The sequence below is a fragment of the Qipengyuania sp. SS22 genome (assembly GCF_025736935.1).
GTDB lineage: Bacteria > Pseudomonadota > Alphaproteobacteria > Sphingomonadales > Sphingomonadaceae > Qipengyuania.
Genome location: NZ_CP107048.1, coordinates 338,349 through 449,061 on the forward strand (window position 1 = coordinate 338,349; position 110,713 = coordinate 449,061).

Here is a 110,713-nt window from a genome sequence, read left to right on the forward strand (position 1 = left end):
ATGCGGGCGCGCGGAAATACCCGGCGCATCGCTGGCGGCGGCGCGTTCGGCGCGCAGTTCCTCGAGCTGGCGATTCAGCGCTTCGGCGATTGGCCCGCTTTCCAGCGCCAGCGCGCGATTGGCATGGCTTTCGGGCATGCCCATGGCTTGCAGTTTGGCGCGCAGATCGTCGGCGAACAGTTCGCCCTTGCCCGCGCTGGCGATGGTCTGTTCCATCTGGCGCAGCGCCTTGTCGAGCAGGAAGGCAGGCGGGACCACGCCCATCCCGCGCGCCTGGCGGATCCGCGCCAGCTCACCATCGAATGTGGCGGGCATCGCTTCCATCCGTTCGATATAGGCATCGGCATCGTCGCCGTTCTCGACCTTGTGGTTCGACTGCATGAAGCGCGGCAGAGCGAGATATTCGCCAACGTTCTGGATCACGACATAGGGCGCGGTGCGCCAATTGCCGACCGGCGTATCGCCATAGGGCAGCGCGAAGCCGTCGAGCGCGAGTTCATAGGCGCTTTCGACGACATCGAGGCTGGTCACGGTCGCGCTGTCGAGGCCTTCGCGCGGCTGTGCGCGAACGCGGTCGAGATCCTGCCTGAGCGTCGCGGCATAAGCAGCCTGCCCGGCGGGCGACTGGTCTTCGAGCTTGCCGCGCAAATCGTAATAGCGGCCGGTGTCCACCCCCAGCGCGGTCGCGCGTTCGGGTTCGTGCGCGAGCAGATTGTAGCCGACCACTTCGAGCAGCCGCTCCGCGCCGATCGCCTGCGCGCGGGCGATCGCTCCGGGGCGCGCGGTGGCGGCGCATCCCGACAGGGCAAGAGCGGATGTCGCGCCAAGCCCGGCGAGGGCTTGGCGGCGGGTGATGGCGGTGCTGGTCTGGGTCATGCGCGCGGGTGTGCTTCCCGCGTGCAAGCCTGTCAAATCAATCGAGGAATTCGGGCGGGACCGTCCCGCCATTGGCGGCCAGTTCGTTCATGACGCGGCGGTGCAGCCAGATATTATCCTCGGCGCTGCCGGCATAATCCTCGCGGCCCATTTCGACGGCGAGCGCTTTGCGGCTTTCGTAATCGGAATCGACCCCTATCAGCTTCATCAGGTCGACGATCGAGGTGCGCCAGTTGAGCGTGTCGGCACCGGGCATGTTGTCGAGATTGTTCTCGATATCGACAACCGGTTTGGCCTTCTGTTCAACCACCGGGGCGTCGGCCCAGGCATTCCCGGTCGGCTTGGGCGCGGGCTTGGGGGTGTCCTGCGTTTCGCCCTTCTTGCCGAATACCGCGTCCTTGATCTTGCCGAAAATGCTCATGCTGCCGTCTCCTTCACCTCATCCAACTGGCAGCGCCTAACCTCGTTCCGGTTTGATGACTTGCAGCGGCGGGGCAGCGGGCTATGGGAAAGGCATGCTCGATACCGTGCTTTCGATCACCGTCCTGGCCGCGATCCTCCTGCTGGTAGGGGCCTTCTTCCTGTGGCGGCGGACGGGCAATGTAAGGAATGCGCTGTTGATGGTGCTGCTGGCCGCGGTCGCGCTGGCCAATGTCGCAATCTGGGTGCTGCCCGATGCAGGCGGCGAGGCCCCGCTCGACAAGCTCGAGCAGGACCCCGGGTAAATCACAACTATTCAGGCAGTTGCCAGAGCACTGCGCTGGTATAGCTGCTTGCCACCGCTTCGCCTGTCCCGCCGCGCGCGGGTTCGAACCGCGCGCGCTGCGTGACCAGCTTGCAGGTCGCCGTGTCGAGGACGGCATGGCCGGTCGAGCCGGTGACGGTGCAGTCGGTGACGCGCCCGTTCGCTGCAATCTCGAGCCGGAACCGCGCGAGGCCGGTCAGTTCGCGCCTGACCCAGCTCGGACGATAGTCATTGGTCGATAGCCACGCCGCCGGATCGTTTCTCGGCTTGGCTTCGACCGGAGTGAAGGTGCTGACCGGTTTGGGTTTGGCTACTTCCTTGCCCGATGGGAAATCGACGGGGGGAAAGGTCGGCATGGGCAGCGGCTGGAGCGGGGTGGTCTCGGTCGTCTTTACGTCGATCGGGGGCACCGGCGTCTGCGGGCGCGGCTGGACGGTGTCGCGGGGGTTTGGCTGGGTCTGCTCGGGCGGCTTGGGCGGGGGCGGGTCGATCGGAATATTGGTGGCGCCGATCTTGTTGATGATATCGGGCACCGTACCGCTCACGGTGAGACCGGCGACAAGGATCGCGCCGATGGCGGCGTGAACTCCGATCACCGCCGCCATGCTGGCGGGCGAGGGCCCGCGGGTCTGGTCGGTATAGGACATGGTGTTGCTCCTCTTCCACTGCGGGAGGCTTTGGCGCCTCCTCACGTGAAGAATGTTACAACATTACTATGGGTCGGCGAAGCATTTTCGCGTTGCATTACGCAACCTTAGCCGTTTCGAACGTCGGGTGTGGCCCGCGCCGCGGGCCGCCCGATCACTTGATCGGACAGCTCGGGTCGAGGCGGAAGTCGAGATAATTGTCGACCGACTTCATCAGCTCTTCCTGCTCGTTTTCGAAGAAGTGGTTCGCGCGCGGAATTTCTTCGTGATGCACGGTAATGTGCTTCTGCGTGCGCAGTTTCTCGACCAGCTTGGTCACTGCCTGCGGCTGGACCACCGTGTCCTGCGCGCCGTGGATGAAGATGCCGCTGGCGGGGCAGGGGGCGAGGAAGGAGAAGTCGTACATGCTCGCGGGCGCACCGATGCTGATCCAGCCGCGGATCTCGGGGCGGCGCATCAGCAACTGCATGCCGATCAGCGCGCCGAAGCTGACGCCCGCGACCCAGGTCACCTGCGCTTCGGGGTGGACCTGCTGCATCCAGTCGAGCGCGCTGGCGGCATCGGACAATTCGCCGACACCATTGTCGAAGCTGCCCTGGCTGCGGCCGACGCCGCGGAAATTGAACCGCAGCGTGGCAAAGCCGCGATTGACAAAGGTCTTGTAGAGCCGCTGGGTGATCTGCTCGTTCATCGTCCCGCCGCCTTGCGGGTGCGGGTGGAGGATCATCGCCACCGGTGCGCGCGGGCGCGGGGCGGGGGAGAAACGGCCTTCGAGGCGGCCTTCGGGGCCGGGAAAGATCACGGTCGGCATGGAGAGGTATACCCTGTCGGAAAATGTCGGGGCGCGGGCACCCCCGGCTTGAACCGGATGAAGCTTTGCGCGAAGTGGCGCGCTATATAGTGATTAACACCGATTTCGCAATATTTTCGAGCATCCGTCATTTCTACGCCAATCTATCTCGACCATGCCGCCACCACTCCGCTGCGCCCCGAAGCGCTGCGGGCGATGCAGGACGGCTTCGCGCTCTGGGCCAATCCGAGCAGTCCGCATGTCGCCGGGCGCAAGGCGCGCAGCCTGCTTGAAGACGCGCGTGAGCGGGTGAAGGCCGCGCTTGGCTGGGAGGGAGAGATCATCTTCACTTCCGGCGCAAGTGAGGCGGCGGCGCTGGTGCTGGGCCATGCGCAGGCCGGCGCGCGTTTGGTAGCTTCTGTCGAACACGACTGCGTGCTTCAGGCCGCCCCTGCCGCTGAACGCCTGCCGGTACGCGCCGATGGGGCGCTCGATCTCGACGTGCTGACCGAGGCAGTCCAGCGTGAACGCCCGCTGGTGGCGGTACAGCAGGTCAATTCCGAAACCGGCAATCGCCAGGACCTCGCCGCGATCACGGGGATAGTCCACCAGGCGGGCGGACTGCTGCTCGCCGATTGCGCGCAGGGGGCGGGCCGGTTCGCGCTGCCGCCCTGCGACATGGCGATCATCTCGGCGCACAAGTTCGGCGGGCCGATCGGTGTCGGTGCGCTGCTGGTGAAGGACTATGCCATGCTCGCCCCTTCCGGCGGGCAGGAACGCGGCTACCGGCGCGGGACCGAGAACATGCCCGGCGTGCTGGGCATGGTGGCGGCGCTGGAAGCGTGCAGCGATCCCTATGTCGATCCTCAGGTGCTCGAGCCGCTCGATACGCTGGCAAAGAAGTGCCGCAAGCTGGGCGGTACATGGCTTTCGGACCGCCTGGCCGACCCAACACCCTATATTCGCGCGATCGCCATGCCGAACATGAGCGCGACCGCGCAGGTCATGCGCTTCGACATGGCGGGCATCGCGGTGTCGCAAGGCAGCGCCTGTTCAAGCGGCACCATGAAGACCAGCCGCGTGCTGGAGGCCATGCAGGTCGAACCGGACATCGCCGCCAGCACCATCCGCGTCTCCGTGGGCTGGAATACGACCCGCGCCGAGGTGGAACGCTTCTGCGAGGTCTGGTTTGAATTGGCAGATGCCTAGCCGTCCCGGTCATCGCGAAGGGCTTAAGGCGCCGCGCCAGTCCAGCTCGGCCAGAACTGGATTGCTTCGCTTTGCTCGCAATGACTGTATGAGAACCTCGTGATCTATCTCGACTATCAGGCCACCACCCCGCTCGCGCCCGAAGCGCGCGATGCGATGCTGCGCTGGCTCGACGGGCCGGGCGGTACCGGCTTCGGAAATCCGCACAGTCCGCATCGCATGGGGCGGCAGGCCAGGGCCGCGATCGAACTGGCGCGCGACCAGGTCGCCGCGCTGTTGCCCGCCGGGGGCCGCGTGATCTTCACGTCTGGTGCGACCGAGGCGCTCAATTTAGCGATCCGCGGATCGGGCGATAGCGGCACCGTGTCCTATTCCGCGATCGAGCATTCGGCGGTCGGCGATACCGCGCAAGCCGCGGGCAAGAGCCATGTGCTCAATGTCGCCAGCAACGGCCAGTGCAACACCAAGCAGGACCTGCCCGCCGACACGCGGCTGGTCTGCGTGATGCAGGTCGATAACGAAATCGGCACGATCCAGCCGACGATCGAATGGCACCGCAAGGCCAAGCAGCACAATGCGCTGTTCCTGTGCGATGCGGTGCAGGCCTATGGCCGGATCGAACTGACCGGCGCGGACATGATCGCGATTTCGGCGCACAAGTTCCACGGGCCCAAGGGTGTCGGCGCATTATGGCTGCGCGACGGGGTCGATCTGCACGAGGTGCAGACCGGCGGTGGGCAGGAATTCGGCCTGCGGTCGGGCACGCTCAGCCCCGCGCTGATCGCGGGGATGGGCGCGGCGGCTGCCGAGGCGAAGGACCGGATGGAGCAGGACCGCGACCATATCGATGCGCTCTGGACGCGCGCGCGCAGTCTGTTCGGCGACTGGACGCTCAACGGCAGCGAAGACGCACGCTGGCCCGGCAATCTCAACATCCGCCGCGAGGGGCTCGATGTTGGACGCCTGATGAGCGATGTCCGCGATGTGATGTTCTCTGCGGGCAGCGCCTGCGCCAGCGGCTCGGGCCGTCCCAGCCATGTACTGAAAGCCATCGGCCTGTCCGACAAAGAGGCGAAAAGCTCTATCCGGCTCGGCTTCGGGCGCTACACCACGCTTGAGGAAATCGAGGAAGCGGCGGGCAAGATCAACGCCGCAGCGGAGGCGCAAGCGCTGTGAAGATCGAATTCGTTACCGCGACCGACGAGATCGTAACCGCCGAGGCCGAACCCGGCGACAATCTCCTGCGCGTGGCGCAGGCCGCGGGGCTCCCGCTCGAGGGGACATGCGAAGGCCAGATGGCCTGTTCGACCTGCCATGTGATCGTCGAGCCGGAATGGTTCGACCGGCTCGATGAAGCAAGCGAGGAGGAAGAGGATATGCTCGACCTCGCCGCCGGCGTCGCGCGCACCAGCCGCCTGTCGTGCCAGATCGACCTCACCCCCGAACTCGACGGGCTGAAAGTGCGCATCCCTTCCGAAAGCTACGATATGAGCCGCTAGGCTTGGCGTCAGGCCTCTTCGGCGGCCGTTAAATCCATGCGCACTTCGCGTTCGCGGGGAAGGTAGGCTGGCACCGGCTCGCGCTCGGCCGCGGCATCCATTTCCGATGCGGCGCGCAGCATATGTTCGCGCAGGCGGCAATGCATGTCCCACCCGCATTTCGGATCGGTCGAACGGGCCATGAACCGCACCGTCATCGCCCGTGCGTCCTGCGCGATGACCTGGCATTTCGCGTCCTCGGGATCGACGACATCCTCGTCGGTTTCCACGAATTCGCGGAACGGCTGGCGCAGCGCCTCCACATCGGCGCGATTGTCGAATTCGAGTTCGACATGCATCATCAGCCGCGATTCCTGTTTGGTCCAGTTCTCGAAGCTGTCGCTTGTAAAATCGCTGACCGGGGCGATCAGGCGGCGTTCGTCCCAGGTGCGCAGCCGCAGATGTGTGAAGCCGATCTTCTCGACATAGCACCATTGCCCGTCATAGCGGATCGCATCGCCGATCCTTGCGGTCTGCGCGAAGGCGATCTGCACGCTCGCCATGATGTCGCCAAGCACCTTGCGCGCGGCAAAGGCCAGCACCAGCCCGAGGATGCCCGCCGAGGCCATGATCGAGAACCCCAGCGTGCTCGACAGATTGCTTGCGACGAGCAGGAAGCCGATGCCCGCCAGCAGGATCATGACGGTAACGATCCGCCGGATCGCGCTCATCTTGGTGTAGAAATTGCGGTCGGGATTGTTCTCGGGGGATTCCAGCTCGTCGGTGCGCTGCGCAGTCGCAAAATCGAACAGCGCCTCGATCACCGACAGCGCGATGCCGACGATGGCCGCTATGATCAACACTAGCTGGAGCGGGTCGAGCAGGTCTTTTACCGGGCCCGACAGGCGGAACAGCGTTAGCCGGACCAGCGCAAAGGTGCCCGCGAAGGCCAGCAGCGTAGCGGGCACGTGGATCGCCTGCCACACGCCATACAGCCGTGAGTCTTCCTCCTGCCTGCGGCGCAGACGACCGATGCCAAGATAGGTCAGCGCCGCAGCGAGCGCCCCGACGAACAGGATCAGCGGCAGCGCAAGCACTTCCCACCACGCCAGCGTCCAGAACGCCTGCTGACGCAGCGGGGCGGGCAGGCTCTTTTCGAACCGGGTCGGCCCGTAAACGTCGTAGAGCGCGAGGACATTTTCGACCGTCTGGCGGCTGAAGACCCATACCGGTTCGCCTTCAGGCGCCTGCACACGCGCCAGCCGGATCGGGACGGTGCGATTGGAAAGTTCGAGATGGCCGATTGTCAGCGAACGGCGCGCGACCCCTGCCATCGGGTCCTTCGAGGTGGTGGTGGTATCGACCGCGTCGGGGCGGTCGGGCAGCAAGGCCCAGTCGAACGCGACCGACCGGTGCATGAGATCGTAGAGCCGGGCAGCGAACAGGTCCGGATCGCGGGCTTCCGCGTCGACATTCGCCAGATCGAGAGCCGCGGCCGCACGCGACCAGTCCCCGTCCTCGCCCGCCGCCATGAAGCTTTCCATAAGCCCCATCGGCGTATCGAGATCGAGCGGGATCCGCCCGGCGGGCGTGCCGTTCTGGAGCCGTTCCACCTCGTAGACGAATGGCTGCGAACCTTCCGCGACCGAACGATCTGACTGGGCCGCCACCTGGAAAGCGACCAGCGCGTAAAACAGCGTGATGAGCGCGCGGATGAAGCTGGTGTGACGATTCCCCATGCGATCCGAATGCACCGCGACTGCAATCGGTCCCGCACAAACAAAACCCCGCCAGTTCCAGTTCGACTGGTTCAAGGAAACGGGCGAGGAGCAAGTGGCATGCTCGACCTCGCCGCCGGCGTCGCGCGCACCAGCCGCCTGTCGTGCCAGATCGACCTCACTCCCGAACTGGACGGGCTGAAGGTGCGTATCCCTTCCGAAAGCTACGATATGCGGCGGCTTTAGGTTTCTTCTCCGCGGTTTTTCCAGAAGCGGAGCCGCATTCCGAAGCGGTGCAGCGTCCAGCGCAGCAGCAGCGCGAACAGGACGAACGGGATAAGAGCGGTCAGCCCGTAAATAAGTGCTGCGGTGGCTCCTCCGAGCGTCGAGCCTATCGACCGCAATGCCTGCAACACTGGCAGCCCAAAGCCGACCTGCGACTGCCCGAAATAGGGCTCGTATTCGATTTTCACATCGCTCAAGCGGATGCGGCTCCGGAACTTCTCCAGCTTGGTGCGAGTGGCGTCGATTTCCTCGTTTACCTCGGCAACCGCCTTCTCCGCCTTGACCAGCTCATCGACCGATCCGCGGTTGCCAGCGAGGATCGCGGTCAGCTTGTCGCGCAACAACAGCCTCGAAGCGAGACGCGCCTCGGTGTCGATGATTTGTTCAGACAGGTCCTCGCCATCGCGGACCGAGGAGACGAGTTCCCCTCCGAGTTCTGCTGCCGGACTTGCGATGCCGTCGCCGAATGCCCTGACTTGGTCGCTTGTAATCTGGAGCTGCAATTCACCATAGCCGTCCCAGCTATCCATGCTCGCTGCCGACATGCGCAAGACGCGGCAGTTTGGCCCCAACGCCTCGCACATGGCAACGTGAGCCGCCTGCAACGGGACAATTTTATCGCCGTCGATGCGGAAGCCAAAGCCATACGAATAGGCGATTTGCCCGTTCTCGGCCTGCTCGATCTCGGGGCGGTTGGATGTGTCCTCTTCGACTATGTCGACCGCATTTCGCAGCGTCGCCGTGCGAAACGCTTGGGCGTCGCCGCCGGAAAAGTCGACCCCCTATGCTCCACCGCTTCCATGAAGCCGAATGAATTCTGCGGCGCAGCGTCGCTGCCGTCACCCGGATCGACCTGCGCGATCATCGAACGCGGCGACCCTTCATCTTCAGACGTGTTGCTGCAGCCGGGAACCAGACCAAGGATTACTAGCGCAGCGCCGATCGATTTCTTCATGGTTCCCTCCGCTTCCACGTTTTTTCTGCCACATAACGACCATGATGCAACCACGAAAAAGCCCCACCGCATTACTGCGGCGGGGCCCTCGCTGTGAGCGTAATGTGCCGGCTCAGGCGGCTTCGAGCTCGCTATCCGTCACGCTTTCGCCCAGCATGTCGATCAACGCCTTGCTGAAGGCGGGGATGTCATCGGGGTTGCGGCTGGTGATGACCTTGCCGTCGGTGGCGACTTCCTGATCGACCACATTGGCACCCGCATTCTTCAGGTCGGTGCGTATCGAGGGCCAGCTGGTTACGGTCTTGCCGTCGATCAGACCGGCTTCGGCCAGCAGCCACGGTGCGTGGCAGATCGCCGCGATCGGCTTGTCCGCGAGGGCGAATTCGCGGACGATGGCGACCGCGCGCTCGTTCATCCGCAGGATGTCGGGGTTCATCTGGCCGCCCGGCAGCAGCAGCGCATCGTAGCCTTCGCAATTGTCGACCGCGTCGACCGTCTTGTCGACCGCAACGCTTTCGCCCCAGTCCTTCTGGTCCCATCCGCGGATCGAACCTTCTTCGAGGCTGACGACTTCGGTTTCGATGCCGGCCTTTTCGAGATTGGCCTTGGGCTTCATCAGCTCCGACTGTTCGAAGCCATCGGTGGCGAGGATCATTACGCGCTTTGTCATGGGGAAACTCCTTGATTTGGTGTTGCCCTTGCAACGCGTGGGGAAAGCGCACCGTTCCGTTCTTCTAGGTAGGGCGTGGCGGTGATAGGGCGGGTCGCATGGCCGCTAACGACACCACTCTCGACAGTGAAAAAGACCCGTTCGACGCGATCGTCGACGCCCCGTTCGATTCGGCACTGTCCGAGCGCTATCTTGTCTATGCGCTGAGCACGATTACCGCGCGCTCGCTGCCCGACCTGCGGGACGGGCTGAAGCCGGTTCACCGGCGGCTGCTGTGGGCGATGCGGCAGTTGAAGCTCAACCCGACCGACGCGTTCAAGAAATCCGCGCGCGTGGTCGGCGATGTGATCGGCAAGTACCACCCGCATGGCGATGCCAGCGTTTATGACGCCATGGTTCGCCTCGCGCAGGATTTCTCGCTGCGCTATCCGCTGGTCGAAGGGCAGGGCAATTTCGGCAATATCGACGGCGATAATGCCGCGGCCTATCGCTACACCGAGGCCCGCCTGACCAAGACCGCTCTGCGGCTGATGGAAGGTCTCGACGAAGGCACGGTCGATTTCGTGCCGACCTATAATGGCGAGGAACAGGAGCCGGAGATATTTCCCGGCCTGTTCCCCAATCTGCTCGCCAACGGCGCCAGCGGCATCGCGGTGGGCATGGCGACCAATATCCCGAGCCACAATGTCGCCGAGATCGTCGATGCCACGCTCGAGGTGATCGACAATCCGCATGTCGAACATGCGCGGCTGATGGAACTGTTCAGGGGCCCCGATTTCGCCACCGGCGGGATCGTGGCCGAAAGCGCCGAGGCAGTGGCCACAGCGTACGCCACCGGGCGCGGGTCGTTCCGCGTGCGCGGCACCTTCCATGCTGCCGAAGCCGAGAAGGCGGAGGATCGCGAAGCGGGGATCGAGCGGCTGGGCGGCGGGCAATGGCAGCTTGTCATCAGCGAAATCCCCTACCAGGTCGCCAAGGGCAAGCTGATCGAGCAGATCGCCGCCGCGATCGGCGACCGCAAGCTGCCGATCCTCGAGGATGTACGCGACGAAAGCGACGAGCAGATCCGCATCGTGCTGGTCCCGCGCAGCCGCAATGTCGATCCCGACCTGCTCAAGGAAAGCCTCTACAAGCTGACCGATATGGAAACGCGGTTCGGGCTCAATCTCAACGTGCTCGACGCGAGCCGCACGCCGATGGTGATGGGGCTCAAGGAGCTGCTCAACCACTGGATCGCCAGCCAGATCGACATCCTCCAGCGGCGCAGCCAGCACCGGCTCGACCAGATCGCGCGGCGACTGGAGCTGGTCGAAGGCTATATCATCGCCTTCCTCAACCTCGACCGGGTGATCGAGATCATCCGCACCGAGGACGATCCCAAGGCGGTGATGATGGAGGAGTTCAAGCTGACCGACCGGCAGGTCGAGGCGATCCTCAACATGCGGCTGCGGTCCTTGCGCAAGCTGGAAGAAATGCAGCTGCGCAATGAAAAGGACGAATTGCTCAAGGAGCAAGACGAGCTCGACAAGCTGCTGGGCTCGCCCGCCCGCCAGCGTACGCGGCTGAAGCGCGATCTCAATGCGCTGCGCAAGGAATACGGGCCCGACACCGCGCTTGGCCGTCGCCGCACCGCGATCGAGGAAGCCGCGCCTGCGGTCGAATTCAGCATGGATGCGATGATCGAGAAGGAACCGGTGACGGTGATCCTGTCGCAGAAGGGCTGGGTCCGCGGGGCGAAGGGCCATCTGCCGCTCGACCAGGAATTCAAATACAAGGAAGGCGACGGGCCCGCCTTCGTGTTCCACGCGCAGACGACCGACAAGCTGCTGCTGGCGACCGACAAGGGCCGGTTCTTCACGCTGGGCGCGGACAAGCTGCCCGGCGCGCGCGGTTTTGGCGAACCGGTGCGCAACACGCTCGATATCGATGCCAGCGCGCAGATCATGACGGTGATCGTGCACAAGCCGGGCCAGCGCCTGCTGCTCGCCGCGGATACCGGCAAGGGCTTCGGCGCGACCACCGACGTTCTGCTCGCCGAAACGCGCAAGGGGCGCCAGGTGGTCAATCTCAAGGACGGTGCGAAGCTGGTCGTCGCGCGCGCGATCGCCGAGGGGCATAACCATGTCGCGGTGGTTGGCGACAACCGCAAGCTGGTGGTCTTCAACCTCGAGGAACTGCCCGAACTCGCGCGCGGGCAGGGGGTGACGCTGCAACGCTACCGCGATGGCGGGCTGGCCGATGCAACCACCTTCCGTCTCGAAGATGGCCTGTCATGGCAGATGGGCGGCAAGGGCGACCGCACCCGCACCGAGGGCGAGATGTGGCAATGGAAAGTCGCCCGCGGCGGCGCCGGCCGCCTCCCCCCGCAGGGCTTCCCGCGGGATAACAAATTCGGGTGAGGTTTGGGTGGTGCGCTAGCGGTATCCGCCACTAGCTTACGGCTGCACCGGCCCGCGCCCCCTCCCGGCCACCCATAGAATACCGTGCCGTGGGTGGCCGGGAGGGGGTGCGGGCCGGTACCGCAAGGATTGGACGGAGGTCCGACCCGTATCCACAAAAAGGCCGGAGACGATCGCTCGTCTCCGGCCTTCGTGCGACCCTTGAAGGGCTATCGTATTATTCGCCGGCGCTTTCGGCAGCCGGGGTCGATGCAGCCATGGCGGCATCGATCTGGGCATTGGTCATGAGCGCCATCAGCGCGCCGTCGGGCGCGGCGGCGAAATGTTCGCGCAGCAGCGTGATCTTGGCGGTTTCGTCACCGCCGCGGGCGATGATGACGTTGTCGCCGTTGATTTCAAGCACGGTACCGAGCGGCGCGTTCTTGGCGGTCACGGCTTCGGCTCCGACGACCAGCGCGGCGTCGCGCTTGGTCATGGCTTCCTGGTGCGCTGCCTGCAGCATGCCGACGATCTGCGCCTTGGTGGCATTGAGCGTGGCGCCCTGTTCACCGGTGCCGAAAGCGGCAGCCGGGACCGGGGCCTTCATGCCGTCGACCACGAGAACTGCGGTTTCGCCCTCGACGCGTTCGACCGTGCCGATTTCCACGCCGTCATTGCCATAGACAGTGGTACCGGCGGTCACACCGGCGGTAGCTTCCTGCGCGGTGGCGACGCCCGGGGCGACAGCGGCAGTGGTGGTAAGGGCAACGGCGGCGAGCGCCAGTTTTGCGATTTTCATATGCAACTCCAAGGCTTGTTATTCGAAACACGCGGCTCTCCCACACGCGAAACGCGCGATCGAGCCGACTAAACTGGAAAGAGCGGACGAGAATATTGTTCTTCGCCCCCCGCAGTCCCCCAGCGGAGAACAGCTGCTCTATTTCACGGATTGCGTTTTTCTGCAACCGCGTGACCTTTATGGTGCACTGCACCTTAAGCCACGCTGAAGTCGTTTCAATGCAAGGGTTCAGCGCGCGCCCAGCTCTTCATCGAGCAATTCTTCAACCCGTTCGCGGGACGGAAACCGCTCCGCGACCCAGCGCTTTTCGATGCACTGCAATATCCGCGCGACCTCGGGGCCCTTGGCCACCCCGCGGGCGACGATCTCGCCGCCCTTGAGCGGGAAGGTGGGGACCTGCCAGTCGATGATCGGGGCGGGATCGGCGCCTCCGATCAGCAGGCGGTCCACCGCGCATTCGCGTCCGACCATATAGGCAAGACCTTGCGGATGCGCGGCATCCTGCGGTTCGCGCCGCGCGATGCAGGTCAGCCGGCCACGCTGGCTGCGCGAGAGGCGCAGGCGGGCTGCCACCGTCTCCGCGACCGGAACGATGGTGGGCAGCAGCGCGGCCATCCGGCGCATGGCGGCGGGGGCGATTTCGGCGCTGCGTTCGGCATCGACGAGCCGGGCGAGTTGCGCGATCTCGCGCCGGCCGCTTTCGGGCAGCACTTCCTGCAGCACGCCCAAGTCGCGCATCCGGTCCACGGTGGCCGCGGGATCGGGCAGGGCGAGCAGGTTCTGCAACTCCCAGCCCACGCGTTCGCGGCTGAGGCCCTTGAGCGTTGGCGCCAGTTCGCTGCAGGCGCGGCTCGCTTCCGCATCCCAATCGTCGCCGAAGCGCGTGGTGAAGCGGAAATAGCGCAGGATGCGCAAATGGTCCTCTTTGATCCGGGTTGCGGCATCGCCGATGAAGCGCACGCGATGCGTGGACAGATCGTCCAGCCCGCCGAAATAGTCGTCGATTGCCAGCGTTTCGGGGTGGGCATAGAGCGCGTTGATCGTGAAATCGCGCCGCGCGGCATCGTCCCGCCATTCTTGCGAGAAGGCGATCGTCGCGCGCCGGCCATCGGTCGCCACATCGCGGCGCAGCGTGGTGATCTCGACCGGGCCATCCTCGAGGATCGCGGTCACCGTGCCGTGGTCGATCCCGGTGGGCACGGTGCGGATGCCCGCAGACCGGCAGCGATCGATCACCGTTGCGGGCAAGTGGCGCGTGGCGGCATCGATATCGTTGGCGGGATAGCCCAGCAGCGTGTCGCGCACGCAGCCGCCCACCCAGCGCAGATCCTCCGCGCCCAGCGCCTCGACCAGCCGTGCCAGGCTGGCGCGCTGCGTCCATTCGGCCCGGGGGAGGTGCTTAGTCATCCTGCGCCCGCAACCATTCGACCCGCCGCGACAGGTTCCAGCAGATCGCCGCCGTCACGCCCCAGATACGGTAACCGTCATGGTCCATTTCGAGATATTCGCGCATCGCGCCCTTCCAGAACACCGAATTGCGGTTCCATTGCGATGCATCCATCAGCTTGTCGAGCGGGCATTCGAACCAGCTTTCGACCTCGCGCGGATCGGGGCGGATCGGCAGATCATGCGGCACCGTGGCGAGCACCGGGGTGATGTCGAAACCGGTCCCGGTCTGGTAGCGGTCGGTGGTCCCGATCAGGCGCACGTGCTCGGGCTCGATCGCCAGTTCTTCCCACGCTTCGCGCAGCGCCGCCTGCACCGCGTCTTCGCCATGGTCGAGCTTGCCCCCGGGGAAGGCGACCTGGCCGGGGTGGTCGCGCATGGTGCGCGGGCGCTGGGTCAGGAGAACGGTTGGATTGGGCTGTTCGGTCACCGCAATCAGCACCGCCGCATCGGCGGTGCGGGTGGCATCGGCAAAGCGGCTGTCGGACAAGAGATCGTCGAATTCGCGCGTATGGCCCTGCTGGAACAGCGCGGTCAGCCGATCGAAGATCGCGCTCATGCGGGCAGGAGCGAGTAGGTTTCGCCGCCGCTGGCCACGGTCCAGTCGTCGCCCCGTGCCAGTGCAATGCGCGCGAGCTGTTCATAGGTTGAACGGTTGAGCCGCGCTTCGCAGCCGCGCCGGACATGGAGATAGAGCGCGGGACTGTCGGGATCGCCCGCCGCGCGGATCGCATGGCCCGGACCCGCCACCACCAGTTCGTCGGTATTGAGGCGGAAGGCGAGATCGCCTTCGGCTTCGGACACGTCGGTGGCGATGAAACAGGCGTCGTCCACTGCGATCGACAGCTTCTGATAGGGCACGACCAGCCAATAGCCGCCGTCATCCTCGCGCTTGAGCAGGCCGGCAAAGGCGCGCACCATGCCCGGCCGCTTGATCGGCGAGCCCTCGTGATACCAGGTGCCATCGGCGGCAATACGCATATGGCTGTCATCGACATTATCGGGCGACCATTGCTCGACCGGGGGCAGCTTGCGCTCGGCAACCGCCTCGGCGATCTGGGCCAGCGTCATTCCGGCGAGTTCGGGGGGCGGGGTATAGGGCACGACGCGAGCGATGGCAGAACACTCCCGCTCACTCAATACCCCGTCGCCCCTGCGCAGGCGGGGGCCCAGATTACTCCCCGTCAGGCTCTAGAGGCGAGGCTTTCTGGATCCCTGCCTGCGCAGGGATGACGACGCGAAAAATGGCCTCTGTTCGCGCTTGAACCCGCCAGTCGCTGCGCCCTGTTCCGTGCCGCTCCCCCTCTCGGCCACCCACGGCACGGTATTCTATGGGTGGCCGGGAGGGGGCGTGGGACGGAATAGCAAGGTCAGGACGGATGTCCTGACCGCACGCATCAGGAATTCCATGGCCCCAGCATGCCCTCGGCGGGCAGGACCGCCGGATTGCCCGTGCGTACCAGCAACCGTTGCCGGTCGTAGGGGCCGGGGCAATGCCAGCCGCCCGTATGATCCGCCAGGAAACCCCAGCGGTCGTAATAGTCGGGATCGCCGATCATCACTTGCGGCAGCGGCGCCGCGCCCTCTTCGAACCCCGCGTCGATCGCGCCGAGGCTGGCCGCCATAAGCGCCTTGCCGAAGCCTTCGCCCTGCCGTCCGGGCATGACCGCGACGGGACCGACCATGATCATCGGATGCGCGCGACCCTGCGGATCGGTCAGCGCGACGGGCCACAGCTGGATCGTCCCTGCGAGGTAATCCTCATCGTCGAGCGCGGCGAAACTGGCCCCCTCGAGCCAGTCCATCCCTGCGCGGATGCGATAGGCGGTGCGCGCATGCCGCTCCTCGCCAAACGCCGCGTCGAGCAATTGTTCGACCAGCGCCGGATCGAGGGCGGAAAGGGGGACGAGGGTTGCCATGGGCCGCGCCGATTAGGGCTGCCCATGGCCGGTGTCGATCAATTTCGCCTTATCGGGGGCGAAGTTCCAGCAACCGTCCGCCGTCGCCGTCTTCGAGCACCCACAGCGCACCGTCGGGTCCTTCGACGATCTGCCGGATGCGATTGCCCATATCGTAGCGGGCGGTCTCGCGCGCGGTGTCGCCATCGGTCGCCACGCGCACGATCGCTTCGGTCTTGAGACCCGCGATCAGCAGATCGCCTGCCAGCCCGTCGAACAGGTCGCCGGTGTAGAAGATCATGTTCCCCGGCGCGATCACCGGGGTCCAGCTTACCGCGGGCTTGGCAAAGCCGTCATCCGCCGAATGGTCGGGAATGTCCGAGCCATTGTAATTCACCCCGTTCGATCGCGTCGGCCAGCCGTAATTCTCGCCGCGCTGGACGAGATTGAGTTCGTCGCCGCCCTTGGGGCCGTGTTCGACTTCCCACAATCGCCCCTGCGCATCGAAATCGATGCCGAGAATGTTGCGATGCCCCATCGACCAGATGTCGGGCAGCGCCCCGGCAATCGCCCCATCACCAGCGGGGCTGCCATCGAGATTGAGTCGCACGATCTTGCCCAGATGGCTCTGCTTGTTCTGTGCCGGGGTCTGTTTCTGGCGTTCGCCGCTGGCAACGAAAAGATGCTGCTCGTCGGGACTGAGCACGAGGCGGTGCGAGTAATGCCCGCGTCCTGAAACCTTGGGGTTCTGCCGCCAGATCACTTCGAGGCCGTCGATACGGCAGCTATCCGTCGCGGCGCAGACAAGCTCGCCGCGGCCCACGGCTGCGCCGCGCGTATCGCCGTCGCCGGCTTCCGCCCAGCTGAGATAGATCGCACGGCGACCGATGGTGGAGGCGCTTTGCGAGGGCAGGAAGGCAACATCGCCCAGCCCGCCCTGGCCGCCGTAATCGACCTCGGGCAGGCCGGTGACGGTAACGATCTCGTCGGTCGCGGTATCGACGATCTTCGCCGTGCCCGCCTTTTCTGTCACGAACAGCATTGCGGTGCCGGGGACGAAGGCCGCGGCCCAGGGTTCGGCGAAGGTCCCGTGTCCGGTGGTTACGAAGGCGCCGTCCCATGCGCCGCCGGTTTCGCCGGAAGGTGCTGCCTGCGCAGGGGGGCTATCCCCCGATCCGGTGGAGCCGCAGCTTGAAGCGAGCAGGAGGGGCGATAAAGTGGCGGCAAGGATCGAGGTCTTTTTCATGTTCAGTGCAACTCCCGAACGAGGGCTTGGTGCCGCGCCATTGGTGATCGGCGTCGACGAGGCGGGGCGCGGGCCCCTGGCGGGTCCGGTTGTCGCAGCCGCGGTGGTGCTATGCAAGCCATGCCCCGGCGGGCTTGACGATTCCAAGCTGCTTTCGCCCAAGAAACGCGCCGCGCTGGAGCCGCAGATCATGGCGCGCTGTGCGTGGGGGCTGGCGGTGGTGGAGCCGGCGGAGATCGACCGGCTCAACATCTTCCACGCGACCATGCTGGCGATGACCATGGCGGTGTCGCGGCTGGTCGAGGCGCTGGGATGCGAACCCGAAGCGGTGCTGATCGACGGGAACATGACTCCGCACGGGCGCAACCCCGCATGGCGCTGGGCGCAGGCTCGCCCGATCGTCGGCGGCGATGGCAAGGAACGGTGTATCGGCGCCGCCTCGATCCTCGCCAAGGAGCATCGCGATGCGCTGATGCGCGCTGCGGCCGCGCGGCACCCGCACTACGGGTGGGAACGCAATGCCGGCTATGGCACCGCCGAACATGTCGAGGCGCTGCGCGTGCACGGGCCAACGCCGTTGCATCGGCGCAGCTTTGCACCGGTGGCGCAGGCGGATCTGTTTACGAGTAGGGTGGCGTAGGTACGCCGACTTCGCGCTCGGCGAGATCGCGGGCTTCGGCTTCGCGCGCTTCGGCCTTGGCGGTTTCGATTTTCTTGCGCTGGCGGGCTACGGCACGGGCCTGATCGGCAAGCGCTTGCCAGGTCGCTTCGGACCGCAAGGCGCGATCGCGGACGTTATCCAGCGTTGCCGCCTTCGCTTCCGCTGCAGATTCGGCAGCACGGGTTGAATAGAATTCGTAGGTCGGGTTCGCCATCGATCATCTCCGTTGCTGCAGAAGGAATGGGCCGCGCGCCGTCACCCGCAAGGACGACGGCGCGCGGCCCCGTGAGATCAATCGGCAGCCGAGAGGTTCACGGCGCTTGCCTTGCCATTACGGCCGGTTTCGACTTCGTAATTGAGGCGCTGTTCTTTATCGAGCGTCTGCATGCCGGCGGCCTGCACTGCGCTGATGTGGACGAAGCTGTCGTCCGAACCGTCGTCGGGCTGGATGAAGCCATAGCCCTTGTCGGTGTTGAAGAATTTTACGGTTCCGGTCTTGCTCATGATGGTTCCTTTCGAGAACGCGAGAGGTTGCCGCGCCACAACATGTGGAGCGGTCGTGCTTAAAATCGTCCAATGAAAGGAAGTCGTCGTCTGGTTTGCGCCGGGGCTACTGAAAGCAAGCGGCGGTCGTCAAAACCCGAAGTCCGTCGCATAATTCGACGTCAGCACCTCCGCACTAGCACGCGTGCCTCCCGATACCAAACGCTTATTTGCGCGGCTGGTCGGTGCCGGTGGCTCCGGCCGCGGGGTCACCGCGTTCGATCAGCGCATGCCATTCGGCAATCTGGCGGTCGATTTCCGGGTCGCTGCCGACCCACGGCAAGGCATCGTTGGCGGGCGCGGGGTCCTGCTTGCGACGCGAGGCGCGGAACAGGTTCGACAGGCGGTCGGCAAGTTTCATGGCAGGCTCCTTTCGGATAGCACAACAACCCGGCCCGAGTGGCGGGGGCTGTAGCTAGAAGGCGGAAAGGAGGCGGGTGCCCTTTGCCAGGGGACCCCCAAACCCGTCGTTCGCGACCGGTAGCAGCAGTGCTTGTACCACAGGCCGGGCCGATCACCTAAGGAATGCTGCGAAGGCAGTACGATAGAGTCTTCGCGGCCACACCGCAGCATCTTGAGTCCGCAGATTCGCCGGGGACTCAACATGTTGTAGCGGACACCTTCTGTTCTCTCTGCGCATTTGGGCGCACCTCCCGGCGCCCGGAATATTGGTGCTTGACCGCGACTCGGTTTGGACTCACCCTGTGGATAACTCAGGACAGGGAAGCATATGATGGGGGTCATCGAGACCACGAAGAGTCGCGCGAAAGCGGCTGTAAAACCGGCCGAAACGCCGCGCGAACTGCTGCCGCTCGGGCGCATTCTCGATGGCGACTGCGTGGAAGCCATGCGCTCGCTCCCCACTGCCAGCGTCGATCTCGTCTTCGCCGATCCGCCCTACAACCTCCAGCTTGGCGGCGACCTCAACCGGCCCGACGGCAGCCATGTCGATGCGGTGACCGATCACTGGGACCAGTTCGACAGCTTTGCGCTCTACGACACCTTCACCCGCGACTGGCTGACCGAGGCCAAGCGCGTACTCAAGCCCGACGGCGGGCTGTGGGTGATCGGCAGCTATCACAACATCTACCGCGTCGGCGCGATCCTGCAGGATCTCGGCTTCTGGATCCTCAACGACATCGTCTGGCGCAAGTCCAACCCGATGCCCAATTTCCGCGGCACGCGCTTCACCAATGCGCATGAGACGCTGCTGTGGTGCAGCCAGGGCGAGAAGGCCAAGTACCAGTTCAACTACCGCGCGATGAAGACGCTCAACGACGAATTGCAGATGCGCAGCGACTGGGTGCTGCCCATCTGCAACGGGGCGGAGCGGCTGAAGGAGGGCGGGCACAAGGTCCACCCGACGCAGAAGCCCGAAAGCCTGCTCTACCGCGTGCTGCTCTCCACCACCGAGCGCGGCGATGTGGTGCTCGATCCTTTCTTCGGCACCGGCACCACCGGCGCGGTGGCCAAGCGGCTGGGGCGCGATTGGATCGGCTGCGAGCGCGAGGGCAATTACCGCGATGCGGCGATGAAGCGGATCGAGAAGGAACTCCCGCTCGACGAAAGCGCGCTCACCACGATGCAGGCGGGCCGCAGCGCGCCCAAGGTGGCCTTCGGCGCGCTGGTCGAAAACGGCTTCATCAAGCCAGGCACCAAGGTGTTCGACAAGAAACGCCGCTGGACCGCCACCGTCCGCGCCGACGGGTCGCTCGCGCATGAGAAACAGACCGGCAGCATCCACGGCCTCGGCAAGGACCTGCAAGGCGCGCCAAGCTGCAACGGCTGGACCTTCTGGCACTTCGAACAGGGCGGCGAGGTCAAACCGATCGACGCCGCGCGGCAGCTGTACCTGCTGGCGGTGGAGGACTGAGAAAGTTCTGGCCAGGGCCGGCAAGCAGCTGGTCGGCATGATCGAACTGCCCGTCTGGGTAGATCGAGAAGGGCCGGCTGCTCGTAGGCAAACAATCCCGCTGTTCGTCGCTCCGGACTTGCTCCGGGGTCCCGCGTTCTTGCCGTCGAGCGCGATGGCTGAAGGGAGCGGGATCCCGGCTCGGGGGCCGGGATGACGGCGGTTGGTGAGCAATGGATCATCCGGCGCATCAGACCAGCGTTTCGAAAAGGTCCTTCCATTCGGGATTGGTCTTTTCGATCAACTCGAATTTCCATTGGCTTCGCCACCGCTTGAGGCGCTTCTCGAAGGTTATGGCTTCGTCGATGGTATCAAGACGCTCCGCCCACACGAGCCGGTCAAGACCGTAACGCTTGCAGAAGTCCGACCCGTTGCCGTCACGGTGCTGGACGACGCGGGCAGCAATGTCGGAGGTGACCCCGACATACAGCGTGCCGCGGTAGCGGTCGGTCATTATGTAGACCCAGCCGCCGAGTGTTCCGCTATCCATATGAAAGGGTTGAATGAAGATGCGCCGGGAGGTCAAGGCAGACCGATCAATTGATCGTCGCCCCGGCCTACGAGCCGGGGTCCCGCTTTCTTGCTTTTTGGTCGAAGCTGGGAAACGGAGCGGGACCCCGGATCAAGTCCGGGGCGACGACAAATTGCGGCGTGACGTCTGTCCTACTCCTTTCCAACCCGCTACCACCTTGCGCATGATCCAGCGCCTTTCAGCTTACACCCCGTTCCGCCTTGCGCCCCAAAACTCCTCCGCGGCTTTTTTCGCATTGGACCGTGTAACACCCGGTCCATGTCGCGGTGCTTGCCCTGGGGAAGTCCAACAATGAGCGGTCAGGTCTACATCCGCCCGATCGGGTTCGTTCCGGGGCCGCAGGCCGAGCATGGCAATGCCATCCGGATGGCGGGCACCATGGTCTATGCGAGCCGCTTTGCGGTGATCCTGCGGCGAGATGGCGAAGTAGTCGAGCGCTGGCTCGCCGCCCCCGACACCATGGCCGAGGCGCTCGGCCGCCTGCCCGACGAGCTTGGCGCAGAGGGCGAAGCGCAGTGGGCGAACCTCACACTGGCGCATCCCGTGCTTGAGCTGGGCGCACGCACCGTGCCGCTCGACCAGCCGCAGGTGATGGGCATCCTCAACGTCACCCCCGACAGCTTCAGCGACGGCGGGCGCTTCCTCGACGATGCCGAGGCAGGCCGTGACCACGCCGCGGCCATGGTCGAAGCCGGGGCAGCGATCATCGACGTGGGCGGCGAAAGCACGCGCCCGGGTGCCAAGCCGCTATGGGAAGGCGACGAGATCAAGCGCGTCGTTCCCGCGATCGAAGCCTGCGCCGGGATGGGTGCCGCAGTCAGCGTCGACACGCGCAAGGCGGGGGTGATGGAAGCCGCGCTGGCGGCGGGCGCGCATCTGGTCAATGACGTATCGGGCCTCGCGCATGATCCGCGCAGCGCCGAAGTGGTCGCACGCGCCGGCTGCCCGGTGGTGCTGATGCATGCGCCGGGGGCAGCGGGCGACGACCTGCATGCGGGTGCGCAATACGACAATGCGGTCTTCGCCGTGTTCGAAGCGCTGCGCGCGCGCCGCGATGCCGCGCTGGAAGCAGGGCTCGAGGCGCGCAACATCCTGCTCGATCCGGGCATCGGCTTCGGCAAGAGCCTGGCGGACAATCTCGCGTTGATTAACGCGCTGCCGCTGTTCCATGCGCTGGGCCATCCATTGCTGCTGGGGGCGAGCCGCAAGCGGATGATCGGCGCGCTGTCGAAGGAGGCCCCCGTCGAACAGCGGCTGGGCGGCAGCGTGGCGCTGGCGCTTGAGGGGATGCGTGCAGGCGTCCAGATCCTGCGCGTCCACGATGTCCCCGAAACCGTCCAGGCACGCAACGTCTGGCGCGGTTTGCGCGATGCGGCACTGACCGATTTCGGGGACCTGCCCGCTTAGCTGCTGGCCTAACTGCCTGCCTAGCTTCCGGGCGAAGCGGCGCTGCCTGCCAGCAGCCCGCCGTCTAGCGTGAGTTCCGAGCCGGTCATGTAAGCGCTGTCGGCGCTGGCGAGATACACGCAGGCCGCGGCGACCTCCTCCACCGTGCCGAAGCGCTTGAGCGGGGTATCCGCGACCAGCGCGGCCATCTTCGCGTCGCGGTCGGGCCCGTCGCCCAGCATCGGCTCCCAGATGTCGGTCAGGATCGCGGCGGGGTGGACCGAATTGCAGCGGATCGCCCAGCCGTTCTGCGCGGCATAAAGCGCGACCGACTTGGTATGGTTGCGCATCGCCGCCTTGCTTGCGGCATAGGCCGCCGCGCCGGGAATGCCGACGAGGCCCGAGCGCGAGGACATGTTGATGATCGAACCGGTCCCCTTGGCCTTCATGGCGCGCAGGGCATAGCGGCAACCGAGGAAGCAGCCATCGGTGTTGACGCGGTGGACGCGGTGCCATTCGGCCAGGCTGGCGTTCTCGGGATCGTGCGGCGCGGGGCCGTCCTCGAACCCGGTGATCCCGGCGTTGTTGACCAATACGTCGATCGCGGGGAAGGCCCGCTCCAGCGCGTCCCAATCGGTCTCGCTGGCGACATCGAGCGGGTGGAAGCTGCAGCCCAGCTCGGCGGCGACTTTCCTACCTTCGTCCTCGTCGATATCGGTGAGCACCACAGCGGCGCCTTCGGCCAGGAAAGCAGCGCATATCGCCCTGCCGATGCCGCGTGCACCGCCGGTTACCACGCACAGCGTGTCGTTCAGTTTTTGCATGAGTTTACCTCGGGAATTTCAGGTTGGATTCCGGGCGCTGGCTGGCCCGATCGAGCAATGATCCGCTTAGCGGTGGCTCTTGTTCACCTGAAATACTCCCGTTCGTGTGGCCAATCTATGGCAAGCTTACGCGGCGTTGTCGATGCCGAGTTCGCTGAGCTTGCGGTAGAGCGTCGAGCGGCCGATGCCGAGCCGGCGCGCGACTTCGGTCATGCGCCCGCGGTAATGGCCGATGGCGAGGCGGATGATATCGGCCTCGATCTCTTCCAGCGGGCGGACATTGCCGTCATCGGTATAAAGCAGCACGCCAAGGCCGCGCGCACGGCTCTCACCGCGATCGGCCTGGTCGCCGAGCAGTTCGGCCAGCTGCGGGAAGCTGTGCGCGGTGAGCGCCTCGCGCTGTTCGAACACACAGGCGCGGAACAGCACTGCCTGCAACTGGCGGACATTGCCCGGCCAGTCATAGGCTTCGAGCAGGCTCAGTCCGCTGTCGGCGATCGAATGATGCTGGAGCCCCGGCTGCTCGCCGATCTTGGCGAGGAAATAGCGCGTCAGCCCGGGAATGTCGCCCAACCGTTCGCGCAGCGCGGGCATACGGATGCGGGTGGCGGAAAGCTGGTCGAACAGGGCCTGCGAAAACGCGCCTGTTGCGGCAAGGTCGGCCAGCGCGAAATCGCTGGTGGCGAAGATGCGCAGATCGACGCGAAAGCCGTGCGCGGCGCCGGTCGGGCGGACGATCCCGGTGGCGAGGACTTCGGCCAGCCGGTCCTGCTGTTCGGCGGGGATGCGGTCGACATCGTCGAGGATCAGCGTGCCCCCGTCGCAATGTTCGATCAGGCCGCGCTGGCGGTCGAATGCCCCGGCGAACGCACCTTGTTCATGGCCGAACAAGAGCGATTCGAGCGAGGCGGGCGGCATCCCTGCGCAATGGACCGCGCGCATCGCCGCCTTGGCGCGGGTGCTGGCGGCATGCATCGCGCTGGTGAGCATGTCCTTGCCCGAACCGCTTTCGCCCTCGACCAATACATGCGCGTGGCCGCGCGCGGCCGTCGCCGCCTTGGCGAGCGCGGTGCGGAAGGGGGCGGCCGTGCCGACCATGCCGTCGAAGTCCACCGGGTGGGGGAGCTTCTCGGCCAGCGGCTGGAGTTCGGCGGTGGGCCGTCCGGCGCGCGTGGCGCTGGACAATGCCTGCAGCAGGCGGTCGGATTCGACCGGTTTGACGACGTAATCGGTGGCGCCTGCGCGCATCGCCTCGACAGCAAGCCGGGGCGAGGCGCTGGCGGTGAGCATCAGCAGCGGGGCATCGGGCCGCGCGGCGCGCAAGTCGCGGATCAGGTCGCAGGCGCGGTCGCCCGGTACCCACTGGTCGAGCAGGATAGCCTTGATTTCGCGGCCTTCGGGCGAGGTGAGCAGCGCCAGCGCCTGTTCGCCATCGGCAACGGTCAGCGTGCGCCAGCCGTCGCGCGCGGCAAGCGCGGACACCAACCGGCTTTGTGCCGGTTCGTCGTCGATCAGCATCAACACGCGTGATTGCTGTGTCGCCATGTGGCTCGCCAGACTCCCTTGGACCCGGGCATGCAGACCACGCCCTTGTGCAAAGTGCCCTAACCGAATCGGGTAAAGACCGGATTAAGCCTGTTTCGATGACGGCGGCGATTGCGGGGCTTGAGCACCCGGCTCCGCCGCGATAGACCCACCGCAACACCGTTTCACATCTCAATTCCACACAGGGACACATCGACATGGAATCCGCCAACGACCACAAGGCGCACAACCAGACCTACGGCTCGTTCATCGACACGCTCAAATGGTCGGTCCCGCTGATAGCCATCCTTACGCTGGTCGTCGTCATCCTGATTGCCGACTAGACGCATGGCGCTACGCATCGCGGCGCTGAAAGAGCGCGCACCGGGCGAGAACCGGGTCGCGCTGACCCCCGAAACGGCGAAGAAATTCGCCGCGTTGGGCGCCACTGTCGTGGTCGAGGAAGGTGCCGGTCTGGCCGCCGCGATCACCGACGAGGCGTATCGCGACGCGGGGGCGCAGGTGCTCACCGGGCCGCAAGCGGTCGCGGAGGCGGATATCGTGCTCGGCGTACAGGCGCCCGAGGTGCTGGCGCTCGCGGGGGCCAAGCCCGGCGCATGGGTCGCAGCGACCTTCGACCCGTTCCGCAATGGCGATCTGGTCGCAGCCTATGCCAAGGGCGGCTTCGAAGCATTGTCGATGGAATTCATGCCGCGCATCACCCGCGCGCAGAGCATGGACGTGCTGTCCAGCCAGTCGAACCTCGCCGGTTACAAGGCGGTGCTAGTGGCCGCGAACGAATATGGCCGCGCCTTTCCGATGATGATGACCGCTGCCGGTACGGTACAGGCGGCCAAGGTGTTCGTGATGGGCGTGGGCGTTGCAGGCTTGCAGGCGATCGCCACCGCCAAGCGGCTGGGCGCGCAGGTCTCGGCCACCGATGTCCGCTCGGCGACCAAGGAGCAGATCCAGTCGCTTGGCGCCAAGCCCATCTTCGTCGAGAACGTCGCGGGCATCGAAGGCGAAGGCTCGGGCGGCTATGCCACCGAAATGTCCGAAGAATACCAGAAGGCGCAGGCAGAGCTGGTATCTGGCCATATCGCCAAGCAGGACATCGTCATCACCACCGCGCTGATCCCGGGCCGGCCCGCACCGCGGCTGATCTCGGATGCGCAGATCGCCAGCATGAAGCCGGGCAGCGTGCTCTTCGATCTCGCAGTCGCGCAAGGCGGCAATGTCGAGGGCTCCAGGCCCGACGAAGTGGTCGAGAAGCACGGCGTCACAATCGTCGGCTATTCGAACACCGCCGGGCATCTGGCGGCGGACGCCTCGGCGCTGTTCGCGCGCAACCTCTACAACTTCCTGTCCGCCTTTTGGGACGAGGAGACCGGCAAGCCCGTCCTCGACGCAGAAATCGGCGATGCCGTGCGGCTGACGCAGGGCGGCAAGGTCGTGAACGAGAGACTGACCACCGCGTAATCCGGGCCCGGGGAGGGGCCGCACATGGACTTCATTTCGATCCTGTCGATCTTCGTGCTGGCGTGTTTCGTCGGCTATTACGTGGTCTGGTCGGTCACGCCTGCGCTGCACACGCCGCTGATGGCGGTGACCAACGCGATTTCCTCGGTGATCATCGTCGGCGCACTGATTGCGGCCGCGGCTGCTGAGGTGGCTGGGGCAAAGTGGCTGGGGCTGCTCGGCATCGTGCTCGCCAGCGTGAACATCTTCGGCGGCTTCGCGGTGACGGCGCGCATGCTCGCCATGTACAAGAAGAAGGAGAAGAAGTGATGGGCTCGCTCTTCTCCGTCATCCCAGCGAAAGCTGGGATCTCTTTCGGCACGCTCCGGTCCAAGTGGACAACGATCCCAGCTTTCGTTGGGATGACGATGTGGGCCAGCCCCGCACACGCCGCGACCGGTGAAGCGGTGAACCCGTGGGTCGCGCTCGCCTATCTCGTGGCCGGCGTCTTCTTCATCCTCGCTCTGCGCGGCCTGTCGTCGCCCGCGACGAGCCGGACGGGCAACCGCTTCGGCATGATCGGCATGCTGATCGCGGTAGTGACGACGCTGGTGACGCACGTGCTACAGAAAATCGGCGATGCGGCGAATAGCTACGTCGGTCCCGACTTCGCCAGTCTGGGCGAAATCCTGATCGCTATCGCTATCGGCGCGATCATCGGCATCACCATCGCCCGCCGCATCGCCATGACTGCGATGCCTGAACTGGTTGCAGCCTTTCACAGCCTCGTCGGCCTCGCCGCGGTATTGGTCGGCTGGGCGGCCTACCTCAATCCTGGCGCATTCGGCCTGCTGGTGGGCGGCGGCATCGGCGCTGTATCCAAGGTCGAGATGGGTCTCGGCATCGCCATCGGTGCGATTACCTTCTCCGGCTCGGTCATCGCCTTTGCCAAGCTGTCGGGGCGGATGAGCGGATCGCCGATCCTGCTGCCCGCGCGCCACGTCATCAACCTCGGCACGCTGGCGGCGATCATCGTGCTGACCGCGCTTTTCGCCATGGCCGGCCCCACCGAGACCATGCCGCTGATCATCGCGCTGACCGTGCTGGCCTTCCTGATCGGCTTCCTGCTGATCATCCCGATCGGCGGGGCGGACATGCCGGTCGTGGTCTCGATGCTGAACAGCTATTCGGGCTGGGCCGCGGCGGCGATGGGCTTCACGCTGGGCAACACCGCGATGATCATCACCGGCGCGTTGGTCGGGTCTTCGGGCGCGATCCTCAGCTACATCATGTGCCGCGCCATGAACCGCAGCTTCCTCTCGGTGATCGCGGGCGGCTTTGGCGCGGATGCCAGCGCCGGTGGCGGCGAAGCGAAAGAGCAGCGCCCCTACAAGACCGGTAGCGCGGCCGATGCGGCGTTCATGCTCGAACAGGCGGAGAAGGTCATCATCATCCCCGGCTACGGCATGGCGGTGGCGCAGGCGCAACATGCACTGCGCGAGATGACCGACCTGCTCGAAGAAAAGGGTGTCGAGGTGAAGTTCGCCATCCATCCGGTCGCGGGCCGCATGCCCGGGCACATGAACGTGCTGCTCGCCGAAGCATCGGTAGATTACGACAAGGTCTTCGAGCTGGAGGACATCAACAGCGAGTTCGCGCAGGCCGATGTCGCCTTCATCATCGGCGCGAACGATGTGGTGAACCCCGCGGCCAAGACCGACAAATCCAGCCCGATCTACGGCATGCCCGTGTTCGATGTCGACAAGGCCAAACAGGTGTTCTTCATCAAGCGCAGCATGGGCGGTGTCGGCTATGCGGGTGTCGACAATGACGTCTTCTACATGGACCAGACGATGATGCTGCTGTCCGATGCGAAGAAGATGGTCGAGGAAATCGTGAAAGCGCTCGACTGAGATGAAACGCATCCTGATCGTTCTTGCGCTGTTGGTTGTCGGCGGGGTGGTACTGTGGGCGACTGTCGGCGGCGAGCTGCAGGCCACGGTCGAGGACCGGCTCGAGAATGAATTCGTCGCGCGCGGGCTGCCGCAGCCGATGGCCGAATGCATGGCCGGGCGGATGGCGCAGCGGCTTTCGGTTGCCCAATTGCGCAAGCTGGAAAACCTGCGCGCCGAGGATGGCGAAGCGGACATTCCGTTGAGCATTGCCGAATTTCTCGAACGCGTTCGCCGCGTGGGCGACAGCGAGGTGCTGGAGGTCGCGGCAAGCTCTGCCGCCGTCTGTGCCTTCGCGGGACGCTGAGGCGTCCGCTACGCTTGCAATCGCCCGTCCTTGCGGCACTATAGGTTGCAAGGGAGAGACTCATGATGATCAGACTGTCGATTGCCGCCGCGCTGCTTGCAAGCGCTGCACCTGCCATTGCCGCCACGCATAATGTCGCGCCGGGTGAAGGCGCGCAGGAAACCTTGCAGGAAGCGCTGATCCTTGCCGAACCGGGCGACGAAATCGTGCTGGCTGCAGGCCGCTATACGCTGACCGATGGTCTCAGTCTCGATGTCGACGGCGTCACCGTGCGCGGCGCGGGGATGGACGGTACCGTGCTCGACTTCACGACCCAGCAGGGGGCAGGCGAAGGCCTGCTGGTGACCAGCCATGGCGTCACCCTGCGCGATTTCGCGCTCGAGAACCCCAAGGGCGACGGGGTGAAGTCCAAGGGCGCGGACGATATCGTCTATTACCGTATTCGTGTGACGTGGACGCGCGGACCGCATGCCGAAAACGGCGCCTACGGCGTCTATCCGGTCGAAAGCGACGGGGTCCTGGTCGACGGGGTCAAGGTCACCGGCGCATCGGATGCAGGCATTTACGTCGGCCAGTCGCACAACATTACCGTGCGCAATTCGATCGCCGAGGCGAATGTCGCCGGGATCGAGATCGAGAACAGCCGCAACGCGCTGGTCGAACACAATGTCGCCACGCGCAACACCGGCGGGATCCTGGTGTTCGACCTGCCCAATCTTCCCGTGATGGGCGGGGGCAATGTGATCGTCGCGAACAATCTGGTCGTCGCCAACGACACGCCCAATTTCGCGCCCCCGGGCAATATCGTCGCAGGTGTGCGGCGCGGCACCGGAATCATGGTGATGGCCAATGACAAGGTGCTGATCGAAGACAACATCCTGTCGCGCAATCCGACCGCGCCGATCATGGTCATCGCCTATACGCAGGGTTTCGAGGACGAGCGGTACAATCCGCTGCCGCGCGATGTGGTGGTGGGCGAAAACCGCTATGACGGCGGCGGTTACGATCCGCAGCTCGACGGCGCGGACATGCTGCTGGCGGCCTTCGGCGGCGAGCTGCCGCCGGTGCTGTGGGATGGTCTGGGCTCGCTGTCGGCGGCCGAGGGGACCGCGGGCTGGAACCTCAACCTGACCGAAGCGGGCAAGGGGCTCGGCGCGGCGCAACCCGGCCCGCTGAGCGTCGCCGCGCCTGTGGGCGAGTTCGACCGTAGCGGCATCGGCGCGCCTGCTGCTCTCGACGAAAGGCTTGGCGGATGAGGTCATTCGGGTGGTTGGCGTGTGCGGCATTTGCGCTTTCGGGCGCCATGATCGCGCGTGCGACCCCGCCGCCGCCCGAATATGTCAATGATGCCGCGATCATGGGCGACGGCATGCCGCGCCTGCTGTCGGATTACGGGTTCTTCGATGACCCCGGCGCGCAGGTACCCGTGCCGCATGTCTATCCATACCGCCTGAACACGCCGCTTTATTCCGATGGCGCGGAGAAACTTCGGTTTGTCTACCGGGCGGCGGGCACGCAGTTCACCGCGCAGGGCGAGGGCCTGCTCGATCTGCCGGTCGGGACCGCGCTGATCAAGACTTTCGCATTCGGCGAGGGGAGCGAACGGCGGTTGATCGAAACCCGCGTCTTGCTGCACCGCGCCGAGGGCTGGCTGGCGCTGCCCTATCTGTGGAATGACGAACAGACCGACGCCCGGCTCGCGGTTGTCGGCGCGCGGATCGACCTGACCACCCCGGCGGGGCAGGCGATCAGCTACCGCGTCCCCAACAAGAACCAGTGCAAGGAATGCCACGGGCTGAGCGGTGAAGTGGTCCCCATTGGCCCCAAGGCGCGCAACCTGTCGCACGCCTGGTTGAGCCGGATGGTCGCGGACGGGCATCTCGATACGATGCCGCAGGATGCGGACCAGTTGCCGCTGTGGGAGGAGCGCGAAAACGCGCCGCTGACGTCTGCCGCGCGCGCCTATCTCGACGTGAACTGCGCGCATTGCCACCAGCCCGGTGCGACTGCGTCGAACAGCGGGCTCGACCTGAGATGGGAACAGCAATCGCCCGACGCGCTGGGCATCGGCAAGCGCCCCGTCGCCGCCGGTCGCGGCGCGGGTGGTCATCTGTTCGATATCGTACCCGGATCGCCCGACGCGTCGATCCTGATCTATCGCATGGCCAGCCCAGAACCCGGTGTGGCGATGCCCGAACTGGGCAAGGCGACAGTGGATGAAGAAGGGCTCACCATCGTGCGCCGCTGGATCGAGGAGATGGCGCCGTGAAATGGTTCTGGCGGATACTGGGCGGGCTGGCGCTGGTGCTGGTTGCAGCATTCTTCGTGCTGCGCGTCCCCGATACCGATGCCGACGCAATGTATGCGAAATACGGCACCCCGCCGTCGCAAATGCTGGCGATCAACGGGACCCGCCGCGTGCACGTCCGCGACGAAGGCCCGCGCGATGCACCGGTCGTCATCCTGCTGCACGGCTCGAATGCCGATCTCCACACCTGGCAGACCTGGGCCGACGCGCTCAAGAGCGACTACCGCGTGATCCGTTTCGACCAGCGCGGGCACGGGCTGACCGGTCCCGCATCCGACGCCGATTATACGCTTGAAGCTTTCGTGGAGGATATCGACACGGTGGCCGATGCGCTCAATGTCGAACGCTTCACGCTGGCGGGCAATTCGATGGGTGGGGCCATCGCGATGGGATATGCGATCGCCAATCCGGACCGCCTCGACGGGCTGGTACTGGTCGATGCCGCCGGCGCGCCGGTCGAGCGCGACGGCGGCGGCAATCTCGCCTTCCGGCTGGCCGCCATGCCCGGCGTAGGCAATGTGATGAGCCAGATGCTGCCGCGTTCGCTGGTCGAGCGCAGCCTGTCGCAAAGCGTCTCCAACCAGGCGGTGGTGACCCCGGACGCGGTCGACCGTTATTGGGAGCTCGCGCGCTATCCGGGCAACCGCACCGCGACGCGCCAGCGCTTTGCAACGCCGCGCAGGAATTTCGACGCTGCGCAGATCGCGGCGGTGACAGTTCCCACGCTGGTGATGTGGGGCGAGGAAGACAGCCTGATCCCCTATGCTGCGGCCCGCTGGTACATGGACCACCTGCCCAATGCGACGCTCGCTAACTACCCGGGTGTCGGCCATATCCCGATGGAAGAAGCGCCCGAACAAAGCGTTGCAGACCTGCGGATCTGGCTGGGCGAAGTGCTCGCGACGCAAGATGTCCCGGAGGAAGGAACCGCCTCGTGACCCGCCCGTTGTAAGGCCCTGATACGCGGCCAAACCGCGGTCTTGCGAACATCAGGGCGAAATAGGGGACAGACGGTTGCGTAAGCTTGGCATTATCGGGGGGATGAGCTGGATCTCGACCCGCGCCTATTACGAACGGATCAACAAATCCGTGCAGAAGCGGGCGGCTCCCTTGGCCAGCCCGCCGCTGCTCATCGAAAGCCTCGATTACGCGCCCATCGCCGCGGCCAAGAATGCCAACGACTGGGACACCATCGCTGCGACCCTGGTCGAATCCGCGCGGCGGCTGGAAAGCGCCGGGGCCGAAGGTCTGGTGATCGCCGCCAATGCCATGCACAAGGTCTATGACCGCCTGACCGAAGCGGTTTCGATCCCCGTGCTGCACATCGCCGACAGTGTCGGCCAGGCGATGGAAGACGCCGAGTGCAAGAGCGCCGCGTTGCTCGGCACGCGCTTCGTGATGACCGAAAGCTTCTATCGCCAGCGGTTGGTCGGCCACGGGGTCGATCTGCTGCCGCCCGATCCCAACGATGTGGAGCTGGTCGACGGGATCATCTACAAGGAATTGATGCTGGGCCGCGTCACCCGCGATGCCGAACGCGCGCTCAAGACCATCATCACGATGAAGGAAAAGGACGGCGCCGAGGCGATCGTGCTGGCCTGCACCGAACTTGAACTGGTGGTGGACACCGATGCCAATGTGCTGCCGGTCTACGATTCCACCGACATCCACTGCCGCGCCGCAGCCGACTGGATCCTCGGGTAAATCCGCGAACTGCCGAACCCGGCTGTGCAGGCGCACATTCTGCCGATAATCCGCCGGGTTCGCTTTTCGTTCACGTTGTCGCCCACCCGGTGCTGACCTAAGCCCCGGCGGGCATGCACACAGCCCCCTACGCTTCCGATCCCGCCGCCAGCCGCGGTCGCGAATTCACCGAGGAACGCGAGGGGTCGCGCGGCCCGCGCAGCGAATTCCAGCGCGACCGCGACCGCATCGTCCATTCGATCGCCTTTCGCCGCCTGCGTTCCAAGACGCAGGTGTTCGTCTCGCCCGATGGCGATCATTACCGGACCCGGCTGACGCACAGTATCGAGGTCGCGCAGGTCGGCCGCGTGCTGGCGCGCGAATTGGGACTGGACGAGGACCTTACCGAAGCGCTCTGTCTGGGTCACGATATCGGCCATCCGCCTTTCGGCCATGCTGGCGAGAAGGCGCTTGGAGAAGCAATGGTCCATGCCGGCGGCTATGACCACAATGCACAAGGGCTGCGCACGCTTGCGCGCCTCGAAAGCCCCTATTGCGACCATGACGGGCTCAACCTCACCTGGGAAACGCTCGAAGGGCTGGCCAAGCACAATGGTCCGGTGGCGTCGCCCAGTTGGGCGCTGGCCGAAATCGACCGCGCCTTCCCGCTCGACCTCGCGACCTGGCCCTCGCTCGAGGCGCAGGTTGCAGCGGTGGCGGACGATATCGCCTATGACAATCACGACATCGACGACGGCTTGCGCGCCGGCTTCCTCGAGCTCGACGATCTGCTCGCGCTCGACTGGCTGGCGGATCAGTGGCGCGCGGTAGAGAAACGCTTTCCCTTTGCCCCACGCGATCGCCAGCTGCGCGAACTGGTCCGCACGCAGATCGGCCTGATGGTCAACGATGTCCTCACGCATACGCGCGAACAGGTGCAGGGTATTGCGAGTGTCGACGAAGTGCGCAATGCGGGCCGCCAACTCGCCGGGTTCTCGCCCGCGATGGGTGAACGCGAACGCGTGCTCAAGCGCTTCATGTACGACCGGCTCTATTATCACGAGGAACAGCTCGCCACCGCCGAACGCGCACGCAACGTGATCGCGCGGCTGTTTACCGCCTATCATGAAGACCCCGGCACGATGCCCGAGGACTGGCTGGCCACGCTGCCCGCGCAGGAACCCCGGCGCAGCCGTCATATTGCGGATTTCATTGCCGGGATGACCGATCGTTATGCGATCACCCAGTGCAGCCGCATCTATGGCAGCATGCCCGAAGGGTTGAGCAATGTCTGACGCCGTCCGCATCGCCCTGATCGGCGCCACCGGGCTCGTCGGGTCGAGCGTGATCAGGCAATGCGTCGGACGCGAGGATCTGCGCCTGACCGGTATCGCCCGGCGCGAGGCGGCGCTGCCGCGCGGCATCCGCATGGAATTGTTCGTGGCCGAGCCCGCCAAATGGGGAGAAGTGATCGAGGCAGTCCAGCCCAGGGCTATCATCTGCGCGCTGGGCACGACGTGGAAGAAGGCGGGCGCGGACGAGGCGGCGTTTCGCGCGGTCGATCAGGACCTCGTGCTCGACACCGCGCGCGCGGCACGCGAACTGGGCGTCGAGCGGTTCGTTCACATCAGCTCGGTCGGCGCCGATCCGATGGTGAAACCGTTCTACCTGCGCGTGAAGGGCGAGGTCGAACGCGAATTGACCAAGCTACGCTTCAATCGGCTCGATATCCTGCGCCCCGGCCTGCTGCGCGGCACGCGCGAGAACGATCACCGACCTGCCGAGCGGTTCGGCATCGCGGCTGCGCCGGTGGCGAACCTGCTGCTCCATGGCAAATACCGCCAGTATCGTGGTATCAAGGTCGATGTCGTTGCGCGGGCAGCGTTGGCGCTCGCCAAACGCGCCGCGCGTGGGCGCTTCGTCCATGATAACGACGCCATCCAGCGTGCCGCGCATACGCTGCCGCAAATCGATTATGAGGTAATCTGATGTGGGATACGGCCTTCGGGACAGCCAGCGTGCTTGCCATGATAATGTGGGCCGGATTGATCCTGTTGCCCCGCTGGCCGGCGCTGCTGGCGGCGGTGCTCTACGCCGGGGTGGGGCTGCTGTGCCTTGCCTATACCGTCGGCCTGATCGGTATCCTGGCGGGCGCCTTCGACCCCGCTCCCCTCGGCTCGGGTGAAGCGGCCAGCTTCTCGACGATCGAGGGCGTGCGCGCGATCTTCGCCAGCGATGGCGGCGTGACCGTCGGCTGGATCCACTACCTTGCCTTCGATCTCTTCGCCGGTCTGTGGATTGCGCGCGATGCCGATGCGAAGGGCTTTTCGCGGCTGCTGCAGGCGCCGATCCTGCTCGCCACCTTCTTCGCCGGGCCGCTCGGCCTGTTCCTCTGGCTGGCCATTCGCGAACGCCGCGCGCGGGCCGGCGGACGCTGGCACTAACGCCTGTCGGAATCGGGTTGCGCGAAGCAACCGACCTGCCATGATGCCCCCCAACTGCTGAAAACAGCGGAGAGGATATATGGCAGACACCGAAAAGCTCACCTTCGATGAGCTCATCACGCATTGGGCGCAGGAAAAGCCCGATCAGGTCGCGCTTGAACAGGATGGCGCGGCGCTGACCTTCGCCGAGCTGGAGGACCGCTCGCGCCGGATCGTGGCGATGCTCGCCGCGCACGGGGTGGGCAAGGGTGACCGGATCGCCTGGCTGGGCAAGAACGCGCGCCATTATTTCGAACTGTTCTATTCCGCTGCGCGCATCGGCGTGGTCATGGTGCCGATCGGCTGGCGTCTTGCCGCGCCCGAGATTGCCTATATCCTCGGCGATACCGGCGCGAAGCTGGTGTTCATCGACGAAGGGTTTGGCGAACTTGCCGCCAAGGCCTGCGGCGAACTGGATACGCCCCCCGAGATTATCGACACGCCCACCGCCCAGCGCGAAATCGCCGCCGCACCTGCCGATGTGTTCGACGGCGCGGGACCCGACGATCCCGTCCTCCAGCTCTACACTTCGGGCACCACGGGCAATCCCAAGGGTGCGGTCCTGACCAATGCCAACCTGTTCTCGCTGCGCCAGCCCGCCGAACAGGCGGCACAGCCATGGTCGAGCTGGGACGAGGACGAGGCGATCCTGATCTGCATGCCGTGCGCGCATATCGGCGGGACCGGGCTTGGCATCATGGCGATCGCGGCAGGTATCCGCGGCATCGTCCAGTCCGAATTCACGCCCGACGGCGTGCTCGACGGCTTCGAACAGGGGATCACCCGGCTGTTCATCGTGCCCGCCGCGCTGCAGATGGTGGTGCAGCACCCGCGCGCGAAGGACACCGACATGTCGGCGGTCAAATACGTCATGTATGGGGCCGCGCCGATCCCGCTCGACCTGCTGCGTGAGGCGGTGCAGACCATTCCCGGCGCAGGCTTCCTGCAATGCTACGGCATGACCGAGACGACCGGCACCATCGCCATGCTCCCGCCCGAAGACCACGCGCTCGACGGTAACCAGCGCATGCGCAGCGCGGGCAAGGCCGTGCCGGGCGCCGAACTCAAGGTCGTCGGCGAAGACGGCGCCGAACTGCCGCATGGCGAAGTGGGCGAACTGGTGTGCAAGAGCCCGTCGAACATGCAGGGCTACTGGAACCTGCCCGATGCGACCGAGGGCGCGCTCAAGGACGGCTGGATGTACACCGGCGACGCCGCCTACATGGACGAGGATGGCTACGTCTATATCCAGGACCGCATCAAGGACATGATCATTTCGGGCGGCGAGAACGTCTACCCCGCACAGGTCGAAAGCGCGATCTACGGCCACCCGGCGGTGGGCGAAGTGGCGGTAATCGGCGTGCCCGACGTTACCTGGGGCGAAGCGGTCAAGGCCTGCGTGGTGGCCAAACCCGGCAGCGCGGTCGATGCCGAGGATATCATCACCTTCACGCGCGAGCGGCTGGCAGGCTTCAAGGTCCCCAAGACGGTCGATGTCATTCCCGAATTGCCGCGTAACGCCAGCGGCAAGATCCTGCGCCGCGAATTGCGCGCGCCCTATTGGGAAGGGCGCGACAGGCAGGTCAATTGAAGCGCCACGCACCCGCCACCGCACGCAATTCGGAGCCCTTGGCCGAAGTGTTGGCGGAGGAATTGCCCGCGAGCGGGCTGGTGCTCGAAATCGCCAGTGGGAGCGGCGAACACGCGCTGTTCCTGGCGCGACGCTTCCCCGCGCTGGACTGGCAACCGAGCGATCACGATGCCGAGGCGATGGCTTCCGTCGACGCCTGGGCGGCCGAATCCGGTTGTGAGAACCTCCGTCCCGCGATCGCGCTCGATGCCGCGCAGGCCGACTGGCCGATCGCTGCGGCGGATGCGGTGCTGTGCGTGAACATGGTGCATATCAGCCCGTGGGACGCGGCGGTCGGGCTGTTTGCGGGGGCGGGGCGGATATTGGCCAGCGGCGCACCGCTGGTGCTCTACGGCCCCTTCATCGAACCCGACCAGGAAACCGCACCGTCGAACCTGGCGTTCGATCAGTCGCTTAGGCAGCGCAATCCCGAATGGGGCCTGCGCAATACCGACGATCTCGACGCACTGGCCGCAGACCACGGCCTACGCCGAACCGCACGCCACGCAATGCCTGCGAACAATTTGGTTCTGGTCTATCGACGAGGTTGAGCGGGAATGTCGGCTAACGACCCGATTGCGGACATTGTGGTCACTTCGTAAGAGAGGTGTGTGGTCCGTCTATCCTCTACGCTGCTTTCTATGTTCGCGATTTCGTCGTTAAGCGGTTGCACGCTTGAAAACTTCGATGTGGACGTTTGCCAACTCGGCGATGCTGTTGCCTTTAGACTAGTTCCAATCGACGGTTGGCTTCGCGATTATCAACCTCGCCCGGACGAACTCAATGTCAGGGTTGCTGACAGCCGACCCTACGAACAGGCCGTGGTGTGGGCAACGGAGTTAGCATATGAGGACTTTGACGATAGGATGCCTCGGAGGGCCATCGTTTACGGCCAAAAGATTTCGGGTTGGGAGGTGCCGCAGCCCCCAAAACCTCTATCGGAGGGAGTAAGATACTCTCTCAAAATCTCAGATGGTGGACATCATGGATGGGCTCACTTTGAAGTCGGGAAGCCATTACCTGCCTGTTGAGCGGCAGCTTTCCACCCAAAAACAGAACTCATGCCATTCGAACCCGGCTCAGGTCGTTGCGGGGCCCGTGAAACATGGTCCGCGCCCAACCACCCGCCACCCACTACCCGCGAAGCGCCTGATGCGGGCTTATCGCAGGCGGCGCGATTGTCTTCTGCTCAGCGCGAGCACCCTTGCGCCGCCGCGCCTCGCCGATAGGGTGTCGCAGGAGGGAGACGCCTCATGACCACCCTATCCATTCGTGAACTCGCCAGCCGCCATTGGTTCTATCTGCTGCTACCCGTATGGCTTGCCGTGTCCTGGTCCTTGCGCGGGGCGTCTATGTGGAACCAGCAACCGCGGCTGGGCGAAGCGATCGTCCTGTTCGACTGGTGCATCTTCATGCCGGTGCTGTTCGCGATCTGTTATCGCGACATGCCGCGCCGCGCGTTCGCGCTGCGCATGCTTGCGCTGTTTTGCGGCGGTATCTGGCTGGCGGGCCAGATCGTCCCGCCCGAAGCGCACAGTCTGCTGGGGTTCGGCGCGGGTCTGCGCTGGGTCGGGCTCATCGTACTGGTATTGTTCGAAGCCGCCGCGATCATGGCCATGGCGCGGATTGTCTTTGGCGCGACACCGAGCACCGCCGAACTCGAACGGCAAGGCATCCCGCCGGTGATCGCGCGGCTGATGATGCTCGAGGCCCGCTTCTGGCGCTGGGTGTGGAAACGCCTGACGGGGAAATAGCCCACATACGAAAACGCCCGCCGGTGAGGGCGGGCGTCTTGCTGTCAACTTGTGGTTCGGCTCAGGTCGCGTCGTCGACCGTGTTGGCGGCGGACTGCAGGTCGTCGCCCGCACCGCGCACGGTGTTGCAGGCGGCGGCGGTCAGCGTCATCGTGGTGATGCCGAGGGCGAGCAGGATTTTCTTGATCATCGTCGTTTCCTTCCCAAAGGGCTCCCATTGCGGGGTGCGACAGGTTCAACGGATCATGCTTCCTTCGGTTCCGTCAATGCCCTGCGCGCCAGGCCCAGCCGGTGTTCGCGCCAGGCGATCAGCAGGCCGGCCCCCACCACCAGCGGCGCACCGAACCAGAACGAGGCGGGCGGCAGATTGGTGAAAACCAGCCATCCGAATAACGTGGCCCAGACGAGGCCCGAGTAATCCATCACGATGACATTCGCGACCGTCCCGTAACGCAGCGCCGCGGTCAGCAGGACCTGGCCGAGCAGGCCGATCACCCCGCAGGCGAGCAAGAGCAGCCAGTCCTCCAGCGGATGCGCCTGCCCGACGAAGGGCATCGCCAGCGCGAGCACGGGGACCGAGAAGAGCGAGAAATAGAACACGATGGTGAAGGGATGCTCGGTTCGCCCAAGATCGCGCAATTGCACCGAGATCAGCGCGATCATCAGCGCCGCCCCGAGCGCGATCGCCGCCCCGAACAGCGGCAGCTCGCCGCCCCATGGCTGCGCGATCAGCAACACGCCGGCAAAGCCCAGCGCCACCGCGCTCCAGCGCCACACGCCCGTCGGCTCGCGCAGGATCAGCGCAGATAGTAAAACCGCGAAGATCGCTGAGCTGTAATTGAGCGTGGTCGCGACCGCGAGCGGCAGCAATGTCGCCGCGCCGAAATTCATCGCCATGCCGACGAGGCCGAAGCCCGAGCGGCGCAGGTGCGATCCGGTGCGGCGGGTGGCGAGCACATCGAGCCGGCCGCGCAGCGCGAACCAGGCGAACAGGATCGGGATCGTCGGCAATTGTCGCCAGAACATGATCTCGGCGAGGTGGATGCCCCTGTCGCTGGCGAGCTTCACACAAGCGAGCAGCCCCGCGAGAACGAAAGCGGCGGCAAGACGCAAACCCAGCGCGAGCAGGGGCCGATGGTGGGGATGATCGCTTTCGGGCTGCATCGTCCGGGGCGGTTAGCCCAGCCATGGCGCGGTGCAAACGGGAGATTGCAGGCAGCGGCCGGCCTGCCCATATGCGGCGTGATGAAAGAACCCGATTTCCTGCTGTTCGCGAGCGATGCCGAACTCGCTGCCTATTGGGCCGCGGCTTTCATCGTCGCGGCGCTGTTCTGCTTGCTGATGGAGCGGCGCAGGATGAAGCGGACGGTGCTCAACCGCGTCGGCTGGATGCCATGGACGGGGCTGTTCCTGACCTTTGCGGTGTTTGCCGGCGGGCTGCTGGCGGCTTCGATCCCCGCGATTATCCAGGGATAGCGTGCTGAGCCTTGGGGTTACGTGCCCGCATTTCGGTAAAGCTCTGCATATACAGCGTTTCGAAATGCCGTTCGCGATCCAGATCGCGCAGCGTGTCCCGCTTTGGCTTGCGGTGGCCCAGAAAGAGAAGCTTGTTCAACATGGCGTGTTCCTACCCTGAAAGCGGGTATACGCCGGTTGGAGGCTACGTGATTGTAAGAAGACGCCTTTGTACGGCGTGTTCTTACAATTCCGCGGGTTTAGATCGCCTGCACGAGAGGGCTCGCGTCAGAGACATGCTTCCAGGTATGCCTGGTCGAAGCCGAACTGGCGCGCTTTCTCGAGCGTATAGGGACGCAGGCCCGACGAGCGGTATTCGCCCATGATCTTGCCGTCCTCGCCCTCGTCGAGATATTCGAACTTGAACAGTTCCTGCGTCACGATCACGTCGCCTTCCATCCCGATTACCTCGGTGATGTTGGTGGTACGGCGCGAACCGTCGCGCAGGCGCTTGACCTGGACGATGATGTCGACGCTTTCCGCGATCTGGCGGCTGATGGCTTCCTTGGGGATCTTGATGTCGCCCATCAGGATCATGTTTTCCATACGGCCAAGGCATTCGCGCGGGCTGTTGGCGTGAAGCGTACACATCGACCCGTCGTGGCCCGTGTTCATCGCAGCGAGCAGGTCGAAACATTCCGCGCCGCGAATTTCGCCCAGGATGATGCGGTCGGGACGCATACGCAGGGCGTTCTTCACAAGGTCGCCAATGGTAATGGCGCCCTGGCCTTCAAGGTTGGGCGGACGTGTTTCCAGCGGCAGCCAGTGCGGCTGCTGCAGGCGCAATTCGGCCGCATCCTCGATCGTCAGCACGCGCTCGCCCGGGTCGATCATCTTCGACAGGGCGTTGAGCATGGTCGTCTTGCCCGAACCGGTACCACCCGAAATGACCACGTTCATCCGGCAGGCGCCGGCGATCTTGAGCGCGGTACACATCTTGTCGCTCATCGAACCGAAGTCCTTGAGCATATCGAGCGTGATCGGCTTTTCGGAGAATTTACGAATCGAGATCGCGGTACCGCGCAGCGACAACGGCGGGACGATGACGTTGACACGGCTGCCGTCCTTGAGACGGGCGTCGGCCAGCGGCGTGGTCTGGTCGACGCGGCGGCCGACCTGGTTCACGATACGCTGGGCGATCTGGAACAGGTGGGTCTCGTCACGGAACTTGATCGGCGCGATGACCAGCTTGCCGCCTTTCTCGATATAGGTCTGGTCGGGGCCGTTGACCATGATGTCCGAGACGTCGGGATCGTTGAGCAATTCCTCGAGCGGACCGAAGCCGAGCAGTTCGTCGACCAGCACCTTCTCAAGCGCGAATTGTTCGCGGCGGTTCAGCGTGACCTTCAGTTCGGCCAACACTTCCATGATGATCGGGCGGAATTCTTCCGACAGTTCATCCTTGGACAATGTCGCCGCGGCTTCGGGATCGACGCGTTCGAGCAGGCGCGGCAGCACCTGTTCCTTGATCTTGTGGACGCTGGCTTCGAACCCGCCGACTTCGCTCTGGCCCGAATGCGTGGAATTCATCCGCTCTTCGAGACGCGACATCGCATCGCCGGTGCTGTTGGGCCCGGCGGAGGGGGTGTCGTTTTCAGGCAGCGGGGGGAATTGATCCCCGCCATCGTCCGGGTCGGGCTTGGATGGCGAAGGGGTTGGCGAGCCGCCCCGCATGGGTTTGGCCACACCAAATTGCGGACGGGCACCGGCGCCCATACCTGCCGGCCCGTTTTTCCGTCCGAATGCGCTCATTCCGGTAACCCCCGAAGAAACTCTTGATTCGCCCAGCGGAACCTTGCGCTTTTGCGCCCAAGTCCGCCTCTCGAAGTGTGGTGAATAATTTGGAAACCTTGATTATTCCCTAATAGGTGGTGACGCGTCAGCACGTCCTGAGCGCGCGAGCATTGGCTATGGTGAAGGTGCACCGCGCACGCCCATTCTGCCGGATTGATTGATTGCCCGTCAGGAACCGCTAAGCGTCGCGCCAGACAGTTAACTCGGAGAATACGGTCCATGTGCGGAATTATCGGTATCGTCGGTGCAGAACCCGTTGCGGAACGGCTGGTCGATGGCCTCCGCCGGATGGAATACCGTGGTTATGACAGCGCCGGGATCTGCACGCTCGACAAGGGCGAACTGATCCGCAGGCGGGCCGAGGGCAAGCTCAACAATCTGGTGGTCGAATTGGCCGACAATCCTGCCCCCGGTGACACCGGGATCGCGCATACGCGCTGGGCCACGCACGGAGCGCCGACCGCGCGCAACGCACATCCGCACGCGACCGAGCAGGTGGCGCTGGTCCACAACGGGATCATCGAGAACTACAAGGAACTGCGCGCCGAACTGCGCGCGGATGGCCGTAAATTCGAAAGCGATACCGATAGCGAAGTGGTTGCGCATTTGGTGTCGCGGCTGGTCGAGACGGGTAGCACCCCGCAGGAAGCCGTCGCCACTGTGTTGCCACGCCTGCGCGGGGCCTTCTCGCTGGCGATCGCCTTCCGCGACCATCCCGATCTGCTGATCGGTGCACGGCTCGGCTCGCCGCTGGTCGTCGGTTATGGCGATGGCGAAACCTATATCGGGTCGGACGCGCTGGCGCTGGCCCCGCTGACCCAGCAGATCAGCTATCTCGAAGAAGGCGATTGGGTGGTCGTGTCGCGCGGTGGCGCAACGATCTATGATGCGGAGAACCACGCGGTCGAGCGTGAAGTGTCCATTTCGGGAGCTTCGGCGGCGGCGATAGAGAAGGGCAATTATCGCCACTTCATGCAGAAGGAGATTTTCGAGCAGCCGACCGTGGTCGCGCAGACGCTCGGCTCCTATTTGCGCCAGTCGGACAATTCGGTTGCATTGCCGCAGTTCGATTTCGACATTTCCAGCGTCAGGCGCATTACCATCGTCGCCTGCGGCACGTCCTACTATGCCGGCATGGTCGCGAAATACTGGTTCGAACGCTTCGCGCGCGTGCCCGTCGACATCGATGTGGCGTCGGAGTTCCGCTATCGCGAACCGGTGCTCGAGGATGGGGGGCTGGCGCTGTTCATCTCGCAGAGCGGGGAGACGGCGGATACGCTCGCCGCGCTGCGCCACTGCAAGGAGCATGGTCAGACCATCGGCGTGATCGTCAACGTGCCGACCAGCTCGATGGCGCGCGAAGCCGATCTGCTGTTGCCGACGCATGCCGGACCCGAGATCGGCGTCGCCTCGACCAAGGCATTCAGTTGCCAGCTTGCCGTGCTCGCCGCGCTGGCGGCGCATATGGCGGTGAAGAAAGGGCTGATGAGCCGGGAAGAAGAGCAGGAGGTTGTCGGCCATCTGCTCGAAGCGCCCGCCGCGCTCAACGCCGCGCTCGACCATGATGACGATATCGCCAGCATGGCGCATCTGGTCGCCCCGGCGCGCGATGTTCTTTATCTCGGCCGTGGCCCGGATTTCCCGCTTGCGCTCGAAGGCGCGCTGAAGCTGAAGGAGATCAGCTATATCCATGCCGAGGGCTATGCCAGCGGGGAAATGAAGCATGGGCCGATCGCACTGATTGACGAGGACGTCCCCGTGATTGTGCTCGCGCCGTCTGGTCCACTGTTCGAAAAGACCGTGTCGAACATGGAAGAGGTGCGCGCGCGTGGCGGGCAGATCGTGCTGATCTCCGATGCCGAAGGTTTGGAAGCTGCGGGCGAGGGCTGCCTCGCAACGATCGAGATGCCGCGCGTCCATCCGCTGATCGCACCTTTGGTTTACGCGATCCCGGTGCAATTGCTCGCTTATCATGTCGCGTGCGTCAAAGGCACCGATGTCGATCAGCCGCGAAATCTGGCGAAATCCGTTACTGTGGAGTAACTTAGGGCTGGATTGCCCATTTTTCCGGTCTCAACTCTCTGGTCCGTTTTTTACCAGAGGATAAGGTTTTGCGGTTAATCGTCCCCGGGTGAGCGAGCCGGTAAACCCCCAACAAACCAGTGCATCTGCGCTGACGACTCGGCAGGTCATCGGGCTGGAAGCGCCCGAGGGCTCCGAGTGGGGCGTGGTTCACGGCCAGCAATATGCCTTGCTACAGGAACGGGTGAAGGTCCGTATCGGCCTGCATCTGACAAGCTTCCTGCTCGTCGCGGTGACGCTCTACGGTTCGCTTCCGACAGTAGTGCTCGGGGCGTGGGGGCTAGCGTTGCTTACCGCGGTGGGTTTCGCCGCCCGCTGCGACCTTGGACTGGGCGATGCCGACAATCGCTTTATCGAGCTCGAAGAGATGAAATCCCACGCCATGGCCTCGGGTGCCAAGGGCGCGATGTGGTCGGTGGGCATGCTCGCCTGCGCCTGGCTTGCGGATCCGGCATCGGTCGTACTCGTCTGGACCGTCATCGCCATGCTCGTCGTGGGGAGCAGCGCCAGCCGCTTCGGCGCGCCGCTCAGTTCGATTACCTTCACGCTTGGCGCCGGGATAGGCGGGCTGGCAGCCAGTCTCATTACCGCTCAGTTCGGGCTCGCCGTCGTAGTGCTCATGACCACGCTGCTGGCGATCTTCGGTGTTATCGAAAGTGCGCGAATCCGCGTGGCTGCCCGGCTCGCCGAATCGGCGATGCAGGAGAAGAGCGAAGTCGTTTCCATGCTGCTGCGCGAATTCGAGGAAGGCCAGGCCGACTGGCTGTGGCAAATCGATCCGCGCCGCCGCCTCAAATCGGTTTCGCCGCGTTTTGCCTTTTCGCTGGGCAAGCAGCCCGGCCAGATCGAGGGGGAATCCTTCCTCCAGCTGATCTCGGGCGATGGCTGGAAAACCGGCCGCTTCCCGCCAAGCCTGCACGAGCTGGCCGACAAGCTGAAGCGCAAGAAGAATTTCTCCAACCTCGTGGTCAGGGTCTCGATCGATGGGCAGGACCGTTGGTGGGAGCTGTCGGGTACGCCGATCGTCGACGAACTGGGCACGTATCAGGGGTTCCGCGGTGTCGGTTCGGACGTCACCGAGCAGCGCGAATCCTCGGAAAAGATCGAGTATCTTGCGCGCTACGATACGCTGACCCAGCTGCCCAACCGCCGCATGCTCAACGAGGCGTTGGGCGAGGCGCTCAAATACGCTGCCGAATGGCGCTCGCGCTGTGCGTTCCTCATGATCGACCTCGACCGGTTCAAGGCGATCAACGATTCGCTGGGGCACCTGGTCGGCGACCGGATGCTTGGCGAAGTCGCCGCACGGCTCAAGAGCCTGGTCGTCGAAGGCGAGATCGTGGGCCGCCTGGGCGGCGACGAATTCGCAGTGGTCATCCGCGACATCGCCAACCGCGAACGCATGGACACGCTGGCGCGCGACATCATCCAGCGACTTTCCGAGCCCTATCACATCGAAAACCAGGTCCTTTATGTCGGCGCCAGCGTCGGTTCGGCGCTGGGTCCGCGCGACGGGCGCACGGTCGAGGAATTGCTCCGCAACGCCGATCTCGCGCTTTATCGCGCGAAGGGCGAGGGCGGGGGCATGCACCGCGAATACGAACCCTCGCTACACGCCAATGCCGAAGAGAAGCGCCAGCTCGAACATTCGCTGCGCAACGCGCTCGAACGCGACGAGATGCTGCTGCACTATCAGCCGGTGGTGGACGCCACGACCGAAGAGATCGTCAGCTTCGAAGCGCTGATCCGCTGGGACAGCGCCGATCACGGTTTCGTCAGCCCGGGCAAGTTCATCCCGCTGGCCGAAGACACCCGCCTGATCGTGCCGATCGGGACCTGGGTGATGGAAGAGGCCTGTCGCGAAGCGGCGAACAATTGGCCCGCCAACGTCAAGGTCAACGTCAACGTCTCGCCCGAACAGCTGCTCGAAACCGACTTCTCCGCCACCGTCGTGCGCGCGCTGTCGGATAGCGGGCTCGATCCCAAGCGGCTCGAGATCGAGGTGACCGAGAGCATCTTCCTGCGCGACGCCAGCGTGGCGCGTAATGCGCTCGAAGAATGCATGGCGCTGGGATGCTCGGTTGCGCTCGACGATTTCGGGACCGGCTATTCCTCGCTCGGCTACCTGCGCAAGCTCAAGTTCTCGACCATCAAGGTCGACCGCACCTTCGTACAGGGCGCGGCGCAGCAAAGCCCCGAATCGATCGCGATCATCCGCGCGGTCGTGGCCATGGCCGACAGTCTCGGCATGACCACCACGGCGGAAGGCGTCGAGAACGAGGAAGAAGCCGAGATGATCCGCAGCATGGGCTGCACCAAGATCCAGGGCTTCCACTTCGGTCGCCCGATGCCGCGCGGCGATGTTGCGGGCGTCTTTACCCGCCGGGCAGCGGAGCAGCGGCTCAAAAGCGCCTGATCAGGCTTCGGCCAGGGCCTTCAAAGCATTTTCGAACAGCGCCAGTCCGTCGGTCCCGCCATGCGCCGGGTCGACCGCGCGTTCGGGGTGCGGCATCATGCCGAGCACATTGCCTGCGGCATTGAGCACACCCGCAATATCGCGGCGCGATCCGTTGCAATTCTCGACATAACGGAATGCCACGCGGCCCTCGCCCTCGATCCGGTCGAGCGTCGCATCGTCGGCAAAATAATTGCCATCGTGATGCGCGACCGGAATATGGATCGTCTGGCCACTGGAATAGCCGCCGGTGAAGCGTGAGCTGTCGTTTTCGACCGTCAGCGGAACGGTCCGGCAGATGAAGTTCTGGCTGGCATTGCGCATCAGCGCGCCGGGCAGGAGGCCGGCTTCGGTCAGGACCTGGAAGCCGTTGCACACGCCCAGCACGGGCACACCGCGCTCGGCCTGCTGCTTGACGCCGCGCATCACCGGGCTGTTCGCTGCCATCGCGCCCGAACGCAGGTAATCGCCATAGGAAAAGCCGCCGGGCAGCGCGATGAAATCAAGCCGTTCGGGCAGTTCGGTATCGGCATGCCAGACCCGTAGCGGGCCTTCGCCCGTAACCCGCTCGATCGCCACCGCCATGTCGCGGTCGCAATTGGAACCGGGGAAGGTGATTACGGCGGCGCGGAAAGTCATCAGCCGACCTTCTCGATGCGGTAGTTTTCGATCACCGTATTGGCGAGCAGCTTCTCGCACATATCGGTCAGCGCCTCGTCGCTCGTGCCGTCGGCGACCTCGAGTTCGATCAACCGGCCCACGCGGACATCGGCAACTCCGTCGAAGCCCAGACCTTCGAGCGCATGATGGACGGCGCGGCCCTGCGGGTCGAGGACGCCGGGCTTGAGCGAGACATGGACGCGGATTTTCATCGACAGGCCTTTCGTGTTGGCGCGCCTATGGCGCAGCGCCCGCGCGCATTCAAGTCCGCGTGGATGCGCGCCGGGGATGGCCGCCGAAGTGACATATCCGCGACGGATTGTAGCGCGATTGCAACATTTGCAATCAATCTGTCGCAATCGGATGCGTCGCGCCCCAATTCCCCGCGCAACCTGCTATCGGATGCGCACGGCGATAATGCCGCTTCCCTCCAAATGCCCGCCCCCCAATATGCGCGCTCAAGCAGGAATTCCCCCGACATGACCATTCGATCCACCGCTGCCCGTTTCCTCGGCGCCAGCACGCTCGCTCTTGCCGCCTTCGCCGCGCAACCCGCCCTCGCGCAGGATACTGACGCCGGCGAAACTGGTGCCGCAGAAGCCGGCGACGGCCAGCTTAACACCATCATCGTCACCGCCAATCGGCGCGAGGAAAACCTGCAGGATGTCGCGGTTTCGGCGGCAACGCTCGATGCCAGCACCGTGCGCACGATCTTCGATGCGGGCGCGGAAATCACCGCGCTGGCGGCGCGCGTGCCCGGCCTGTTCGTCGAAAGCTCGAACGGGCGCGCGGCCCCGCGCTTCTACATCCGCGGACTTGGCAATACCGATTTCGACCTCGCCGCATCGCAGCCCGTTTCGGTGGTGATGGACGATGTCGTGATGGAAAACGTCACGCTCAAATCCTTCCCGATCTTCGACGTCGAGCGCATCGAAGTGCTGCGCGGCCCGCAGGGCACGCTGTTCGGCCGCAACACGCCTGCCGGCATCGTCAAGATCGACACGGTCAAGCCGGGCGACGAATTCGCGGTCGACGGGTCGGTCAGCTATGGCAGCTTCAACAGCATTTCGGCCGATGGCGGCGTCACCGTCCCGCTTGCTCCGGGTGTGGTGTCGCTGCGCCTGTCGGGTCTGTGGCAGCAGCGCGACAACTGGATCGACAACGGCTTCACCGGTGAAGAGGATGCCTATGGCGCCTACAGCGAAGTGGCGGGTCGTGCGCAGCTGCTGATCACTCCCGGCGACCGCCTGTCGATCCTCGGCAGCTATTCGATCCGCGACCTCGACGGTCAGTCTACGCTGTTCCGCGCCAATATCCTTGGCCCGGGCGACAACGAGCTGAACGACAATTACGACCGCGACACCGTGTTCTACGATGCGGGCGGTCGCAATGAAGCCGCTTACAAGGCCGAGATCGCGACCGCCAAGGTCGACTACGAAGCCGATGTCGCGACCTTTACCAGCATCACCAGCTGGGCGAACAGCGAAGGCCGCAGCCGCGGTGATATCGATGGCGGATGGGTCATTCGTGATGAGAATGGCGACGTGGTCGAGACCGGTCCCGGTTTCATCCCGTTTGAATCGGATACGCAGGACTCGATCGATCTCAAGCAATTCACGCAGGAAGTGCGCATCGCCTCGAACTCGAACGGTCCGGTGCAATGGCAGGTCGGCGGGTTCTATTTCGACAGCGACTTCGACGTCACCACCGTCGGCTTCGACTTCCCGCCGCCGGTAACCGTCAACCACACCAACGAAAGCTGGGCCGTGTTCGGCCAGGTGACGGGCGAAATCACTCCCGCGCTCAAACTGACCGGCGGCCTGCGCTATACCGAGGACGAGAAGGCGTTTGCCGTGACGCAGACGTCGTTCATCTCGGGTCCCGGCGCGCAGGAACGCAGCGTCAAGGACGAGCGGATCAGCTGGGACCTTGCCGCCTTCTACGACGTGAGCCTCGATGCCAGCGTCTATGCACGCGTGGCGAGCGGGTTCCGTGCACCGACCATCCAGGGCCGCGATGTTGCCTTCGGTTCAGCCCCGTCGATCGCCACGTCCGAAAAGATCATGAGCTATGAAGCCGGCTTCAAGTCCGAATTCGCAGGGCGCAGTATCCGTCTTAATGGCGCGGTCTATTACTACACGATCGAAGATCCGCAGTTCACCGCGGTGGGCGGCGCGGGCAATCTCGTGCAGCTGGTCAACGCCGAGGAAGGCCGCGGCTACGGCTTCGAACTCGACAGCGCCTTCCAGATCACCCCCGACTTCCTCGTCACTGCGGGCGTGAGCTGGAACAAGACCGAGATCAAGGACGACGCGCTGGCGGTCGGCATCTGTGCGCAGTGCACTGTGACCGATCCGACGGTCGTCCTGTCGGGGAACACGCGCGCGCTGGTGGATGGCAACCCGTTCCCCAACGCCCCCGAATGGATCGCCGACATCACCGCGCGTTACGGCGTGCCGGTGGGCAATGCGGGCGAGATCTTCGTCTTCACCGACTGGGCTTATCAGGGGAAGACCAACCTCTTCATCTACGAAAGCGCCGAATTCAATACGAACAACCAGATCGAGGGCGGGCTGCGGGTCGGCTATGCCAAGCGTGACGGCACGTTCGAGCTTGCTGCCTTCGTGCGCAACATCACCGATGCCGACAATGTGAAGGGCGGCATCGACTTCAACAACAACACCGCATTCGTCAACGATCCGCGCGTGTTCGGCGTCTCGGCCCGCGTCAGCTACTAAGCACGCGGACGACCGACAAGAAAAGGGCCGGGGGGAGCAATCCCTCCGGCCCTTTTTCTATGCCAACGCCGCGCCGCGCCGCTTGCGCCGGGCACGGCTGACCGCGTTACTTCTTCGGCTTGCTCGGCGTGCGCAGCCGCCCGCGGTGCGCATTCATGTCGAGCACCTCGCCCGGACCGCTGTCTTCGTTCTGCAGCAGGCCGAGACGACGCGCGACCTCCTGGTAGGCTTCGCTTTCGCCGCCCAGGTCGCGGCGGAACCGGTCCTTGTCGAGCTTCTCGCCGGTGTTGATGTCCCACAGGCGGCAGCCATCGGGGCTGATCTCGTCGGCCAGGATCACGCGGCTGAAATCGCCATCCCAGATACGGCCGAATTCGAGCTTGAAGTCGATCAGGCGGATATCGATCGCGCTGAACATGCCCGAAAGGAAATCGTTGATGCGGATCGCCATGCTCGACATGTCCTGCAGCTCTTCATGGCTGCACCAGTTAAAGCAGGCGATTTCCTCTTCGGAGACCTTGGGGTCGCCCAGCGCATCGTCCTTGAGGCAATATTCAATCAGCGTGTGCGGCAGCAGCTCGCCTTCCTCGATCCCGAGGCGCTTGCTCAGCGTGCCGGCGGCGACATTGCGCACCACGACTTCGAGCGGAATGATCTCGACCTGGCGAACCAGCTGCTCACGCATGTTGAGGCGGCGGATGAAATGCGTCGGAATGCCGATGTGCGACAGCCGCGTGAACACATATTCGCTGATGCGATTGTTGATCACGCCCTTGCCGTTGATCGTACCCTTTTTCTCGGCGTTGAACGCGGTCGCATCATCCTTGAAATACTGGATGATCGTGCCCGGTTCGGGGCCTTCGTAGAGGATCTTGGCCTTGCCTTCGTAGATCTGGCGCCGACGAGCCATGAATATGCATTCCTTCACGCTAGAAAAGCCTGCGCCCCGGCGACGGAATCGACTGGCGATTGCGACTGCCGGGGCGTTGGGTTCGCCATACATAAGCCGCCGGACGAAAGCAATTGCAGGCGCGCGGCGCGGTGGTTAGCGCGCGCAGCATGGATACGGGCCGCATCATCGATGGCGCACTGGGTGCGCAGCAAGACGATCTGGCCGGTCTCGCGCGACAGTCGCGACTGCGCACACTGTCGCGCGCCGACGGGCTGGATTTCTCGTCCAACGACTATCTGGCGTTGGCGGGAAGCGCGCGGTTGAAAGCCGCGGTGGTGGCAGCGCTCGATCGCGGGGTTCCGGTCGGGGCGGGCGGCTCGCGGCTGCTGCGCGGCAACCATCCCGAACACGAATTGCTCGAGGCGGAGGCGGCGCGCTTCTTCGGCTGCGAAAGCGCGTTGTTCCTGGCCAATGGCTACACCGCCAACAGCGCGCTTCTCGGCACGCTGCCGCAGCGCGGCGACGCGATCTTCCATGATGAACTGGTCCATGCGAGCGCGCATGAAGGCATGCGCCTGTCGCGGGCCGAGCGGGTCAGCGTGCCGCATAACGATATCGATGCCTTTGCCGATGCGCTGGCACGCTGGCGGGCCACCAACCCGCGCGGGACCGCCTGGATCGCGGTGGAAACGCTCTACAGCATGGATGGCGACCGCGCGCCGATCCATGCGCTGGCCGATCTCGCGGATCGGTATGGCGCGATCCTGCTGGCCGACGATGCGCATGCCACCGGCGTCTTCGGCAAGGGCGGAAGGGGGCTGGCGGATACGATCGACGGGCGCCCCAACGCCATTGTGCTGCGCACCTGCGGCAAGGCGCTGGGCAGCGAAGGCGCGCTGCTGTGCGGGCCGCGGGTCATGCGCGACCATCTGGTCAATCGTGGGCGCAGCGTGATCTTCTCCACCGCCCCATCGCCGCTGATCGCCGCCTGCGTACGCGAGGCGCTGAAGATCGTGGCCGAGGAACCCGAGCGGCGCGACGCGCTGGCCGATCTGATTGCGCATGCCACGCACCGGCTCGCCCCGCTGGGTGCCACCGCCAGCGGATCGCAGATCATGCCGCTGATCTTGGGCGGCGAGGCGGGCACGATGCAGGTTGCCCAAGCATTGCGCGACGCGGGCTTCGACATTCGCGGCATCAGGCCGCCGACCGTTCCCGCGGGCTCAAGCCGCCTGCGTATTTCGCTGACATTGAACGTGGGCCGCGGGCAGATCGACGACCTCGCCACTGCACTTTCGGAGATACTCGCATGAGTGCTTTCGTCGTTACCGGCACCGATACCGATATCGGCAAGACCGTCTTCGCCGCGGGTTTGGCGGGCGCGCTCGAGGCGCATTACTGGAAGCCGGTGCAGGCGGGGCTGGAGGAGGGAGGTGATCGCGCGCAGGTCGCGCGGCTGGCCGGACTGCCCGCGGACAAGGTCCTGCCCGAGGCCTATCGCCTCGCTACACCGTGCTCGCCGCATCGGGCGGCCGCGATCGACGGGGTGGCAATCGATCCTGCGCGGCTCGCGCTGCCCGACCAGCGTCCGCTGGTGGTCGAGGGGGCGGGCGGCGCGCTCGTCCCGCTCGGCGGGGACCTGCTCTATGCCGATATGTTCGCGCGCTGGGCCCTCCCGGTGATCGTGGTGGCGCGAACCGGACTCGGTACGATCAACCACGCGTTGCTGACGATCGAAGCGCTGCGGTCGCGCGGTGTGCCGATCCACGGCGTCGCCTTCGTCGGCGAGGCAGTCGAGGATAGCGAGGCGACCATTTGCCGCATCGGCGGCGCGAAACGGCTCGGACGGCTGCCGATCCTCGCCACGCTCGACGTCGCAACGCTTGCCGCCGCCTTTTCCGCCGCTTTCGATCTTACGGATTTCGCATGACCCATTCCCCCGTATGGCATCCCTTCACGCAGCACGGACTGGGCGACCCGGTCCCGCTGGTCACGCATGCCGAGGGCGCCGCGCTGTACACGGCCGATGGCCGCCGCGTGGTGGACGCCATCTCGAGCTGGTGGGTGACCACGCATGGCCACTGCCATCCGCGGATCATGGCGGCGATTGACGAGCAGGCGCAGCGGCTCGACCAGATGATCTTCGCCGGCTGGACGCACCAGCCCGCAGAGGACCTAGCGCGCGAACTGTGCCGGATCTTGCCCGATGGACTGACCCGCGTATTCTATTCCGACAGCGGTTCCACCGCGGTCGAGGTCGCGCTCAAGATGGCGCTGGGCTACTGGACGCATCGGGGGGAGGAGCGCAGCCGGATCGTGGTGATGGAGCATTCCTATCACGGCGATACGATCGGCGCGATGTCGGTCGGCGCGCGCGGGGTGTTCAACGCCGCCTATGCGCCGATGCTGTTCGATGTCGGGCGGGTGCCATTTCCCGGCGATGATCCGCAGCCGACGCTCGACGCGCTGGAGGCCGAATGCGGTGCAGGAGCGGCGGCGTTCATCGTCGAGCCGCTGGTGCTGGGGGCGGGCGGCATGCTGGTGTATCCGCCCGCGGTGCTGGCCGAGATGCGTGCGATCTGCGCCCGCCACGGCACGCTCTTCCTCGCCGACGAAGTGATGACCGCCTGGGGCCGCACCGGCACGCTGACCGCCTGCGAACAGGCCGATGTGGTGCCCGACATCATGTGCCTGTCGAAAGGGCTGACCGGCGGCGCGATGCCGCTGGCGGTGACCATGGCGAGCGAGCCGATCTGGGATGCGCATTATTCCACCGACCGCACGCGCACCTTCTACCATTCGTCGAGCTATACCGCGAACCCGGTCGCCTGCGCCGCGGCCAATGCCAATCTGGCGATCTGGCGCGAAGAACCCGTGCGCGAGCGGATCGCGGCACTGGCAGCGAAGCAGCAGGCGCATCTGGCCGCGCTGGCGGATCACCGCATGGTGCGCAACGCGCGGCGCTGCGGGACGATTGCCGCGCTCGAGCTCGGCGATCCGGGCGGCAGCTATCTGTCGGACCTCGGGCCGAAGCTCCTGCGCCGGTTCCGCGAGGCGGACCTGCTGTTGCGGCCGCTCGGCAACACCGTTTACGTCATGCCGCCCTATTGCATCGAGGATGCCGATCTGACGCGCATCTGGGCCGAGATCGGCGCCGCAGCGGACGACGTGGCCGCGTCCTAGGGCGGGGGCGGCGCGCCTGCCGCCGCGATATCATCCTCGACCGCAGGGGCGTGATCGCGCTTCAGCTTCTCGATCAGCCGCCCCAGCGTGGCGCGTTGCACGAGGACGCTGAACAGCACCGCGGCGAAGGTCGCGGCAAGGATCAGGTCGCGCGTTTCACCCGCGGGTAGTGACAGCGCCAGCGCAATCGAAATGCCGCCGCGCAGCCCGCCCCACCACAGCACGCGGCCCGCGCCCTTGTCCTGCAGCCGTGCAGCGGGGATCGCCTTGGTCGAGACGAAGATGCCGACCCCGCGCGCGGCCAGCGTCAGCGGGATCGCGGCCAGCGCCAGCACCAGTTCGTCGAAGCCCGCGACCAGCACGATCATTTCCAGCCCGATCAGCAGGAACAGCACCGAATTGAGCAATTCGTCGACCAGTTCCCAGAACTTGACGAGGTAATCGCGCGTCACGTCGCTCATCGCATAGGTAACGCCGTGGTTGCCTATCAGCAGGCCGGCCACCGCCATCGCCAGCGGGCCCGAGAGCGTGAGATAGTTGCACAGCGCATAGCCCCCCATGACCACCGCCAGCGTGACCAGCACCTCGAGCGTGTATTCGTCCATCCCCGCCAGCGCGCGGTAGCCGATATAGCCGGCGACCAGCCCCACCACGATGCCGCCGCCCGCCTCGATCGCGAACAGCCGCGCGCCCTCGGCAAGCGAGAAGTCGTTCCCGCTCACCGCAGCACCCAGCAGGATGATGAACACCACGATGCCGACGCCGTCGTTGAACAGGCTTTCGCCCGCCACCGCGCTTTGCAGCGATTGCGGGACTTTCTCCTCGCGCAGCACGCCGAGCACCGAAACCGGGTCGGTTGGGGCGATCAGCGCGCCGAAGACGAAATACCAGATCGGCGCGATTCCCAGCGCCAGCACCATCCCCACGCCCCACATGGCCAGCCCGACCAGCACGGTGGAGATCATCACGCCCACGGTGGAGAGCAGCAACACCGGCAGCCACGCGACCTTGAGTCGGTCGAGATCGACATGCAGCGCCCCGGCGAACAGCAGGAAGCTCAACATGCCCTGCAGCAGCGTCTCGGTGAAATTCATCTGCTGCAGCGTGTCGGCGACCCAGTCGTCGAGCGTCACGCCGGGAATGAAGGCGTCGGCTACCGTCAGCCCGATTGCCCCCAGCGCGCCCATCACGGTCAACCCGATGACATGCGGCAGCTTGAGGAAATGATGGTTGAACCAGCCAAGCAACGCCGAGGCGACCACGAGGATCGCGGCGATGTCGAAAGCGGAGAGCGCAGTGCTGGCGGTTTCATGCATTCCCGCTGCCTAGCGTGGGCGGCGAAGCAGGGAAAGGCATGGAGGCGAGGTGGCGGGGTTTGCACGGGCGCAGGGACCCGCGCGCCCCGCTAATCCGGCAGTTGCCCGGTCCCTGTGCGGATCGCGCAGTCGAGCGTCAGTCCATACTCGTCCAGCCAGTCCGCTTCGGTTGGAAGCAGGTATTGCAGCGCCTCCGGGAACAGGCCGTGCAGGGCCGTCGCATGGACGAACGACTGCCGCCGATCCGCGAAGCAGGCATCGGAAGCGGACGCCAGGCGCAAGACGCCTTCCTCGGTCGCGCCGCCTTCGTCTGCAAGCGAGAGGAACAACGGCGGGCGGGCGGCCTCGGGCATCGCCGCAAACCGCAGCGACAGCGCCTGCTCGTTCCACTGAAGGCTCGGTGACAGTGCTGCATAGCCGTCGAACAAAGCCGGCTGGTCGATCCATGTCTCGGTTACGAAATGGCCCGCCGCGCTTTCTCCGACGAGAAACGCGCGCCCATCGGTCTGGTACCGCTCGCGCAGCATCGGGAGCACGGTTTGCGCCAGCCACGCGCGGAACGCCGCGCTTTGGCCCGCGGTCGGATAATATTCGCGTTCCTCGGTCGCAGCGGTCGGCGGCAGCAATTCGCGCTGGCGGTCGACCGTTTCGACTCCGACGAAAATCGCCGGGGCGCTACGCTGCCAGAGCTGGTTCCATCGGTGCATGCCCAGCGTGAGGAAGAAGTCCTGTTCCAGCCCGCCATCCAGAACGACAACCAGCGGATAGGCCGTATCGTCGCTATCGTAGGACGGGGGCACCACCACGTTGATGCGGCGATCCGCATCTTGCGTGTTGACCAGATAGGAAGTGCCGATCGTCAGCGGTTCGGAAGGCACCTCATCCTGCGCAGCAACGGGCGACCCCAGCGCAAGCAGCGCGGCGATAGCGCCGCCAATCATGGCCTTCGGCAATTCGGTCACGACCCAGCTCTCCTCGTTTTGGCGACAAGGGGAAGCGTATAGGCAACCGCTGTTCGTTTTGGCCAGTCGGGAGATAGGGAGAGCATTGCAGCGAAGTGGTGCCCAGGGGCGGATTCGAACCACCGACACGACGATTTTCAGTCGTCTGCTCTACCCCTGAGCTACCCGGGCACACTGCTTCGGCGGAGGGGCCTCAAAACAGCCCCGCGAGCAATGAGAGCGCGCCTATGGCGAAGCTGGCCCGCCTTGGCAAGGGGGTAATTAGTCGTCTTGCCCCTTGGTGACTTCCGCCGCGATTTCCTCGGGCAGGGCGGGGCGCGCCGGCACGGCATAGCCATCGCCGAACCATTGCGCGAGGTCGCGGTCGCGGCAGCGGGTCGAACAGAACGGCGTGTGCTCCTCGCTGCGCGGCTTGCGGCAGATCGGGCAGGGGCGGGGCTTACTCGTCATACGGCACGATCTGGGCGGTGGCGGCCTCGATCGCAAGCCCGGGATCGGTCTCTATCCGCAGGGGCCGCGCGGTGCGCCGTTCGAGTTCGGTTATCCATTCGGGCTTGAGCCTGGCCTTGAGTGCGGGATGGATCGCCAGCAGCGTCATCCCCGGGCCGTCGACTGCTTCCGCTCGGCGTAGCGCCATGCGTGCCGCGGCGCCGACGCGTGCAGTCGCGAACCGGTGGAGCAGCGAGGGGCCTGTGAGCCGCGCGACGATATGGACGAAGCCGAAGCCGTTCATCGCGGTGCGTTCATGCGGCCAGCCCGCCAGCGCGGCGTCGAGCGCGGTGTCGACCGCCTTGCGATCCGCCTTGGTCGTCAGTGTGGGGAAATCGATCCCGATCGAACCGCCGAGATCGAACAGGCGCAGCCAGCGTGCGATCGCGGGGACCGCGGCGAGCGCGAGTTCGCGCGGCGCCAGATCGCCATCGATATCGATCAGCGTCATCGCGGGGGTGACACTGAACAGGAGCGCGCCGCCCGTAAACGCGACCTCGCCCGATGACGCGGCATGCCAGATCTCGTCCCACTCGCCCGCGGGCAAGCGGCGGACGGCATCGCCCAGCACGAAGACATCGTCGCGCGGCGGCGGTGCATCGGCCTCGCTTTCGATCACGCGGCCCTGCGCGCGCTTGAAGCGGCCGCGTTCGGCAATCGCGGCGCGGGTGATGCGCAGGTTCAGCGCGCTGCCTTCGGTCGCGCGGAGCGGAATGCGGTCGATGAGGATTTCGGTGCCATTGGCCATCCGCGCGAGCCCGCGGGCACCGCCTGCGGGCTTGGACACGAGCTGCGCCGACGCGGTGCTGTCGACCGGGAGGTCGCCCGGCCAGCGCAATTTCGCGGCGAGTACTTCTTCGCCGTGGACCAGCAGCGCGCGGCTTTCGCCGATCCCGTGTTCGACCAGCCATTCGGGCCCGTCGCTGCCAGACCCCCCGCTGTCAGACAATCCGGAACCCTGCGGCCTTGAGCAGCGTGCGTGTTTCGTAGAGCGGCAGCCCGACCACACCCGAATGGCTGCCCTGGATGCGCGAGATCAGCCCTTCGGCCAATCCCTGGATGGCATAGCCCCCGGCCTTGCCCTCCCATTCGCCGCTGGCGAGATAGGCGTCGATCTCCTCGGCGGAGAGACGCTTGAACAGGACCATGGTCTCGCAAAGCCGCTCGCGCAGCTGGCCATCGGGTGCGCGCAGCGCGATTGCCGACAGCACGCGGTGGCGGCGGCCCGAAAGCAGTTCGAGGCATTTCCGCGCGGTCGCGGCATCCTCAGCCTTGGGCAGGATGCGGCGCCCGGCGGCGACCACCGTATCGCCGGCAAGCACGAAGCCGTCGTCCGATGCGGCAGCTTCCGCCTTTTCGTGCGCCATGCGGATGGCATAGTCGCGCGGTCGTTCGCCGGCGGCGGGCGTTTCGTCGATATCGGCGGGGTTGATCGCAGCCGGGGTCACGCCGAGGCGCGCGATCAATTCGCGCCTGCGGGGGCTGGCCGATGCGAGGATGAGTGTGGGCTGGCCCACCGGCGCTTATTGCGGGCCGGGGCCGCCGCGACCGGGCATGAAGCGGTAGGTGATCCGCGCCTTGGTCAGATCGTAGGGCGTCAGTTCGCACAGGACTTCGTCGCCAACCAGCACGCGGATGCGGTTCTTGCGCATCTTGCCGGCGGTGTGACCAAGCACTTCATGGCCGTTCTCGAGCTCGACGCGGAACATCGCATTGGGCAGCAGTTCAACCACCTTGCCGCGCATTTCGAGAAGTTCTTCTTTCGCCATGTAGGTCTTCGTATCCGTTCGATTGTGCAATAGGAGCGGCGGCCTTTAGCGGTGACGGGGCGAAAAGGGAAGCCTCGCTGCATCCAAGCGCCATCGACGGAACGTATATCGTATTCGTTCAGCGACAAACCGATACGGAAACCCCGCTTGCCTGTCGGCATTCATCGTCGCAATAGCCTGCCACACGGGGGCGGTTAAATATTCTCAGACGGAAGGCCCTGCGCTTGAAATCCCTATCATTGGTCGCAACTTCGCTCCTCGCACTCGGCTGGGCCACGGCGGTCCACGCCCAGGATACCGGCCAGACGGCCGAGCCTGCGCCCGAGGCCAATGAAGACGTGCTTTCCGCGCCCGGGACGATCGTCGTCACCGGCGCGCGCATCCGCGGCCAGCTGATCGTCGATCAGCCGCCGGTCGCCGAATATGACAGCGAGGATATCGCGGCTTTCGGCGGCAGCTCGATCGCCGATATCATCGCCGCGATCGAACCCGCGACCGGCAGCGCGCGCGGTGGGCGCGGCAGCGGCCGCCCGGTGTTTCTGATTAACGGCATCCGCGTGTCCAGCTTCCGCGAATTCCGTTCCTATCCGCCCGAAAGCATAGCTAAGATCGAGGTATTCGCCGAGGAAGTGGCGCAGCGCTTCGGCTATTCGCCCGACCAGCGCGTGGTCAATATCGTGCTGCAGGAAAGCTATTCCTCGATCACCGCGGAAGTCGAGGCCGAGGCCCCCACGCGCGGCGGCTATTGGCGCAACGAGCAGGAGGTGGGCTATCTGTCGATCAATGACGGCGCGCGAATCAACCTCAATCTCGAGGTGGAAGACGTCAGCCTGCTGACCGAGGACGAGCGCGATCTGGTGACCGCTTCGCCGATCCCCGGTGTCGCCGACGAAGCCCCGTTCCGCAGCCTCGTCTCAGACAGCTACGGTGTCGAGGCGACGGCGAATTATGCCAAGGCCTTCATCGACGACGGCTCCTCGATCAGCCTCAACCTGACTGGCTCGCGCGAGGAAAGCCTCGGCCTGTCGGGCCTGCGTCAGGTCGATGGCGTGCTCGAACCGATCGAACGGCGCAACCGCACCGATACGCTTTCGACCGCGGCCAGCTACACCAAGCCGGTCGGCGATTTCCAGCTGACCGCGACCTTCGACGGCGGCCGCACCAAGACGCGCAGCGAAGTCGATCGCAGCGCTGCTGCGGGCTACGATATTTCGCGTTCGACCATCTGGAACGCGACCAATCTGGTGACGCTGCGCGGCATTGCAGTCGAGATTCCCGCGGGCGAGATCGCGACTACCTTCGATATCGGTTACGATTGGCAGCGGATCGAAAGCGACGACACGCGCACCGTCTTCGATACGCAGCTGACGCGCGGCGATCTGTCGGGCGGCGTCAATATCGTCGTCCCGCTTACCAGTCGGCGCACCGGCTTCCTCGATGCCGTTGGCGACATCTCGGTCTCAGGGCAGGCCGGCATCAACCATCTGTCGGACTTCGGGACACTGCAGGACTGGAGCCTGGGCGTGAACTGGTCGCCGTTCGAAAACCTCAATCTGCAGGCGACGCGGGTCTGGCGCGAAGTTGCCCCGGGGCTGAGCGCGCTTGGCTCGCCGCGGATCGACGAAACCAATGTGTCGGTGTTCGATTTCGCCACCGGACAGGATGTGCTGGCGACAGTGATTACCGGCGGCAATCCCAATCTGCGCGCCGAAACACAGTCCGACTGGAAATTCGGCGCAAACTGGGAACTGCCCTTCTGGGAAGGCACGCGCCTACAGGCCGATTATGCGATTAATCGCTCACGCGATGTCACCCTGTCCTCGCCTGCCTTCACTTCGGCCTTCGAACAGGCCTTTCCCGATCGCGTGACGCGCAACGGAGCAGGGGAATTGCTGGCGATCGACCGCAGTCCCGTGACGCTCTATGAAACGCGCAATCGCACGCTCAGTTTCGGTCTCTCGACGCGTGGCAGCTTTGGCGGGTCGGACAGCGGCGAAAGCAGCCGTGGCGGTTCGCCGGCGGCTGGCCGCGGTGCCGGGCGATCCGGTGGCGGCGCAGGCGGCGCACGCTTCGATCCCGCAGCCTTCGCCGCAATGCGCGAAAAACTGTGCGCTGCACCCACCACCGGCACGCCCGACCTGTCGGAGCTGCCCGAGGGCATGCGCGCGCGCATGCTCGACGAGAATGGCGAGCCCGATCCGGCGCGTGTCGAAATGCTCCGCCAGCGGCTGTGCAGCGCCGAGGGCGAGGCCGATGTCGACCGCTTCGCCGAACTGCGCACCGCGCTGTGCGCCGAACCGCCGCAGCTCGACCAGCTTCCGCCGCAGATGCTCGAACGGCTGCGCGGCGAGGATGGCGAGATCGATCCCGAGCGGCTCAAAGCCTTCCGCGAGCGTATGTGCGCTGCCGATGGCGCAGGCGGTCCGCCGCAGGGTGAACGCCAGCAACGTGGCGGAATGAACCCCTTCGCCCGGCGCGGCGGCTCGGGCGGGCGCTATTTCGTCAACCTCAACCACACCATCGCGCTCGAAAACGAAGTGACGCTGGCGGCTGGCGGGCCGGTGTTCGACCAGCTCGACGGCTTCGTGCTGGGCAGCGGCGCGATCCCCGAACATACGACGCGGCTCGAAGCCGGGATGTTCATCGACGGGTATGGCGTGCGCCTGTCGGGCAATTACCTCGGCGAAACCGAGCTGCGCGGCAGCGGGCTTCCCGGATCGAGCGATCTGTTCTTCGGCGACCTGGTGACCTTCGACCTGCGGCTGTTCGCCGATCTCGGGGAAATCCTCGAACGCGACGAGGGCTTCCTCAAGGGCTTCCGCGTTGCCTTCGTGCTCGACAATGTGTTCGATGGGCAGCGCCGCGTGGTCGATGCCAGCGGCGTCGTTCCCGAAGCGTATGACCCGCGTCGGATCGACCCGGTCGGGCGCTATATCGGCCTGGATCTGCGCAAGATGTTCTAACGACCGGGATATTCCAGCGATCGGGCGGCGTGCCAACTTATAGCGCGTCGCCCGCCGCGACCCCGCTCGCCCAGGCCCACTGGAAATTGTAGCCGCCCAGCCAGCCGGTCACATCGACCGCCTCGCCAATGGCATAGAGGCCGGGGACGCGCCTGGCGGCCATCGTCTTCGATGACAGTTCGGCGGTCGAGATACCGCCCACGGTAACCTCGGCCTTGGCGAAGCCCTCGGTCCCATTGGGGTGGAATTCCCACCGCTTGAGCCGTTCGCCCGCAGCGCGCAGCGCCTTGTCGGGCAAATTGCCCAGCTCGCCCTCGAGCGCGAGCTTGTCGGCCAGAATATCCGCCAGCCGCGCGGGGAAGGCGTCGCGTAACTGCGCACGCAAGCCCGCGCGCGGATTGGCGCGCTTGGCGTCGAGCAGCCATGCGGCGTCGCGCTGCGGCAGGAAATCCACGAACAGCGGTTCGCCCGGCCGCCAGTAGGAACTGGCCTGCAGGATCGCCGGGCCGGACAGTCCGCGATGGGTGAACAGCGCGGCTTCGGCAAAACTCGACTTATTGGCCGATGCCACAACCGGCGCCGAGACCCCCGAAATGTCGCGGAACAGCACTTCCTCGCCGCCGAGCGTCAACGGGACCAGCGCGGGGCGCGGCTCGACCAGTTTGAGACCGAATTGCCGCGCGAGATCGTAGGCGAAGCCGGTGGCGCCCATCTTGGGGATCGAGGGGCCGCCGGTGGCGATCACCAGCGACGGCGCGGAAAAGGTACCGGTCTGCGTGGTGACGGTGAACCCGTCGCCTTGATCGACCTGTGCGATCTCCTCGCCGCAGCGGATTTCGACACTGCCCTTGGCGCATTCCTCGAGGAGGAGCGCAACGATCTGCTTGGCCGAGCCGTCGCAGAACAATTGGCCGAGCGTCTTCTCGTGCCAGGCGATGCCGTAGCTCTCGACCAGCTCGAGAAAGTCCCGCGCGGTGTAGCGCGCCAGCGCCGATTTGGCGAAATGGGGGTTGGCCGACAGGTAATTCGCCGGACCGGCACCGATATTGGTGAAATTGCAGCGCCCGCCGCCCGAAATGAGGATCTTCTTCCCCGGTGCGCTCGCGCGTTCGAGCACCAGCACACGGCGCCCGCGTTGCCCCGCGCGCGCAGCGCACATCAGGCCCGCAGCCCCGGCCCCCAGGACGATTGCATCGAATTCCTCCGCCATCTAAGCCTCGTCGATCGGGTACTCTGGCTTCTGCCGCGCCGCGATAACGTAAAGCAGCGTGCCTGCGATGATAAACCCGCCGAGCACCAGCCACGCCTGCGCCTGCGCCTGCGCGGCGATAAACAGCGAACTGCCCACCGCGAAGATCACGCAGAACAAATGGAACGGCACGATCCGCCCCTCGCGGTGTTCGAGCACGGGCAATGCCAGGCTGGTCACGATATAGGTCACCAGCCGCACCAGCGTCCCCGCGATCGCCAGCACTTCGAAGCCTTCCCACAGGCCGAACAGCATCGCCACAACGCCGTAGAACAGGATCGCGTTGAACGGGGTGAGGAAACGCGGGTGGACATATTCGAACCACCGCGGGAGCATGCCGCGCTCGGCCATGCCGTACATCAGCCGCGGCTGCGCCACTCCGCTGGCGAAATTGTTCGCCCCGATGCTGAAGCTGGCCGCGACGACGATGGCGAGCGACCCGATCTGCCCCATCGATTCGCCGGCGACCCCGGCCAGAGCGTTGTCTGCGCCCGCGAATGCAGGGCCGATCGCGATGAACGCCCAGATGATCGCCATGTAGAGCAGCGTCACCCCGCTCACCATGGTGACGATCGACAGCGGCACGTCGCGCTTGGGGTGCTTGAACTCGCCCGCCGCCTCGACCACGCCTTCGAAGCCGATGAAGGCATAGAAGGTCAGCAGGATAACCGTCTCGACCTCGCTGAACTGCGGCAGCACCACGGCGCCCATATCGCCGCCGGCGAAGAAGGCCGAGAGGATCAGCGCGCCCAGCGGCAGCAGCTTGATCGCGGTCATCAGGCCCAGCGCCCCTACCGAAGCGCGCATGCCGTAAAGATTGATCGCAGTGATCAGCGCCAGCCCCACCGCCACTGCCACGGGCGACGCCACCGGCCCCGCCAATCCGGGATAGAGCGCGGCCAGATAGGCAACCATCACATGCATGTTGGCCGCCGCGGTCACGATCGCGCTGGCATAGCGCGCCCAGCCTGCCTGGAAGCCGACGAAGCGCCCGAAGGCGGCCTCGCCATACAGCACAGAACCGCCGCTATGTTCGAACCGCGTGGCCATCCACGCGTAGCACAGCGCCAGCGGCAGGAAGAGGATCCCGCCCACCAGCATCATCCACGGGGCGAAATTGCCCACCGCCGCCACCAGCACTGCGGGCAGCGCGAAAATCCCCGCGCCGATCATCCCGTTGAGCGGGAACAGCGAGGTCCCCCAGAAGCCGACCGTGCGCGGCGGTGCAATTTTGCTTGGGTCCATCGCCCGGGGGATGGCGGCAAAACCGGCTTTGCACAAGCCGATGCGGCGCACTATCTCCCCTTGCATGTCGCGCACGAAAGCCGGTTCCCCGCATGATCCGAGAGGCAAGGAGCGGTTCCACGAGGAACGCGCGACCAAGACCGTGGCCGGTGCGCAGCCCGATTTGGAAGCGGGGATCACCGCGATCCGCGAGACGGTGAAGACGCTCAAGCCGCGCCCGGGCGTCTACCGGATGCTCGATGCGCGCGGCGACGTGCTCTATGTCGGCAAGGCGCGCAGCCTCAAGGCGCGGGTCGCCAATTACACGCAGATCAAGGGCCTCACCAACCGCATCCAGCGGATGATCAGCCAGTGCCGCGCGATGGAAATCGTCGTCACCAATTCGGAGGCGGAGGCGCTGTTGCTCGAAGCGCAGCTGATCAAGCGCTACCGCCCGCCGTTCAACGTGCTGCTGCGCGACGACAAGAGCTTTCCCTTCATCCTGCTGCGCGCCGACCACGCCTTCCCGCGGATCACCAAGCATCGCGGCGCGCGCAAGGCCAAGGGCAATTACTACGGCCCCTTCGCCAGCGCGGGCAGCGTCAACAAGACGCTCAATGCGCTGCAAAAACTGTTCCTGCTGCGCAGCTGCACCGACAGTTTCTTCAACAATCGCGACCGGCCCTGCCTGCTCTACCAGATCAAACGCTGCAGCGCGCCTTGCGTCGGCCGGATCGACGAGCCGGGCTATGACAAGCTGGTGCGCGAGGCGAAGGATTTCCTCGGCGGCAAGTCGAGCGCGGTGCAGCAGGATCTCGAAAAACAGATGGCGAAGGCGGCGGAGGAGCTCGATTTCGAGACCGCGGCGATCCTGCGCGACCGGCTGCGCGCGGCGACCTTCATCCAGGGCAGCCAGGCGATCAATGCGCAGGGCGTGGGCGATGCCGATGTCTTCGCGCTCGCCGCCAAGGGCGGGCAGGTTGGCGTGCAGGCTTTCTTCATCCGCGGCGGGCAGAACTGGGGCCACCGCACCTTCTACCCGCGCAACACGGGCGAGCTCGAGAAGGAAGAGGTGCTCTCCGACGTGCTGCTGCAATTCTACGAGGAAGTGCCGCCGCCGCGCACCATCCTCGTCGACCGCGCCTTGCCCGAACAGGACCTCGTCGCCGAGGCGCTGTGCGAGAAGGCGGGGCACGGCGTGGCGATCTCGATCCCGCAGCGCGGTACGCGGCGCAAGCTGATGCAGCAGGCCAGCCGCAACGCGGTCGAGGCGCTCGATCGGCGGCTGGCCGAAACCGGGACCAAGGCCAGGATCCTGCGTGAGCTCACCGAATTCCTCGAACTGGAGGAAGTGCCGCAGCGGATCGAGGTCTATGACAACAGCCATATCCAGGGCGACAAGGCGCTGGGCGCAATGGTCGTCGCCAGCCCCGAAGGCTTCGAGAAGGGCCAGTACCGCAAGTTCAACATCAAGACCGCGCAGACCAATGACGATTTCGCCATGATGCGCGAGGTGATGGAACGCCGCTTCCGCAAGCTCGCCGAAACGGGCCGCGATCTGGATGCGCGGACCGAGGGCAAGGGGCACGAGGCGATCTGGCCCGATCTGGTGCTGATCGATGGCGGCAAGGGGCAGATGTCGAGCGTGCGCGATACGCTGGAGGAAATGGGGATCGAGGACGTCCCGCTGATCGCCATCGCCAAGGGCCCGCATCACGGGCGCGAGGGGCGCGAGGTGTTCCATTTCCCCGACGGGCGCGAAAAGACGCTGCCGGTCAATTCGCCGCTGCTGTTCTATCTCCAGACCTTGCGCGACGAAGTCCACCGCTACGCCATCGGCGCGCACCGCGCCAAACGCAGCCGCGCGATCACCGCCTCACCGCTCGATGAAATCCCCGGCATCGGCCCGGCCCGCAAACGCGCGCTGCTGCTGCATTTCGGCACCGCGGGGAAGGTCAGGGCCGCCGCGCTGGACGACCTCAAACGCGCGCCCGGTATCAGTGCCGGGGTGGCGCAGCAGGTGTATGATTTCTACCACGCGGGTGGGTGAGGGCTGGCTGGCCGCAAGCGACCACATAGCGGACGCTTGCCGCTACTCGACGCACTCGTGGTAGGTGCCGTCGGAGCTTGGCGCGTCAATTATTTTCCAGCGGCCTGATGCGGCTGAGATCAGGTCTCGACGGAGCTTGTCCGTGTTGCCGTTGGACCCGAGCAGATCTTTATTTCGGAACATCGAAACTCCAACAGACTTTGCGGACGCCGCTCCAATGTTGTTAATCATGACTAGCTCGGCTTCCGAAAGCCATCTGGTGTCTTCGACTAAGAGCGCGAATAGGTGCTCTGTCGCGATGGGGCTAGCGAGCGCTTTCAAATCCCTGCTGACAGACTCAGAGTAATCGTCCACCGTGTACCCATAGTGCGCCCCCACTTGGGTTACGACCGCCTTCAAATCCGCCAAGTCCTCTGTGTCTGTGAGGCAGATTCCGAACTCATCGTAGGGCCTTTGGGATGCACAAGCCGTTAGCAGGAGAGCAGGGACAAAAAGGAGAGCGCGCGCCGTCATCCGGTTGATCCATGACTATCTTTGGCATTTAGTGAAAGCCAAATGTCCGCTTTCCACCCCAATCTCGTCATCCCAGCGAAAGCTGGGATCGCTCGCCGCACACTGCTAGTGTTCGGGGCGCGTGAGTGGATGGGTCTACATCATGAGCAACCGCAGGGATGGCGTGCTCTATATCGGCGTGACCGCCGACCTCTTTCGGCGGATTGTCCAACATCGTGAGGGCCATGGCTCAGCCTTCTGCCGGCGATACGGGCTGACGCGGCTTGTCTATGCGGAAGAGCATGACAGCATCGAGGATGCAATCGCACGCGAGAAAGCGATGAAGGCGTGGAAGCGCGCGTGGAAGATCGAGCTGATCGAGGGCGTGAACCCTGAGTGGGATGATCTGTTCGGCGTGGTGCTTTGATTGCGGGCGATCCCAGCTTTCGCTGGGATGACGTGGTGGGGCTGGGCTGACGTCGTAGCGGTAGGAGTTTCCTACACCCCCTATCCCGTGCCTTACCCTTGCAGATGAAGAACTACCCACCGCGCTCCGCGGGCCCGCGCAGGCCCTCCATCAGCATCCCGCCGTTCCATGCCGTCCCGCTGCGTCACCGCGTCGATGGGTGGACGCCCGTGCGGCAGGCCGAGTTCATCGGGCATCTCGCCGCGACGCGTTCGGTCGCGGCGGCGGCGCGCAAGGTTATGATGGCGCGCGAGACTGCCTATCGCCTACGCGCGCGGCGCGCGGCGCAAGGCTTTGCGGCGGCGTGGGACGTGGCGCTGGCGCGGCCGCGATCGGAAGCCGGGCGGGCGCGGCTCGAGGCGGCGCTGGCGGCTGCACGCGCGGCGCGAAAGGCCGATCGGAAGGTCACGATCCCCGAGCTCGAATGGCGGGTGGCGAGCGGGCTGTGGCAGGTCATGCTGCGCGGCGGGCGCTATGTCGGCGTGGTCCGCAAGCCCGATGAAACCGCGCTTCTTGCGCTGCTCTCGCGCACGCGGGCGGCCGCGGGGCGGGCCTGATGCGCGGTGAAGGTCACGCGTTTCGGGCGTGCGTTGCGCGGTCCATGCGAGCGCGCGGCTTGATCCAGATCAAGGATCGCCGCGGCATTGGTGCTATACTGGCGTCATCAGCCGGGAGTCGGCCCCATGGTCGTCCCGTACAAGAGGAGACGAGCGATGAAGACGATCCTGTTCAATGCCGCCGGTGACGACGCCTTTCCCGGACGGCTCGACGCCGTGCTCGGTCTGGCGCGGCAGTTCGATGCACATCTCACGCTGCTGCATGCAATCCCCTATGAAGCGGCGGGGGTGCTCGATTTCCAGGGCGCGGCCTTTGCCGCGTTGGTGCCCGTCTGGCGCGAAGAGGCGGCGCGCCTGCGCGAAGCGACGCTGGCCGATCTCGCCAATGAGGACGTGTCGTGGAACTGGGTCGGTGCGGGCGGACCGGCGGCGCTGGCGCTGCTGCGCGAATCCGCGCTGCAAGACCTGGTGGTGGTGAGCGCGCGCGACCAGGCCGCGGGTGCGGACACGCCGTCATTCACCGCGGGCGAACTGGCGCTGTCGGCGACCTGCCCGGTGATGGTGTTGCCCGAGACCTGCACGCGGATCGACCCGTCGGCGCCCGCGCTTGTCGCGTGGGACGGATCGGCCGAAGCCTCGCACGCGCTCAAGGCGGCGGTGCCGTTGCTCCGGCTGTCGAGCGCGGTCTATCTGGCGACGGTCAAGGAACCAGCGAAGGGAGCGAAGGCGGCGAGCGAGCCCGACCTGCCGCCGGTCGCGGGGGCGGACTACCTCTCGCGCCACGGCATCTCCTGCGAGATGATCGAGGTTGCACCGCATGACGATGGCGTGGCCGCTGCGCTGCAGGCCGAGGCCGCCACGCGCAAGGCGGGGCTGCTCGTGATGGGCGCCTATGGCCATACGCGCCTGACCGAACGCGTGTTCGGCGGCGTGACGCGCAGGATGCTCACCGAAGTGCGCATCCCGCTCTTGCTGACGCATTGATGCGGGGGCGGGCCCGGATCAGTCCTTGCGCGGACCGCCGGGCTTGCCCTTGGGCTTGAACTTGGGCTTGCCTGCGAACGGCTTGCCGCCACCGCCGGGTTTGCCGCCACCGGGCTTGCCACCACCGGGCTTGCCGCGCTTGAACGGCGGCTTGCCACCGGGGCCCTTGCCGGGACCGCCCGGCCCCCTGCCTGCGGGACGGGCGTGGATCTTGCCGGCGCCGCCACCGCCGCCGTGCTTGCGGCGGTTCTCGCGGGCTTCGATACGCGGGCCCTCGGGGGCTTCCTCGATCGCGATCGCATCCTGCTCGTCCTCGGGCGAGGCGGTGCGCTGCACGGCATCGGCGAACTTGCCTGCCACTGCGCGCGGCACCTGGAACCAGCTTTCGGTCTGGCCGATGCGGATCGCGCCGATCTCGTTGCGGGTGATGTGGCCGCGGCGGCACAGCAGCGGCAGGATCCAGCGCGGTTCGGCGTTCTGGCGGCGGCCGATGTCGATGCGGAACCAGGTTACGTCCTCGAAGCCGGGGCGGTGGCGCTCGGCCTTGGCCTTCTCGTGCGCTTCGGGCGTGTTGGCGATCAGCTCCTCGGGCTCGGGCATCTTCGCCCGGTGTGCCTGGACCAGTGCGGCGGCGATGTCCTCGGGCGTCATGCGCGCCATCAGCTCGGCCGCCGTCTCGCGATCGGAGTCGTCGATCTCGCGCGGTTCGGTGAGCTTCTCGATGAGGCGGGTGTGATCCTTCTTGCGGATCGCCTCGGGGGTGGGCGCATCCATCCATTGCGCCTCGATGCGTGCTCCGCGGAGCATGCCTTCGACGCGGCGGCGGCGGTTATAGGGCACAATGATTGCAGCGGTGCCCTTCTTGCCCGCGCGTCCGGTACGGCCCGAACGGTGCTGGAGCGTTTCGGCATCGCGCGGGATTTCGACGTGGATCACGAGGCTGAGCGTCGGCAGGTCGATCCCGCGCGCGGCGACATCGGTCGCCACGCAGACGCGGGCGCGGCGGTCGCGCAGCGCTTGCAGCGCCTGGTTGCGCTCGGACTGCGAATGCTCGCCCGACAGCGCGACGACGCCGAAGCCGCGGTTCTGCAGCGTGGAGTGGAGGCGGCGCACGCTTTCGCGCGTGGCACAGAAACAGATCGCGGTTTCCGCTTCGTGGAAGCGCAGCATGTTGACCACCGCGTTCTCGATTTCGGACGGGCCGACGGTGATCCCCTGATAGGCGATGTCGCCATGACCGCGCGTCTCGCCGGCAAGCGACAGGCGCAGTGCGTTACGCTGGTAGCGTTCAGCCAGCCGTTCGATCGGGCGCGGCATGGTGGCGGAGAACAGCAACGTGCGGCGCGTATCGGGAGTCGCATCGAGGATCTCCTCGAGATCTTCGCGGAAGCCCATGTCGAGCATCTCGTCGGCCTCGTCGAGCACCACGCCGACCAGTCCCGAGAGGTCGAGCGCGCCGCGTTCGAGGTGGTCGCGCAGGCGCCCGGGCGTGCCGACGACGATCGCGGGCCCACCGCGCAGCGCGCGGCGTTCCTTGCTCGCATCCATCCCGCCGACGCAGGTCGCGATACGCAGCCCCGCTCCGGCATAGAGCCAGCCAAGCTCGCGGCTGACCTGCAGCGCGAGTTCGCGGGTGGGCGCGATGGCCAGCACCAGCGGCTTTTCGGACAGCGGCATGTTGCCGGTTTCGCCAAGCAGTTCGGGCGCCAGCGCGAGGCCGAACGCAACGGTCTTGCCGCTACCGGTCTGGGCGGAAACGATCAGGTCGCGGCCGGCCGCATCGGGGGCGATGACGGCGGCCTGGACCGGGGTGGGGGCTTCATAGCCGCGGGCGGCCAGCGCTTCGCCGAGAACCGGCGGGAGAGTTTCGAAAGACATAGGACTCGATAGAACGGAGGCATCGCGGAATGCGACGCGAGGAGGAGGGGGAGGTGTAGCAATGCGCCCGGCTGGCGCGAATAAGGGGTGCGTCGGCGGGTTTGGCACCTGCACGCTCGGGACCGCCTATAGCGTATCCGAGGCGGTTTGGCTTGCGATATTTTGCAGGTGCGAAATCGGCGCTCGCAAGGACTGATCTGGTAGCCGATCCGGATGTTACAATTGCGGGTCAATTCCCGTGCAACTGTCTTGCAGATTTCTTCGTCCGGAAATGATCCGGTCAACCAGCGCTCATATTGCGCCCTCATCTTATCTGGAGGGCAATTCATGAAAATAAGAACCACGCTGTATGCCGGAGCCGCGATCGCGGCGCTTTCGCTTCCCGGCCTTGCGCAGGCCGGTGAAGTTGCCGGCACCGTATCCGATGCCAGCGATACCATCGCGCTGCGCAGCGCGCAGATCCGCATCGTCGAGCTCGACCGGGTCGCGACGTCCGAACGCGACGGTTCGTTCCTGTTCGCAGGTGTCCCGGCGGGCGAATACACGCTGGAAACCAGCTATGTCGGCGCCGAAACCGTCACCCGCATGGTCAGCGTTCCCGCCACCGGCGCGGTGCGCGTGGATATTCCGATGACCGGCTTTGGCGATAACGAGATCCTCGTCATCGGCCAGGCCGCCAATTTGTCGAGCGCGCTGTCGCGCAAGAAAGAAGCCGATGGCGTGTCCGACGTGCTGACGCGTGATGCAATCGGCCAGTTCCCCGACCAGAACGTCGCCGAAAGCTTGCGCCGGCTGCCCGGCGTCAATGTCCTCAACGACCAGGGCGAAGGCCGCTTCGTTTCGGTGCGCGGGCTCGCACCCGATCTCGTCTCATCCTCGCTCAACGGCGTGCGCCTGCCGTCGCCCGAAGCGGATGTACGCTCGGTTGCGCTCGATGTGATCTCCTCCGACATCATCGAATCGATCGAAGTGAAGAAGTCGCTCACTCCCGATATGGACGCCGACACGATCGGCGCCTCGGTCGAGATCGAGACGACCAGCGCCTTCGACCGCAAGAAGCGCCTGCTGACCGTCAAGATCGAGGGCAGCTACAACGATTACGCCGATCAGATCAGTCCCAAGGGCAGTCTCGATTTTGCCACCCGCGTGGGCGACAATTTCGGTATTTCGGGCGGGGTCAGCTATTACAAGCGCACCTTTGAAACCGACAATATCGAGGCCGATGGCTGGGAAGAGGACGACGGCGTCATCTATGCCGAGGACCTCGAATATCGCGACTACGACGTCGAACGCGAGCGCATCAGCGCGACGCTGGGCTTCGATGTCCGCGCGGGCGACAGCACCGAACTCTATATTCGCGGTGTCTATAGCCAGTTCGACGACCAGGAGAGCCGCCGCCGCCTGGTCTTCGACCTTGGCGATGCGATCGTTTCGGGCTCGGGCAATACGGTCAACTATAGCGATACCGATCCCGATCCGGACGAGGAAGCCGCGATCACCGTCGAACGCGACATCAAGGACCGCTTCGAAACGCAGAAGATCCGCTCGCTCGTCTTCGGCGGTGAAAGTGATTGGGGCACATGGTTCGCCAATTATTCGGCCAGCTGGGCGAAATCGAGCGAGCTCGAGAACGGCAGCCTCGACCCGATCTCGTTCGAACGCGAATATGAGGAAGAGGGCTTCGGCGTGGGGCTGGACGTCAGCAATCCGCGCATCCCGCTCTATACGGCCACCGATCCGAGCGGCGACTTCCGCGATCCCGCCGCATACGAACTCAACGACGTGGAATTCGTCACGCTCTCCGATGCGCAGGACGAGGAATGGTCCGCGAAATTCGACATCGGCCGCCGCTTTGCCGCCGACAATGGTGAATTCACCGTGCAGATCGGGTTCAAGGGCCGCTGGCGCGACAAGACCTATGACGCGGATGTCGAATTCTACGAAAACGATGCGATGACGCTGAGCGACGCGCTGGGTGAGGGGCAGACCTATCGCCTGGCCGACATCTCGCCCGTTGCCGGTTTCACCGCCGGGTCGGACTTCTTCCGCGCGAACTTCGGCGATTTCGAATTGCAGGAGGTGGACAGCGCCTACGACAGCGCGGTCGAGGATTTCGCGGTCGCTGAGGACATCATGGCGGGCTATCTGCTCGGCCGCTGGGAAAGCGCCGATCTGCGCGTGGTCTATGGCCTGCGTTACGAGCACACCGACAACACGCTGGTGGGCAACAATGTCCTGCTGGTCGAGGAGGACGGGACGCTGCCCGATGGCTCCATCGCCAGCGATGATACCGTGCTCGTGTCGCCGATCTCGATCGACAAGAGCTACGACCACTGGCTGCCGAGCCTCAATGTGCGGTACGAAGCGCAGACCGACCTCGTCCTGCGCGCTGGCTTTTTCCGCTCGATCGTGCGTCCCACGCCGTTCCAGCAGGCCCCGCACTTCGCTGTCGAGGAAGCCGATGACGGCGAGCGCGAAGGCGAATTCGGCAATCCCGCGCTGCTGCCGACCGAGGCATGGAACTTCGATGCCGCGGTCGAATATTACATGAGCTCGAACGGTGCGCTCTTCGCTTCGGTTTTCTACAAGAGCCTCGACAACTTCATTGTCGATGTGAACACCGATGTCGCGGGCAGTTTCCGCGGTCTCGCGTTCGATGAAGCGACCATCGCGCGCAATGGCGATAATGCCGATATCTTCGGTATCGAGCTTGGCTTCGCGCAGGTGTTTACCGGCGCACTCGACGGGGTCGTGGTGCAGGCCAACTACACCTACACCGATGCCGAGGGTACGGTCACCACGCTGGCCAGCGAAGGGCCGCGTTCGATCGCGCTGCCCGCCACTGCCAAGCATACCGCCAACTTCTCGGTCGGTTACGACAAGGGCCCGATCGATATCCGCCTGTCGGGCACCTACCGCGACAAATATCTCGACGAGCTGGCCGATACCGCCGACCTCGATCGCTATGTCGACGATCACTTCCAGCTCGACCTGTCGGCCAAGCTGCGGGTCACCGACAACGTCCAGGTGTTCTACGAATGGGTGAACATCAACAACGCGAAATATCTGGCTTACAACACCTTCGGCAGCCAGCGTAACCTCTATCAATATGAGGAATATAACTGGACCATGAAGGGTGGCTTGAGGGTGACGTTCTGATGCGCGGTGAATTCCAGATTTTCGCACTCGCCAGCCTCGGCATCGCCGCTGCCTGCACGACGGTCCCGGCCGCCGGCGACCCCGCCGTGCCGGTCTTCGCAGTGGCGGAGACCGTGCCGGTGGTGACAACCAATGAAGACGCCGCCGACGATCCGGCGATCTGGCGCAATGCGGCATCGCCCGCCGACAGCCTGATCGTCGCGACCGACAAGAAAGCGGGGCTCTATGTCTATGGCCTCGACGGCAAGGTGAAGAGCTTCAGCGAACACCCCGCGCTCAACAATGTCGACCTCGTCGACATGGGCGAGGCGGGCGTGATCGTCTTTGCCAGCGATCGCACCGATCTCGCCAGTGCCAAGGTCGTGCTTTATCGCCTCGACACTGCGAAGGGCGCGCTCACCGAACTCGCCCGCCTGGCAACGGGGCCGGGCGAAGCCTACGGCATCTGCGGCACGCGCCGCGATGACAAGCTGGTGGTCTATACCGCGCCCAAGAGCGGGCGGATCGGGGAATGGGAAATCGCGCTGGGCGATACCCCCCGCGCGCGCGAACTGCGCACCATGCAGGTCCCCTCGCAGCCCGAAGGCTGCGCGGTCGATCATCGCAACGGCACGCTCTATATCGGCGAGGAAGCGGGCGGCATCTGGCGCTTCGCCCCCGGCGCGGCGACGGGCGAGCTGGTCGCCGCGGTCGATGGGCGCAAGCTTGTCGCCGATCTCGAGGGGCTGGCCTTGGTGCCCGAGGGCAGCACTGGCGGCTGGCTCTATGCCTCGAGCCAGGGCGACAACACCTACATGCGCTACGCGCTGCCCGGGGTGACCCCCGCAGGGCGGTTCCGGATTGCCGAAGGCCAGTTCGGCAGCACCGAGGAAACCGACGGGATCGAAGCCATGCGCGGCGATTTCGGCCCGGGCTTCCCCGGCGGCCTGTTTATCGCGCAGGACGGGATCAACGACGGCAAGGCGCAGAATTTCAAGCTGGTCCCGCTGGGCACGATCGAGGACGCGCTGGCGGCGGAGTAGGGCGCCTAGGCGTCCTTCTGTACCCGTTTGCGCATCATGCCTTCCTGCGCGACGCTGGCAACCAGCTCGCCATGGCGGTTGAAAATGCGGCCGCGGTTGAACCCGCGGCCGCCACCGCTCCACGGCGCGTCGGTGGCATAGAGCAGCCATTCATCCGCTCGTGCGGGGCGATGGAACCAGATCGCATGGTCGAGGCTGGCGCCGACCAGCTCGCCGCGCATCCACGACAGCCCGTGCGGTAGCGCGCTGGTGCCCAGCAGCGTGTAATCGCTGGCATAGGCGATCACTGCGCGATGCAGCGCCGCATCCTGTTCGATCGGGGGCAGCGGCGCGGCGGTACGGAACCAGCTGTGCGCGCGCGGTTCGCGTGGTTCGCTGTTCATCCAGTGCAGACGGTCGACCGTGCGCATGTCGATCGGACGCGGGCGCAGGACGAGGTTGCGCTGCTGCTCGGTCATGCGGTCGCCCGCGCGCTCGACCATCTTGTGGCGCATTTCCATATCGCTTTTCAGCTCTTCGGGCGGAGCGACATCGGGCATGGTGACATCGTCATGCGCCAGCCCGTCCTCGGGCCGCTGGAAACTGGCGGTGAGGTTGAGGATCGGGCGCGACGCTCCGTTATCGTCGGGCTGGCTTGCGACCACGCGGCGGTTGGCGAAGCTGCGCCCGTCGAAGTCGCGCGCGGTGTTGTAGGCGATATCGACGCCTTCCTTGCCGCCGCGCAGGAAATAGGCGTGGAGCGAGTGTGCCTCGAGCCCCTCGGGCGCGGTCGCCTGTGCCGCTTGCAGCGCCTGCGCAATGACCTGGCCCCCGAATACGCGGCCCACGCCATCGGGCTGTTTGAGGCCGCTAAAGGCGTCCTCGGCATCGCGGGAAACGGTCAGCAGGCGGATAAAGGCTGCGACGAGCTCTTCTGGTGTCTTTTCAATGCTCACGCCCAGCGGTTTGCGGGTGCTTTACGTTTGCGTCAAGCGTCTCGCGCGCGCAATTGTCGGAAAGCGTAGGCTACCAGTCCGATGCTGATGAAAAGCTCGCGATATTCGGAGCTGTCGAAGATCATTAGCATGGTGTGCCCGAAGGCGAGCATGAATAGCTGGCCCGCTGCGACCCACACCGCCAGGGTGCTCCACAGCACCGTGCCCTGCCGCGTGACGCTGCTGCGCGCAAAAGCAATGCAGACGCCGAGACCGGTCCAAAACGCAGCCTGCACCGGCAGAAGCGTCCAGTGACTGTAAGTGAACACGAGCATCGGCGCGGAGACCGCGGCTACCGTGCGGTCGGGCAGGAAGGGCGCCAGCACACGGATCAGCGGCCAGCGTGCCACTTCGCTCTCGCGCAGCAGGGGGAGTAGCATGAGGAAGATGCCGGTGCCCGAATACAGCGCCAGTTCGGTAATGTCGGTGTGGAAATTGTGCAGGTTAAACTCGCCCTGCCAATTCCGCGCGGCAACCGCTTCGGGCGTGTCGAACCCGATTTGGCGCTGGAACCAGCTGACCTCCTCAAGCGCCATCAGTGCGAACAGCGCGGCGAAGCTCCCTGCGATCACTACCGGGACCCAGCGCGGACCATGCGCGGGGGCATGGCGCAGGACTGAGCGCAGGCGCAGCGCCATCAATCCGGAGGCGCCGAACAGCAATAGGGCGGACAGCCATTCAATCGCGCTGTCCTCTGCCCCGACGCGGGCAAAGGCGGCAGGGCTTATCCCGAGCAGGACCTCACCAGCGACCGAAAGCAGCATGATCGACCAGGCCAGCGCCAATGCGCCGCCGCCTATCCGCTCGCTGCGTACGCACGCTTTGGCCAGCGCCGCGACGAGCAAAAAGCTCAAACCCGCAGTAAGCAGCCTGCGCGACCAGTGCCAGCCATCGTGCACGGGCACTTCCTCGCGGGCAAAATGCCAGCCGAACATGCTTTGCTCGTAAGCGGTCATGCCGACCATGAAGCCAAGCCAGAGGATTGCGCTGGTAAGGATGAACCCCTGCGAGCGGGTCATGCCGCACGCTCCCACCACGGAGACAGCAGCCGAGACAGCAGCGCGCCGCGGACGAACAGCAGATCGACCAACTCGGGCCCCGGCTGCGCACCCATTTCGCTCTTGTATCCGGCGTCGCCCAGCCCCCAGCTGATGCGCGTGACCCCCTGCCCGGCGGCGCGGGCGAAGTCGTCATACAACAGGACGCGTCCGGGACCGAACTGGGTGAAGCGCTGGTCGTAATTGTTGGCGATGTAATAGCGGACATCGCCCGCCTGAATTCCGAAAGTGAAGGCTGCGGGAGTGTCGCCGAGCCACATCAGGCTGCCGAACAGCATCGCCGCGAGCCGGGGGTCCGCGCATAGCGCCTCCCAATAGCCTCGCATTGCTGGGTCGCGGAACTTCGTGTCGCCGCCATGGTCGAGCTTGCCGAGCCAACTTGCCGCCTCGACCTGCGCCATCGCGTCGCGCTGTGCGGGGGTCCAGTCGGTCCCGGCGAAGAACTCCACGCGCAGCGGTCCGCTCTCTTCTTCGAGCCTGCGCTTGCGCCACCGGTTCTTGCGCTGGGTCTTCGTCGATGGCCAATCGCCTTGCGCACCAAGCGCCGCCAGATCCAGTTCGAAGACCCGTCCGAGTGGACGCGAGAGAATGTGCCAACCTGCCGTGCGAGCAGCAGCGCGCAGCGTTTCCAGAACCGGGTCGTCGGCCTCCACTGGTCCCAGCCGCCAGATGCGGCCCAGCCGGCCGCGATGATCGTCCAGCGCTTCGGCGAGCGGCGCGACCTGTGCATCGCGTGCCATGACGACTCCGCGGAACGGCCAATATCCCCCAGCGACTTCGCGCAGGGTGAAGAGGCCTTTGCGGCGTTCGGTCAGCGCCAGTCCGGCAATGGGCGCATTGTGATCGTCGGTGAGCAGGAAGCGATCGGGGGAAGGCGTGGCAGCGTCGAACCATGCGGCGCGCAGGAAGCTGCGGTGCGCCGGGCCCCGCTCGGCCAGAGCGTTGAATAGCGCGTTGTCATGAGTGCGCAGATCGCCGGGCGCCATCCTCCCCATCGATTGCTTATCCCGGGGTCCCGAAAGCTTTGCGCCAGGCGCGGTAGGCAAGAGATTTGGCGCTATTCCGGGCCGGCCAGCGCCGGGGCGGGGCGGGGGTGAAGCCGAGCTTGCGTATCAGTCCGTTGAAGCACCGCGCGCCAGCTTCGGCATAGCTCCATTCGCTGCGCCAGGTGATCGAGAGCGAGAGCGAGGGTCCCGAACCGTTGCGGACGAAATGCGGGGCCATTACCGGGACGTAGACGGCTTCGCCCGGTTCGATGGCGATCGCCGTTCCGCCGGATCGCAAACCTTCATGCCAGGGCAATTCGCGCGGTCCGCCGAGGTGATAGCTTTCATGCACTATGTCGGGTGCGTAGCGCGTGTCCCCCGCGGGGAACTGCGTCATCACCTTCGCGCCCTTCAGCTGCAGCAGGATGTTATGCTCGGGGTCGAAATGATAGGGCGTGACGGCGTTCGGGCTCGAAATGAAAATGAACCCCTGCGGTGTCAGCATTTTGCCGGTGGCGGATTCGATCGACGGCCGCAATTCCTCGAGCAGCGCCATCAGCAAGACTTCGTAGGCAGGGACCTGCTCGATATTCTTGAGCACAGCCCAGCTGTTGCTGGTGGCGATATGCCGGATCGTCTCGCCAATCGTCATGCCATTGGTACCGGGTTTGCCGTCGATCCCGATCGGCAAGTCCCCGCGATTGTACTCGACCGATGCGGCGGGCAGGTCTTCGCCCAACTGCGCAAGCCGGTCGAGCGACAGGCGCGCGTCGGCGTCCAGCCGGTGGCGCAGGACATGCGGCGTCTCGGGATAGCCGTGGGCGAAGGCGGTCAGGGACTGTTGCGGAAAGACGCGGAGCGCTGCGGCGGAGAGGGCGGGATCGTGTCTGGTCACTGCCTTTTCCTCGTGCGGTAGAGCTCGATAGCCGTCAGCATGGCCCCGATCCCGCGGCGGAGACGCCCGCCGATGGGGATGGTGAGCATCGCGATTTCGCGGCGGTCAGGCCAAATCTGTCCGATCATCGGATGGTTCGGTGCTGCGCAACTGTCGGACAGCGTAACACGTTTGCATTCCAGTATGGCGAGGTTTTCGACCTGCAACAGCATTCCCGGCGATAGCTTTGACAGGCTTTCGTCATAGGCCGTCTTGAAGCCGAAGGCATGAGGGGGGCTCACGAAGCTGGTCAGCATGGCCACCGGGCGTCCATCGAGATGGAAGGCGAGCCGTTCGAGTTTGCCCAGCTGCGCGGCTTCGGTCAGGCTTGCGCGGAACAACGCTTCGGTCGCGGGCGAGCTGGCCATGGCGGAACCCTGTTCCCCCTTCCAGCCAGCGCGTTCGAGTGCAAGGAATTCGTCGATCCACTGATCGAGACCGGCTTCGTCGGTCTGGCGGGAAAAGACGAATTGCCCCGATTCTTCCAGGCGGCGGCGCTTGCGCTGCAATTCCTTGCGCCGTTTCCTGTCGAGCGCGGTCCTGAGATGCTCCTGCGGCGTCGGCCCGGACCGCAGGGCGGCGCGTTCCACGCTCTGGACGACGCTCAGCTTGCGGCCAGTGGCGGCGGAAATGTCCTGCAGCGCAGCGTATGTGGCGCCGTCGGTTGGAATGTGTGTCAGATGCAGGAAAACACTGGTGCCCGCATGGCCATCGCACCAGTCGAGCAAATTTTTCCAGAATGGGCGCGCATAGCCTTCCTTGACCAGCGGTTCGCCGCAGAACGCATTGGCGTGTACCCAATTGGCAAGGTGCGGCAGCGGCTGCCCGTGATAGTCCCTGTCGCGCATCAGCGGCATCAGCCCGACCAGTTCGCCATCGGACACATGGCAGGCCAGCAATATGCTTCCATCAGGATCGAAGTGGCGCAGCGAATGCGCCAGAAACCATTCTTCGGCAAAGGGGTTGGGGGTGGCGCAATTGGTCGCGAGCCGACGCCATTGTTCGGCGAAGCCGGGGTCGACTGCTTTCCTCCACGGGAGGACCGAAAACCCTTCCGTCAGGACTGCGTCTGCGGAGTGATCGCGAGCGCGATCGGACCATGCCCTGGTCGTAAGATCGTCAATATACGTCACTCAGCCCTCCTTTCGGGCCGCAGCTTAGGGCCGAGGCGCTTAAACTCGGTTAACGCGCTGAAAAGGAACGCGTCAAATGAGAAGGGCGGCGGCACCTGGTGATGCCGCCGCCCTTACTTCGATTCGATCGGGATCAGCCCGCCGCGAGTGCTGCCAGCAGCAACAGGGCGACGATATTGGTGATCTTGATCATCGGGTTCACTGCGGGTCCCGCAGTGTCCTTGTACGGATCGCCCACGGTATCGCCGGTCACTGCGGCCTTGTGGGCTTCGCTGCCCTTGCCGCCGTGATTGCCGTCCTCGATGTATTTCTTCGCATTATCCCATGCGCCGCCACCGGCGGTCATCGACAAGGCCACGAAGATCCCGCCGATGATCACGCCGAGCAACAAGGCACCGACAGCGGCGAAGGCGTTCTCCTGTCCAGCCAGGAAGTAGATCGCGTAGTAGACCACGATCGGCGCCAGTACCGGCAGCAAGGAAGGCACGATCATTTCCTTGATCGCAGCCTTTGTAACGAGATCCACCGTGCGGGCATAATCGGGCTTGCTGGTGCCCGCCATGATCCCCGCATCGCCCGCGAACTGGTCACGCACATCCTTGACCACGTCGCCGGCCGCGCGGCCCACGGCGGTCATGCCCATCGCACCGAACAGGTACGGGAGCAGTGCACCGAGCAGCAGACCGACGATCACGTAAGGGTTTTCGAGGCTGAAATCGACGTCCGCATCGGGGAAGAACTCCGCGAGGTCGGTCGTATAGGCCGCGAACAGCACCAGTGCGCCCAGACCCGCCGAACCGATGGCATAGCCCTTGGTCACTGCCTTGGTGGTGTTGCCCACCGCGTCGAGCAGATCGGTCTTCTCGCGCACGCTGTCGTCGAGACCGGCCATCTCGGCGATCCCGCCGGCGTTATCGGTCACCGGACCATAGGCATCGAGCGCCACGACCATGCCCGCCAGCGCCAACATGGCGGTGGCCGCATAGGCGATCCCCATCAGCCCGGCGAGCTGGAAGGAAGCGATAATGCCGGCGACGATCACGAGCGTCGGCAGTGCGGTCGATTCAAGGCTGATTGCCAGACCCTGGATGACATTGGTGCCATGACCCGTCTCCGAAGCCTTGGCGATCGACTTCACCGGGCGGAAATTGGTGCCGGTGTAGTATTCGGTGATCCAGATGATCAGGCCGGTGATGGCCAGACCGACGACCGAACTCCAGAACAGGTCCCAGCCGGTGAAGGTGCGGACCTGTTCGGCGAGGCCTTCTTCCGCCAGCGGGGCGCCCGGATCGATCCCGGCGGGTGCGCCGCCGATTTCGGTACCCATCCCGCCAAGTGCCTGATCCATGACCAGCCAGATCAGCGGAACCGCCAGCACGGCAGTGATGATGAAGCCCTTGTACATCGCGCCCATCACATTCGAGCTGCCCTTGCCGAGCTTCACGAAATAGGTCCCGATGATGCTGGTGACGATGCATGCCCCGCCGATCAGCAGCGGCAAGGACATCATCGGCATGAGCAGATCGCCCAGCGCGTCGCCGAACAGCAGCGCGGTGAGGACCATGGTGGCACCCACGGTGACGACATAGGTTTCAAACAGATCGGCAGCCATGCCGGCACAGTCGCCGACATTGTCACCGACATTGTCGGCGATGACAGCCGGGTTGCGCGGATCGTCTTCGGGAATGCCCGCTTCGACCTTGCCGACCAGATCGGCGCCGACATCGGCGGCCTTGGTGAAAATCCCGCCGCCGAGACGCGCGAAGATCGAGATCAGCGAGGCACCGAAAGCGAGGCCGATGAGGCCGTCGATCACTTCTCGGCTGTTCGGCGCATGCCCGCCCGGACCGGTGAGGTACCAGAAGAACACCGCGATCGCGAGCAGTGCGAGGCCAGCCACGAGCATGCCGGTGATCGCACCTGCACGAAAGGCGAGGGTCAGGCCCTGCTGTAAGCCGCTTTGTGCGGCGGCGGCCGTGCGAACGTTGGCCCGCACCGAGATGTTCATCCCGATGAAGCCTGCAACGCCCGACAGAATCGCCCCGATGACAAAGCCGGTTGCCGGTACGATGCCGAGGAACACGAATACCAGCACCGCCACGACCACGCCGACAAGCGCGATGGTGGTATACTGGCGTTTCAGATAGGCCTGCGCGCCTTCCTGGATGGCGCCTGCGATTTCCTGCATTCGTTCGTTGCCGGCGCCTGCGCCAAGCACCTGGCGGCTGGTGAAGAAGCCGTACACGACGGCCACAAGTCCCAGCAGAATTGCTATGAGAACTAGGTCCACGAAAATTCCCCCTCCCGTTTGATTTTTATATTTATGCGACCCGCCGTGGGAAACGCCGGGGCACGTGGGGCAAGGTATAAGCGGCGCGTGTTACGTGACAAGGCCGAAATGCGCAGCAATCGGAACCTGCCAGCCGCGTGCGGCGCAACCGATCAGTGGCGGTAGCCGAGACCGTCTTCGGGCGTGAGAATTTCCCCGTCGAGCGCGAGCCGGGCCGGACCCTCGGCAACCGTCCCGATACGCGTTGCGGGTACGGGCACATCGGCGTCGGGCGACGCGGTAAACAGTAACTGGTAATCATCCCCCCAGCGCATGCATTCGTCCACGCGTTCGGGGTCGGCCACGGGAATTGCACTGCGGTCGAGGTCGAACCGCGCACCGCTCGCTTTCGCCATGCGCCAGCTGTCTAGCAGCAGGCCGTCGGAGATATCCATCATTGCGCTGACATGCGGTGCCAGCGCGCGTCCTTCGGCCAACAGCGGACGGGGGCGGCGATAGGCAAGATCGTCGGCGCTGCCCGACCCGCGATCGACCAGTCCCAGCATCGCCCGGCCGAGCGCACCGGTGACGAATATTGCGTCGCCCGCGTGGGCGCTGCGCCGGTCGGGGACGGGTGTGTGCGTGGCCCTGCCGATAGCGGTGCAGCCCCACACGCGGCGTCCATCGGCGCGCACTGTGTCCCCGCCCAACAGCGGAGTGGCATAGGTCTCGAGCACCTCGCGCAGGCCCGCGACGAAGCGTTCGTCGGCCTCGCCCAGCATGTGCGATACCAGTACTCCGACGGGGGCGGCGCCCTTGGCAGCAAGATCCGACAGGTTCACCGCCACCAGCTTCCACGCGATATCGGCCGGGTCCTCATCCTCGCGGACGTGGACGCCCTGGACCAGCGTATCGTGTGTCAGGACGAGCTGTTCGCCGCCGATCTCGATGATTGCGGCATCATCGTCGAGGCCGCGCGCGGCGGGTGTGTCGGCCAGCGCCTTCAGCGCGGCAACGAACGCGCTTTCGTTCAGCGCCCCGCCTCTTTGGCCACCGCGTCGAGAATGCCGTTGACGAATTTCGCCTCGCGATCGTCGAAGAACGCCTTGGCGACGTCGACATATTCGCTGATCGAACTGGCCTTGGGCACGTCCGGACGGGCGATCAATTCATAGGTGCCTGCGCGCAATATCTGCAGCATGGTTTTGTCGAGCCGCGCCAGCGTCCAGCCCTGCGCCAGACGCGCGGTCAGGCGCTCGTCGATTTCCTCGCGCCGCGCATCCACCCCGCCGACGATATCGTCGAAGAAGTCGATATCCGCATCGGCATATTCCTCGTCCTCGATCACGCGGCCGAGGCGGTGCTGGTGGAATTCATCCAGCAGGCGGGCAAGCTTGGTGCCCTCCATCTGCTGCTGGTAAAGTGCCTGGACAGCGCCGAGGCGGGCGGCGCTGCGCGCCTGGGATTTGGGTTTCTGGCTCATTTCAGTCTCGTGGAAATCGATAGGGCATGCGCGGGAAGGCCTTCGGCTTCTGCCAGCTTCACCGCTGCAGGGCCGATGGCAGCCAGCGCGGCTTCGGAGGCATCGATAAAGCTGGTGCGCTTCATGAAATCGAGCACCGACAAGCCGCTCGCAAAACGGGCGCGGCGACCGGTGGGAAGGACGTGGTTGGGGCCGGCGATATAATCACCCACCGCTTCGGGCGTATGCCGCCCGAGGAAGACGCTGCCCGCATGGCGCATTCGGTCGAACAGCGCCTGCGGTTGATTGACCATCAGTTCGACATGCTCGGCGGCCAGCCGGTCCGACAGGGCGGGGGCCTCATCAAGGCTGTCGACGATCACGATCAGCCCGTGGCCATCCCAGCTGATCTTGGCGGTCTTGGCAGTCGCCAGCTTCATCAGCGCGACATCGATGGCATCTTCGACCTGGCGGGCCAGCGGTTCGCTGTCGGTGATCAGGATCGACTGGCTGGTCGGGTCATGCTCGGCCTGGCTGAGCAGGTCGGCGGCGATCCAGTCGGGATTGTTGTTGCCATCGGCGATCACGAGGATTTCGCTGGGCCCGGCGACCATGTCGATCCCGACCACGCCATACAGCTGGCGCTTGGCCTCGGCCACCCAGGCATTGCCCGGCCCGGCGATGACGTCGACCTTGCCGATCCGCTTGGTGCCATAGGCGAGCGCGGCCACCGCCTGCGCCCCGCCGACCCGCCAGATTTCGTCCACGCCCGCAATATGCGCGGCGGCGAGCACCAGCGGATTTACCTCGCCCTTGGGAGTCGGGGTGGTGACGACCAGTCGTTCGACACCCGCGACCTTGGCGGGAATCGCATTCATCAGCAGCGATGAGGGATAGGCCGCGCGTCCACCCGGAACGTAGAGCCCGGCAGCATCGACCGCGTTCCAGCGGGCACCCAGCCGCATGCCGATGTCGTCGGTGTAATCGCGATCCTCGGGCAATTGGCCTTCGTGATAGGCGCGAATGCGGCTGGCCGCGAGCTCGAGCGCATCGCGCAATTCTGGATCGAGCGCGTCATAGGCGGCGTGGCACTCGGCGGGGTCGATCCGCCAGTCGCTGTCTTCGCTCAGCCGGTGATGGTCGAAGCGCGCGGTGTAATCCACCAGCGCATCGTCGCCGCGCTCGCGCACTTCATTGATCATGTTCGCGACATCGCGGCCGACCTGCGTATCGCTTTCGCGGCGGTTGCGCACGATGCGCGCGAAGGTGTTCTCGAAGCCTTCAGCCGAAGTTCGTAGCCATTGCATCAGGCGGCCTCGCGCTTTGCTGCATCGGCGCGAAAGCCCTCGACCAGCGCGGCGACCCGCGAATCGGTTTTCAGCGCCGCCCGGTTGACGATCAGGCGCGCGGAAATGTCGAGGATGCGGCTGGTTTCGACCAGGCCGTTCTCGCGCAGGGTGGTGCCCGTCGAAACCAAATCGACGATCCGTCCGGCGAGGCCCAGCGCAGGGGCAATTTCCATCGCCCCGTTGAGCTTGACGCATTCGGCCTGGATGCCCTGCCGCTCGAAATGGCGGCGGGTGAGATTGGGGTATTTGGTCGCGACGCGAAGGTGGCTGGCGCCATCGATGCTGGCCCCACCTTCCTTGGGTTCGGCCACAGACAGGTGGCAATGGCCGATATCCAGATCGACGGGGGCGTAGAGATCGGCATAATCGAATTCCTCGATAACATCCGATCCGACGATACCCAGCTGCGCCGCGCCATGCGCCACGAAGGTCGCCACGTCGAAAGCGCGAACGCGGATGAGGTGCATGTCCTCGCGCGTGGTGGCAAAGGTCAGCGAGCGGTTGGCCTTGTCGTGAAAGCCGTCTTCCGGCACCACGCCGGCACGTGCCATGACCGGCAACGCCTCGTCGAGGATGCGGCCCTTGGGAACGGCGAAGGTCAGGCGATCATTCATGGGGCGCAGATAGGCAGCGGGGGTGTAAAGGGCAATGGCGATCGACAAGGCTCAATATCGCGTGACCGAACCGGGGGCCACGGGACCCGTGGCAGTGGCGCGGGCGTTCGAAAACCAGGTCGCCTATTGCCGTGACAACGGCGCGCCGATCACCGCGCTGGTGTGCGAGGCGCTGTACCAATTGCTCGAGACCGAGCGCGGCGGGGCGGTGATGCGCCGGGTGCGGCGCTGGGCCGGACCTGCGCTGGCCGATGCTCTGCCGCTGCGTGTCGCAGGCGGACTGCATGCGCTGCATCTTGGCGGTGAGGAGCCCGCGCTGGCCCCGATCTATGAAGGGCTGGGCCCGACTCATGCCGCCGAATTGATCGCCGATGCGATCGAACGGCACGAACCCTACCTCATGCCATGGCTCGACGGGCCGCCGCAGACCAATGAGGCCGGGCGATCGGCCAATTTCGCTGCGGCTTTCCTGTGGCTGGTGGATCGCGGTCTGCCTGCGGATCTCGACCTGCTCGAGATCGGATCGAGCGCAGGGATCAACCTGATGATGCGGCGCTATCGCTACGAACTGGGTGGGGTGGCGGTCGGGCCGCCGACCGCGCGGATGAAGCTGGTGCCCGAATGGCGCGGCGATGCGCCGCCTGCCCGCAGCTTCGATATCGTCGGCGCGCAAGGGTGCGATGTCGCCCCTGTCGATCTCACCGATCCGGCGCAGGCCTTGCGCTTGAAAGCCTATATCTGGCCCGAGTTCACCGAGCGTTTTGCGCGCATGGACGCCGCGGTCGAAGCCGCGAATACTTTCCTGCCCAAAATTGCGCGGATGAACGCGGCCGATTTCCTCGAGGAGCGGCTTGGCGAGCCGCAACCCGAAGGCACCACGCGGGTGCTGATGCATTCGGTAGTCTGGCAATATATTCCCGCCGACGAGCGCGAGCGGATCGTCGCCTTGATGGAAGCGGCGGGCAAGCGCGCGGGCGAAACCACGCCGCTCGCCTGGGTCAGTCTCGAAGCCAATCGCGACACCCACCGGCATGAACTGATGGTCCGCTACTGGCCGGGTGGGGACAGCTGGCACCCACTCGCGACCGCACATCCTCACGGCGCTTGGATCGAATGGGCCGGCTGATCAGGCGGTGCGGTCGAGGAACGCGTCTGCCGCGGCGTTGAAGGCGCCCGGCGCTTCCCATTGGACGAAATGCCCGCAGTCGGGGACCTGTACGATCTCGGGGTCCGTGATCACCTCGTCGAGCCCATCGAGATTGGCAGGCGGTAATGCCTCGTCGGCCATCGCCCAGATGACCAGTGTCGGCAGCGTCAGCTTGGGCAGCGGGTAGAGCTGGTAGTCTTCCGGAAGCGCGTAGGGCGCATCGAGCGGTGGTACTTCCATCGGGCTCGCGCGGTAATAGTTGAGCATTCCGAACGCCGCATCGGGATCGGACCAGTCCTTCAGCATTGCTGCTGCTTCATCTTCGTCGATCCTGCTCATGACCTGGCCCTCGAATGCTTTCATCAGCAGCGGAGCAAGGCCATGCTCGCGCACCAGCGCATCATTTGCCGGGTCGCGGAATTCGGTGAAATACTGGCTCGCCTCGCGCTGCTGGCGGTTGGTGTAGAGCAGTTTGGGAAACAATACCGGATGCGGCGCATTGGCAATGATCGCGCGCGTAACGCGGCCGTTCGCCATGCCGCCATAGGCCACGCCCCAGGCGATCGCGCCGCCCCAATCGTGGCCGACAATGGTGAAGGTTTCGACCCCAAGCGCATCGGCGAGCAGGAAAACGTCGCCAACCAGTTTGTCGGGCGTATAGGCTTCGACCTCCTGCGGCTTGGACGACCCGCGATAGCCGCGCTGGTCGGGCGCGATGCAGCGAAAGCGGTCGGAAAAATGCGCGATCTGGTTGCGCCAGGTGCGGTGGCTTTCGGGGAAGCCGTGCAGGAAAATCAGCAACGGCGCATCGCGCGGGCCTTCGTCCACCACATCGAGCTCGATGCCGTTCGCCAGCACCACGCGCTTCTGCTGCAGCGCCATGCTCAACTATCCGCCTTCATCTTGTCCATATATCCGGCCGCGACCATGCCCGCGACCTGGTCGAGCAGTTGATCGGGCGTCCGGCGCAGTTCGCCCATCGCCTCTTCCATGCCTTCGGCGACGATGATTTCGCGCTGGTTGGCCTCTACCGCGTCGACGATCCGTTTGGCGGCTTCGTCCGGGGCAATGCCGTTGTCGATTACCTTGTCGCTGCGACCGCGCTTGCTGCCATCGGCGGTCAGCGCATTGCGGCTGACATCGGTGGCGATCGATCCGGGGCATACGACATGGACCGAAACGCCCTGCTGCGACAGCTCGGCGCGCAGCGCGTCGGCATAGCCCACTAGCCCGAACTTGGCCGCGCAATAGGCGGTGCGCATGGGCACGCCGACCTTGCCCGCGATCGAGCTGATGAACAGCAGATGCCCGCTGCCGCGCGCGGTGACGTGCGGCAGCAGCGCCTGCGTCGCGGCGATCTGCGCGGTGAGGTCGATGTCGATGATCTCGCGATAGACCGACATGTCGGTATCCACCGCCGCGCTGCGCTGCGACACGCCCGCATTGGCGACGAAGATATCGACCCCGTTCCGCCAGCCGATCGCCTGCTCCGTCGCGGCGAGCATCGCCTCGTCATCGCGGACGTCGAAGGGAAGGACCAGCGTGTCGGTCGCGATCTCGCCAGCCACTGCGCCCAATCTGCCCTCGTCGCGGCCCGACAGGATGATGCGCGCGCCGCGTGCCGCCCATTCACGCGCGAGCGCTGCGCCAATTCCGCTGCTCGCGCCCGTGATCCACGCCGTCTTGCCTTCGAAACTCATAATTCTCCCCCTCAAGGATAGGTAACGGTCTTCGGTGCGCCTTCGGGTAGCGGGATGCGCTCCTCCTCGTCGCCCGGCACCTTAGGAAATCTGTCTTCGCGCCAGTCTTGCTTGGCCTGCTCGATACGCTCGCGGCTGGAACTGACAAAATTCCACCACGCATGGCGCGGGGTGGTGAACGCCTCACCGCCCATTAGCATCACGCGTGCGCCGCCCTGGCTGGCAAGCGTCATGTCGCGCCCGGGCTGGAGTACAGCGAGCTCGAATTCCTTCAAGGCATGGCCATCCACGCTCGCATCGCCGCCCACCAGCATGACTGCGCGCTCGTCGGCATCGTCTTCCAGTGGGATCGCGCCGCCCGCGCCGAGTACGATTTCGGCATAGATGGTCTGCGCATAGGTGGTCGTCGGGGCGCGCTCGCCCCATAATTCGCCCATGATGACGATGGCCGTTGCGCGCCCGTCCTCGATCACCGGCAATTCGGTAATTGCCTCGAATGCGGGGTCGGTCTCTTCGCGCCCATCGGGCAACGCCAGCCATGTCTGCATCCCGTAGAGCCTGGGTCCGCCTGTGCGTTCCGCCTCGGGGGAGCGTTCCGAATGGACGATCCCCTTGCCGGCGGTCATCAGATTGACCTGTCCGGGCCGGATGGTCGAAAACGTACCGAGGCTGTCGCGGTGGTCGATCGCGCCTTCGAACAGCCAGGTGACCGTGGCGAGGTTGATGTGCGGATGCGGGCGGACATCCATGCCCGCGCCGAGATCGAGCTGCGCAGGGCCGAACTGATCGACGAAGATGAACGGCCCGACCATGCTGCGCTGGCGTGCAGGCAGCACGCGTCGGACCGTGAACTGGCCGAGATCGTGCGTAGTCGGCGTGAGCGTCTGCGCAAGCGTACTCACAGCTTTTCAGCTTCAGAAGCTAATCTGGTTTGATAAACCAAGTTCAGCAGCGGTAGCAGCTTATCCATATAGAAAACGGATATGTTCACGCCATTGTTAAGCACCCAATTAGCTGAAAATCCCAAGGAGGTCTGCCGGTTGGAGAGTGGTTCTCCGTACTTTGAGGTAAGTGCGTCGACCAGTCCTTCGTAGTCACCTTTGAAAAGGTCTCCTCGATGCCCGAAGGTTACCTGTATAAGTCTTTTATCGAGGAAGAAAAAACAAACCTCGTAGGGGCTATTTAAAAGAAAGTAGTTTTGAATGTGAAGTGAGCACTTGGCTCCACCGCTGAGGGTCGTCGGCTCTGGGTTTTGCATCGCCGTGGGTTGTGCGGCTAAAACTTGTGATTCCGTCATACCGGTGTCGACGTTTTGCCAAAGTGTTTGAGCAGTCGCTGGAGCAGCCGCGAAGAGGAGTAATGCGATTGCGGATTTCAACATTGTTCAGTTCCCCTTATCCCGTCGGGGCCGAAGCCTGGATGGCCAGCGCATGGACACGCTCGCCGGGAATATCGCCAAGCGCCCGGTTCACCATCCGCTGACGTTCAAGACGGCTCTGGTCGGCAAAGGCGGCCGCTTCGATCACCACGGTGAAGTGCGATTCGCCGCTGCCATCGTCACCCGAATGGCCCGAATGCTTCGCGCTGTCATTGATCACCTCGAGCCGGGTGGGCGTGAACGCCTCGTTCAAAAGGCGTTCCATTTCCTGCTGGACGGATCCTGTCACGGGTACGATTCTCCTCTCGGGGGTTTTCTTAGCGCACTTCGCTCCCCATCCTAGAACGAATGCGCCAGACAAAGTTTCACGGACAGTATGCAGGCTCGGGTCGGGTCTGCGCGCACCCCACATGCGAAGAGCCGGGCGAGTTCCGCGCACCTAGCGGGCAGGGCCACGGGTTCGATGGACCGGCCGAATGGCGCTGGCTGTGTCTCGATCATGTGCGAGAATTCAACGCCGGCTATGATTGGTTCGAGGGCATGAGCGCGGAGGAAATCTTCGCCGCACAGGCGCCGGGTGCGGGCTGGCGCACCGAAAGCCCGAGCTTCCGCCCGACAGGCGGGGTCGACGGCATGCCGCGCTGGGCCGATTTCACCGATCCACTCGATGCGATCTCCGCGCGTGCCAGCGGGATCAAGAGCCGCGCGCGCCGTGAAGCCGAAATGGCCATGGACGGCCGCTTCAGCCGCGAGGAGGCCGAAGCGCTCGAAACGATGGGGCTAGGGCTCGATGTCGACCGACGCGGCCTGCGCCGCCGCTATTCTGAACTCGTGCGCCGCTATCACCCCGACCGCAATGGGGGTGATCGCCAGCACGAAACACGGCTCAACCGCGTGGTCGAAGCCTACCAATTGCTGCGCAAATCACGCGTGATCGCCTGACCGGCCTACCAGGTGCCGTTGGCAATCCGCGCTTGTCGATCTGCTTCGCGGCCGCTGGTGCTCGGTTTGAGCGCGTCGGCAGGATATGGCGGCAAATCGCCGCCCGGGACATAGCTGGCAACGATCGTCCCCTTGTCGGTGACATAGTGGTCGCTCATGGCCAGCTGGCGGGCCTGGATTTCCGCCCCGAACCAGCGTTTGCCGCGGCCCAGGATTACCGGGTAGGTGATGAGGATCAGCCGATCGAGCAAGCCGGCGCCCAGTAAGCCGGGATAGATCGACCCCGACCCTTGGACGATCAGGTCCGGCCCTTCGCTCTCCTTCAGCTTTGCCACCTCCTCCATACCCGTCAGGCGGTGGCTGTTCTCCCACGGGAGCGGGGCGTTGCTGCCGGTGAGCACGTATTTGTGGGCATCGGAGAACGTCTTGCCCAGCGCAGCCTCGGGGCCTTCGACATACGGCCAATAGGCAGCAAAGATATCGTAGGTCCGGCGGCCAAGCAGCAGATCGTATTCGCCGCCGAACAGCTCGCCCAAGGTCTGGTTTACACCATCGTCTGCAAGCTTGAACAGCCAGCCACCTTCGTCGAAGTCGTTGGTGGGGTCTTCGGTTGGCCCTCCGGGTGCCTGGATCACACCGTCGAGAGAGACGAACAGCGAGCCGGTGATCTTGCGTGCCATATCAGTCCCCGCGTTTGGCGGCTTCGATCGCGGCGATGTCGATCTTTTTCATCGTCAGCATCGCTTCCTGCGCGCGCTTCGATGCTGCGGGGTCGGGATCGGTCAGCGACGCCATCAAGGCGCGCGGCGTGATCTGCCAGCGATAGCCCCATCTGTCCTTGCACCAGCCGCACATGATCTCCTCGCCGCCATTACCGACGATCGCGTCCCAATAGCGGTCGGTCTCCGCCTGGTCCTCGGTATAGACCTGCAGCGAGTATGCATCGTTGGGGACGGTATGCGGCCCGGCATTTAGCAGCGCGTACGGTATGCCGAGCAGGGTCATCTCGACGATCTGGACCTCGCCGGCCCTGGTGCCGGGCACGTCGTTTACGGGCCGCACCAGATTGTCGATCCGGCTGTCGGGGAATGTTGCGGCATAAAACCGCGCCGCGTCCTCCGCCTCGCTGTCGAACCACAGGAATACGCTTGCTTTGCGTGCTTCAGGCATGGGCGGCCTCCCGCTGTGCGATCAGGTCGTTGTCGATTGTCTTCGCAGCAACATAGGCCTCGCGCCTGCGCAACCGTTCGGCATAGGCGGTGAAGGCATCGCGCTGGGGCAGGGTGCCGAACGCAATGCCCCAGTCGACCTGGCTGCCGACATAAACGTCCGCCATCGTGAAACGATCGCCGCACACGTAATCGCGCCCGGTCAGCATGGTTTCGAAGGCGTTGACCATGCGCTCGTAGCTGCCGAAGCCCAGCGTACCTTCCTTTTCGGTGTCGACCGACCAGCCCATCGAATTGGCGATGATGGCTTGCTCCACGGGCCCGGCGGCAAAGAACAGATAGCGGAAATAGCGCGCCTTCTCATGCGCTTCGGGCAGCAGGCCGGTGTCGGGGTGCATCTCTGCAAGGTAGTGGCAAATCGCTGCGGCCTCGGTCACGACATGATCGTGATCGCCATGATGGTGAACCAGCGTGGGAACCTTGCCCATCGGGTTGGCCGCGATGAACGCCGCGGGCTTTTCCTCCGTCGGGCCGTATTCGACGATCTGCTGTTCGTAATCCGCGCCCGCCTCTTGCAGCGCCCAGCGGACGATCTGTCCACGGCTCATCGGATTGGTGTAGAATGTATAGTCGGGCATAGTCCCTTTTCCTCCTCCGCTTACTTGCCGATCAGCGAGACCATCGCGCCCTGCGGATCGACCGCCTGGAGTGCAAATTCGCCGCCCGGAATTTCCATCGGCCCGTTGACGATTTGCCCGCCATTCTTCTCGATATGGGCCTTCGCCGCGTCGATTTGCGGGACGCGGAAATAATGGCACCACAGCGAAACCGGCATCTGTTCGGGCCGCTTCATCATCGCACCGAGCCCGTAATCGGCATGGACGTACATCTGATACGGGCCCAGCTCACCCATATCCATCGCCTCGCCTTTCTGCCAGCCGAACAGCGCGGAATAGAACGCGCCCGCTGCCGCCGGATCGTCGGTGACCAGTTCGTTCCAGGCGCAATGCCCATCGCGCGGTTCGTGCTTGGCGAAAGACTCGCTGCCCTCGCCCTCGGGCTGCATCAGGTAGAAGGGAGCACCCTGCGGATCGGCGACCATCGCCATATGGCCCACACCGTCGAGATGATTGGGTCCCATGAACAGCTGGCCGCCCCTGTCCTTCAGCGCGGCAATCGAGGCGCCGATATCGTCGACTGCGATATAGCCGATCCACGCCGGGCGCGCGCCGCCCTGCTGCATCTCCTCGGTCAATTGCATCATGCCGACCACTTCGGTGCCCGCCATGCTGCCGATCCGGTAATCGACGTCTGGCGTGCCGCTGTCGGCGAAGCTCCAGCCGAGCAGCGGTTCATAGAAGGCCTGCGCGGCATCCGCGTCGGTGGTCATCAGTTCGTACCACACGAAATCGCCCTGAGTGTTGGCCATGGTCATGCTCCCTTGAGTTCGGCGACGGGGGCGAACCCGCCAAAGATCAGCCGCTTGCCATCGAACGGCATGGGGTTCTTCTCCTGATCCATCCGCTCGTCGGAGAAATCCTCGGACATCATTTTCGCCATTGCGGCATCCCGGGTCTTCTTGTCCGGCCATTCGATCCAGGAGAACACTACGGTCTCGTCATCCTTGGCCTTGACCGCCTTGCGGTAATCGGTGGTTTCGCCGTCAGGCACGTCGTCACCCCAGCATTCGATCACGCGCGTCGCGCCGAGATCGATAAAGACGCTGTCGGCCGCTTCCGCATGCGCGGTAAACTTGTCCTTGTTGGCGGTGGGGACCGCCATCACAAATCCGTCGATATACATCTGCTCTCTCCTCCAGCGTTAAATCAGGCCATGGCTTCAGCGCGTGGCCATGTCGGTATATGCGTCATCTTGTCCTCGGGAACGGCGAAAGAGATCCCTGTACGTACAGGGTCTCAAGCTCCTTCGAGGGTAAGCGTCTCTGTATCCAGATCGTCGAGTTGCGCTTGTAGCGCGCGCTCGAAAGCGGGGCGCGCGCAGCCGCGTTCGATATAGGCATCGAGGCTGTCATATCGCTTCGCGAGCTCGCCACCGATTGTCCTCAGCAGGAAGATCAGCATGATGTCGGCGATCGAGAAATCGCCCGCGATCCACTCGTTGTCGCCGAGCGCGTCGACCACGCGCTGGAGACGCCCTTCCGCCAGCGGGGTCAGCGCGGCCACGGCGTCGGCGGTCGACGCTTTGTCGCCATGGAACAGCGGCAGGGTGGCGACCGGACGCACCGGCAGTTCGACCGAGTTGAGCGCGGCAAACAGCCAGCTGACAACCTTTGCGCGGGCGACGGGATCGCGCGGCAGCAGGTGCTCGTCCTGTTCGCCGAGATAGAGCAGGATCGCTCCGCTTTCGAACAATCCGACATCGCCATCGCGCAGGGCAGGGACCTGGTCGAAGGGCTGCCATGCGAGATATTCGGAGCCGCGCGGTTCATTGCCGTCGAGCAGGTGCGTGCGGTAAGGTCGGCCCATTTCCTCGAGCATCCAGCGGACCACCAGGTCGCGGACGTTACCTCGGGCGAAATCGGGTACCGTTTGGAAAGCGGTGATGGTGATGTCGGCGTCACCGGTCATGGTCTTTCTCCGCTGGATGCTACGGGACCTGATATAACCGGGACCAGCGCGCGCAGCTGAGGGAGGAGCAGCCACAGCCCGCCCCACACGATTCCGGCGAGGTAAATCCCGAAGAATGTGTGGCTGAACAAGGGGTTGGCGATACGGACATGGGTGGCGATCGCGCCGCCCAGATAGGCGGTTAACAAGATGGCCCCGAGCACGGCAGTTCGCGGCCAGGCATAGATCGCCGTGCAGGCCAGCAACACCAGCCCCATTGCGCGCCAGAAGCCAATATCGGTTGGCCAGCCCAGTGTGGCCGCGGTCTCACCGACTTGCGGCAGCCCGGCGATCTTCATCGCGGCATCGAGTAGGAAGAACGCTATTGCCAGCCCCGACAGGAGCCAGCCGATACGGCCAGCGTTGATGCTGGAGGTGGTGCCCGATGGGGGTAAGTCTGATGCGTGACTGGCCATGATATCTCCCGCGTTTCACGAGCCTGTTCCGACTCGATATTTGCAGACCATGACGTTCTGGGTTACTAAAGGCAACTATGAAGTTACAAAAAGAAACCAAGGGTCACGGAAAATGGTATGACGACGCCTGCGGGACGGCTTTCGCGATGGAGCTGGTGGGGGAACGCTGGTCGCTGCTGGTGATCAGGGAGCTCATGCTCGGGCCGCGGCGGTTCACCGATTTGCGCGCCAGCCTGCCGGGAATTTCGGCCAAGGTCCTGACCGAACGGCTGGCGGGGCTGGAGGAAGCAGGCGTTCTGAACCGGCGCAAACTGCCGCCGCCGGTGTCGGCGCAGGTCTATGAACTGACCGAATGGGGTTATCGCGCCGAACCGCTGGTGCAGGAGCTGGGGCGCTGGGCGGCGATGTCGTCGCGGCACGATCCCACGCTGCCGCTTTCGCCGGTATCGCTGATGCTGTCGATGCGCACCATGTTCGATCCCGTCAGGGCCGCGGGCCTGCAGGCGACGATTGGGTTCGACATTGCAGGCGAAACCTTTGTCGCGCGCATGGCGAATGGCGCATTGCCGATCAAGCGCGCCGATCCGGGTATTGCCGAGGCGGTGTTCCGCGCGCCCGGTGCCCCTGTTCTGGCGGGCTTGCTCTATGGCGGGGTTGGAGCCGACGAGCTGGAGCGCGATGCCGGGCTGGTCATCGAGGGGGACCGCGACCTGGCGCTCGCCTATGCCGACATTTTCGAGCTACCCGCGCCGATCGCCTAGGTCTGGCGGAACGCCCAGCGTAGCGTCTTGCCCATGCCCCAAGTCGCCGCGCGGGCCGGGAGCGCCGCCAGACCGGGGCGTTCGAGGCCGAGCATCGAGCGCGCAAAGGACGGCAGCAGCGCCACCGCCTCGGCTCCGAGCAGCGCCTGGACAGCGGCCGGGGCGCCTCTGGGTCTTTGGGTAAGCACGAGATCGGCGACCTCGCGGGCGGCGGGCGAGGCGGCCAGATCGCCGCGCAATTCGCGGAAGATCACCTCGGCCTCGGCGCGGTTCGTCGGCACCGGATCGGCGCCCAGCGCCAGCGCGATAACCGCGAACTGGCGATAGTATTCGTCCTGTTCGACGCCCGGCATATCGGGCCGAACATGGCGCAGATAGGCGGCAAGGAAACTGGTCGCTTCGGCGACATGCACCCACGCCAGCACACGCGGGTCGCTGGCCGCATAGGGCGATCCATCGGGCAATGTCCCGCCAACTGCGGCATGGATCCGGTTGACCCGCTCGATCGCGGCCTGCGCATCGTCGCGATGGCCGAAGGTCGTAACCGCGATGAATCGCGCGGTGCGGCGCAGGCGTCCGTGCATGTCGCTGCGGAAGTTCGAATGGTCGAGCACGCCCTGCAGCGCATGGGGATGCAGCATCTGCAGCAGCAAGCTGCGCACCCCGCCCACCATCATCGCCACGATATCGGCATGGACCAGGCGGATCGGACTGTCCTTGGGAAACAGGGCCTCGTCCGAAGGCGGCACCGGCTGCTGTCCGCCCTCGACATCGTTGAACACGCCGCGAACCTGCTCGACGAGCTTGAGGCGCAGGCGTTCGGACAGGCGGATCGGCGGCATCGACGCGACTATGCGGCCGCTTGCGGGGGGAGTCGAGCGGTGCTTGGGCCGGGCCGCAATTTCGTTGCTTGCAGCTACCTATCCATCCCGCTACCCCGCCACACGCGATGAACGATATGACCGACAAAAGCTTCGAAGCTTCCGCCAAGACCGTCCTTCCCGCGCCCGACATCACTGTCGATGTGCGCGAAACTTTCGGGATCGATATCGACTGGCAGGTGCCCGCTTTCTCCAAACCCGATGAGCGCACGCCCGACCTCGACGAATCCTACGTGTTCGACCCGGACACCACGCTGGCAATTCTTGCGGGCTTCGCACACGACCGCCGCGTGATGGTGCAGGGCTATCACGGCACGGGCAAATCGACGCATATCGAACAGGTCGCCGCGCGCCTCAACTGGCCGTGTATCCGCATCAATCTTGATGCGCATATCAGCCGTATCGACCTTGTCGGGCGCGATGCCATCGTGCTGCGCGACGGGCTGCAGGTCACCGAATTCCGCGAAGGCCTGCTGCCCTGGGCACTGCAACACCCGGTCGCACTGGTGTTCGACGAGTATGACGCGGGCCGCCCCGACGTGATGTTCGTGATCCAGCGCGTGCTCGAACAGCAGGGCAAGCTGACCCTGCTCGACCAGAACCGCGTGATCCGCCCCGATCCGGGCTTCCGCCTGTTCGCCACCGCCAACACGGTCGGTCTTGGCGATACCTCGGGTCTTTATCACGGCACGCAGCAGATCAACCAGGGCCAGATGGACCGCTGGAACATCGTCGTCGGGCTCAACTACCTGCCGGCCGAGATCGAGCAGAAAATCGTCGACGCGAAGAACCCCGATATCGATCCCAAGATCCTCGCCGATATGATCAAGGTCGCCGACCTGTCGCGGCAGGGGTTCATCAATGGCGATATCTCGACCGTGATGAGCCCGCGGACGGTCATCACCTGGGCGCAGAACTACGCCATCTTCAAGGATGTCGGCTTCTCCTTCCGCCTCTCCTTCCTCAACAAATGCGACGAGGAAGAACGCATGCTGGTGGCCGAATATTACCAGCGCGTGTTCGGTGACGATTTGCCCGAGAGCGTGGTTGGCAAGGGTTAAGGCAAGACCCCCTATCCATGACTGTGTTGTTCGTTTAACACAGTAGTCGATGGGCCTATTCAACTTCTTCCGGCGCAGGCCGCAGCCGCTGGCGGAGCTTCCGTCGCACAGCGGCTATTACGCCACGCATGATGCGCTCGATTACGACGATTGGGACAGCCGGCTCGACCGGCTCGACAGCGCGCTCGACGCGGAAGAGAAGAAGCGTCTGCGCTGGTGGCAGCGCGACTACTGGCTTGGTCGGCGCAAGCGCTGGTGGCTGGGGCGCATTCTTGCGGCGATAATCGCCCTGTTCATCGTGCTGGTTGCATGGCTGGCGATCACCGCACCGCTGTCGAAATCGCTCGAACCGATTGCCCCCCCGCAGATCACGCTGCTTGCCGCCGATGGCACGCCGATCGCGCGCAATGGCGCGATAACCGACGAACCGGTCGCGGTGGCGGACCTGCCGCCGCATGTCATCGCGGCGTTCCTGGCGACCGAGGACCGGCGGTTCTATTCGCATTGGGGAATCGACCCGCGCGGGATTGCCCGGGCGGCCTTCACCGGGACCGGCGGGGGCAGCACGATCACCCAGCAGCTGGCAAAGTTTACCTTCCTCACCCCCGAACGGACGCTGACGCGCAAGGCACGCGAGGCTCTGATCGCGTTCTGGCTGGAAAGCTGGCTGACAAAGGACGAGATCCTCAGCCGCTACCTGTCCAACGCCTATTTCGGTGACAATGTTTACGGACTGCGCGCGGCGAGCCTGCACTATTTCTATCGCAAGCCGGAGAACCTGAAACCCAACCAGGCGGCGATGCTCGCAGGGCTGTTGCAGGCCCCCAGCGCCTATGCCCCGACGCGGCATTACGACCGTGCAGAACGGCGCATGCGGATCGTGGTGCAATCGATGGTCGATGCGGGCTATATTACCGAGGCCGAAGCCCGCGCGATGAAGCCGCCCGCGCTCGACGTGCGCACGCGCAACGATTTGCCCACGGGGACTTATTTCGCCGATTGGGCGCTGCCCGGTGCGCGCGAACTGACCGAGCAGGGCTATGAACGCCAGACGCTAACCACCACGCTCGACAGCCGCCTGCAGAATATCGCGCGGCAGGTGACGCAGGGCGCGCCGCTGGGCGGGGCGCAGGTCGCGCTCGTCGCGATGCGCCGCAATGGCGAAGTCGTGGCGATGATCGGCGGCAAGGATTACGCAAAATCGCCCTTCAACCGCGCGACGCAGGCCAAGCGCCAGCCGGGATCGACGATAAAGACCTTCGTCTACTTGGCCGCATTGCGCGATGGCTGGTCGCCCGACGACGAGATCGCGAATACCGAGATCACCGAGGGCAGCTACCGCCCGCGCAATGCCAACGAGCGGTATTCGGAGACGATCACGTTGCGCGATGCGCTGGCCAAGTCGAGCAATGTCGCCACGCTGCGGCTGTTCAACGAAGTCGGCTCGGAGAAGGTCATCCAGACCGCGCGCGATTTCGGCATCCGTGCCTCTTTCGTCGAAGGCGATCCGAGCATCGCGCTGGGCTCTACCAGCATGAGCCTGATCGAACTGACCGCCGCCTATGCAGGCATCGCCGCCAACGCCTTCCCGGTCGAGCCGCATGCTTTCGCACGCGAGGAAAAGGGTTGGTGGGAACGCCTGTGGGACGGACCCGATACGCTATCACGCCGGACGCATGACGATATCCAGGGGATGCTGCGCGCTGCCATCAATGACGGGACCGGGCGCGCGGCGATGCTGCGCGGGCCGAACTTCGGCAAAACCGGGACCAGCCAGGACAATCGCGATGCGCTGTTCGTCGGCTATGCGGGCGATCTGGTGGTCGGCGTATGGATCGGGAACGACGACAATTCGCCGCTCGCGGGCGGGATCAGCGGCGGCGGGTTGCCCGCGCAGATCTGGCGCGATTTCATGAATGGGGCAATGAATGTGAAGGCCGCGCCAAGCCAGCCCGCGCCGCGCGAACAAAACGATCCTGGCACGCCGATCGAGCCGCTCGATGTGCCCGGCCTCGATGACATTCCGCTGGGCGATGGCAATTCGCGCCTGCGCATCCGCGATGGCGAGGCGGTGTTCTCGACCGAGATCGACGGCTTCCCGGTCGACATCACCATTGGTGAGGACGGCCTCGGCTTGGACGAGCAAGCGATCGAGGAAGCTCGCCGGCGCGCGGACGAGCGCCGCTTCGAGGCGATCCGCAACCGCCGCGACGAGCGGCTGCGCGAAACCGAGGACGCGGGATAACTAGCCGGTCGGTTCGGCCATCAGGACATTCATCACTGCCGTCGCGATCGGGCGGCTGCGCTCGTCCTGCCACGCTTCGACGGTAATGTTCGCGCTGCGCCGACCAAGCTTGGTGATCCGCCCCATGGCATAGCTGGTGCGGCTCTTGCCTGCGGCAAGATATTGCACGGTAATGTTGATCGGCTTGAGCACGGCAGCACGGTCCTGCCGCGCCAGCTCGGCGCGCAAGACGGCGTAGCCCGCGGTTTCGAGCAGGCCGCCGGTCGCACCGCCATGGTAGTGATCGGGGCGCCCCTCGACCAGATCGTCGAACGGCACCGACAGGATTGGCGTGCCATCCTCCCAGCTATCGAGCGTAATGCCGAGCGAGCGGGCATAGGGCGTCAGCGCCTCGATTTCGGGGATGTCCGCCATGTTCACAGCCTCGCCGTCGATGCGATCTTCATGAAGACCGCCTGGATATGCGCCACCGGATCACCGGCATCGCCATCATGCGCGAGGCCCCGGACGAAAGCCGCGCTGCGCGTGAGACGATAGCATTGCGACCGCCCGAACACGCTCGCGCCCTCACGCGCGGGACGTACGTAATCGACCCGCAGGTCGAGCGTGGCGATGGCGGAAAACTCGTCCATCGCGCGCCAGATCGCCATGCCGCTGGCCATGTCCATCAGGCTGAGGATCGGTCCCGAGGCGAGCACGCGCTGGCCTTCTTCGCCGAGCAGGTCTTCACGCCATGGCAGTTCGAGTTCGACCCAATCGTCGCCATGGTCCGAATATTTCAGCCCCAGCCAGCCGGGATGGCCGCGTCCCGTAAAGAAGGACGTCGCCTTGGAGGGATCGAATTTTCGCGGCTGCTCGCTCATTGCCTGCCGCGATAGCCGCGCAGTTCGCGCGCTTACAATGTTTTAATTTCAAGCCGACCGCCTGCTTCGCCAGTCTCGCAAGTGGCGGACGGGGACACGGGGTCGGGGTTCGCCCGAATGTAGGAGAACCATATGAAATTTCCCGAGATCGAGCTGGGCAGTCTGCCCGATCTGGATACGGCCACCGGGCTGTTCGGTAGCTTTTCGACCGCCGGGACGGACGATACGGTCGTGGCGATCATGGTCTATGTCTACGACCACATGCTGGTCGAAATGCTGCTCTGACCGGTTGGCGGCGATATGCACATCGATCCGCAAATCGGCGCGCTGCGCGGTGACGCTGCCGCGCAGCGCGCCATGAGCGAGGCGGTTGCCCAGGTCGTGGCGGAGTGCCGCAAGGACGCGGGACTGGCACCAGTCCTTCAGGATCTCGAGGCCTACGGTTCGGGGACAAGGCTGGTCGATTGTCCGGCGCTCACGGACCTCTTTGCCAATGGCGGCGCGGCGCTGAGTGTCACTGCGCCGGTGGTGGGGAAGCTGGTGGAAGTGCACCGCGCGTATCCGCTGGCACAGCTGGCATTCCGCCACCAGTCGCGCCCGGGTTTCCACTTTCTCCAGCTGGCAGCGAAGGGGCGCGCCGCGCTGGGTCTGGCGCTCCACGACGATCAAGCGGCGCAGGATGCCAATGCGGCGGCGACATTCCCGGATAGCGAATGGGACGAAATCGTGCTGGCGGGCGCGGCCGATATCGCGCTGCTCGAAATCCGCGGAGAGCAACGCGATCATGCGGTCATCGACAGCCGCTACCGCACCATCGAGGCAGGCGACCGACTCAGCTTTGCCGGTGCGGCCAAATCGCGGATGGTCCGCCGGGTTCATGGGCGTTTTCTCACTCTCCGCCTCACCCGGGTCGCCCCGCGGCCCCAGCCGACCCGCCAATTCGATCTCGCCTCGGGCAGGCTGGTGCATCGGGCGAGCGGGGACCGGCACGAAAGCCGTGACGAGATGATGATGGCTTTGCTCGGCAGGATGCGCCGCACGGATGCGGCGCCCGTGTTTGCAGCGATGTCCCGCTCGGGTAGCGATCATTTGCGCTGGCAGGCGCTACGCGAGTGCCTGGCGCTCGACAGCGCGGCGGGATTTGCCGCGCTCGATAGGATTGCGACCGATGCGACCGATGACCTGGCGCCCGAGGCTGGCGCATTGCGCGCGCGGCTGGTGGAAGCCCATCCACAGCTCGCTCAATGGGAGCCCGCTCCATGCCCCGCGTAATCGCGAACCACGAATCCCGATCGGCCAGCCTTGCTGAAACCGTCGAGGCGATTGCCGACGGGTTCGATCCCCGGGACTCGGGCAGCACCGTGGAAGCCGCGGCAGCGCTCGCGCGGCTGGCGAACAACCGCAGCTTTCTCGGCGACCTCATGATCGATCACTTGCGCGAGCGGCATCGCGATACATTCGAGGACAGCGCCTATGGTCCGCAGGTCATCGTGCTGTCGCCGCTGGTCGACGGTTGTTTCCTGCGCGCCAATATCTGGCCGAGCGAGGACGAAAGCTGCTTCCGCAGCAGCGGTGCGGGCAGTTTCGTCTATGGCGTCCCGCACGACCACAATTTCGATTTCCTCACTGCGGGTTATTTCGGCCCCGGCTATCGCAGCGACTATTACGAGATCGACTATCCCTCGATCGCCGGATTTACAGGCGAACGCGTGGCTTTGCGGTTCGTCGAGCGCAGTGCGCTGCACGAGGGACGGCTGATGCACTACCGCGCGCATGTCGATGTTCATGCGCAGCTGCCGCCCGAGGCGACCTCGGTGTCGCTCAATATCATGCGGGTCGGGGCGGGGCAGGACTGGTTCGACCAATATGGCTTCGACCTAGAGCGGTCCCGAGTGAGCGCGGTGCTGAACCCCTCGGCCAGCGAGACCTTCTTGCGCTGCGCAGTGGCGCTGGGTGATGCTGACGCCCTCGACTTGGCCGAAGACTTCGGACGCCACCATCCCAGCGGACGGATGCGGCTAGCCTGCTACGAGGCGCGCGCGGGCCTTGCCAGCAGCGCGGCGGAGCGCGACGCCCTGTGGCGCGAGGCCGAACTGGCGGGGAATGTGATGCTGGCACGCGAGGCGCAGGCGCGCCGCGCCCGAATTCAGCCATAGAGCATTGCGAACAGCGCGAAGCCGAGGATCAGGAAGATCGCTGCAATGATCGCCAGCGCCCGCGACAGCGCGCGTTCGCGGTGGCCCAGCCCGGTGTCGGAATCCGCACCGTCGCCGGTAACGAGGTGCTTGAGGGCGTCGATCAGCCGCATCGCGGCTGGCACTATAACCCGCCGCCGGCCAGCGCGTCTATCGCGCCCTGCAGGATGATCGCAGCGGCATGGCTGTCGATCTTGGTGGCGCGTTTGGCGCGGCTCATGTCCTGCCCGATCATTGCCGCCTCGGCGCTCGAGGTCGACCAGCGCTCGTCCCACAGGAGCACGGGCAATTCGAGCGTCTGCGCAAGGTTGCGCGCATAAGCGCGGCTGGCCTGCGCGCGTGGCCCCTCGGTTCCGTCCATATTGCGTGGCAGGCCGATCACCACACCGGCAATTTTCCGCTCGACAACGATTGCGCGCAGGGCGCCGCAATCCTTGGTGAACTTGCTGCGCGTGATCGTCTTGCCCGCGGTGGCATAACGCCAGCTGGCATCGCAGGTGGCGACGCCGATGGTCTTGGTGCCCAGGTCGAGCCCGAGCAATGCGCCGCCTTCCGCCAGCACGTCGCCATAGGTCAGCGCGTTGTCGGTTACGAGGCCCGCGCTGCCGTCCATGCCTTCACCCGTGCAATGACATCTTCCTGCAAATTCTTCCAGAACAGCGGGATATCGTAAACGTGGTAATTGCCGCCCGGGAGCACGCCTTCGCCCAGTTCGGGCGGATTGCCGATATAAAGCAGGCCATCAGCGCCGCAGCGGGCCGGGACCGCGCCTGCGACCAGTTCGCCTTTCGAAAGGCTTTCATCGGGAACCAGCGTGCCCAGATTGGCGCTGGCGGGGGCACCGCCATTAGCGCTGCCGGTCAGCGGATTGACGCACAATATAGGCCCGGTCCCCCGCGGCTCGCCATCATAGCCGACGGTGGCCTCGTAGCGGCGCATGATCATGTCGGCATCGCCATCGTCGGAAAAGGCCGACCAGGCGAGCAGGCATTGCGCCTGGTCCGCCGAAGCGCAGGCGGGGAAGGGCAGCGAGGGCAGGTCATGCTCGACCGATACCGGCCAGCCGGGCGCGTAAACTGCGGCAATCCGCGCTTCGAGCGGTGTGTCCGCAACCTTGTCCTGCAGCAGACGCAGGATATGCGAGGCCCCCTGACTATGCCCGGCGAGCACGATCGGCTTGTTCTCGTCCACGCTGTCGAGGAAATAGTCGAACGCCTGCGCGACATCGGCATAGGCGGCATCGATCGCCTGCTGCGCTTCGGGCCGGTTGGTGAGGAAAGCACCCGCCGCCGCCTGACGGTATTTGGGCGCCCACAATTCGTCCGCGCGATTGAACGGGCTGGCAAGACCTTTGAGGAACACGCGCGCGCGATTGTTGGTGGTCGCATCCTCCAGCGTCGCGTTCCAGTCGCCGCCCGCCTGGATATAGCTGGTCGGCGGAACGAAGAAGACCGCGAACTCGGGCAGCGCCTCCGGGTCCGCCGCTTCGCCGGTGGTGGAGGTGGTGGTCGCAAGCGGATCGCCTCGGTCGAGGCTCTGTTCGGCAGCGGGGGCGTCGGGCGAAGGTTCGCGTATCGCGGGGTCGGGCTGGGTTTCGGCCACCGCGGGCTGATAGCGCGCCGGATCGCTGGTGCCGAGGCCGGGGCGCGAATACCACATCTCCGGGTCCTGATAGGCATTGGCGTCGAGCGGCGCCTGTTCGACGAATTCGCCACGCGGAACGAAGGCGATCTCGGTCGCTTCGCGCGACCAGATCGTCAGCGCGATCCCGCCGATAATGACCAGCACGATGCAGACCGCGATGAAGTACAGGAACTTACGCGCCATCTTTGGCACCCTCTCTGGTTTGGTTTTCGTTCGCCTGTTCGGCCCGGCGTTCGAGCGCGACCTTGATCATCGCCAAAAGCGGGTCGGCCAGAAACAGGCCGAGTATCCCGAACAATATTCCCATGATCAGCTGGAACGCCAGCACCAGCGCAGGTGCCAGATCGACCGTTTTCTTGGCGATCATCGGGATGACGACATAACCATCGAAGTTCTGCACGAAGAAATAGACCGCGATGGTGTAGATGCCCATTTCGACCCCGCCGGAAAAGCCGACCAGCACCATCAGCGCGCCCGAGATCAGTGCGCCCAGGTTGGGAACGAAGGCCAGCAGGCCGGTTAGGATTGCGAGCAGCGCGGCCATCGGAACCGCGCCGATCCCCACCAGCGGGGCGACCCAGGCGAGCATGACATAGGTAAACACTGCCTCGACCACCATGCCGAGCAGGCGCCCGGCCATCAGGCGGCGCATGGTCTGGCCCATCCGCGCTGCGGTGACGTAAAAGCGGTCGCGCTGCTCGCGCGGGAGCATCCAGGCGACCCCGCGTTCGTAGAGCTGCGGGTCGATCGCGACATAGACACCGATCACGAGGATCAGGACGATGGTCGCCGCGCCGCCGAGAATGCCGCCCAGCGCCTTGGTGACAGTGCTGATCCCGCTGCCGATATTGCCGAGATAGTTCTGTAGCTGCGACTGGTCGACCTGGAAGCCCTGCCGGCCGGCCCAGTCGATCAGCTCGGTAACCTGCCGTTCGATGATCGCGGGAAACTGTGCCGCTTCCTGCGAGATCGTCGAGCCGGCGAAATAGGCGAGCCACAGCAGGAACGCCGTGGTGACGAAGAGCACGATCGAGACGCGCCACACCCGAGCGATGTTCAGTACCCGGCCAAGCAGGCGTGCGCCGCCATCGATCATCGAGGCAAAGACCATGGCGCCGAAAATCACCAGCAACGGGCGGGCGATCCAGATCGCGAGCGCCACTGTGCCGACTACCGCCACCCAGACAATGGCACGGGCAACCTCGTGGCGAATGCGCGGATTATTGATCCGCGAAGGGCTGGTGCCGAGGTCCTGGTCGTGGAAGTCCTGCGTCTCGTCGGCCATACACGCCCCTTCGTTTCAGGACCCTAGCGCTCGGAAGCGGGTTTTCGTTCCGCAATGGCGGGACGCAGGGTCGACCAGGCACGGCCTTCGCGCAGGCTGGTCCACCAGCTCACCGGATTGAGCGAGGTGGTGCCGTCGAGCGAGAAGGTGATGAATTCGGCGCGCCCGCCGATGTTTTCGAGCGGGATCGGGCCGAGCAGGCCGCGCGGGTGGTTGAGTTCGCGGCTGTCGGCCGAATGGTCGCGATTGTCGCCCATCACGAAAACGTGATCGTCGGGCACCGTGATTTCGGCGAAATTGTCGAGTTCCTGGGTCTGGTGGTCGATCACCAGGTAGGTCGCCCCATTGGGCAGCGTCTCGCGCATCACCGGTACCCGGCAGACTTGCGTGCCCGCGGCGTTTTCCGCGCGGAAGTCGTCGAAGCCGAAGCCATCGCAGCGCGAATTGGCATCGAGCGGCAGCGCGATGGCAGGCTCGACCTTCTGTTCGACCGGCGCGCCATTAAGAATGATGCGGCCGTTCTGCACCGCGATCCTGTCACCCGGCAGGGCGACCACGCGCTTGATGTAATCCTCGTCGCGCTCGGGATGCACCGGGATGACGATGTCGCCATATTCGGGCGTCGATCCCGCAATTCGCCAGTCACCGCGCGGGGCGAGGTGGAAGCTGATCGAGCTCCAGTTCCAGCCATAGGGATATTTGCTCACCACCAGCCGGTCACCCACCAGCAGATTGGGCATCATCGATTCCGACGGAATATAGAACGGCTTGGCGATGAAGCTGTGAAAGGCGAACACCGCGAGCAGCATCAGCGCAAGCCCGCGAATTTCCGCGATCCAGTCGACCTTGCCGTCGGATTTCTTGTCGGATGTCTTGTTCACTGCCGTAGCGCCGGTGGTCACTTGGGTAGGGCCTCGATGATGACGTAGGCCTGCGCCCATGGGTGGTCGTCGGTGAGGGTGAGATGAATGCGCGTCTCATGGCCGTGCGGCACCATTTCCGCAAGCACGATCGCCGCGCCGCCGGTCAGCGCCAGCGTGGGTGCGCCCGACTGCGCATTGACCACTCCGATATCCTTCATGAACACGCCGCGGCGAAACCCCGTACCCACCGCTTTGGAAAAAGCCTCCTTGGCGGCGAAGCGCTTGGCGTAAGTGCCCGCGATGGTGAACGGGCGGCGGCGCGCTTTGGCGCGCTCGATCTCGGTGAAGACGCGCTGCTCGAAGCGCTCGCCGAACCGGTCTAGCGAATTCTGGATGCGCTCGATATTGCACAGGTCGGAGCCAAGACCGATGATCATGCCCGGGGTGTCCAGGTGCAAATCGGCGTACCGGCGAAGTGGTTCATCAGGCGCCTGCCAATTTCAGCGAAAAGCCCTGCGACCAGGATCAATCCCACTGCCGGAAGTGCCAGTTCGTCCCAAGTGGATCCCACTCCGTCATCGTCCTGCAAATTGGTGAGGATGACAAGGGGGACGACGACCAGGAACAGCACGAAGGTGGTCCGGATCGACCGCCAGATATTCAAGGCATAAGCGGGCGACACCTAGCGCGCCTCGTCCATCAGGTCGCGCATCCGGCGCACAGCGGTTTCCAACCCCACGAAGACCGCTTCCCCCACGAGATAATGGCCGATGTTGAGTTCGGCGAGTTCGCGGATGGCGGCGACCGGCTTCACGTTTTCGTAGGTCAGGCCGTGTCCGGCATGCGGCTCGATACCCATCTCGCGGGCCAGCCGCGACATTGCCGCAATCCGCTCGAGCTCGCGTGCCTCGCGCTCGTGATCGCCGTCGAGGCCCGCATGCGCATATTCGCCGGTGTGAAACTCGACCACGGGGGCTTTCAGGCGGTGCGCCGCTTCGAGCTGGCGCTCACTCGCCTCGATGAACAGCGAAACGCGAATGCCATTGTCCGCCAGCGTTCCCACGATCGGTGCGAGCTGGTTATGCAAACCGGCTGCATCGAGCCCGCCCTCGGTGGTGCGCTCTTCGCGTTTCTCGGGGACGATGCAGGCGGCATGCGGCTTGTGTGCAAGCGCGATCGCCAGCATTTCTTCGGTGCCTGCCATTTCGAGGTTCAGCGGCAGGTCGGTCGCCTTCTGTATCCGTTCAAGATCGTCGTCGCGGATATGACGCCGGTCCTCGCGCAGATGCGCGGTGATCCCGTCACCGCCCACCGCGGCCACGATTTCCGCCGCGCGCACCGGATCGGGATGATCGCCGCCGCGCGCATTGCGGATGGTGGCGACGTGGTCGATATTGACCCCAAGGCGGAGCGGAGCGCTCACGCCGCGCGGCTGCCCGGCTTGGTCACGTCGATCGCCGCCAGTTCGGCGGGCACTTCGTCTTCGGCATAGGTCGGGAAGTTGATATCGACGAGCGGATAGAAAGGGACGCCGAGATCGGCCGCGCCATTGCTTCGATCGACCAGCGCGACCTCGGCAATCACTTCGCCGCCTTCGCGCGCGACGGCGGCAATCGCCTCGCGGCTGGAAAGGCCGGTGGTGACCACATCCTCGACCATCAGCGCCTTGGTGCCGGGGTCGATCCGGAAGCCGCGGCGCAGGTGAAACTCGCCTTCGGGCCGTTCGAGGAACATCGCATCCTTGCCCAGCGCGCGGCCCATTTCCTGGCCGATGATGATCCCGCCCATCGCGGGGCTGACCACCACATCGATCTGGCTGCGGACCTCGCGCGGGATTTTCTGGGCGAGGGCAAAGGCCAGGCGTCCGGCGCGGTCGGGATTCATCAGCACGCGCGCGCATTGCAGGTAATGCCCGCTGTGGCGCCCGCTCGACAGTCGGAAGTGGCCTTCGAGCAGCGCTTCGCTGGCCCGGAACTCGTGGAGGATTTCTTCATCGGTCATGATGCTGTGGTCCAAAGCGTCTCGCGCGCGATTGCGCAAGAGGCAAAGGCGCTTGCACATTTTTATCGGCCAGCCGCTTGAGGCATACGCATTCCCTGCCTATAGGGCGGGCGCAATCGGGCCCTTGCATGGGGCGCGTCCCGCCACGCAGCGCGGGATTTGCCTCAGCCACAGGCCCCGAACGAGACACGACACGAAAGAGTGCCACGACGATGAAGAACTTCGGCTCCCTCCACGGGTTCCACCGGATTGTCGCCAGCCTGGCGATGGCGGCGATGCTGGCTTTCGGCGCGCAGGGCGCGGCGGCGCAGGACGCCGCCGAATCCGCAGCGACCGAGCAGCTGGAAACGCTCGACCCGGCGGTTGCCGCCGATGCCTCGAGCGAAGATGTGGCTGCCGGCGCAAGCGCCTATACGCCGATGAAGCCGACCGCAGGCAAGGGCATGCCGGTCGCGGGTGCGATCGACGTGCAGTCGCAGTTCTCGCCGATCGGCAAGCAGGCCAACGGGCTGCACATTGCCCTGGTATGGATCATGGCGATCATCAGCATCTTCGTCCTGCTGCTGTTCCTGTATGTCATCGTGCGTTTCAACAAGCGCGCCAATCCGGTGCCTTCGAAGACCAGCCACAACACGCTGATCGAAGTGATCTGGACGGTCGTTCCCGCGCTGATCCTGCTCGGCATTGCCGTGCCGTCGATCGGCCTGCTGAGCGCGCAGTACAAGACGCCGCCCAAGGATGCGATCACCATCAAGGCGATCGGCTACCAGTGGTACTGGGGCTATGCCTATCCCGACAATGGCGATTTCGAAGTCGTTTCGAACATGCTGACCGAGGAAGAGGCCGAAGCGAGCGGTGAGCCGCACCAACTCGCTGTGGACAACCGCATGGTCGTCCCCGCCGGTGTGCCGATCCGTCTGCAGACCACCGCCGCCGACGTGATCCACTCCTTCGCCGTGCCGAGCCTGTGGTTCAAGCTCGACGCCGTTCCCGGCCGTCTCAACGAGAAGCTGCTGCTGATCGAAGAGCCGGGCGTCTATTACGGCCAGTGTTCGGAACTATGCGGCGCGCGCCACGGCTATATGCCGATCGCGATCGAAGCACTGCCGATGGCGCAGTACAATGCCTGGGTTCTGGCGCAGGGCGGCACTGTCGCCGGTGCCGCAGACGCCGCTGCTTCGGCTGCGCCGCTGCAGGAACCCGAAAGCTCGGTCCCCGGTGCACCCGGCGCCGGCGCCGCCCCGACCGCTTAAGATTTACGATTAGCTCGAGAGTATAGCACGATGGCCACCACCGCCGACAGCTTCCAGGCCCACACCGAAGACCATGCGCATGACGATCATCATACGCCCGGTTTCTTCGCGCGCTGGTTCATGTCCACCAACCACAAGGACATCGGTACGCTTTACCTGATCTTCGCGATCATCGCGGGGATCGTCGGTGGCGGCATTTCGGGCATCATGCGTCTGGAACTGGCCGAACCCGGCATCCAGTACCTGCAGTGGTGGGCCGAATTCATGGGCGGCAACGCCGATTTCGACACCTCGCTGCATATGTGGAACGTGTTCATCACCGCCCACGGCCTGATCATGGTCTTCTTCATGGTCATGCCGGCAATGATCGGCGGCTTCGGCAACTGGTTCGTCCCGCTGATGATCGGCGCGCCCGACATGGCGTTCCCGCGCATGAACAACGTCAGCTTCTGGCTGACCGTGGCCGGCTTCATGTCGCTGCTGTTCTCGCTCTTCGTGCCCGGCGGCACGGGGCCGGGCGCAGGCGTGGGCTGGACCGTCTACGCTCCGCTGTCGACCACCGGCAGCCAGGGTCCCGCTGTCGATTTCGCCATTTTCTCGCTGCACCTTGCCGGTGCCGGTTCGATCTTGGGCGCGACCAACTTCATCACCACCATCTTCAACATGCGTGCGCCGGGCATGACCCTCCACAAGATGCCGCTGTTCGTGTGGTCGGTGCTGGTTACCGCCTTCCTGCTGCTGCTCGCGCTGCCGGTTCTGGCCGCGGCGATCACCATGCTGATCACCGACCGTAACTTCGGTACGACCTTCTTCGATCCCGCCGGTGGCGGCGATCCGATCCTTTACCAGCACCTGTTCTGGTTCTTCGGTCACCCCGAAGTCTACATCATGATCCTGCCGGGCTTCGGCATGATCTCGCAGATCGTCTCGACCTTCAGCCGCAAGCCGGTGTTCGGCTATCTCGGTATGGCCTATGCCATGGTCGCGATTGGCGTGGTCGGCTTCGTCGTGTGGGCGCACCACATGTACACCGTCGGTCTCGACGTGAATACAAAGATGTATTTCACCGCGGCGACCATGGTCATCGCGGTCCCCACCGGGGTGAAGATCTTCAGCTGGATCGCGACCATGTGGGGCGGCTCGATCGAGTTCAAATCCCCGATGGTGTGGGCGATCGGCATGATCTTCCTGTTCACCGTTGGCGGTGTGACCGGCGTCTATCTCGCCAATGGCGGCATCGACGACGTCGTCCACGATACCTATTTCGTGGTCGCGCACTTCCACTACGTGCTGTCGATGGGTGCGGTGTTCTCGCTCTTCGCCGGGTTCTATTACTGGTTCCCCAAGATGAGCGGCCGGATGCACTCCGAGCTGCTGAGCCACCTGCACTTCTGGGGCTTCTTCATCGGCGTGAACGTGATCTTCTTCCCGCAGCACTTCCTTGGTCTGCAGGGCATGCCGCGTCGCTATCCCGATTATGCCGACGCCTATGCCTATTGGAACGAGA

Annotated in this window: 117 protein-coding genes, 1 tRNA gene and 1 pseudogene (2 of these 119 only partly in view); 49 read left to right on the plus strand and 70 right to left on the minus strand. The window is 64.9% G+C overall.

Translation table 11 applies throughout. The features are described 5' to 3' along the window. Positions 1-876: the beginning of a DUF885 domain-containing protein gene (locus N6L26_RS01595; RefSeq protein WP_263606312.1), read on the minus strand. Its footprint begins 981 nt before the window's first position; 876 of the gene's 1,857 nt are visible here — the first part of the coding sequence; it begins with the start codon at positions 874-876; its stop codon lies beyond the left edge, outside the window. Between the two features lie 37 nt (positions 877-913). Continuing rightward, positions 914-1,297: a DUF3597 domain-containing protein gene (locus N6L26_RS01600; RefSeq protein WP_263606313.1), complete on the minus strand. Its 384-nt coding sequence runs from the start codon at positions 1,295-1,297 to the stop codon at positions 914-916. Positions 1,298-1,391: 94 nt separating this feature from the next. Between N6L26_RS01600 and N6L26_RS01605 the strand changes: the two genes are divergently transcribed. Further along, on the plus strand, positions 1,392-1,601 hold the full coding sequence (locus tag N6L26_RS01605; protein WP_263606314.1) for a hypothetical protein: 210 nt from the start codon (positions 1,392-1,394) through the stop codon (positions 1,599-1,601). A 7-nt stretch (positions 1,602-1,608) separates the two neighbouring features. Here the strand turns inward: N6L26_RS01605 and N6L26_RS01610 are convergent, their stop codons facing one another. Then, complete coding sequence (locus tag N6L26_RS01610; protein WP_263606315.1) at positions 1,609-2,268, minus strand: TonB family protein; 660 nt, start codon at positions 2,266-2,268, stop codon at positions 1,609-1,611. Positions 2,269-2,422: 154 nt separating this feature from the next. Next, positions 2,423-3,079, minus strand: a complete 657-nt coding sequence (locus N6L26_RS01615; RefSeq protein WP_253517895.1) for an alpha/beta hydrolase — start codon at positions 3,077-3,079, stop codon at positions 2,423-2,425. A gap of 141 nt (positions 3,080-3,220) precedes the next feature. On the opposite strand from N6L26_RS01615, the gene N6L26_RS01620 reads away from it, so the two are divergent. The 3 genes from N6L26_RS01620 (at position 3,221) to N6L26_RS01630 (ending at position 5,766) form a co-directional block, all read left to right on the plus strand. Beyond that, positions 3,221-4,267, plus strand: coding sequence for a cysteine desulfurase family protein (locus N6L26_RS01620; RefSeq protein WP_412071348.1), 1,047 nt, complete (start codon positions 3,221-3,223; stop codon positions 4,265-4,267). A gap of 99 nt (positions 4,268-4,366) precedes the next feature. After that, positions 4,367-5,443, plus strand: a complete 1,077-nt coding sequence (locus tag N6L26_RS01625; protein ID WP_263606316.1) for a cysteine desulfurase family protein — start codon at positions 4,367-4,369, stop codon at positions 5,441-5,443. Next, positions 5,440-5,766 (plus strand): 2Fe-2S iron-sulfur cluster-binding protein, encoded by a 327-nt coding sequence (locus N6L26_RS01630; RefSeq protein ID WP_263606317.1) that lies wholly within the window; start codon positions 5,440-5,442, stop codon positions 5,764-5,766. Before N6L26_RS01625 ends, N6L26_RS01630 begins: the two co-directional genes overlap by 4 nt. An 8-nt stretch (positions 5,767-5,774) precedes the next feature. Here N6L26_RS01630 and N6L26_RS01635 read toward each other — a convergent pair whose 3' ends face one another. Continuing rightward, on the minus strand, positions 5,775-7,484 hold the full coding sequence (locus tag N6L26_RS01635; RefSeq protein ID WP_263606318.1) for a mechanosensitive ion channel family protein: 1,710 nt from the start codon (positions 7,482-7,484) through the stop codon (positions 5,775-5,777). Positions 7,485-7,583: 99 nt separating this feature from the next. Here N6L26_RS01635 and N6L26_RS01640 point away from each other — a divergent pair. After that, positions 7,584-7,709: pseudogene (locus N6L26_RS01640) on the plus strand (2Fe-2S ferredoxin); the annotation flags it as partial. On the opposite strand, the gene N6L26_RS01645 reads toward N6L26_RS01640, so the two are convergent. Next, a complete protein-coding gene (locus tag N6L26_RS01645; RefSeq protein ID WP_263606319.1) occupies positions 7,706-8,332 on the minus strand; it encodes a DUF4349 domain-containing protein in 627 nt (208 codons plus the stop codon). The pseudogene N6L26_RS01640 and the gene N6L26_RS01645 sit on opposite strands and share 4 nt — an antisense overlap. Positions 8,333-8,338: 6 nt before the next feature. Here N6L26_RS01645 and N6L26_RS01650 point away from each other — a divergent pair, with 6 nt between their 5' ends. Continuing rightward, positions 8,339-8,800 carry a hypothetical protein gene (locus tag N6L26_RS01650; RefSeq protein WP_263606320.1) on the plus strand — a complete coding sequence of 154 codons (462 nt, stop codon included), beginning with the start codon at positions 8,339-8,341 and terminating at the stop codon, positions 8,798-8,800. A 15-nt stretch (positions 8,801-8,815) separates the two neighbouring features. Here N6L26_RS01650 and N6L26_RS01655 read toward each other — a convergent pair whose 3' ends face one another. Next, the gene (locus N6L26_RS01655) at positions 8,816-9,373 is read right to left on the minus strand and encodes a type 1 glutamine amidotransferase domain-containing protein (protein ID WP_263606321.1); all 558 of its coding nucleotides are present in this window, start codon (positions 9,371-9,373) and stop codon (positions 8,816-8,818) included. 98 nt (positions 9,374-9,471) lie between these two features. Here N6L26_RS01655 and parC point away from each other — a divergent pair, with 98 nt between their 5' ends. Then, on the plus strand, positions 9,472-11,772 hold the full coding sequence (gene parC / locus N6L26_RS01660; protein WP_263606322.1) for a DNA topoisomerase IV subunit A: 2,301 nt from the start codon (positions 9,472-9,474) through the stop codon (positions 11,770-11,772). Between the two features lie 217 nt (positions 11,773-11,989). Here parC and N6L26_RS01665 read toward each other — a convergent pair whose 3' ends face one another. The 6 genes from N6L26_RS01665 to N6L26_RS01690 form a co-directional block, all read right to left on the minus strand. After that, the gene (locus N6L26_RS01665; RefSeq protein WP_263606323.1) at positions 11,990-12,550 is read right to left on the minus strand and encodes a hypothetical protein; all 561 of its coding nucleotides are present in this window, start codon (positions 12,548-12,550) and stop codon (positions 11,990-11,992) included. Positions 12,551-12,778: 228 nt separating this feature from the next. Next, on the minus strand, positions 12,779-13,957 hold the full coding sequence (locus N6L26_RS01670) for a CCA tRNA nucleotidyltransferase (RefSeq protein ID WP_263606324.1): 1,179 nt from the start codon (positions 13,955-13,957) through the stop codon (positions 12,779-12,781). Then, positions 13,950-14,555 carry a CoA pyrophosphatase gene (locus tag N6L26_RS01675; RefSeq protein ID WP_263606325.1) on the minus strand — a complete coding sequence of 202 codons (606 nt, stop codon included), beginning with the start codon at positions 14,553-14,555 and terminating at the stop codon, positions 13,950-13,952. Before N6L26_RS01675 ends, N6L26_RS01670 begins: the two co-directional genes overlap by 8 nt. Continuing rightward, positions 14,552-15,100: a DUF1285 domain-containing protein gene (locus N6L26_RS01680; protein WP_263607230.1), complete on the minus strand. Its 549-nt coding sequence runs from the start codon at positions 15,098-15,100 to the stop codon at positions 14,552-14,554. The genes N6L26_RS01675 and N6L26_RS01680 overlap by 4 nt, the downstream gene beginning before the upstream one ends. A gap of 293 nt (positions 15,101-15,393) precedes the next feature. Next, complete coding sequence (locus tag N6L26_RS01685) at positions 15,394-15,915, minus strand: GNAT family N-acetyltransferase (RefSeq protein ID WP_263606326.1); 522 nt, start codon at positions 15,913-15,915, stop codon at positions 15,394-15,396. A gap of 49 nt (positions 15,916-15,964) precedes the next feature. Further along, positions 15,965-17,140, minus strand: coding sequence for a PQQ-dependent sugar dehydrogenase (locus N6L26_RS01690; RefSeq protein ID WP_263606327.1), 1,176 nt, complete (start codon positions 17,138-17,140; stop codon positions 15,965-15,967). On the opposite strand from N6L26_RS01690, the gene N6L26_RS01695 reads away from it, so the two are divergent. Further along, positions 17,139-17,780 carry a ribonuclease HII gene (locus N6L26_RS01695; RefSeq protein ID WP_263606328.1) on the plus strand — a complete coding sequence of 214 codons (642 nt, stop codon included), beginning with the start codon at positions 17,139-17,141 and terminating at the stop codon, positions 17,778-17,780. The two genes, N6L26_RS01690 and N6L26_RS01695, sit on opposite strands and share 2 nt — an antisense overlap. On the opposite strand, the gene N6L26_RS01700 is transcribed toward N6L26_RS01695, so the two are convergent. The 3 genes from N6L26_RS01700 to N6L26_RS01710 form a co-directional block, all read right to left on the minus strand. Next, the gene (locus N6L26_RS01700) at positions 17,761-18,015 is read right to left on the minus strand and encodes a hypothetical protein (protein WP_253517784.1); all 255 of its coding nucleotides are present in this window, start codon (positions 18,013-18,015) and stop codon (positions 17,761-17,763) included. The genes N6L26_RS01695 and N6L26_RS01700 overlap by 20 nt on opposite strands. Before the next feature lie 77 nt (positions 18,016-18,092). Beyond that, on the minus strand, positions 18,093-18,305 hold the full coding sequence (locus N6L26_RS01705) for a cold-shock protein (protein ID WP_263606329.1): 213 nt from the start codon (positions 18,303-18,305) through the stop codon (positions 18,093-18,095). 205 nt (positions 18,306-18,510) lie between these two features. Further along, positions 18,511-18,705, minus strand: coding sequence for a hypothetical protein (locus tag N6L26_RS01710; protein WP_263606330.1), 195 nt, complete (start codon positions 18,703-18,705; stop codon positions 18,511-18,513). A gap of 372 nt (positions 18,706-19,077) precedes the next feature. On the opposite strand from N6L26_RS01710, the gene N6L26_RS01715 reads away from it, so the two are divergent. Further along, a complete protein-coding gene (locus tag N6L26_RS01715; RefSeq protein WP_318173623.1) occupies positions 19,078-20,217 on the plus strand; it encodes a site-specific DNA-methyltransferase in 1,140 nt (379 codons plus the stop codon). A gap of 229 nt (positions 20,218-20,446) precedes the next feature. On the opposite strand, the gene N6L26_RS01720 is transcribed toward N6L26_RS01715, so the two are convergent. Further along, a complete protein-coding gene (locus N6L26_RS01720; RefSeq protein ID WP_263606331.1) occupies positions 20,447-20,746 on the minus strand; it encodes a GIY-YIG nuclease family protein in 300 nt (99 codons plus the stop codon). Positions 20,747-21,079: 333 nt separating this feature from the next. Between N6L26_RS01720 and folP the strand changes: the two genes are divergently transcribed. Beyond that, positions 21,080-22,195: a dihydropteroate synthase gene (gene folP / locus N6L26_RS01725; RefSeq protein WP_263606332.1), complete on the plus strand. Its 1,116-nt coding sequence runs from the start codon at positions 21,080-21,082 to the stop codon at positions 22,193-22,195. Positions 22,196-22,215: 20 nt separating this feature from the next. Here folP and N6L26_RS01730 read toward each other — a convergent pair whose 3' ends face one another. Together N6L26_RS01730 and N6L26_RS01735 are read right to left on the minus strand one after the other, a co-directional pair. Continuing rightward, complete coding sequence (locus tag N6L26_RS01730; protein ID WP_263606333.1) at positions 22,216-22,998, minus strand: SDR family NAD(P)-dependent oxidoreductase; 783 nt, start codon at positions 22,996-22,998, stop codon at positions 22,216-22,218. A 126-nt stretch (positions 22,999-23,124) separates the two neighbouring features. Beyond that, entirely contained in the window at positions 23,125-24,543 is a 1,419-nt protein-coding gene (locus N6L26_RS01735; RefSeq protein ID WP_263606334.1) for a sigma-54-dependent transcriptional regulator, read from the minus strand. 197 nt (positions 24,544-24,740) lie between these two features. On the opposite strand from N6L26_RS01735, the gene N6L26_RS01740 reads away from it, so the two are divergent. From N6L26_RS01740 to N6L26_RS01810, 15 genes are all read left to right on the plus strand, one after another. Further along, on the plus strand, positions 24,741-24,866 hold the full coding sequence (locus tag N6L26_RS01740; protein ID WP_263606335.1) for an aa3-type cytochrome c oxidase subunit IV: 126 nt from the start codon (positions 24,741-24,743) through the stop codon (positions 24,864-24,866). Positions 24,867-24,870: 4 nt separating this feature from the next. Beyond that, the gene (locus N6L26_RS01745) at positions 24,871-26,001 is read left to right on the plus strand and encodes an NAD(P) transhydrogenase subunit alpha (protein WP_263606336.1); all 1,131 of its coding nucleotides are present in this window, start codon (positions 24,871-24,873) and stop codon (positions 25,999-26,001) included. A 24-nt stretch (positions 26,002-26,025) separates the two neighbouring features. Further along, complete coding sequence (locus N6L26_RS01750; protein WP_221571005.1) at positions 26,026-26,310, plus strand: NAD(P) transhydrogenase subunit alpha; 285 nt, start codon at positions 26,026-26,028, stop codon at positions 26,308-26,310. A gap of 98 nt (positions 26,311-26,408) precedes the next feature. Beyond that, positions 26,409-27,893, plus strand: a complete 1,485-nt coding sequence (locus N6L26_RS01755) for an NAD(P)(+) transhydrogenase (Re/Si-specific) subunit beta (RefSeq protein WP_263606337.1) — start codon at positions 26,409-26,411, stop codon at positions 27,891-27,893. Position 27,894: 1 nt separating this feature from the next. Continuing rightward, on the plus strand, positions 27,895-28,239 hold the full coding sequence (locus N6L26_RS01760) for a hypothetical protein (RefSeq protein ID WP_263606338.1): 345 nt from the start codon (positions 27,895-27,897) through the stop codon (positions 28,237-28,239). Positions 28,240-28,304: 65 nt separating this feature from the next. Then, positions 28,305-29,495 carry a parallel beta-helix domain-containing protein gene (locus N6L26_RS01765; RefSeq protein WP_263607232.1) on the plus strand — a complete coding sequence of 397 codons (1,191 nt, stop codon included), beginning with the start codon at positions 28,305-28,307 and terminating at the stop codon, positions 29,493-29,495. 47 nt (positions 29,496-29,542) lie between these two features. After that, positions 29,543-30,508: an SO2930 family diheme c-type cytochrome gene (locus N6L26_RS01770; protein WP_263606339.1), complete on the plus strand. Its 966-nt coding sequence runs from the start codon at positions 29,543-29,545 to the stop codon at positions 30,506-30,508. Beyond that, positions 30,505-31,485, plus strand: a complete 981-nt coding sequence (locus tag N6L26_RS01775) for an alpha/beta fold hydrolase (protein WP_263606340.1) — start codon at positions 30,505-30,507, stop codon at positions 31,483-31,485. The genes N6L26_RS01770 and N6L26_RS01775 overlap by 4 nt, the downstream gene beginning before the upstream one ends. 76 nt (positions 31,486-31,561) lie before the next feature. Then, a complete protein-coding gene (locus N6L26_RS01780) occupies positions 31,562-32,251 on the plus strand; it encodes an aspartate/glutamate racemase family protein (RefSeq protein ID WP_263606341.1) in 690 nt (229 codons plus the stop codon). 113 nt (positions 32,252-32,364) lie between these two features. Beyond that, positions 32,365-33,525: a deoxyguanosinetriphosphate triphosphohydrolase gene (locus N6L26_RS01785; RefSeq protein WP_263606342.1), complete on the plus strand. Its 1,161-nt coding sequence runs from the start codon at positions 32,365-32,367 to the stop codon at positions 33,523-33,525. After that, positions 33,518-34,219, plus strand: a complete 702-nt coding sequence (locus tag N6L26_RS01790) for an NAD(P)H-binding protein (protein WP_263606343.1) — start codon at positions 33,518-33,520, stop codon at positions 34,217-34,219. The genes N6L26_RS01785 and N6L26_RS01790 overlap by 8 nt, the downstream gene beginning before the upstream one ends. Further along, on the plus strand, positions 34,219-34,674 hold the full coding sequence (locus N6L26_RS01795; protein ID WP_263606344.1) for an ABA4-like family protein: 456 nt from the start codon (positions 34,219-34,221) through the stop codon (positions 34,672-34,674). Before N6L26_RS01790 ends, N6L26_RS01795 begins: the two co-directional genes overlap by 1 nt. A gap of 79 nt (positions 34,675-34,753) precedes the next feature. Beyond that, complete coding sequence (locus N6L26_RS01800; protein ID WP_263606345.1) at positions 34,754-36,304, plus strand: fatty acid--CoA ligase; 1,551 nt, start codon at positions 34,754-34,756, stop codon at positions 36,302-36,304. Next, complete coding sequence (locus N6L26_RS01805) at positions 36,301-36,894, plus strand: class I SAM-dependent methyltransferase (RefSeq protein ID WP_263606346.1); 594 nt, start codon at positions 36,301-36,303, stop codon at positions 36,892-36,894. Before N6L26_RS01800 ends, N6L26_RS01805 begins: the two co-directional genes overlap by 4 nt. 702 nt (positions 36,895-37,596) lie before the next feature. After that, a complete protein-coding gene (locus N6L26_RS01810; protein ID WP_263606347.1) occupies positions 37,597-38,097 on the plus strand; it encodes a hypothetical protein in 501 nt (166 codons plus the stop codon). 61 nt (positions 38,098-38,158) lie between these two features. Here the strand turns inward: N6L26_RS01810 and N6L26_RS01815 are convergent, their stop codons facing one another. Both N6L26_RS01815 and N6L26_RS01820 read right to left on the minus strand, forming a co-directional pair. After that, a complete protein-coding gene (locus N6L26_RS01815; RefSeq protein ID WP_263606348.1) occupies positions 38,159-38,287 on the minus strand; it encodes a hypothetical protein in 129 nt (42 codons plus the stop codon). A gap of 53 nt (positions 38,288-38,340) precedes the next feature. Continuing rightward, positions 38,341-39,261: a DMT family transporter gene (locus tag N6L26_RS01820; protein WP_263606349.1), complete on the minus strand. Its 921-nt coding sequence runs from the start codon at positions 39,259-39,261 to the stop codon at positions 38,341-38,343. Positions 39,262-39,342: 81 nt separating this feature from the next. Between N6L26_RS01820 and N6L26_RS01825 the strand changes: the two genes are divergently transcribed. Next, a complete protein-coding gene (locus N6L26_RS01825; RefSeq protein ID WP_263606350.1) occupies positions 39,343-39,573 on the plus strand; it encodes a hypothetical protein in 231 nt (76 codons plus the stop codon). Here N6L26_RS01825 and N6L26_RS01830 read toward each other — a convergent pair. Both N6L26_RS01830 and N6L26_RS01835 read right to left on the minus strand, forming a co-directional pair. Next, a complete protein-coding gene (locus tag N6L26_RS01830) occupies positions 39,560-39,715 on the minus strand; it encodes a hypothetical protein (RefSeq protein WP_263606351.1) in 156 nt (51 codons plus the stop codon). The two genes, N6L26_RS01825 and N6L26_RS01830, sit on opposite strands and share 14 nt — an antisense overlap. Before the next feature lie 125 nt (positions 39,716-39,840). After that, complete coding sequence (locus tag N6L26_RS01835; RefSeq protein WP_263606352.1) at positions 39,841-41,364, minus strand: CpaF family protein; 1,524 nt, start codon at positions 41,362-41,364, stop codon at positions 39,841-39,843. Positions 41,365-41,625: 261 nt separating this feature from the next. Between N6L26_RS01835 and glmS the strand changes: the two genes are divergently transcribed. Both glmS and N6L26_RS01845 read left to right on the plus strand, forming a co-directional pair. Next, on the plus strand, positions 41,626-43,449 hold the full coding sequence (gene glmS, locus N6L26_RS01840; RefSeq protein WP_263606353.1) for a glutamine--fructose-6-phosphate transaminase (isomerizing): 1,824 nt from the start codon (positions 41,626-41,628) through the stop codon (positions 43,447-43,449). 88 nt (positions 43,450-43,537) lie between these two features. Further along, positions 43,538-45,904, plus strand: a complete 2,367-nt coding sequence (locus N6L26_RS01845; protein ID WP_263606354.1) for a putative bifunctional diguanylate cyclase/phosphodiesterase — start codon at positions 43,538-43,540, stop codon at positions 45,902-45,904. On the opposite strand, the gene purQ is transcribed toward N6L26_RS01845, so the two are convergent. Both purQ and purS read right to left on the minus strand, forming a co-directional pair. Next, complete coding sequence (gene purQ, locus N6L26_RS01850; protein WP_263606355.1) at positions 45,905-46,582, minus strand: phosphoribosylformylglycinamidine synthase subunit PurQ; 678 nt, start codon at positions 46,580-46,582, stop codon at positions 45,905-45,907. Further along, positions 46,582-46,815, minus strand: coding sequence for a phosphoribosylformylglycinamidine synthase subunit PurS (gene purS / locus N6L26_RS01855; RefSeq protein ID WP_263606356.1), 234 nt, complete (start codon positions 46,813-46,815; stop codon positions 46,582-46,584). The genes purQ and purS overlap by 1 nt, the downstream gene beginning before the upstream one ends. 267 nt (positions 46,816-47,082) lie before the next feature. Here purS and N6L26_RS01860 point away from each other — a divergent pair, with 267 nt between their 5' ends. Then, on the plus strand, positions 47,083-49,341 hold the full coding sequence (locus tag N6L26_RS01860) for a TonB-dependent receptor (protein ID WP_263606357.1): 2,259 nt from the start codon (positions 47,083-47,085) through the stop codon (positions 49,339-49,341). A gap of 106 nt (positions 49,342-49,447) precedes the next feature. On the opposite strand, the gene purC is transcribed toward N6L26_RS01860, so the two are convergent. Beyond that, positions 49,448-50,251, minus strand: a complete 804-nt coding sequence (gene purC, locus N6L26_RS01865) for a phosphoribosylaminoimidazolesuccinocarboxamide synthase (RefSeq protein ID WP_253517555.1) — start codon at positions 50,249-50,251, stop codon at positions 49,448-49,450. 149 nt (positions 50,252-50,400) lie between these two features. Between purC and N6L26_RS01870 the strand changes: the two genes are divergently transcribed. Genes N6L26_RS01870 through N6L26_RS01880 form a run of 3 tightly spaced genes read left to right on the plus strand, consistent with a single transcriptional unit; the run spans position 50,401 to position 53,416 of the window. Then, positions 50,401-51,546 (plus strand): 8-amino-7-oxononanoate synthase, encoded by a 1,146-nt coding sequence (locus N6L26_RS01870; RefSeq protein WP_263606358.1) that lies wholly within the window; start codon positions 50,401-50,403, stop codon positions 51,544-51,546. Further along, positions 51,543-52,163 (plus strand): dethiobiotin synthase, encoded by a 621-nt coding sequence (gene bioD, locus N6L26_RS01875; RefSeq protein ID WP_263606359.1) that lies wholly within the window; start codon positions 51,543-51,545, stop codon positions 52,161-52,163. Before N6L26_RS01870 ends, bioD begins: the two co-directional genes overlap by 4 nt. Then, the gene (locus tag N6L26_RS01880) at positions 52,160-53,416 is read left to right on the plus strand and encodes an adenosylmethionine--8-amino-7-oxononanoate transaminase (protein WP_263606360.1); all 1,257 of its coding nucleotides are present in this window, start codon (positions 52,160-52,162) and stop codon (positions 53,414-53,416) included. Before bioD ends, N6L26_RS01880 begins: the two co-directional genes overlap by 4 nt. On the opposite strand, the gene N6L26_RS01885 is transcribed toward N6L26_RS01880, so the two are convergent. The 7 genes from N6L26_RS01885 to infA form a co-directional block, all read right to left on the minus strand. Beyond that, entirely contained in the window at positions 53,413-54,732 is a 1,320-nt protein-coding gene (locus N6L26_RS01885; protein ID WP_263606361.1) for a cation:proton antiporter, read from the minus strand. The genes N6L26_RS01880 and N6L26_RS01885 overlap by 4 nt on opposite strands. Before the next feature lie 89 nt (positions 54,733-54,821). Further along, a complete protein-coding gene (locus tag N6L26_RS01890) occupies positions 54,822-55,694 on the minus strand; it encodes an alpha/beta hydrolase (RefSeq protein WP_263606362.1) in 873 nt (290 codons plus the stop codon). A 96-nt stretch (positions 55,695-55,790) separates the two neighbouring features. Further along, positions 55,791-55,865: transfer RNA gene (locus N6L26_RS01895), tRNA-Phe, on the minus strand. 90 nt (positions 55,866-55,955) lie between these two features. Continuing rightward, positions 55,956-56,144 carry a DNA gyrase inhibitor YacG gene (gene yacG / locus N6L26_RS01900; protein ID WP_253517537.1) on the minus strand — a complete coding sequence of 63 codons (189 nt, stop codon included), beginning with the start codon at positions 56,142-56,144 and terminating at the stop codon, positions 55,956-55,958. Further along, on the minus strand, positions 56,134-57,132 hold the full coding sequence (locus N6L26_RS01905; RefSeq protein ID WP_263606363.1) for a ribonuclease E/G: 999 nt from the start codon (positions 57,130-57,132) through the stop codon (positions 56,134-56,136). Before N6L26_RS01905 ends, yacG begins: the two co-directional genes overlap by 11 nt. Next, a complete protein-coding gene (locus tag N6L26_RS01910; protein ID WP_263606364.1) occupies positions 57,125-57,700 on the minus strand; it encodes a Maf family protein in 576 nt (191 codons plus the stop codon). Before N6L26_RS01910 ends, N6L26_RS01905 begins: the two co-directional genes overlap by 8 nt. Before the next feature lie 6 nt (positions 57,701-57,706). Continuing rightward, on the minus strand, positions 57,707-57,952 hold the full coding sequence (gene infA, locus N6L26_RS01915; RefSeq protein WP_047806247.1) for a translation initiation factor IF-1: 246 nt from the start codon (positions 57,950-57,952) through the stop codon (positions 57,707-57,709). A gap of 224 nt (positions 57,953-58,176) precedes the next feature. On the opposite strand from infA, the gene N6L26_RS01920 reads away from it, so the two are divergent. Further along, positions 58,177-60,915 (plus strand): hypothetical protein, encoded by a 2,739-nt coding sequence (locus tag N6L26_RS01920; protein ID WP_263606365.1) that lies wholly within the window; start codon positions 58,177-58,179, stop codon positions 60,913-60,915. A gap of 37 nt (positions 60,916-60,952) precedes the next feature. On the opposite strand, the gene N6L26_RS01925 is transcribed toward N6L26_RS01920, so the two are convergent. Both N6L26_RS01925 and N6L26_RS01930 read right to left on the minus strand, forming a co-directional pair. Beyond that, entirely contained in the window at positions 60,953-62,125 is a 1,173-nt protein-coding gene (locus N6L26_RS01925) for an NAD(P)/FAD-dependent oxidoreductase (protein ID WP_263606366.1), read from the minus strand. Beyond that, positions 62,126-63,460, minus strand: a complete 1,335-nt coding sequence (locus N6L26_RS01930; protein WP_263606367.1) for an APC family permease — start codon at positions 63,458-63,460, stop codon at positions 62,126-62,128. It abuts the gene before it with no gap. Positions 63,461-63,473: 13 nt separating this feature from the next. On the opposite strand from N6L26_RS01930, the gene uvrC reads away from it, so the two are divergent. From uvrC to N6L26_RS01950, 4 genes are all read left to right on the plus strand, one after another. Further along, positions 63,474-65,438 (plus strand): excinuclease ABC subunit UvrC, encoded by a 1,965-nt coding sequence (gene uvrC, locus N6L26_RS01935; RefSeq protein WP_263606368.1) that lies wholly within the window; start codon positions 63,474-63,476, stop codon positions 65,436-65,438. A 634-nt stretch (positions 65,439-66,072) separates the two neighbouring features. Next, entirely contained in the window at positions 66,073-66,357 is a 285-nt protein-coding gene (locus tag N6L26_RS01940) for a GIY-YIG nuclease family protein (protein WP_263606369.1), read from the plus strand. A 209-nt stretch (positions 66,358-66,566) separates the two neighbouring features. Continuing rightward, positions 66,567-66,953 carry a helix-turn-helix domain-containing protein gene (locus N6L26_RS01945; RefSeq protein ID WP_263606370.1) on the plus strand — a complete coding sequence of 129 codons (387 nt, stop codon included), beginning with the start codon at positions 66,567-66,569 and terminating at the stop codon, positions 66,951-66,953. Between the two features lie 156 nt (positions 66,954-67,109). Further along, the gene (locus N6L26_RS01950) at positions 67,110-67,937 is read left to right on the plus strand and encodes a universal stress protein (RefSeq protein ID WP_263606371.1); all 828 of its coding nucleotides are present in this window, start codon (positions 67,110-67,112) and stop codon (positions 67,935-67,937) included. Positions 67,938-67,955: 18 nt separating this feature from the next. Here the strand turns inward: N6L26_RS01950 and N6L26_RS01955 are convergent, their stop codons facing one another. Beyond that, positions 67,956-69,815, minus strand: coding sequence for a DEAD/DEAH box helicase (locus N6L26_RS01955; RefSeq protein ID WP_263606372.1), 1,860 nt, complete (start codon positions 69,813-69,815; stop codon positions 67,956-67,958). Between the two features lie 327 nt (positions 69,816-70,142). On the opposite strand from N6L26_RS01955, the gene N6L26_RS01960 reads away from it, so the two are divergent. Next, a complete protein-coding gene (locus tag N6L26_RS01960) occupies positions 70,143-72,974 on the plus strand; it encodes a TonB-dependent receptor (protein ID WP_263606373.1) in 2,832 nt (943 codons plus the stop codon). Beyond that, the gene (locus N6L26_RS01965) at positions 72,974-73,996 is read left to right on the plus strand and encodes a phytase (RefSeq protein WP_263606374.1); all 1,023 of its coding nucleotides are present in this window, start codon (positions 72,974-72,976) and stop codon (positions 73,994-73,996) included. The genes N6L26_RS01960 and N6L26_RS01965 overlap by 1 nt, the downstream gene beginning before the upstream one ends. A gap of 5 nt (positions 73,997-74,001) precedes the next feature. On the opposite strand, the gene N6L26_RS01970 is transcribed toward N6L26_RS01965, so the two are convergent. The 10 genes from N6L26_RS01970 to hisG form a co-directional block, all read right to left on the minus strand. Beyond that, entirely contained in the window at positions 74,002-74,931 is a 930-nt protein-coding gene (locus N6L26_RS01970; RefSeq protein WP_263606375.1) for an acyl-CoA thioesterase, read from the minus strand. A 32-nt stretch (positions 74,932-74,963) separates the two neighbouring features. Continuing rightward, positions 74,964-75,989 carry a hypothetical protein gene (locus N6L26_RS01975; RefSeq protein ID WP_263606376.1) on the minus strand — a complete coding sequence of 342 codons (1,026 nt, stop codon included), beginning with the start codon at positions 75,987-75,989 and terminating at the stop codon, positions 74,964-74,966. Continuing rightward, the gene (locus N6L26_RS01980; RefSeq protein ID WP_263606377.1) at positions 75,986-77,014 is read right to left on the minus strand and encodes a GNAT family N-acetyltransferase; all 1,029 of its coding nucleotides are present in this window, start codon (positions 77,012-77,014) and stop codon (positions 75,986-75,988) included. Before N6L26_RS01980 ends, N6L26_RS01975 begins: the two co-directional genes overlap by 4 nt. 16 nt (positions 77,015-77,030) lie before the next feature. Continuing rightward, positions 77,031-77,909 carry a transcriptional regulator gene (locus N6L26_RS01985; RefSeq protein ID WP_412071335.1) on the minus strand — a complete coding sequence of 293 codons (879 nt, stop codon included), beginning with the start codon at positions 77,907-77,909 and terminating at the stop codon, positions 77,031-77,033. After that, positions 77,906-79,081: a GNAT family N-acetyltransferase gene (locus tag N6L26_RS01990; RefSeq protein WP_263606378.1), complete on the minus strand. Its 1,176-nt coding sequence runs from the start codon at positions 79,079-79,081 to the stop codon at positions 77,906-77,908. Before N6L26_RS01990 ends, N6L26_RS01985 begins: the two co-directional genes overlap by 4 nt. A 133-nt stretch (positions 79,082-79,214) precedes the next feature. Next, the gene (locus tag N6L26_RS01995; RefSeq protein WP_263606379.1) at positions 79,215-81,371 is read right to left on the minus strand and encodes a sodium-translocating pyrophosphatase; all 2,157 of its coding nucleotides are present in this window, start codon (positions 81,369-81,371) and stop codon (positions 79,215-79,217) included. A gap of 152 nt (positions 81,372-81,523) precedes the next feature. After that, complete coding sequence (thiL, locus tag N6L26_RS02000; RefSeq protein ID WP_318173624.1) at positions 81,524-82,384, minus strand: thiamine-phosphate kinase; 861 nt, start codon at positions 82,382-82,384, stop codon at positions 81,524-81,526. Beyond that, entirely contained in the window at positions 82,381-82,833 is a 453-nt protein-coding gene (nusB, locus tag N6L26_RS02005) for a transcription antitermination factor NusB (RefSeq protein WP_263606380.1), read from the minus strand. Before nusB ends, thiL begins: the two co-directional genes overlap by 4 nt. Then, positions 82,830-84,119, minus strand: a complete 1,290-nt coding sequence (gene hisD / locus N6L26_RS02010; protein WP_263606381.1) for a histidinol dehydrogenase — start codon at positions 84,117-84,119, stop codon at positions 82,830-82,832. Before hisD ends, nusB begins: the two co-directional genes overlap by 4 nt. Continuing rightward, entirely contained in the window at positions 84,119-84,775 is a 657-nt protein-coding gene (gene hisG, locus N6L26_RS02015; protein ID WP_263607235.1) for an ATP phosphoribosyltransferase, read from the minus strand. Before hisG ends, hisD begins: the two co-directional genes overlap by 1 nt. Positions 84,776-84,809: 34 nt before the next feature. On the opposite strand from hisG, the gene N6L26_RS02020 reads away from it, so the two are divergent. Next, complete coding sequence (locus N6L26_RS02020; RefSeq protein WP_263606382.1) at positions 84,810-85,901, plus strand: DUF2332 domain-containing protein; 1,092 nt, start codon at positions 84,810-84,812, stop codon at positions 85,899-85,901. Here the strand turns inward: N6L26_RS02020 and N6L26_RS02025 are convergent, their stop codons facing one another. The 5 genes from N6L26_RS02025 to N6L26_RS02045 are packed head-to-tail and all read right to left on the minus strand — an operon-like array spanning position 85,902 to position 89,289. After that, positions 85,902-86,804 carry an alpha/beta fold hydrolase gene (locus N6L26_RS02025; protein ID WP_263606383.1) on the minus strand — a complete coding sequence of 301 codons (903 nt, stop codon included), beginning with the start codon at positions 86,802-86,804 and terminating at the stop codon, positions 85,902-85,904. Positions 86,805-86,806: 2 nt separating this feature from the next. Next, on the minus strand, positions 86,807-87,622 hold the full coding sequence (locus tag N6L26_RS02030) for an SDR family NAD(P)-dependent oxidoreductase (protein ID WP_263606384.1): 816 nt from the start codon (positions 87,620-87,622) through the stop codon (positions 86,807-86,809). A gap of 11 nt (positions 87,623-87,633) precedes the next feature. After that, positions 87,634-88,524, minus strand: a complete 891-nt coding sequence (locus N6L26_RS02035) for a pirin family protein (protein ID WP_263606385.1) — start codon at positions 88,522-88,524, stop codon at positions 87,634-87,636. After that, on the minus strand, positions 88,521-89,003 hold the full coding sequence (locus tag N6L26_RS02040; protein ID WP_263606386.1) for a hypothetical protein: 483 nt from the start codon (positions 89,001-89,003) through the stop codon (positions 88,521-88,523). The genes N6L26_RS02035 and N6L26_RS02040 overlap by 4 nt, the downstream gene beginning before the upstream one ends. 13 nt (positions 89,004-89,016) lie before the next feature. Beyond that, entirely contained in the window at positions 89,017-89,289 is a 273-nt protein-coding gene (locus N6L26_RS02045; protein ID WP_263606387.1) for a BolA family protein, read from the minus strand. Positions 89,290-89,348: 59 nt separating this feature from the next. Here N6L26_RS02045 and N6L26_RS02050 point away from each other — a divergent pair, with 59 nt between their 5' ends. Next, a complete protein-coding gene (locus N6L26_RS02050; RefSeq protein WP_263606388.1) occupies positions 89,349-89,942 on the plus strand; it encodes a J domain-containing protein in 594 nt (197 codons plus the stop codon). A gap of 5 nt (positions 89,943-89,947) precedes the next feature. Here the strand turns inward: N6L26_RS02050 and N6L26_RS02055 are convergent, their stop codons facing one another. From N6L26_RS02055 to N6L26_RS02085, 7 genes are all read right to left on the minus strand, one after another. Further along, a complete protein-coding gene (locus N6L26_RS02055) occupies positions 89,948-90,622 on the minus strand; it encodes a dihydrofolate reductase family protein (protein ID WP_263606389.1) in 675 nt (224 codons plus the stop codon). Position 90,623: 1 nt separating this feature from the next. Further along, complete coding sequence (locus N6L26_RS02060; protein ID WP_263606390.1) at positions 90,624-91,112, minus strand: VOC family protein; 489 nt, start codon at positions 91,110-91,112, stop codon at positions 90,624-90,626. Next, the gene (locus N6L26_RS02065) at positions 91,105-91,749 is read right to left on the minus strand and encodes a glutathione S-transferase family protein (protein WP_263606391.1); all 645 of its coding nucleotides are present in this window, start codon (positions 91,747-91,749) and stop codon (positions 91,105-91,107) included. The genes N6L26_RS02060 and N6L26_RS02065 overlap by 8 nt, the downstream gene beginning before the upstream one ends. Before the next feature lie 20 nt (positions 91,750-91,769). Beyond that, on the minus strand, positions 91,770-92,540 hold the full coding sequence (locus tag N6L26_RS02070; RefSeq protein WP_263606392.1) for a VOC family protein: 771 nt from the start codon (positions 92,538-92,540) through the stop codon (positions 91,770-91,772). 2 nt (positions 92,541-92,542) lie between these two features. Beyond that, positions 92,543-92,914 (minus strand): DUF1428 domain-containing protein, encoded by a 372-nt coding sequence (locus N6L26_RS02075; RefSeq protein ID WP_263606393.1) that lies wholly within the window; start codon positions 92,912-92,914, stop codon positions 92,543-92,545. 113 nt (positions 92,915-93,027) lie between these two features. Beyond that, positions 93,028-93,699, minus strand: a complete 672-nt coding sequence (locus tag N6L26_RS02080) for a glutathione S-transferase family protein (protein ID WP_263606394.1) — start codon at positions 93,697-93,699, stop codon at positions 93,028-93,030. After that, on the minus strand, positions 93,696-94,154 hold the full coding sequence (locus tag N6L26_RS02085) for a DoxX family protein (protein ID WP_263606395.1): 459 nt from the start codon (positions 94,152-94,154) through the stop codon (positions 93,696-93,698). Before N6L26_RS02085 ends, N6L26_RS02080 begins: the two co-directional genes overlap by 4 nt. Positions 94,155-94,231: 77 nt before the next feature. Between N6L26_RS02085 and N6L26_RS02090 the strand changes: the two genes are divergently transcribed. After that, entirely contained in the window at positions 94,232-94,915 is a 684-nt protein-coding gene (locus N6L26_RS02090) for a winged helix-turn-helix transcriptional regulator (RefSeq protein ID WP_263606396.1), read from the plus strand. Here the strand turns inward: N6L26_RS02090 and N6L26_RS02095 are convergent. Continuing rightward, positions 94,912-95,757, minus strand: coding sequence for an oxygenase MpaB family protein (locus N6L26_RS02095; protein WP_263606397.1), 846 nt, complete (start codon positions 95,755-95,757; stop codon positions 94,912-94,914). The genes N6L26_RS02090 and N6L26_RS02095 overlap by 4 nt on opposite strands. Before the next feature lie 107 nt (positions 95,758-95,864). On the opposite strand from N6L26_RS02095, the gene N6L26_RS02100 reads away from it, so the two are divergent. Next, positions 95,865-96,857: an AAA family ATPase gene (locus tag N6L26_RS02100; protein ID WP_263606398.1), complete on the plus strand. Its 993-nt coding sequence runs from the start codon at positions 95,865-95,867 to the stop codon at positions 96,855-96,857. A gap of 49 nt (positions 96,858-96,906) precedes the next feature. Then, entirely contained in the window at positions 96,907-99,102 is a 2,196-nt protein-coding gene (locus N6L26_RS02105) for a transglycosylase domain-containing protein (protein ID WP_263606399.1), read from the plus strand. On the opposite strand, the gene N6L26_RS02110 is transcribed toward N6L26_RS02105, so the two are convergent. Further along, the gene (locus tag N6L26_RS02110; protein WP_263606400.1) at positions 99,103-99,516 is read right to left on the minus strand and encodes a PaaI family thioesterase; all 414 of its coding nucleotides are present in this window, start codon (positions 99,514-99,516) and stop codon (positions 99,103-99,105) included. It lies immediately after the preceding gene. Positions 99,517-99,518: 2 nt separating this feature from the next. Continuing rightward, on the minus strand, positions 99,519-99,965 hold the full coding sequence (locus N6L26_RS02115; protein WP_263606401.1) for a PaaI family thioesterase: 447 nt from the start codon (positions 99,963-99,965) through the stop codon (positions 99,519-99,521). Positions 99,966-100,097: 132 nt separating this feature from the next. On the opposite strand from N6L26_RS02115, the gene N6L26_RS02120 reads away from it, so the two are divergent. From N6L26_RS02120 to N6L26_RS02130, 3 genes are read left to right on the plus strand one after another with little or no spacing between them, the layout of a single operon-like run. After that, complete coding sequence (locus tag N6L26_RS02120) at positions 100,098-100,250, plus strand: hypothetical protein (protein ID WP_263606402.1); 153 nt, start codon at positions 100,098-100,100, stop codon at positions 100,248-100,250. Positions 100,251-100,265: 15 nt separating this feature from the next. Continuing rightward, entirely contained in the window at positions 100,266-101,237 is a 972-nt protein-coding gene (locus N6L26_RS02125; RefSeq protein WP_263606403.1) for a hypothetical protein, read from the plus strand. Beyond that, positions 101,225-102,121, plus strand: coding sequence for a transposase (locus tag N6L26_RS02130; protein ID WP_263606404.1), 897 nt, complete (start codon positions 101,225-101,227; stop codon positions 102,119-102,121). Before N6L26_RS02125 ends, N6L26_RS02130 begins: the two co-directional genes overlap by 13 nt. Here the strand turns inward: N6L26_RS02130 and N6L26_RS02135 are convergent. From N6L26_RS02135 to pyrE, 9 genes are read right to left on the minus strand one after another with little or no spacing between them, the layout of a single operon-like run. Further along, complete coding sequence (locus tag N6L26_RS02135; RefSeq protein WP_263606405.1) at positions 102,112-102,273, minus strand: hypothetical protein; 162 nt, start codon at positions 102,271-102,273, stop codon at positions 102,112-102,114. The genes N6L26_RS02130 and N6L26_RS02135 overlap by 10 nt on opposite strands. A gap of 11 nt (positions 102,274-102,284) precedes the next feature. Then, positions 102,285-102,773 carry a Holliday junction resolvase RuvX gene (gene ruvX / locus N6L26_RS02140; protein ID WP_263606406.1) on the minus strand — a complete coding sequence of 163 codons (489 nt, stop codon included), beginning with the start codon at positions 102,771-102,773 and terminating at the stop codon, positions 102,285-102,287. Further along, entirely contained in the window at positions 102,749-103,987 is a 1,239-nt protein-coding gene (locus N6L26_RS02145) for a DUF3089 domain-containing protein (RefSeq protein WP_263606407.1), read from the minus strand. Before N6L26_RS02145 ends, ruvX begins: the two co-directional genes overlap by 25 nt. Continuing rightward, positions 103,977-105,089, minus strand: coding sequence for an AI-2E family transporter (locus N6L26_RS02150; RefSeq protein ID WP_263606408.1), 1,113 nt, complete (start codon positions 105,087-105,089; stop codon positions 103,977-103,979). The genes N6L26_RS02145 and N6L26_RS02150 overlap by 11 nt, the downstream gene beginning before the upstream one ends. A gap of 23 nt (positions 105,090-105,112) precedes the next feature. After that, complete coding sequence (gene lepB / locus N6L26_RS02155; protein ID WP_263606409.1) at positions 105,113-105,970, minus strand: signal peptidase I; 858 nt, start codon at positions 105,968-105,970, stop codon at positions 105,113-105,115. 17 nt (positions 105,971-105,987) lie between these two features. Beyond that, positions 105,988-106,389: a holo-ACP synthase gene (gene acpS / locus N6L26_RS02160; protein ID WP_253517345.1), complete on the minus strand. Its 402-nt coding sequence runs from the start codon at positions 106,387-106,389 to the stop codon at positions 105,988-105,990. After that, entirely contained in the window at positions 106,386-106,634 is a 249-nt protein-coding gene (locus N6L26_RS02165; protein WP_263606410.1) for a hypothetical protein, read from the minus strand. The genes acpS and N6L26_RS02165 overlap by 4 nt, the downstream gene beginning before the upstream one ends. Then, a complete protein-coding gene (locus N6L26_RS02170) occupies positions 106,635-107,375 on the minus strand; it encodes a pyridoxine 5'-phosphate synthase (RefSeq protein ID WP_263606411.1) in 741 nt (246 codons plus the stop codon). Continuing rightward, a complete protein-coding gene (gene pyrE / locus N6L26_RS02175; protein ID WP_263606412.1) occupies positions 107,372-107,953 on the minus strand; it encodes an orotate phosphoribosyltransferase in 582 nt (193 codons plus the stop codon). Before pyrE ends, N6L26_RS02170 begins: the two co-directional genes overlap by 4 nt. A gap of 212 nt (positions 107,954-108,165) precedes the next feature. On the opposite strand from pyrE, the gene coxB reads away from it, so the two are divergent. Both coxB and ctaD read left to right on the plus strand, forming a co-directional pair. Then, on the plus strand, positions 108,166-109,206 hold the full coding sequence (gene coxB, locus N6L26_RS02180) for a cytochrome c oxidase subunit II (protein ID WP_263606413.1): 1,041 nt from the start codon (positions 108,166-108,168) through the stop codon (positions 109,204-109,206). A gap of 30 nt (positions 109,207-109,236) precedes the next feature. Continuing rightward, positions 109,237-110,713 carry the 5' portion of a cytochrome c oxidase subunit I gene (gene ctaD / locus N6L26_RS02185; protein ID WP_263606414.1) on the plus strand. It continues 239 nt past the right edge of the window, so 1,477 of the gene's 1,716 nt are visible here — the first part of the coding sequence; it begins with the start codon at positions 109,237-109,239; the stop codon falls past the right edge of the window.

Coding starts and splice junctions, on each gene's coding strand:
- N6L26_RS01600 (WP_263606313.1), bottom strand. CDS start 1,297: ATGAGCATTTTCGGCAAGATCAAGGACGCGGTATTCGGCAAGAAGGGC.
- N6L26_RS01605 (WP_263606314.1), top strand. CDS start 1,392: ATGCTCGATACCGTGCTTTCGATCACCGTCCTGGCCGCGATCCTCCTG.
- N6L26_RS01610 (WP_263606315.1), bottom strand. CDS start 2,268: ATGTCCTATACCGACCAGACCCGCGGGCCCTCGCCCGCCAGCATGGCG.
- N6L26_RS01615 (WP_253517895.1), bottom strand. CDS start 3,079: ATGCCGACCGTGATCTTTCCCGGCCCCGAAGGCCGCCTCGAAGGCCGT.
- N6L26_RS01635 (WP_263606318.1), bottom strand. CDS start 7,484: ATGGGGAATCGTCACACCAGCTTCATCCGCGCGCTCATCACGCTGTTT.
- N6L26_RS01645 (WP_263606319.1), bottom strand. CDS start 8,332: ATGTGCGAGGCGTTGGGGCCAAACTGCCGCGTCTTGCGCATGTCGGCA.
- N6L26_RS01655 (WP_263606321.1), bottom strand. CDS start 9,373: ATGACAAAGCGCGTAATGATCCTCGCCACCGATGGCTTCGAACAGTCG.
- parC (WP_263606322.1), top strand. CDS start 9,472: ATGGCCGCTAACGACACCACTCTCGACAGTGAAAAAGACCCGTTCGAC.
- N6L26_RS01665 (WP_263606323.1), bottom strand. CDS start 12,550: ATGAAAATCGCAAAACTGGCGCTCGCCGCCGTTGCCCTTACCACCACT.
- N6L26_RS01670 (WP_263606324.1), bottom strand. CDS start 13,957: ATGACTAAGCACCTCCCCCGGGCCGAATGGACGCAGCGCGCCAGCCTG.
- N6L26_RS01675 (WP_263606325.1), bottom strand. CDS start 14,555: ATGAGCGCGATCTTCGATCGGCTGACCGCGCTGTTCCAGCAGGGCCAT.
- N6L26_RS01685 (WP_263606326.1), bottom strand. CDS start 15,915: ATGGCAACCCTCGTCCCCCTTTCCGCCCTCGATCCGGCGCTGGTCGAA.
- N6L26_RS01695 (WP_263606328.1), top strand. CDS start 17,139: ATGTTCAGTGCAACTCCCGAACGAGGGCTTGGTGCCGCGCCATTGGTG.
- N6L26_RS01690 (WP_263606327.1), bottom strand. CDS start 17,140: ATGAAAAAGACCTCGATCCTTGCCGCCACTTTATCGCCCCTCCTGCTC.
- N6L26_RS01700 (WP_253517784.1), bottom strand. CDS start 18,015: ATGGCGAACCCGACCTACGAATTCTATTCAACCCGTGCTGCCGAATCT.
- N6L26_RS01705 (WP_263606329.1), bottom strand. CDS start 18,305: ATGAGCAAGACCGGAACCGTAAAATTCTTCAACACCGACAAGGGCTAT.
- N6L26_RS01710 (WP_263606330.1), bottom strand. CDS start 18,705: ATGAAACTTGCCGACCGCCTGTCGAACCTGTTCCGCGCCTCGCGTCGC.
- N6L26_RS01715 (WP_318173623.1), top strand. CDS start 19,078: ATGGGGGTCATCGAGACCACGAAGAGTCGCGCGAAAGCGGCTGTAAAA.
- N6L26_RS01720 (WP_263606331.1), bottom strand. CDS start 20,746: ATGGATAGCGGAACACTCGGCGGCTGGGTCTACATAATGACCGACCGC.
- folP (WP_263606332.1), top strand. CDS start 21,080: ATGAGCGGTCAGGTCTACATCCGCCCGATCGGGTTCGTTCCGGGGCCG.
- N6L26_RS01730 (WP_263606333.1), bottom strand. CDS start 22,998: ATGCAAAAACTGAACGACACGCTGTGCGTGGTAACCGGCGGTGCACGC.
- N6L26_RS01735 (WP_263606334.1), bottom strand. CDS start 24,543: ATGGCGACACAGCAATCACGCGTGTTGATGCTGATCGACGACGAACCG.
- N6L26_RS01740 (WP_263606335.1), top strand. CDS start 24,741: ATGGAATCCGCCAACGACCACAAGGCGCACAACCAGACCTACGGCTCG.
- N6L26_RS01745 (WP_263606336.1), top strand. CDS start 24,871: ATGGCGCTACGCATCGCGGCGCTGAAAGAGCGCGCACCGGGCGAGAAC.
- N6L26_RS01750 (WP_221571005.1), top strand. CDS start 26,026: ATGGACTTCATTTCGATCCTGTCGATCTTCGTGCTGGCGTGTTTCGTC.
- N6L26_RS01755 (WP_263606337.1), top strand. CDS start 26,409: ATGTGGGCCAGCCCCGCACACGCCGCGACCGGTGAAGCGGTGAACCCG.
- N6L26_RS01760 (WP_263606338.1), top strand. CDS start 27,895: ATGAAACGCATCCTGATCGTTCTTGCGCTGTTGGTTGTCGGCGGGGTG.
- N6L26_RS01765 (WP_263607232.1), top strand. CDS start 28,305: ATGATCAGACTGTCGATTGCCGCCGCGCTGCTTGCAAGCGCTGCACCT.
- N6L26_RS01770 (WP_263606339.1), top strand. CDS start 29,543: ATGATCGCGCGTGCGACCCCGCCGCCGCCCGAATATGTCAATGATGCC.
- N6L26_RS01785 (WP_263606342.1), top strand. CDS start 32,365: ATGCACACAGCCCCCTACGCTTCCGATCCCGCCGCCAGCCGCGGTCGC.
- N6L26_RS01790 (WP_263606343.1), top strand. CDS start 33,518: ATGTCTGACGCCGTCCGCATCGCCCTGATCGGCGCCACCGGGCTCGTC.
- N6L26_RS01795 (WP_263606344.1), top strand. CDS start 34,219: ATGTGGGATACGGCCTTCGGGACAGCCAGCGTGCTTGCCATGATAATG.
- N6L26_RS01800 (WP_263606345.1), top strand. CDS start 34,754: ATGGCAGACACCGAAAAGCTCACCTTCGATGAGCTCATCACGCATTGG.
- N6L26_RS01810 (WP_263606347.1), top strand. CDS start 37,597: ATGACCACCCTATCCATTCGTGAACTCGCCAGCCGCCATTGGTTCTAT.
- N6L26_RS01815 (WP_263606348.1), bottom strand. CDS start 38,287: ATGATCAAGAAAATCCTGCTCGCCCTCGGCATCACCACGATGACGCTG.
- N6L26_RS01820 (WP_263606349.1), bottom strand. CDS start 39,261: ATGCAGCCCGAAAGCGATCATCCCCACCATCGGCCCCTGCTCGCGCTG.
- N6L26_RS01825 (WP_263606350.1), top strand. CDS start 39,343: ATGAAAGAACCCGATTTCCTGCTGTTCGCGAGCGATGCCGAACTCGCT.
- N6L26_RS01830 (WP_263606351.1), bottom strand. CDS start 39,715: ATGTTGAACAAGCTTCTCTTTCTGGGCCACCGCAAGCCAAAGCGGGAC.
- N6L26_RS01835 (WP_263606352.1), bottom strand. CDS start 41,364: ATGAGCGCATTCGGACGGAAAAACGGGCCGGCAGGTATGGGCGCCGGT.
- glmS (WP_263606353.1), top strand. CDS start 41,626: ATGTGCGGAATTATCGGTATCGTCGGTGCAGAACCCGTTGCGGAACGG.
- purQ (WP_263606355.1), bottom strand. CDS start 46,582: ATGACTTTCCGCGCCGCCGTAATCACCTTCCCCGGTTCCAATTGCGAC.
- purS (WP_263606356.1), bottom strand. CDS start 46,815: ATGAAAATCCGCGTCCATGTCTCGCTCAAGCCCGGCGTCCTCGACCCG.
- N6L26_RS01860 (WP_263606357.1), top strand. CDS start 47,083: ATGACCATTCGATCCACCGCTGCCCGTTTCCTCGGCGCCAGCACGCTC.
- purC (WP_253517555.1), bottom strand. CDS start 50,251: ATGGCTCGTCGGCGCCAGATCTACGAAGGCAAGGCCAAGATCCTCTAC.
- N6L26_RS01870 (WP_263606358.1), top strand. CDS start 50,401: ATGGATACGGGCCGCATCATCGATGGCGCACTGGGTGCGCAGCAAGAC.
- bioD (WP_263606359.1), top strand. CDS start 51,543: ATGAGTGCTTTCGTCGTTACCGGCACCGATACCGATATCGGCAAGACC.
- N6L26_RS01880 (WP_263606360.1), top strand. CDS start 52,160: ATGACCCATTCCCCCGTATGGCATCCCTTCACGCAGCACGGACTGGGC.
- N6L26_RS01885 (WP_263606361.1), bottom strand. CDS start 54,732: ATGCATGAAACCGCCAGCACTGCGCTCTCCGCTTTCGACATCGCCGCG.
- yacG (WP_253517537.1), bottom strand. CDS start 56,144: ATGACGAGTAAGCCCCGCCCCTGCCCGATCTGCCGCAAGCCGCGCAGC.
- infA (WP_047806247.1), bottom strand. CDS start 57,952: ATGGCGAAAGAAGAACTTCTCGAAATGCGCGGCAAGGTGGTTGAACTG.
- N6L26_RS01925 (WP_263606366.1), bottom strand. CDS start 62,125: ATGGCGGAGGAATTCGATGCAATCGTCCTGGGGGCCGGGGCTGCGGGC.
- uvrC (WP_263606368.1), top strand. CDS start 63,474: ATGTCGCGCACGAAAGCCGGTTCCCCGCATGATCCGAGAGGCAAGGAG.
- N6L26_RS01950 (WP_263606371.1), top strand. CDS start 67,110: ATGAAGACGATCCTGTTCAATGCCGCCGGTGACGACGCCTTTCCCGGA.
- N6L26_RS01955 (WP_263606372.1), bottom strand. CDS start 69,815: ATGTCTTTCGAAACTCTCCCGCCGGTTCTCGGCGAAGCGCTGGCCGCC.
- N6L26_RS01960 (WP_263606373.1), top strand. CDS start 70,143: ATGAAAATAAGAACCACGCTGTATGCCGGAGCCGCGATCGCGGCGCTT.
- N6L26_RS01965 (WP_263606374.1), top strand. CDS start 72,974: ATGCGCGGTGAATTCCAGATTTTCGCACTCGCCAGCCTCGGCATCGCC.
- N6L26_RS01975 (WP_263606376.1), bottom strand. CDS start 75,989: ATGACCCGCTCGCAGGGGTTCATCCTTACCAGCGCAATCCTCTGGCTT.
- N6L26_RS01980 (WP_263606377.1), bottom strand. CDS start 77,014: ATGGCGCCCGGCGATCTGCGCACTCATGACAACGCGCTATTCAACGCT.
- nusB (WP_263606380.1), bottom strand. CDS start 82,833: ATGAGCCAGAAACCCAAATCCCAGGCGCGCAGCGCCGCCCGCCTCGGC.
- hisD (WP_263606381.1), bottom strand. CDS start 84,119: ATGCAATGGCTACGAACTTCGGCTGAAGGCTTCGAGAACACCTTCGCG.
- hisG (WP_263607235.1), bottom strand. CDS start 84,775: ATGAATGATCGCCTGACCTTCGCCGTTCCCAAGGGCCGCATCCTCGAC.
- N6L26_RS02020 (WP_263606382.1), top strand. CDS start 84,810: ATGGCGATCGACAAGGCTCAATATCGCGTGACCGAACCGGGGGCCACG.
- N6L26_RS02025 (WP_263606383.1), bottom strand. CDS start 86,804: ATGGCGCTGCAGCAGAAGCGCGTGGTGCTGGCGAACGGCATCGAGCTC.
- N6L26_RS02030 (WP_263606384.1), bottom strand. CDS start 87,622: ATGAGTTTCGAAGGCAAGACGGCGTGGATCACGGGCGCGAGCAGCGGA.
- N6L26_RS02040 (WP_263606386.1), bottom strand. CDS start 89,003: ATGTTGAAATCCGCAATCGCATTACTCCTCTTCGCGGCTGCTCCAGCG.
- N6L26_RS02050 (WP_263606388.1), top strand. CDS start 89,349: ATGCGCCAGACAAAGTTTCACGGACAGTATGCAGGCTCGGGTCGGGTC.
- N6L26_RS02055 (WP_263606389.1), bottom strand. CDS start 90,622: ATGGCACGCAAGATCACCGGCTCGCTGTTCGTCTCTCTCGACGGTGTG.
- N6L26_RS02060 (WP_263606390.1), bottom strand. CDS start 91,112: ATGCCTGAAGCACGCAAAGCAAGCGTATTCCTGTGGTTCGACAGCGAG.
- N6L26_RS02065 (WP_263606391.1), bottom strand. CDS start 91,749: ATGCCCGACTATACATTCTACACCAATCCGATGAGCCGTGGACAGATC.
- N6L26_RS02070 (WP_263606392.1), bottom strand. CDS start 92,540: ATGGCCAACACTCAGGGCGATTTCGTGTGGTACGAACTGATGACCACC.
- N6L26_RS02075 (WP_263606393.1), bottom strand. CDS start 92,914: ATGTATATCGACGGATTTGTGATGGCGGTCCCCACCGCCAACAAGGAC.
- N6L26_RS02080 (WP_263606394.1), bottom strand. CDS start 93,699: ATGACCGGTGACGCCGACATCACCATCACCGCTTTCCAAACGGTACCC.
- N6L26_RS02085 (WP_263606395.1), bottom strand. CDS start 94,154: ATGGCCAGTCACGCATCAGACTTACCCCCATCGGGCACCACCTCCAGC.
- N6L26_RS02090 (WP_263606396.1), top strand. CDS start 94,232: ATGAAGTTACAAAAAGAAACCAAGGGTCACGGAAAATGGTATGACGAC.
- N6L26_RS02095 (WP_263606397.1), bottom strand. CDS start 95,757: ATGCCGCCGATCCGCCTGTCCGAACGCCTGCGCCTCAAGCTCGTCGAG.
- N6L26_RS02100 (WP_263606398.1), top strand. CDS start 95,865: ATGAACGATATGACCGACAAAAGCTTCGAAGCTTCCGCCAAGACCGTC.
- N6L26_RS02105 (WP_263606399.1), top strand. CDS start 96,907: ATGGGCCTATTCAACTTCTTCCGGCGCAGGCCGCAGCCGCTGGCGGAG.
- N6L26_RS02110 (WP_263606400.1), bottom strand. CDS start 99,516: ATGGCGGACATCCCCGAAATCGAGGCGCTGACGCCCTATGCCCGCTCG.
- N6L26_RS02115 (WP_263606401.1), bottom strand. CDS start 99,965: ATGAGCGAGCAGCCGCGAAAATTCGATCCCTCCAAGGCGACGTCCTTC.
- N6L26_RS02120 (WP_263606402.1), top strand. CDS start 100,098: ATGAAATTTCCCGAGATCGAGCTGGGCAGTCTGCCCGATCTGGATACG.
- N6L26_RS02125 (WP_263606403.1), top strand. CDS start 100,266: ATGCACATCGATCCGCAAATCGGCGCGCTGCGCGGTGACGCTGCCGCG.
- N6L26_RS02130 (WP_263606404.1), top strand. CDS start 101,225: ATGCCCCGCGTAATCGCGAACCACGAATCCCGATCGGCCAGCCTTGCT.
- N6L26_RS02135 (WP_263606405.1), bottom strand. CDS start 102,273: ATGCGGCTGATCGACGCCCTCAAGCACCTCGTTACCGGCGACGGTGCG.
- ruvX (WP_263606406.1), bottom strand. CDS start 102,773: ATGGACGGCAGCGCGGGCCTCGTAACCGACAACGCGCTGACCTATGGC.
- N6L26_RS02145 (WP_263606407.1), bottom strand. CDS start 103,987: ATGGCGCGTAAGTTCCTGTACTTCATCGCGGTCTGCATCGTGCTGGTC.
- N6L26_RS02150 (WP_263606408.1), bottom strand. CDS start 105,089: ATGGCCGACGAGACGCAGGACTTCCACGACCAGGACCTCGGCACCAGC.
- acpS (WP_253517345.1), bottom strand. CDS start 106,389: ATGATCATCGGTCTTGGCTCCGACCTGTGCAATATCGAGCGCATCCAG.
- pyrE (WP_263606412.1), bottom strand. CDS start 107,953: ATGACCGATGAAGAAATCCTCCACGAGTTCCGGGCCAGCGAAGCGCTG.
- coxB (WP_263606413.1), top strand. CDS start 108,166: ATGAAGAACTTCGGCTCCCTCCACGGGTTCCACCGGATTGTCGCCAGC.